The 115,343-nt window shown below is 59.6% G+C and carries 75 protein-coding genes, 1 tRNA gene, 2 pseudogenes and 2 riboswitches (2 of these 80 only partly in view); of the genes and pseudogenes, 38 read left to right on the forward strand and 40 right to left on the reverse strand.

Annotated elements, in window-relative coordinates; translation table 11 throughout:
* Positions 1-115, forward strand: partial view of a DAHL domain-containing sensor histidine kinase gene (locus ACA071_RS16810; protein ID WP_497640189.1) — the end only. It extends 1,727 nt beyond the left edge of the window; only the last 115 of its 1,842 coding nucleotides appear in the window; its start codon lies beyond the left edge, outside the window; the stop codon is at positions 113-115.
* Positions 116-686: 571 nt separating this feature from the next.
* On the opposite strand, the gene ACA071_RS16815 is transcribed toward ACA071_RS16810, so the two are convergent.
* The 4 genes from ACA071_RS16815 to ACA071_RS16830 form a co-directional block, all read right to left on the reverse strand.
* Positions 687-1,718 (reverse strand): SCO family protein, encoded by a 1,032-nt coding sequence (locus ACA071_RS16815; protein ID WP_497640190.1) that lies wholly within the window; start codon positions 1,716-1,718, stop codon positions 687-689.
* On the reverse strand, positions 1,715-4,522 hold the full coding sequence (locus ACA071_RS16820) for a multicopper oxidase domain-containing protein (protein WP_497640191.1): 2,808 nt from the start codon (positions 4,520-4,522) through the stop codon (positions 1,715-1,717). Before ACA071_RS16820 ends, ACA071_RS16815 begins: the two co-directional genes overlap by 4 nt.
* Positions 4,523-5,458: 936 nt before the next feature.
* Entirely contained in the window at positions 5,459-5,782 is a 324-nt protein-coding gene (locus ACA071_RS16825) for a hypothetical protein (RefSeq protein WP_497640192.1), read from the reverse strand.
* A gap of 191 nt (positions 5,783-5,973) precedes the next feature.
* Positions 5,974-17,016: a peroxidase family protein gene (locus ACA071_RS16830; RefSeq protein ID WP_497640193.1), complete on the reverse strand. Its 11,043-nt coding sequence runs from the start codon at positions 17,014-17,016 to the stop codon at positions 5,974-5,976.
* Between the two features lie 694 nt (positions 17,017-17,710).
* Here ACA071_RS16830 and ACA071_RS16835 point away from each other — a divergent pair.
* From ACA071_RS16835 to ACA071_RS16845, 3 genes are read left to right on the forward strand one after another with little or no spacing between them, the layout of a single operon-like run.
* Positions 17,711-19,453: a type I secretion system permease/ATPase gene (locus tag ACA071_RS16835; protein WP_497640194.1), complete on the forward strand. Its 1,743-nt coding sequence runs from the start codon at positions 17,711-17,713 to the stop codon at positions 19,451-19,453.
* Positions 19,454-19,459: 6 nt separating this feature from the next.
* On the forward strand, positions 19,460-20,800 hold the full coding sequence (locus tag ACA071_RS16840) for an HlyD family type I secretion periplasmic adaptor subunit (protein ID WP_497640195.1): 1,341 nt from the start codon (positions 19,460-19,462) through the stop codon (positions 20,798-20,800).
* A 1-nt stretch (position 20,801) separates the two neighbouring features.
* Positions 20,802-22,130, forward strand: a complete 1,329-nt coding sequence (locus tag ACA071_RS16845) for a TolC family outer membrane protein (protein ID WP_497640196.1) — start codon at positions 20,802-20,804, stop codon at positions 22,128-22,130.
* A 502-nt stretch (positions 22,131-22,632) separates the two neighbouring features.
* Here ACA071_RS16845 and ACA071_RS16850 read toward each other — a convergent pair.
* Both ACA071_RS16850 and pgsA read right to left on the reverse strand, forming a co-directional pair.
* Positions 22,633-22,708: transfer RNA gene (locus ACA071_RS16850), tRNA-Gly, on the reverse strand.
* 63 nt (positions 22,709-22,771) lie between these two features.
* Positions 22,772-23,332, reverse strand: a complete 561-nt coding sequence (pgsA, locus tag ACA071_RS16855; RefSeq protein ID WP_054046593.1) for a CDP-diacylglycerol--glycerol-3-phosphate 3-phosphatidyltransferase — start codon at positions 23,330-23,332, stop codon at positions 22,772-22,774.
* Between the two features lie 498 nt (positions 23,333-23,830).
* Between pgsA and ACA071_RS16860 the strand changes: the two are divergent.
* A pseudogene (locus tag ACA071_RS16860) lies at positions 23,831-24,483 on the forward strand (polymorphic toxin type 44 domain-containing protein); the annotation flags it as partial.
* 224 nt (positions 24,484-24,707) lie between these two features.
* On the opposite strand, the gene ACA071_RS16865 reads toward ACA071_RS16860, so the two are convergent.
* The 5 genes from ACA071_RS16865 to ACA071_RS16885 form a co-directional block, all read right to left on the reverse strand.
* Positions 24,708-24,950, reverse strand: a complete 243-nt coding sequence (locus ACA071_RS16865; protein ID WP_497640197.1) for a gp19.5 family protein — start codon at positions 24,948-24,950, stop codon at positions 24,708-24,710.
* Positions 24,951-25,314: 364 nt separating this feature from the next.
* A complete protein-coding gene (gene uvrC / locus ACA071_RS16870; RefSeq protein WP_497645326.1) occupies positions 25,315-27,138 on the reverse strand; it encodes an excinuclease ABC subunit UvrC in 1,824 nt (607 codons plus the stop codon).
* A 1-nt stretch (position 27,139) separates the two neighbouring features.
* Positions 27,140-27,781: a response regulator transcription factor GacA gene (gene gacA / locus ACA071_RS16875; RefSeq protein WP_082356623.1), complete on the reverse strand. Its 642-nt coding sequence runs from the start codon at positions 27,779-27,781 to the stop codon at positions 27,140-27,142.
* Between the two features lie 126 nt (positions 27,782-27,907).
* Complete coding sequence (locus ACA071_RS16880; RefSeq protein WP_497640198.1) at positions 27,908-28,351, reverse strand: GNAT family N-acetyltransferase; 444 nt, start codon at positions 28,349-28,351, stop codon at positions 27,908-27,910.
* Complete coding sequence (locus tag ACA071_RS16885; RefSeq protein WP_497640199.1) at positions 28,352-29,110, reverse strand: carbon-nitrogen hydrolase family protein; 759 nt, start codon at positions 29,108-29,110, stop codon at positions 28,352-28,354.
* Between the two features lie 161 nt (positions 29,111-29,271).
* Between ACA071_RS16885 and ACA071_RS16890 the strand changes: the two genes are divergently transcribed.
* Entirely contained in the window at positions 29,272-29,400 is a 129-nt protein-coding gene (locus tag ACA071_RS16890) for a hypothetical protein (RefSeq protein ID WP_497640200.1), read from the forward strand.
* Positions 29,401-29,751: 351 nt separating this feature from the next.
* Entirely contained in the window at positions 29,752-30,840 is a 1,089-nt protein-coding gene (locus tag ACA071_RS16895; protein ID WP_497640201.1) for a 3-deoxy-7-phosphoheptulonate synthase, read from the forward strand.
* A gap of 51 nt (positions 30,841-30,891) precedes the next feature.
* Here ACA071_RS16895 and ACA071_RS16900 read toward each other — a convergent pair whose 3' ends face one another.
* The gene (locus tag ACA071_RS16900; protein WP_497640202.1) at positions 30,892-31,935 is read right to left on the reverse strand and encodes a hypothetical protein; all 1,044 of its coding nucleotides are present in this window, start codon (positions 31,933-31,935) and stop codon (positions 30,892-30,894) included.
* A gap of 341 nt (positions 31,936-32,276) precedes the next feature.
* Here ACA071_RS16900 and ACA071_RS16905 point away from each other — a divergent pair, with 341 nt between their 5' ends.
* The 10 genes from ACA071_RS16905 to ACA071_RS16950 all read left to right on the forward strand — a co-directional run bounded on the left by ACA071_RS16905 (position 32,277) and on the right by ACA071_RS16950 (position 45,261).
* The gene (locus tag ACA071_RS16905; protein ID WP_497640203.1) at positions 32,277-33,158 is read left to right on the forward strand and encodes an esterase/lipase family protein; all 882 of its coding nucleotides are present in this window, start codon (positions 32,277-32,279) and stop codon (positions 33,156-33,158) included.
* A 120-nt stretch (positions 33,159-33,278) separates the two neighbouring features.
* On the forward strand, positions 33,279-33,560 hold the full coding sequence (locus tag ACA071_RS16910; protein ID WP_169859391.1) for a peptidylprolyl isomerase: 282 nt from the start codon (positions 33,279-33,281) through the stop codon (positions 33,558-33,560).
* A 136-nt stretch (positions 33,561-33,696) separates the two neighbouring features.
* Positions 33,697-35,565: an extracellular solute-binding protein gene (locus ACA071_RS16915; RefSeq protein WP_497640204.1), complete on the forward strand. Its 1,869-nt coding sequence runs from the start codon at positions 33,697-33,699 to the stop codon at positions 35,563-35,565.
* Positions 35,565-36,626, forward strand: a complete 1,062-nt coding sequence (locus ACA071_RS16920) for a microcin C ABC transporter permease YejB (RefSeq protein WP_497640205.1) — start codon at positions 35,565-35,567, stop codon at positions 36,624-36,626. Before ACA071_RS16915 ends, ACA071_RS16920 begins: the two co-directional genes overlap by 1 nt.
* Complete coding sequence (locus ACA071_RS16925; protein WP_497640206.1) at positions 36,626-37,648, forward strand: ABC transporter permease; 1,023 nt, start codon at positions 36,626-36,628, stop codon at positions 37,646-37,648. Before ACA071_RS16920 ends, ACA071_RS16925 begins: the two co-directional genes overlap by 1 nt.
* 14 nt (positions 37,649-37,662) lie before the next feature.
* Positions 37,663-39,237, forward strand: a complete 1,575-nt coding sequence (locus ACA071_RS16930; RefSeq protein ID WP_497640207.1) for an ABC transporter ATP-binding protein — start codon at positions 37,663-37,665, stop codon at positions 39,235-39,237.
* Positions 39,238-39,272: 35 nt separating this feature from the next.
* The gene (locus ACA071_RS16935) at positions 39,273-40,688 is read left to right on the forward strand and encodes a sigma-54 interaction domain-containing protein (protein WP_497640208.1); all 1,416 of its coding nucleotides are present in this window, start codon (positions 39,273-39,275) and stop codon (positions 40,686-40,688) included.
* Between the two features lie 287 nt (positions 40,689-40,975).
* Positions 40,976-42,367: a GntP family permease gene (locus tag ACA071_RS16940; protein ID WP_497640209.1), complete on the forward strand. Its 1,392-nt coding sequence runs from the start codon at positions 40,976-40,978 to the stop codon at positions 42,365-42,367.
* Positions 42,368-42,374: 7 nt separating this feature from the next.
* The gene (hbdH, locus tag ACA071_RS16945) at positions 42,375-43,148 is read left to right on the forward strand and encodes a 3-hydroxybutyrate dehydrogenase (protein ID WP_497640210.1); all 774 of its coding nucleotides are present in this window, start codon (positions 42,375-42,377) and stop codon (positions 43,146-43,148) included.
* Between the two features lie 157 nt (positions 43,149-43,305).
* Entirely contained in the window at positions 43,306-45,261 is a 1,956-nt protein-coding gene (locus ACA071_RS16950; protein ID WP_497640211.1) for an acetoacetate--CoA ligase, read from the forward strand.
* Positions 45,262-45,280: 19 nt separating this feature from the next.
* Here the strand turns inward: ACA071_RS16950 and ACA071_RS16955 are convergent, their stop codons facing one another.
* The gene (locus tag ACA071_RS16955) at positions 45,281-49,132 is read right to left on the reverse strand and encodes a hypothetical protein (protein WP_497640212.1); all 3,852 of its coding nucleotides are present in this window, start codon (positions 49,130-49,132) and stop codon (positions 45,281-45,283) included.
* Between the two features lie 137 nt (positions 49,133-49,269).
* Positions 49,270-50,379: a PilT/PilU family type 4a pilus ATPase gene (locus tag ACA071_RS16960; RefSeq protein ID WP_497640213.1), complete on the reverse strand. Its 1,110-nt coding sequence runs from the start codon at positions 50,377-50,379 to the stop codon at positions 49,270-49,272.
* A 131-nt stretch (positions 50,380-50,510) separates the two neighbouring features.
* Here ACA071_RS16960 and ACA071_RS16965 point away from each other — a divergent pair, with 131 nt between their 5' ends.
* Both ACA071_RS16965 and ACA071_RS16970 read left to right on the forward strand, forming a co-directional pair.
* Complete coding sequence (locus ACA071_RS16965; RefSeq protein ID WP_497640214.1) at positions 50,511-53,048, forward strand: hybrid sensor histidine kinase/response regulator; 2,538 nt, start codon at positions 50,511-50,513, stop codon at positions 53,046-53,048.
* Between the two features lie 11 nt (positions 53,049-53,059).
* Positions 53,060-53,377, forward strand: a complete 318-nt coding sequence (locus ACA071_RS16970) for a peptidylprolyl isomerase (RefSeq protein ID WP_497645327.1) — start codon at positions 53,060-53,062, stop codon at positions 53,375-53,377.
* 120 nt (positions 53,378-53,497) lie between these two features.
* On the opposite strand, the gene ACA071_RS16975 is transcribed toward ACA071_RS16970, so the two are convergent.
* The 8 genes from ACA071_RS16975 to ACA071_RS17010 form a co-directional block, all read right to left on the reverse strand.
* Positions 53,498-54,433 (reverse strand): sugar kinase, encoded by a 936-nt coding sequence (locus ACA071_RS16975; protein WP_497640215.1) that lies wholly within the window; start codon positions 54,431-54,433, stop codon positions 53,498-53,500.
* Between the two features lie 142 nt (positions 54,434-54,575).
* Positions 54,576-55,793, reverse strand: a complete 1,218-nt coding sequence (locus tag ACA071_RS16980; protein ID WP_497640216.1) for an amino acid deaminase — start codon at positions 55,791-55,793, stop codon at positions 54,576-54,578.
* A gap of 39 nt (positions 55,794-55,832) precedes the next feature.
* Positions 55,833-56,597, reverse strand: coding sequence for an IclR family transcriptional regulator (locus tag ACA071_RS16985; RefSeq protein ID WP_429515048.1), 765 nt, complete (start codon positions 56,595-56,597; stop codon positions 55,833-55,835).
* Between the two features lie 160 nt (positions 56,598-56,757).
* Positions 56,758-57,147 (reverse strand): RidA family protein, encoded by a 390-nt coding sequence (locus tag ACA071_RS16990; RefSeq protein ID WP_497640217.1) that lies wholly within the window; start codon positions 57,145-57,147, stop codon positions 56,758-56,760.
* A 25-nt stretch (positions 57,148-57,172) separates the two neighbouring features.
* Positions 57,173-57,964: an amino acid ABC transporter ATP-binding protein gene (locus ACA071_RS16995; protein ID WP_497640218.1), complete on the reverse strand. Its 792-nt coding sequence runs from the start codon at positions 57,962-57,964 to the stop codon at positions 57,173-57,175.
* Entirely contained in the window at positions 57,961-58,623 is a 663-nt protein-coding gene (locus ACA071_RS17000; protein WP_497640219.1) for an amino acid ABC transporter permease, read from the reverse strand. Before ACA071_RS17000 ends, ACA071_RS16995 begins: the two co-directional genes overlap by 4 nt.
* Before the next feature lie 9 nt (positions 58,624-58,632).
* Positions 58,633-59,295, reverse strand: a complete 663-nt coding sequence (locus ACA071_RS17005) for an amino acid ABC transporter permease (protein ID WP_169369199.1) — start codon at positions 59,293-59,295, stop codon at positions 58,633-58,635.
* A gap of 53 nt (positions 59,296-59,348) precedes the next feature.
* Entirely contained in the window at positions 59,349-60,197 is an 849-nt protein-coding gene (locus ACA071_RS17010) for a transporter substrate-binding protein (RefSeq protein ID WP_497640220.1), read from the reverse strand.
* A 361-nt stretch (positions 60,198-60,558) separates the two neighbouring features.
* Here ACA071_RS17010 and ACA071_RS17015 point away from each other — a divergent pair.
* Positions 60,559-60,903 (forward strand): annotated as a pseudogene (locus ACA071_RS17015) (5'-nucleotidase); the annotation flags it as partial.
* A 15-nt stretch (positions 60,904-60,918) separates the two neighbouring features.
* On the opposite strand, the gene ACA071_RS17020 reads toward ACA071_RS17015, so the two are convergent.
* Entirely contained in the window at positions 60,919-61,200 is a 282-nt protein-coding gene (locus ACA071_RS17020) for a type II toxin-antitoxin system RelE family toxin (protein WP_497640221.1), read from the reverse strand.
* Entirely contained in the window at positions 61,190-61,438 is a 249-nt protein-coding gene (locus tag ACA071_RS17025) for a type II toxin-antitoxin system Phd/YefM family antitoxin (protein ID WP_427575645.1), read from the reverse strand. The genes ACA071_RS17020 and ACA071_RS17025 overlap by 11 nt, the downstream gene beginning before the upstream one ends.
* Before the next feature lie 307 nt (positions 61,439-61,745).
* Between ACA071_RS17025 and ACA071_RS17030 the strand changes: the two genes are divergently transcribed.
* A complete protein-coding gene (locus ACA071_RS17030) occupies positions 61,746-62,177 on the forward strand; it encodes a thioredoxin family protein (protein ID WP_497640222.1) in 432 nt (143 codons plus the stop codon).
* 69 nt (positions 62,178-62,246) lie between these two features.
* Here ACA071_RS17030 and ACA071_RS17035 read toward each other — a convergent pair whose 3' ends face one another.
* Positions 62,247-63,806, reverse strand: a complete 1,560-nt coding sequence (locus ACA071_RS17035; protein WP_497640223.1) for a TerC family protein — start codon at positions 63,804-63,806, stop codon at positions 62,247-62,249.
* Between the two features lie 382 nt (positions 63,807-64,188).
* Positions 64,189-65,055 (reverse strand): LysR family transcriptional regulator, encoded by an 867-nt coding sequence (locus tag ACA071_RS17040; protein ID WP_497640224.1) that lies wholly within the window; start codon positions 65,053-65,055, stop codon positions 64,189-64,191.
* 140 nt (positions 65,056-65,195) lie between these two features.
* Here ACA071_RS17040 and ACA071_RS17045 point away from each other — a divergent pair, with 140 nt between their 5' ends.
* The gene (locus ACA071_RS17045; protein WP_497640225.1) at positions 65,196-66,728 is read left to right on the forward strand and encodes an MFS transporter; all 1,533 of its coding nucleotides are present in this window, start codon (positions 65,196-65,198) and stop codon (positions 66,726-66,728) included.
* Between the two features lie 972 nt (positions 66,729-67,700).
* Positions 67,701-67,967: a short-chain dehydrogenase gene (locus ACA071_RS17050; protein ID WP_497640226.1), complete on the forward strand. Its 267-nt coding sequence runs from the start codon at positions 67,701-67,703 to the stop codon at positions 67,965-67,967.
* A gap of 79 nt (positions 67,968-68,046) precedes the next feature.
* On the opposite strand, the gene ACA071_RS17055 is transcribed toward ACA071_RS17050, so the two are convergent.
* Positions 68,047-68,457 carry a MerR family transcriptional regulator gene (locus ACA071_RS17055; RefSeq protein WP_497640227.1) on the reverse strand — a complete coding sequence of 137 codons (411 nt, stop codon included), beginning with the start codon at positions 68,455-68,457 and terminating at the stop codon, positions 68,047-68,049.
* Positions 68,458-68,534: 77 nt separating this feature from the next.
* On the opposite strand from ACA071_RS17055, the gene ACA071_RS17060 reads away from it, so the two are divergent.
* Both ACA071_RS17060 and poxB read left to right on the forward strand, forming a co-directional pair.
* Positions 68,535-69,758, forward strand: a complete 1,224-nt coding sequence (locus ACA071_RS17060) for an NADH:flavin oxidoreductase/NADH oxidase family protein (RefSeq protein ID WP_497640228.1) — start codon at positions 68,535-68,537, stop codon at positions 69,756-69,758.
* 553 nt (positions 69,759-70,311) lie between these two features.
* Entirely contained in the window at positions 70,312-72,036 is a 1,725-nt protein-coding gene (gene poxB / locus ACA071_RS17065; protein ID WP_497640229.1) for a ubiquinone-dependent pyruvate dehydrogenase, read from the forward strand.
* Positions 72,037-72,125: 89 nt separating this feature from the next.
* On the opposite strand, the gene ACA071_RS17070 is transcribed toward poxB, so the two are convergent.
* From ACA071_RS17070 to cobW, 5 genes are all read right to left on the reverse strand, one after another.
* Positions 72,126-73,772: a phospholipase D-like domain-containing protein gene (locus ACA071_RS17070; protein ID WP_497640230.1), complete on the reverse strand. Its 1,647-nt coding sequence runs from the start codon at positions 73,770-73,772 to the stop codon at positions 72,126-72,128.
* 110 nt (positions 73,773-73,882) lie between these two features.
* Complete coding sequence (locus tag ACA071_RS17075; RefSeq protein ID WP_497645328.1) at positions 73,883-74,557, reverse strand: vWA domain-containing protein; 675 nt, start codon at positions 74,555-74,557, stop codon at positions 73,883-73,885.
* A complete protein-coding gene (locus tag ACA071_RS17080; RefSeq protein ID WP_497640231.1) occupies positions 74,539-75,555 on the reverse strand; it encodes a magnesium chelatase ATPase subunit I in 1,017 nt (338 codons plus the stop codon). The genes ACA071_RS17075 and ACA071_RS17080 overlap by 19 nt, the downstream gene beginning before the upstream one ends.
* A 528-nt stretch (positions 75,556-76,083) precedes the next feature.
* Complete coding sequence (gene cobN / locus ACA071_RS17085) at positions 76,084-79,857, reverse strand: cobaltochelatase subunit CobN (protein ID WP_497640232.1); 3,774 nt, start codon at positions 79,855-79,857, stop codon at positions 76,084-76,086.
* A gap of 3 nt (positions 79,858-79,860) precedes the next feature.
* Positions 79,861-80,925, reverse strand: a complete 1,065-nt coding sequence (gene cobW / locus ACA071_RS17090) for a cobalamin biosynthesis protein CobW (RefSeq protein WP_149661247.1) — start codon at positions 80,923-80,925, stop codon at positions 79,861-79,863.
* 96 nt (positions 80,926-81,021) lie between these two features.
* Positions 81,022-81,236: riboswitch (cobalamin riboswitch) on the reverse strand.
* A gap of 199 nt (positions 81,237-81,435) precedes the next feature.
* Positions 81,436-81,664, forward strand: a riboswitch (cobalamin riboswitch).
* Positions 81,665-81,782: 118 nt separating this feature from the next.
* On the opposite strand from cobW, the gene ACA071_RS17095 reads away from it, so the two are divergent.
* From ACA071_RS17095 to cobM, 4 genes are all read left to right on the forward strand, one after another.
* Positions 81,783-81,974 carry a CbtB domain-containing protein gene (locus ACA071_RS17095; RefSeq protein WP_214382938.1) on the forward strand — a complete coding sequence of 64 codons (192 nt, stop codon included), beginning with the start codon at positions 81,783-81,785 and terminating at the stop codon, positions 81,972-81,974.
* An 11-nt stretch (positions 81,975-81,985) separates the two neighbouring features.
* Positions 81,986-82,693, forward strand: a complete 708-nt coding sequence (locus tag ACA071_RS17100; protein ID WP_213938106.1) for a CbtA family protein — start codon at positions 81,986-81,988, stop codon at positions 82,691-82,693.
* A complete protein-coding gene (locus tag ACA071_RS17105) occupies positions 82,690-83,103 on the forward strand; it encodes a cobalamin biosynthesis protein (protein WP_497640233.1) in 414 nt (137 codons plus the stop codon). Before ACA071_RS17100 ends, ACA071_RS17105 begins: the two co-directional genes overlap by 4 nt.
* Positions 83,104-83,185: 82 nt before the next feature.
* The gene (cobM, locus tag ACA071_RS17110) at positions 83,186-83,932 is read left to right on the forward strand and encodes a precorrin-4 C(11)-methyltransferase (RefSeq protein ID WP_497640234.1); all 747 of its coding nucleotides are present in this window, start codon (positions 83,186-83,188) and stop codon (positions 83,930-83,932) included.
* A gap of 169 nt (positions 83,933-84,101) precedes the next feature.
* Here cobM and nfuA read toward each other — a convergent pair whose 3' ends face one another.
* The 3 genes from nfuA to ACA071_RS17125 all read right to left on the reverse strand — a co-directional run bounded on the left by nfuA (position 84,102) and on the right by ACA071_RS17125 (position 88,242).
* The gene (gene nfuA, locus ACA071_RS17115) at positions 84,102-84,686 is read right to left on the reverse strand and encodes a Fe-S biogenesis protein NfuA (RefSeq protein WP_497640235.1); all 585 of its coding nucleotides are present in this window, start codon (positions 84,684-84,686) and stop codon (positions 84,102-84,104) included.
* A 57-nt stretch (positions 84,687-84,743) separates the two neighbouring features.
* The gene (locus ACA071_RS17120; RefSeq protein ID WP_497640236.1) at positions 84,744-85,778 is read right to left on the reverse strand and encodes an acyltransferase family protein; all 1,035 of its coding nucleotides are present in this window, start codon (positions 85,776-85,778) and stop codon (positions 84,744-84,746) included.
* 178 nt (positions 85,779-85,956) lie between these two features.
* Positions 85,957-88,242: a fatty acid cis/trans isomerase gene (locus ACA071_RS17125; RefSeq protein ID WP_497640237.1), complete on the reverse strand. Its 2,286-nt coding sequence runs from the start codon at positions 88,240-88,242 to the stop codon at positions 85,957-85,959.
* Positions 88,243-88,397: 155 nt separating this feature from the next.
* Here ACA071_RS17125 and metH point away from each other — a divergent pair, with 155 nt between their 5' ends.
* Positions 88,398-92,108 carry a methionine synthase gene (metH, locus tag ACA071_RS17130; RefSeq protein WP_497640238.1) on the forward strand — a complete coding sequence of 1,237 codons (3,711 nt, stop codon included), beginning with the start codon at positions 88,398-88,400 and terminating at the stop codon, positions 92,106-92,108.
* Between the two features lie 204 nt (positions 92,109-92,312).
* Positions 92,313-92,531 carry a DUF2970 domain-containing protein gene (locus ACA071_RS17135; protein WP_497640239.1) on the forward strand — a complete coding sequence of 73 codons (219 nt, stop codon included), beginning with the start codon at positions 92,313-92,315 and terminating at the stop codon, positions 92,529-92,531.
* Positions 92,532-92,537: 6 nt separating this feature from the next.
* On the opposite strand, the gene ACA071_RS17140 is transcribed toward ACA071_RS17135, so the two are convergent.
* Positions 92,538-93,611 carry an ABC transporter substrate-binding protein gene (locus tag ACA071_RS17140; RefSeq protein ID WP_497640240.1) on the reverse strand — a complete coding sequence of 358 codons (1,074 nt, stop codon included), beginning with the start codon at positions 93,609-93,611 and terminating at the stop codon, positions 92,538-92,540.
* 523 nt (positions 93,612-94,134) lie between these two features.
* Between ACA071_RS17140 and ACA071_RS17145 the strand changes: the two genes are divergently transcribed.
* Entirely contained in the window at positions 94,135-95,793 is a 1,659-nt protein-coding gene (locus ACA071_RS17145) for a nitrite/sulfite reductase (RefSeq protein WP_497640241.1), read from the forward strand.
* Complete coding sequence (locus ACA071_RS17150) at positions 95,777-96,271, forward strand: DUF934 domain-containing protein (RefSeq protein ID WP_149658171.1); 495 nt, start codon at positions 95,777-95,779, stop codon at positions 96,269-96,271. Before ACA071_RS17145 ends, ACA071_RS17150 begins: the two co-directional genes overlap by 17 nt.
* Positions 96,272-96,343: 72 nt before the next feature.
* On the opposite strand, the gene ACA071_RS17155 is transcribed toward ACA071_RS17150, so the two are convergent.
* From ACA071_RS17155 to sohB, 3 genes are all read right to left on the reverse strand, one after another.
* Positions 96,344-100,135, reverse strand: a complete 3,792-nt coding sequence (locus ACA071_RS17155; protein ID WP_497640242.1) for a dermonecrotic toxin domain-containing protein — start codon at positions 100,133-100,135, stop codon at positions 96,344-96,346.
* A gap of 43 nt (positions 100,136-100,178) precedes the next feature.
* Positions 100,179-105,005: a dermonecrotic toxin domain-containing protein gene (locus ACA071_RS17160; RefSeq protein WP_497640243.1), complete on the reverse strand. Its 4,827-nt coding sequence runs from the start codon at positions 105,003-105,005 to the stop codon at positions 100,179-100,181.
* A gap of 261 nt (positions 105,006-105,266) precedes the next feature.
* Positions 105,267-106,289: a protease SohB gene (gene sohB, locus ACA071_RS17165; protein WP_497640244.1), complete on the reverse strand. Its 1,023-nt coding sequence runs from the start codon at positions 106,287-106,289 to the stop codon at positions 105,267-105,269.
* A 206-nt stretch (positions 106,290-106,495) separates the two neighbouring features.
* Between sohB and ACA071_RS17170 the strand changes: the two genes are divergently transcribed.
* The 4 genes from ACA071_RS17170 (at position 106,496) to ACA071_RS17185 (ending at position 111,626) form a co-directional block, all read left to right on the forward strand.
* Entirely contained in the window at positions 106,496-107,206 is a 711-nt protein-coding gene (locus ACA071_RS17170) for a histidine phosphatase family protein (protein ID WP_497640245.1), read from the forward strand.
* Positions 107,207-107,270: 64 nt separating this feature from the next.
* Positions 107,271-107,585: an SCP2 sterol-binding domain-containing protein gene (locus tag ACA071_RS17175; protein ID WP_019690779.1), complete on the forward strand. Its 315-nt coding sequence runs from the start codon at positions 107,271-107,273 to the stop codon at positions 107,583-107,585.
* 296 nt (positions 107,586-107,881) lie between these two features.
* Positions 107,882-109,729: an amidohydrolase gene (locus ACA071_RS17180; RefSeq protein ID WP_497645329.1), complete on the forward strand. Its 1,848-nt coding sequence runs from the start codon at positions 107,882-107,884 to the stop codon at positions 109,727-109,729.
* A gap of 178 nt (positions 109,730-109,907) precedes the next feature.
* Positions 109,908-111,626: a hydrogenase maturation protein gene (locus tag ACA071_RS17185; RefSeq protein ID WP_497640246.1), complete on the forward strand. Its 1,719-nt coding sequence runs from the start codon at positions 109,908-109,910 to the stop codon at positions 111,624-111,626.
* A gap of 101 nt (positions 111,627-111,727) precedes the next feature.
* Here the strand turns inward: ACA071_RS17185 and ACA071_RS17190 are convergent, their stop codons facing one another.
* Positions 111,728-114,361 carry an MGH1-like glycoside hydrolase domain-containing protein gene (locus ACA071_RS17190; protein ID WP_497640247.1) on the reverse strand — a complete coding sequence of 878 codons (2,634 nt, stop codon included), beginning with the start codon at positions 114,359-114,361 and terminating at the stop codon, positions 111,728-111,730.
* A 318-nt stretch (positions 114,362-114,679) separates the two neighbouring features.
* On the opposite strand from ACA071_RS17190, the gene ACA071_RS17195 reads away from it, so the two are divergent.
* Positions 114,680-115,343, forward strand: partial view of a LysR family transcriptional regulator gene (locus ACA071_RS17195; RefSeq protein WP_497640248.1) — the 5' portion only. 200 nt of this gene lie beyond the right edge of the window; the window shows 664 of its 864 coding nt (coding positions 1-664); its start codon is at positions 114,680-114,682; its stop codon lies beyond the right edge, outside the window.

A 115,343-nucleotide genomic window follows, 5' to 3' on the forward strand; every position in this document is an offset into this window, starting at 1 on the left:
CAGCGACGGGCCGGACCTGGGGGCCGTGTTTACCCTGGAGATTCCACTGGAGTTGGCAGACAATCCGGGCACTGAACAACCGGCGGCGGGAGAGAAAATTAGCCTGCCGGATTGAGCAACTGGCCCAACGGTGCCGAAATCCCAGTCAACGGCAGCCAGCACGGTTGAGTACTCGAAACCTCTGTTTTCAATGTCGACCACAAAAAACGCGCGCAAAAAAAAACGCCACTCAATGAGTGCGCTTTTCTATATTTGGAGCGGGAAACGAGACTCTCATCTAGCGTCCGACCCATTGAAATTTAATGGGGTTTTTTTCTTGCAAAAGCAGGAAAGGACTCAACTCTGGACTTGTTTCCAAGAGGTATCAAGAGCAGAAAATGGAAACCGCGCACTGGATAATCCAGCGTGCCAAGGTCTGGCGTGGAATATCGATACCGTGTCGACTCAATACCGTCTCAAAACGATGCCGCGTCGGTGTAACGGCTTCTTCATCAGCGTCACCGACGAGAGGTATCGGCTCACTTTCGGGTTCATAGAACAGCGTCAGTTGCGGAGTATTGGGCTTGCGACCGAATATACGGTCGCGTAGCAGCTGATCTGTTCTTTCAGATTAACGATGTGAGCCTCGTAGGCCTGCTTGATTTCCTGTTGTTCGCGTCAGCTCGACCAATGTAAGCAATTGGCCGCTATTGCACCTGTGCCGCCCGTAACGGTTGCTGACGATCGGTTTCTTCCTGCAAAAAGCCGATGATGGCCTGCGCGGAGTTCTCGTCGAGGCGCAGGTTGGGCATCGGAATCTTGTCATAGCGCTCAAACAGTTCCATCGCGATCGGGTCCTTTTCGGCGAGCATGCGGTCCGGTTCGCGAATCCAGCGGCTGAGCCAGGCCGGTTCCCGCTGACGGGTCACGCCGATCAAGTCCGGGCCAATGGCACGCATGCCGATGCCTTGGCCGTCTTGCGGCCCGAGGCTGTGGCACGAGGCGCAACGGGTGCGAAACAGTTCTTCGCCGTTGCTCGGCGGGCGGATCTCCGGCGCGTTGGCGTAGCTTTCTTCAATGCTGGGTTGTTTCCAGTTCTGCAAGGTATTGGCCAGTTGATCGGCGAGGATCCACGGGTTCTCGAACGGTGAAGCCTTCATCCAGCGACCACTGGCCTGGTTGCCGACGATCAGGCTCAGGTTGTGGTCCTTGCTGCGGCCGTTGTCGACGCCTTCGATAAACAACCCGAGTTTTTTGCGCAGGTCGGTGACGTCGGCAAACTCGCCGGTGAGGAACTTCCAGCCCGGTCCGACCTTGAAGCGTTGCGCATAGGCCTTCAGCACCTCGGGCGTGTCGCTGAGCGGGTCGATGCTGATCGAGTAGAAGAAGATGTCCTGGCCGACCCGGTCCCCGAGCAGTTGCTGCACCTGGCGCAGACGGGCGGTTTCCAGCGGGCAGGAGTCGCTGCACGTAGTGAAGATAAAGTTGATCACCACTACTTTGCCTTTGATCAGGTCATCGAAAAAACGCACCTGCCGACCGTCCTGATCGGTCAGCAGGGTGTTGGGGAAGTAGTCGCCGCCCCAGGGTGTCGCCGCCTCCGAATCCGGCGCCACCACCTCGCGAGCCACCAGCACCCAGACGCCTAGCAGGCAGGTGACGAGCACCCACATCAGGCGAATGCCCAGGGCGCGGGAGCGCGACGTATGCATTTTCAAGTCGGCTCCCGCGTGGCTCATGGTTTGACCACCGCTTTAAGGCCGGAGCCGTCGCCAGTGCGGAAGGTTGGCAGCGCGGCAGAGTTGACGTAGCGCACGCCATCCCAACTCGGCAGCGGTGTCGGCATCAACTGGAATTGCCCGGGTTTCTCAATGTCCCAGCGCAGCAGCATCGAGTTGTCCTCATGCTGAGTGTTGTGACAGTGCTCCATGTACGTCCCGGCGAACTCGCGGAAGCTGATCGCCATTTCGACGTTGTCCAGGCCATCCTTTTCCGGGCCGATGCGGTACACGTCCTTGCGTGCCCATTTTTCCCATTCCGGTGGCACCTTGCCGCCGCGACTGAGGATGATCCCCTCCTCGAAGTGCACATGCACCGGATGGCTCCAGCCCTCGCCGCCGAGCTTGATGTTCCACACTTCCAGGGTGCCGAAACCGGCGACACCGGCATCGGTGGGGCCACTGGCCAGTTGGGTGGCGGTGTTCAGGCGCCGTGGGTCCATCTGGAAACCGAAACCGCCATCAGTCTTGACCGTCCACGGTGCTTCATCGGTGCCGTCGGAACGGCCGAAGGTGAAGGTGCGGTGGCGGGCTTTGGCCAGCAGCGCCTTGTCGGCGGTGTTGTCGCGGTGAATCTTCAGCGGGATCATCACCAGGCCTTCAGCCTTGCCCGGTTTGGCTGGTTCATAAGCAGCCGGGTCCATGGCCAGGTCCTGGCCGGTGTACGCCTTGACGTTGAATTGCAACACCTTGCCTACCGCCGGATCACCGTCTTCCCACTTCGGCCCCTTGCTGGTTTGCTTGAGGATCGCCCGGTATTTCTCGGACAGCACGTCAGCCAGGGAGGCGGGTTCTTCCGGGCCCTTGCCGTCTTCGTGCACTAGCAGGTTGACGAAGAACAGCTTGTCGCCCGGTTTGATCCCGTTTTTCGAGAAGTTGACGATGATGTCGAAACGCTCGGCGATGCCCATGGTTGGCAGGATCGCGTTGTGGTTCTGTTTATCGCCGTCGGCATCCAGGTCCATGCTGCCGTCGAACGGCACGGTGTGTTCCATGATGTTGCCGTCATTGGCAATCATGTGGAACGGCACGCGGGCAAACGACACTCCCGACCCCGCAGGCCCTTGAAACTCCCCGCTGGTGCCCTTGATCTCGCGCACGAGCGCCAGTTTGAAGTAGCGCGACACTGAGCCGTTGAGCATGCGGAACCGATAGCTGCGGGCGCGCACATCCAGGGTCGGTTTCCACTGCCAGTTGACCAGCACCTGATCACCGAGGAAGCCGTCGGTATTGAACGGGTTAAACCATAGTTGACCGTTCTTATCCCAGGCCTTGTCGGCAAACAGCAGGTTGACGTCGTAGTCGCGATTACCCCAGGGCAAGGCGCTGCCACTGGGAAAACGCAGGTTGACGCCGTCGTTCACCGATTCGTTGCCACGGTCCAGGGCGCTGTAGTAGTTCATCATCGCCGCGTTGCCCTTGTAGACGTTCTGCGCGGTGAAATCGAGCATGTGGTCGTGGAACCAGTGGGTGCTCATGGTTTCGCGCCAGTCGCCACGGATCTTGATGGTGCCGTGGTCGCAGGTCTTGCGGCTGGGAGTGAGGTCGTTGGTCCACAAGGTTTCGCCCGGCGCGCACGGAAACGCTGCACGCGGGTCTTCAGCCTTGGTGTTGATGCTGTCGTAACCGGCCAACTGGATCGGCCAGCGATAGTCATAAAATTGCCCGGGGAAGAAAAACGCATTGGCATAACCGTCGCTTTCCGCCGGGGCGTGACCGTTGTGTTCGTGGGTGGTGATGGTGTGCAAACCAAACCCCATGTTAGCCGACGGGTCGATCGGCAAGCCGTTGTAATGGCGCATCAACACGGGTTGACCGTAACGCACCATCAACAGTTTGGGCGGCAAGGTGCCGTCGAAGGTCCACACCGAGTTGTGGTTCTGCACCGGCATTTTCGGGTGGAAACGCGGAGTGACGCCCTTGGCGGTGCCATCGGTCGCCGGTACGCCAGCCACGTTGTGATAGAGGCCGCCGGGGCCAAACTCGCCCAAGGCATAGCCGTGCATCTGACGACTATCACGCCCACCGGTATTCAACCGTGCGCCGGTTTGCACGGTCTTGTAGGCCACTTGCGGGTAGAACTCGTTCCAGCGCTGGTGCGACCAGCCTTTCCCTGGCGGACGGCCTTCAGCCGACGAACCGATACGGCGGTTGAGGAAAAATTCGATCTGCTTCTGCCACGGGTTACGGTCGACCACGTTGGAGTACTGGCTCGGGAACGGGGTCAAGCCCGGTTGACGCATGAAAGCGTCGAGCGCTGCACTCGACGGGGCGCTACGAGCGGCGCTGGTGGGATCTTGTTGCGGCAGCGGGCCAATGGCGGCCGGTGGAAACGGCAATGGCGCCGCCGGTGTGGCGGGGTCGAGTTTTTCCGGGCCGAATTCTTCGAACAGCACCAGTTGCTGAGTGAACGGCAGAGCCCCGTACAGTGGGCTGGGTTTTCCGTTAGTAGGGTAATTGAAACTGGTCTGCACCGCCGGCGGCAGGATGTTTTCCTGGCGTGTGGTGCTTTTGCTGCCTTTGACGCCAGCCGGCAAGTCGAAGGAATCGAGGTTAGCCGGGGGCATGGTCAAAATGGCGTTCAAGGCTCCTGCTTTGTCAGCCGGTTCATCGTGGTAAGCCGAGGGGTCGGAAGGTTCTGGCTGTCGCTCGTCATCGATGGGGCTGGCACGCAGAGTCGCCGTGCCCAGCGTCATTGTCAGAAGAACGCTCAGAGGCGTCAGGAGGCCGAACCATTTGAAGGGGTACCGCGCTTTTCTGTCCATCACCAGCCGCCTCGAAGTTGTGAAAGGGGGTAATGGGGCCAGTGCAAGGATCTCGCCAGAAATGACAGTTTTTAAAGAAGTATTAATACTCAAAAAAACAATGGCTTATAAACATCAAGATGCCATTACTGGGGCATGACACCCGCTAACGGGGAAAGTTCACCCCCATTATCAGGGGACCCGTTTGAGCAACAGATAATTCACAGATCGCAGATGACTGAGTACCGCCTCTATTCGTTTGTACTTCGCTGGCGGAAGTAGCTCAGTCGATAGGTTTGTTCATCACGATTTTCAGGATCTGTTCATTTAACTGCAGTTCCTTTTTCAGTGTCCGCACCATCGATATCAGCGGGTCGCGAAAGATGAAAACATGTGTCCCGGCCAAAAACGGACAGAGCACTTCAGAACCGGCCGCCATACCAACTTAAGCTAGCTGTGATATTGCAATACCCACGGTGAGCGGAATCCCCCATAAATGGGCTGTATTACCCGCGTCCTATATCAACTTTTTTTGCTGGCGAATTGGCCACGCAAGCAGGCCGCGTTGTCGGCGAGAAGTTTCAGGCTATCAAGTTTTTTGGCATAGAGAATGCTGTGCGTTAACTAACGCCTTCAAGGGCACTCCCTATACATGCAAACGATGCCTGCCCCCCCCTGCACCGAGGATCAGGCGCGCATTTCCAGCCCTTTTGAGGAGACACTTTCATGCAAGCCGAGCCGCTAATCCTCACGCTGGCACTCATGCTTTTCATTTTTTCGATAGGCGCAGCCTGGAGTCTTATATGCCTGTTAAGCAGTTAAGAGTCAGCGGGAAGCATTCATCAGATTTGGATTACAAGATGGTGGGTGTGTCGAAAAACGATTAACAGAAACAGGGTAAGCAGGCCGAGGACAAGTCCACGACTAGTACCCGGTTTTACCTGGCACAAGGTGACTTTATTCGCAGGCAGCGCTATTGAGTTGCACGACAGTAATTCGCTGATACCCCGCCGAAGGCCGCATTTCGCCCACTTGCATCGCTGCCTGCTGCTCTAGATCCAACACCTGATACTTCCAGAGCGTTGACGATCCTTCTCGGCAATAGGTAAACGCATCGGGATTTGAAGCGGCGATAATACACGCGTCGTGGATGCCCAGTTTTTGCAGCGTTTTAGTTGCTGATCGGGTGAAGTCCAGGTCGAAGACCGGAATAATCCCGGTAGCAGAAGCGGCGAGCGAAACCAACAGGCTGCTCATGGCGCAGGTCGTTAAAATGTTCAAGGCCGGGCTCCCCTTTTTCCATTATCTGGTCAAATGTTGATCGAGCGTTTCCCACGAACCGACATTCCGATCTGACAGGGTGGTACACGCATTTTCGGCCGAACGAACAACCAGGCTCTTTAAAAACTGGAGGGCATCCATTGCCCTCCCCTTTGCTATCCACGCTCCCTGCGACAGTACCGATCAGGATCTCAAGTGGCGAGAATGAAGTCTGCGGCAGTGACGGTTGTTGCATCGGCCACACCGACCAGGCGGATGGAGTCAGCTATTCCTGCGGAGCTGATCAAAGTATCCGCACCGACATCGGTGATGATGACGCTGCCGGCAAAGGTCGCAGCAGTGACGCCGAACGCGGAAATATCGAGCCGGTCCTGGCCTCCCACCGCGTTGGCATCGAAGCCGATGATCTGATCGGCCCCGAAGCCCGCTGCGAACATAAAGATATCGTTGCCACTGCTGGCAACCATCATGTCGTTGCCGGCACCGCCAGTGACCGTATTGTTGCCAATACCGCCATCGATGAAGTCATTGCCGATACCACCCAACAATGTGTCGTTAGCGTCACCACCGAGCAACGTGTCGTTGCCTGTTCCACCATTCAAGACATCCGCCCCATCACCGCCGTCGAGGCTGTCATCGCCAGTGCCGCCGTTCAGGGTATCCGTGCCAATGCCACCGAACAGTTGATCGTTACCGGCGTCTCCATTCAGTGTGTCGTTGCCGCCGTTGCCGGTGAGGATGTCGTTGCCGTCGCCTCCATTGAGGGTGTCATTACCCACCCCACCGGTGATGACGTTATTCAACCCGTTACCGTTGCCGACGAAGTTGCCGGCTCCGGTGTAGGTCAGATTCTCGACATTAGCGCCCAGCGTGTAGCTGGCCAGCGAAGTCTGCACGGTGTCCGTACCGCCACCCGCCACCTCGACCACCACGTCTGCGGCGGCATCGACAACGTAGGTATCGTTGCCGGCTCCCCCCACCAACCGGTCAGCACCTGCACCGCCATTGAGGAAGTCGTTACCCACCCCGCCGGTGATGGTGTTGGCTAGCGCGTTACCGGTACCGGTGAAGTTACCGGCACCTGTATAGGTCAGGTTCTCGACGTTGGCACCGAGCAGGTAGTTCGTCAGGCTGGTTTGCACCAGATCAGTACCACCACCCAGCGCCTCGGTGACAAGGTCACCGACGTTGTCGACCACAAACGTGTCGTTGCCGGCACCGCCGTTCATGGCATCCGCGCCGAGCCCACCGTTGAGGGTGTCGTTGCCGTCCTCGCCATTGAGGACGTCGTTGTTGTCTCCGCCGTTGAGGATGTCGTTGCCAGTGCCGCCAAACAACTGGTCGATACCGGCGAGGCCATTCAGCGTATCGTTCCCGCCCAGGCCAAGCAGCACATCATTACCTGCGGTGCCGGTGAGGGTGTTCGCCAAAGCATTGCCCTGCAGTACCACGCCCTGTACCACAACCGCCGCCGTCGCTGCAGAGGTCACCGACTCCAGCGTGCCGAAGCCATCGGTGTAGCGCACGATCACTCGCAGTTGCAGATTGACCTGCGCCGCACCAGGGGTGAAGGTCGCAGCAGTCGCGCCGTTGATGTTAGTGAAGGACGCGCCGACACCTTGCTGCCACTGGAAGCTGAAGGTGCCCAGCCCATCCGCATCGGCAATCCCACCCGTCAGCGCGGTCAGCACCTGCCCTTGATCCGGTGTCGTATCGCTGATCAGCAACACGCCTGTCGGTGCATCGTTGACGTTGGCCACCGGCCCCAGGATGTTGGACGAAACGCTTTCGGCCGCACCGAAGTCATCCACGTAACCGACCACCACGCGCACTGCCTGGCCGACCTGAGCCTGGCCAAGCGCGAACGTGCTACCGGTAGCTCCGGCGATGTTGACGAAGCCAGGCCCGTTGTTCGCCTGCCATTGGTAGGTGAACTGCGGATTACTGAGGCCATCAACGTCGATGATGCTCGCCGGGTTAGCAGTCAACACCTGGTTCTGCAGTGCAAGCCCGGTTACGGTCGGCCCTGCAGTCGGTGCATCGTTGACGTTATCCACCGGCCCCAGGATGTTGGACGAAACGCTTTCGGCCACACCGAAGTCATCCACGTACCCCATCACCACGCGCACTTCCTGGTCGACTTGAGCCTGGCCAAGCGCGAACGTGCTACCGGTAGCGCCGGCGATGTTGACGAAGCCAAGCCCGTCGTTCGCCTGCCACTGGTAGGTGAACTGCGGATTGCTCAGGCCATCGAGGTCGATGATGCTCGTTGGGTCAGCGGTCAACAACTGGTTCTGCACGGCAAGCCCGGTAACGGTCGGCCCTTCGGTCGGTGTACTGTTCCCGGCCGAGTCGACGATCTCCAGCGTGCCCTTGGCATCCTGGTACACCGCACGGACGCGGATGTTCAGACCCGCCTCATCGGCCCCCACCCGGAAGGTGGTACCAGTCGCCCGCGATGCCTCGCCAGCGGCGATAACGGTGATGTCTTCAAAGATACCCGACCCAGGAATATTTTCGACCTGCCAGTAGTAAGCCACCCCGCCGGTCACCGCACCGGTCGGGTTGGCCACGCTTTGGTTGTCCGCGTCGTGTACCCCCCGATCACTGACGCGCAGCAACTGGCCGGCGACAGGCGTTTCGTCACGCACACCGGTGGCAGCATCGAGGATTGCCAGATGACCCAATGGATCGTTGTTTTGAGCGGTGCCCACTCCGGACGACAGCGCAATGTCAGCGAACTGCAGACGCTCGATGCCCGTCAAGCGATCGACGCCATCACGCCCCGCCACCGAGTCGGTCACAATGACAGTGTCGCCATCGATCTCGATGCCGTATTCCCCCAAATTACCGGAGAACAACGCGGTGTCGAAGCTGTTATCGCCGGTCAGAATCTCCCGCACGATGACCAACTGACCTGGGTTGTAAGTACCGTTCAGCATCAGCGACACCATCGGCTCCATGCTATCGAACGTGGCGATTTCCGGGCCAGTGCCATCAGCGTTCGCCCGTACGCTAATGCGTACGTTCAGCCACTTGTCACCATCGATGATGTCATCACCACCTCGACCTTCGATCAGGTCGCTACCACTACCGCCGAGGATGATGTTGCCGCCATCGAAGAACGTCGCTCCGGCTGGCAGCAAATCAGCCAGGCCGTTGATCAGGTTGATGTTGGTCAGCACACTGCCGGTTGCCCCCGCGGTGGGTAACGATGTGGCATCTTCGTTATCACCGCGCAGGAAGTCACCGTGCGATGAACCCGACAGACCTTCCATGATGTCGAAACGCACCAGCGCCGAAGCCCCCGAACCCGGCACCGGCGGAACATCGAAAAACCGGTCGGTGAAATCGATAGTCACGCCCTGGGCGAGCCCCTTGAAGGTTGCCCAGTCATAGCCTGAGCCGCCGATATAGCGGTCACCCAGGCCGAGGCTGCCGACCATGATGTCGTCGCCGCCTTCACCGTTGAACTTATCGTTCTCGTTACCGCCGATGAACACATCGTGGCCGATCACCGGGTCATTGCCAGCCGGGTCGAAGTTGTCGCCAGGTGCACCGTCCGAAGTGCCCTTTTCGATCCAGTCGTCGCCTTCGTTACCCATGTCCTGTTCGTTGGCTTTGCTGCCCAGGATGAAGTCGTTGCCCTGGCCACCAATGGCCTCGGAAGCGTCCTCACCGGTCACGATGAAGTCATTGCCGAACCCGCCAATGATCAGGTTGATGCCGTTGCCTCCGTGCAGCACGTCGTTGCCGTCGCCACCCTGGATGTTATCGTCGCCGCCGATGTCGGTGATGATGTCGTCGCCGGCGCCACCGCGCAGTTGGTCGTTGCCATTACCGCCTTCAATGCGATCATTGCCGCCGTCACCCCAGACCGTGTCATCACCATCACTCGAGACGAGGATGTCTGCGCCGTTGGTGCCGCCCAGCACGATGTGCTCTTCACCCGAGTACCGGATGTAGTTGGTGTCCGGCCCTGCGGTCAGCGGATTGTCGCGGAACACCACCTGCTCGCCGTTCTCGCCAAGCGGATCGGCGTTGCCCAAGCCATCGTTGTATTGCTTGCTCTGGTCCCTTTCCAGATAGAACCCAGGGTCCGAGAACACCAGGCCCGGCAAGTGCGTGGCCGAGGTGTTGGCCATGATCAGCTTGGCGAACGAGTTGCTTTCCAGTTCTGCGTTCATCGACAGGCCAGCGGTGCGCTCGAGGTAGTAGAAGCGGTCGCCGTCCTGCAGTTTTTCCAGCTGGTTCTCGAACACGAAGTTGAAGGTCGTGCCGAGCATGCCGCCGAACGGGGTTTTCTCTTCGGCCAGGCCGCCGATCCATAGGTCGATAGCATCGACCCCCGTGACCGTCACTCCCTTCAGATCGTCGGCAGTTCCCAGCACCCCATCCTTGCCGGCCAGCGTTACGTTGGCCCAGGCACCGCTACCGTTGAGGAAGTCCAGGCGATCAGCCGGCGCATCAACACCACCCAATACCAGCGCCATGGCCGCAGCACGTTTGCCTTCCAGCGTGGTCGCCGCAGTGATCGTGTCATGCGTGCCATAGGCCGCGATGAAGTTGATCAACGACTCTGGATGCTTGAGGTGCTGCACCAGATCGACCCAGCTGCTGTAGGGCTTGAGTTGGGTATCACCGGTTTGGCTGAAGATGTCGCGGCGGATCGCATTGAGCGAGGGAATCCCCACGTCGCGTCCACGGGCGATGTTGATCGCCGGCAGGTCGAGCGGCAGACCGAGCAGGTTATTGCGCAGCGCCTCGGTGACGAACTCGTCGATTTCGTTACCGGCCTGGCGAGTCACCCCACGTATAATCGCACTGGTCGCATCTTCTGGCGTCACACCACTGGCCGCGTACGCCAACGGGTTGAGGAACGCCGCGATCAGGCCGATTTGCTGATCGGGATCAGCGCTGTTCGGATCACCAACCACGTTGAAATCGACGTCGAAGCGATCGACGGTCTCGGTCAGCATCGAGTGGCCAAACCGGTAGACGGTGTGGGCGAACTCGGCGACGATCGAGGCATCGAGGTCAACGTCATAGACCTGGGTCGGTGCGAAGAACAGGTCGACCCTGGGCTGGATGGTCCGTGCAAACTCCTCAAACACCAAGTGCTGATACTGCATCTCGGTGCCGAACTTGGCAGCCTGGAACAAGCGCTCGCCATTCCACACCAGTGCATCGATCTCAGCTTGGTTGGCTGGCAACGCGTTCACCGGATTGAGCAGCCACTCGTTGAGGAAGGCCACGTCACCTGAATCGAGCACGGTGTCCTTGGTCTGTGCGACCAGCCGATTATGCTCGGCGTGGAAGATCGCATGCACCGCGGTCAGGCCGATGTTCTCGTTGACCCGGCCGTCGCCAGCGATGTAGTGCGCATCTAACAGTTCGTTGTCGTAGGCCAGGTTGGCCCCGGTCTGCGGATTGAACGGCACTGCGTTGCCAATGTCGGTATCCGCGTCAGGCACGAGCACGCCACCGCTGAACACCGGCGCTGCATTGTTGTTAATGTCGATGAGGAACTGGTGACCAGTGCGCACAGCATTGGTCAGGCTAATGGGGGAAAGCGGATTACCTTCGACAAGGACGTCATCAGCCGTGCCACCAAGACCGTCAGCCCCCTTCATCACAACCATCGGGAAGCCATTCGGCCCCTTGATGAAATTGCCGTAGGCGTCAGTCGCCAACAACGGGGCGTTACCAACGTCGGCATCGGTGAGGTGGATACCCAGAATGTCGTTGGCCTGCGCCTTGACCACCTTCCAGGTCGCCATACCGCCGATTTCGCTGTCGTCCGCGGAACCATACTTGCCATCCGCTCCCAGGTCACGGTTAGTGATCAGCCTGCCGGTCGCGATGGGGCCGTTGTCGGTCAGCTCATAACCGCGCAGGAACACCTGGTGGGATGGGTGCGAGCTGTAGGTCTGGTTTTGGTCCACGAACGGCGAGGTGGTGTTGGTGTGCTCATGGATGTCGTCGGCCGTACCGAGAACACCATCCGCCCCTGGCAGGTTGGTCGCGCGGGTCAGCACCATGAAGTTGGCGCTGCCACCGGGCACATACAGCGGATCATCCGGTTGCAGCGGGATGAAGACGGTGCCCGAACCGCCTTTGGTCACCAGGTCCAGACCGTGATCGAAGAACTGCCCGAAGAAGGTCATCCAGGCGTTGAACGGCGCGGACAACCCCGCATCCGCCGTGGTGTTCTCGAACAGGTACACATCGTGGTCGTCGGCAGTACCGAACTGACCATCCATGCCGGGGCTGGCGACTATCCGTACGCCATCCTTGAGCACGTCGTCGTTACCCACCGTGCCGAAGTTGAGCACACCGTCCGTACCCGGGTCGTAAGCCGTGGCATAGGCCGCCGGGTTGTTCGACGTCTGGTCGACGATCAGATTACTAATGGTGCGCGGCTGCGAGTCAAACACATTGCCGCTGTTCTGTTGGTACGACGATCCCGGGATGGCCGGCGAGCCGGGGCCAAAGAACCCGGCAGGTGCACCTTCCGCCGGATTGAAGACTGGATCGCTCAAGCGCGGGAAGATGTTATCCGCGGCACCAAATTCGGTGTTGTTAATGCCGTTGAGGTTCATCAGGTTATTGTTCGAGCCATCGACCGCACGCAGGCCCAATGGCGCGCGGATATTCGGGATCAGCGAGAGGATGTCCTGACCGGCCGCGTCTGCCTCCGCAATCTTGATCTGATCAAGAATGAAGTTGAGGTCGGAGCGGACCATGTGCAGGCCTTCGCCACCCGCCGTGGCATCGACCACAGGTGTCTGCGCGGTCGGCACAACCGGCGCGCCGGGAGCCACTACGGCTGTCGGCTGCGAGAACACGATTTCAGTCGTGCCATGACCATCCTGGTAGATCGCCTTGACCCGCAGCGATAGCCCGGCAAGGTCCGGGGAGACCTTGAACGCAGTGCCGTCGGCACTCTGGAACGCCAGGTCGCCGGCCGGCAACAGGATGATGTCCTCGAACACGCCGCTGCCTGGATCGGCCTCGAACTGCCAGTAGTAGGACACCGAGGAGTTGTTGAGCGTACCCAGCGGATTACCCGCCGTGACGTTGTTGGCATCGCGCACCGCGGCCACGCTGATCGTCAGCGTGTCGCCTACCGTTATCGCCCCGCCGTTTCCATCGGTGATGGTCGTGCTGCCAACCGGTTCTGCATTGAGCCCCGTCACCAGCACTCGTTGGGAGTCGGCGAACTGCAAGCGTTCGATATGCAGCAGGGTATCGGTGCCGTCGCGCGCTGCTACGTTATCCGTTACCGTCCACACATCGTCCGCCAGACTGGCCGTGCCGCGGGTGTCCTGAATCACCGTGTACTCGGACTGAACCCCAGAGAAAATGGCGGTGTCGAAGGCCGCCCCGCCCGTCGAGGTGCCGGGCATGACTTCCCGCACGGCCTTGAGCTGACCCGGGTTATACGTGCGGTCCAGCATGAACGGAATCATATCGACCATGCTGTCGAAGCTGGCGATCTCGGGGCCGGTATGGTTGACGTCGCCGGGGGCATAGACTGCAATTCTGACGTTGATCCACTTGTCGCCATCGATCAGATCATCGCCACCTCGACCCTCGACCAGGTCACTGCCATTGCCACCGAGGATGATGTTGCCCGTGGCAAAACCGGTAGTCGGCAAGCCGGCATCGGACAGGAACTGCGCCAGTCCGCGGATTAACGCCACATTGGTCAGCGCACTGCCCGTGGCCCCCCCGTGGTTGATGATCGTGTCCGCATCAACATCATCGCCTTTGAGCACATCACCGAATTTCGAACCGGACAAGCCTTCGACCTCGGCAAAACGGTCGAGAATCGAGGCCGGCGAGGCGCCGACCGGATTGAACACCCCGGTGTTCTGGTTTGGCGCGTTGCCGTGTGGCTGCGCCAGCGCGGCCAAGGACAGGTCAACGGTCACCCCGACCCTGTCATTTTTGTAGGTCACCCAGTCGAAACCGGACATGCCGTCCATCTTGTCCTGGGCATCGCTGCCGACAAAGATGTCATCGCCCCCCTCGCCGATCATTTCGTCGAAGCCACCACCGCCGACAAAGATGTCGTTGCCGATCGTATCGTCAGTGAGCAACGGCGCAGCGTTATCGCCAGGCGCACCGTCCTGCATGCCCTTCTCGATCCAGTCATCACCTTCGTTGCCGGTAGCTGGCAGGTTGGTCTTGGCGCCGAGGATGAAATCGTCACCCTGACCGCCGAAGGTGGTGGTGATGTCTTCAGTGGTGACAATGAAGTCCTGGCCATCGCCCCCAAGGATCAGGTTGCCTAAAGCAAACATGCTACCGGCCACGATCACATCGTTACCGGCATTGCCTTCCAGACGGTTGTCGCCGAACGAGTCGGTGATGATGTCATCGCCCGCGCCGCCAAGGACCGCATCGTTCCCCGCGCCACCTTCGAGGCGATCGTTGCCGGCGTCGCCGTAAACGGTGTCATCGCCATCACCGGAGACGATGATGTCATTGTCGGCGGTGCCGCCCAGAACGACATGGTCTTCACCGGTGTATTGCAGATAATTACTGTCCGCACCGACGGTGTTGGGGTTGTCGCGGATCACCAGCGGCACGATTTCCACGCCGTTGATCATGAGGCCGCCCGTCGGATCGGCGCTGCCGTCCACGCCAAGGTTAGTGAACTGATTGGCCTGATTCACTTCCAGGGTGAAGGTCGGCGTCAGGAACACGGTGTTCGACAGGTGGGTGACATCGGTGTTGAGCATGATCAGCTTGGCAAAGGAGTTGTTCTCCAACTCGGTGCCGAAGTTCAGGCCCGCGGTACGCGACAGGTAGTAGAAGCGGTCGCCGTTCTGCAACGCCTCCAGCTGGGTCTCAAACACGAAGTTGAACGTCGAGCCGAGCATGCCGCCGAACGGCATCTTCTCTTCGGCGAGGCCACCGACCCAGAAATCGATGTCGTCGAGGCCCGTGATCGTCACACCCGTCACGTCGTCGGCAGTACCCATCAGCCCATCCTTGCCGGCCAGCGTTATGTTGGCATAGGCACCGGTGCTGTTGAGGAAGTCCAGGCGGTCAGCCGGTGAACCACCACCGGCGAATACCAGCGCCAAGGCTGCAGCGCGCTTGTCTGCCAGTGTGGTCGCCAACGTAATCGTGTCATGCGTGCCAAAGGCAGCGATGAAGTTGACCAACGACTCGGGGTGCTTGAGGTGGTCCGCAAAGTCCGCCCAACTGATGTACGGCTTGAGTTGGCTGTCACCGGTTGATGCGTACATCTCACGGCGCGCTTCATTCAACGTGGGGATGCCCGTGTCGCGACCACGCGCCAGGTTCAGGGCCGGCAAATCGAGCGGCAGACCGAGCAGATTGTTGCGCAACGCTTCGGTGACGAACTCGTCGATCTCGTTGCCGAGCTGGCGGGTCACACCGCGAATGATCGCCCCTGCCGCTTCGTCCGCAGTCGCCCCGCTGCCGGCGAACGCCAGCGGGTTGAGGAAGGCGGCGATCAGACCCAGTTGCGAGTCCGGATTGTTCGGGTCAGTGAGGAGCGGATTGAATTCGGGGTCGAAGCGATCGACGGTCTCGGTCAACATCGAGTGACCGAAGCGGTACACCACGTGGGCAAACTCGGCGAGGATGGCCGGGTTGATCGAGGTGTCATACCCGTTGGGGGCAAGGAATTCATCGATCTGCGGCTGAATGGTCCGCGCGAACTCCTCGAACACCAGGTGCTGGTACTGCATCTCGGTGCCGAACTTGGCGGCCTGGAACAGGCGTTCGCCGTCCCACACCAACGCTGCGATTTCAGCGGGTGTAGTCGGTATCGCGGCCACGTCGTCCACCAGCCACTCATTGAGGAAGGCCAGATCGCCGGCGGCAAGGAGGGTGTCCTTGGTTTGCTGGACCAGGCGGTTGTGTTCGGAGTGGAACACATGGTGCACGGTGGTCAGGCCGATGTTCTCGTTCACCCGGCCGTCGCCGGCAATGTAGTGAGCGTCGAGCAGTTCGTTGTCGTAGGTCAGGTTGTTGCCGCCTGCGCCAACCGGCTGCGCATTGCCGATATCGGCGTCAGCATCCGCCTGCAGAACCCCGCCGACGACTACCGGCGCGGCATTGTGGGCGATGTCGTCGAGGAAGCCATGCCCGGCGCTCACGGCGTTGGCCAGGCTGATCGGAGCATCCCGGTTGCCTTCGACCAGTTGAGTGACGTCATCCGCTGTCCCGGCGATCCCGTCAGCACCGTTGCTGACGCGCATCACCACCTGCGGCATACCGCTCGAACCCCGGATGAAGTTGCCATACGCATCGGTTGCCAGCAGCGGCACGCTGTGCACATCGGCGTCGGTCAGGTTGATGCCGAGAATGTCACGGGCCTGGGCCTTGACCACTGCCCAGGTCGCCATGCCGCCATTTGTGCCGTCGCCATCATCGGCAGTGCCGAACTTGCCGTCGGCGCCGAGATCGCGGTTGGTAATCAAGCGTCCCGTTGCAACAGGGTCACCTGCCGCGTTGAGGACATACTCGCGCAGGAACACCTGATGCGAGGGGTGCGAACTGTAAGTTTGGCTTTGGTCCACGAACGGCGAGGTAGTGTTGGGCTGGCCATCATCGGCAGTGCCGAGTATGCCGTCCGCGCCGGGGGTATGCACTGCACGTGGCAGCACCATGAAGTTGGTCGGGCTGCCCGGCACGTACAACGGATCGTCCGGCTGCAGCGGAATAAACACGAAGTCGGTACTGCTCTTGGTGACCAGGTCGAGGCCGTGGTCGAAGAACTGGCCGAAGAAGGTCATCCACGAGTTGAAGCCGGCGGTCAGACCAGCGTCCGGCGACTCGTTGGGGATAAAGAACACTTCCTTGTCGTCGGCCGTGCCGAACACGCCATCCAGACCGGGGCTGATCACCGGGGCTGCACCGCCGTTCGCCGCTACTGCGGCCGGGTTGTTGGCGGTCTGGTCGTCAATCAGGTTACTGATAATCCGTGGCTGCGGGTCGACCACCGTCCCTGACGCGGCATAGGCCGCTCGATACTGGGCATCAAGCAGACGCAGGAAGGAATTGTCCGCGGCGCCAAACTCGCTTTGCCCGGCGACCAGGTTGTTGTCGCTGCCATCGACGGTACGCAGGCCGAATGGCACCTGACTGTTGGGTAGCAAATCACTGAGGCTGGTGCCGCCGGCATGCGCTTCTGCGATGAAAATTTGCTTGAGGATGAATTCCAGATCCGACTTGTTGAAATTGGCCATTTTGATTGCCCTCGATCTCTTTGGGGAAAGACACGGGACGATAAGAGTCCTCCCACGCCCATTCAGGTGCTGGCTTGCGCAGTTCGTTGGTTCGGTTGTTTGGCGAGAACAGGCGTGGATCAGGCAAAGCCGTCCCCTGCGCCCGGTAAGGCGCGCCTGGAGTTCGCGCAATGAAATGTCGCTGAGCGATTAGGCAGAGCGATTCCGGGCCGCTGGTGGGCCATGGAATCGGGAAGTCGAAGCGAACTTCCTGAACAGCTCCGCCACGGTGCAACAGAACGAAATGATCGACATGCCATGCTCCTTCAGGACCACCGTGCCTTGCACTTTCGAAGCGATGGCAGGCTTCAGACGGGCGCCCTTGCACATGACTAAAGTTCCATAGCCATGCGCTGTCAATATTACGACGTAAAAAATATAATTTTCATTTGATATGACAACTTACTGTTCTTAAAGGAGATATATAGATTCAGCTGAACTACTAGAGCGAAATGTTATTTCAAACTGTATCGCTAGAGAGACAAACGCCACCTACGCTGCTGCATGTGAACATAAAAACTTATGGAACTTTTCCAAGAACGCTATCGCTTGTGTCCGCGATAAGCATTCGCAACTACATCTATGGTTTTCCACAACATTTGCTGCTGCTTTTTTGCCGCAAGCACAACCGGCTTTTTCGGTGAGGGACTATCAAATGCACAAGCTATCGAGCACTCGATCCGAACTGGCTGACGCGATTTTTCGCCTGCGCCGCAGCTTTTATTCGCTGGCAGGGTTCAGTGGCGTCATCAACGTCATGATGTTGACGCCAGCCGTTTATATGCTGCAGGTCTATGATCGGGCCTTGGTCAGTCGCAACGTCACAACGTTGACGATGTTGACCATTCTGGTGATAGGCCTGTTCTTGCTGATGGCCACGCTGGAAATGTTCCGCACCCGCGTGCTGATCCGGGTCGGCAACTGCCTCGACATGGACCTCAATCGCCGCATTTTCACCGCCGCATTCGAACGCAACCTGAGCCGCGCCGGAGGTAATCCGGCCCAGGCCCTGCAGGATCTCGCGCAGGTGCGTCAGTTCCTCACTGGCAATGGCCTGTTCGCTTTCTTTGATGCGCCATGGACGCCGATCTACCTGCTGGTCGCCTATCTGATCCACCCGCTGCTAGGACTGGTCACGCTGATCGGCTCGCTGATTCTGGTGGGCCTGGCTTATCTCACCGAGAAGGCGACGCAAAAGCCGCTGGCCGAAGCCAATCAGGCCGCCCTCTCCTCCGCCAACTACGCCAACAACAACCTGCGCAACGCCGAGGTCATCGAGGCCATGGGCATGCTGCCGTCGATCGGCAAGCGCTGGTACCAAAGCCATTTGCGCATTCTCGAAATGCAGACCCTGGCCTCCGACCGTGCCGCCCTGATCAGCAGCACCGGGCGCTTCGTGCGTATCACATTGCAGTCGCTGATCCTCGGCGCCGGCGCGCTGCTGGCGATCGAAGGCAAGATCACCCCCGGGATGATGATTGCTTGCTCGATCCTCACCGGCCGCGCGCTGGGGCCGGTGGAACAAGTCATCGCGTCATGGAAGCAGCTGCTTGGCTGCCGTTCGGCTTGGGGTCGGTTGAACGAGATGCTGAACGACTATCCGCGCCGGCCACCGAGCATGTCGTTGCAGCGGCCGCTGGGCATGCTGGCGGTGGAGAATGTGTATGCCGGTGCCCCCGGCACCGGTACCGGCAACACGATTCTGCGCGGGGTGAGCTTCAACCTTTCCCCCGGCGAAAGCCTTGGCATTATCGGTCCATCCGCCTCGGGCAAATCCACGCTCGCCCGCCTGTTGGTCGGCGTCTGGCCGGCACAGGCCGGCAAGGTGCGCCTGGACGGCGCGGACATTTTCACCTGGAACAAGGGCGAACTTGGCCCATGGCTCGGTTACCTGCCACAGGACGTGGAGCTGTTCGAGGGCACCATCGCCGACAACATTGCGCGCTTTGGCGAAGTGGACAGCGACGCGGTCATCCGCGCCGCCAGGACGACTGGAGTGCACGAGATGATCCTGCGTCTTGCGCAGGGGTATGAGACCCGCCTGGGCACTGATGGCAGCCCGCTTTCCGGTGGCCAGAAACAGCGCATCGCCCTGGCCCGCGCGCTGTATGGAGAACCCAATCTGATTGTGCTGGATGAGCCGAACGCCAACCTCGACGACGTCGGTGAAAAGGCCTTGGTCGATGCGCTGGCTCAACTGAAAAACCGCGGCGCCACCGTCATTCTGATTTCCCACCGTCCCAATGTGCTCTGCGCCGTCGATAAGGTGCTGATGCTGCGCGACGGCGGTGTGCAGATGCTCGGTACTCGCGACGAAGTATTCGCAGCGCTACGCAAGGCCAGTGTGATGCCTGCAGGCGCGTCAACTCCACTGGCCTCCGTCAAAGCACGGGAGTAACCGATCATGCAAATGAGCCAACACACCGACATGATTCACACCGATCCTAGGAACGTGGTGGATCTGGACGTCGGTAAACCCGTGCGCTGGGGCATATTGCTGGTGCTCGCCGGTTTCGGCGGCTTCCTCCTGTGGTCCTGGCTGGCGCCGCTGGATGCCGGCGTGGTAGCGACAGGCACGGTAAAAGTCACCAGCAATCGCAAAGCCGTGCAGCATCTGAGCGGCGGCACCGTGGAGGCCATTCTTGTTCGCGAAGGCGATGCAGTGAAAAAAGGCCAGGAGGTGGTCCGCCTCGATTCGCTGCGTGCCGCTGCCGAACAGGGTGCGGTCAGTGCCCAGTACATCGTCAGCAAGACGGTGGAAAACCGTCTGGAAGCGGAACGCGACGGCCGCGATGTAGTGAACTACGATCCCGAATTGCTCAAGCGCTTCGGGAATGACTACCGCCTGGTGGCCGCCATGGATCTGCAACAACGCCTGCTGGACACCCGGCGTGCCGGCCTCGCTGGCGAAATCAGCATCCTGCAGGAAAACCTCGCGGCGTCGGCGGTGCAGTTCAAGGGACTGCAGCAGGTCTATGGCGCCCGCGCCTCGCAGATCAACTTCCTCAACCAGGAACTGAAAGGCACCCGTATGCTGGCGGCCGAAGGCTATGTCCCACGCAACCGTCTGCTTGAGCTGGAACGCAGCAATGCCGACCTCTCCGCCGGCCAGGCCGAGAACCTCAACAACATCGCTCGCGTGCGTAGCCAGACCACCGAAATCAAGCTGCGCATCCTGCAGCGCCAGCACGATTACCTGAAGGAAGTCGAATCGCAGCTCACCGACACCGCCAAGGAAAACACCACCTTGGCCGACCGCTTGCGTGCGCTGGACTATGAAGTGACCCACACGGTGATTCGATCGCCCATCGATGGCATGGTCCAGTCCCTGAGCATTGCTACCATCGGCGGGATCATTCAACCCGGCTTCAAGATCATGGAAATCGTTCCGGACAACGAACCGCTGCAGGTCGACGCAATGATTCCCGTGCAGGCCATCGATAAGATGGTCCCCGGCCTAGCCGTGGACATCGCCTTCCCGGCCTTCAACCATGCCCGGACGCCCAACATTCCCGGCCGTGTGAAGACCGTCTCCGCCGACCGCCTGCTCGACGAGGAAAGCAAGCAACCGTTCTATCTGGCTCAGGTAGAAGTCACGCCCGATGGCATGAGCCTTCTTGGCAGCAATCACATTCGTCCCGGTATGCCCGCCAGCGTCACCATCAAGACTGGTGAGCGCAACATGCTGAGCTATCTTCTCAAACCAATGCTTGAGCGTGTTGACAGCTCCTTCAAGGAACAATGAAATGGACCGTCATTGCCTGTTCTTCTGCCTGCTGGCGCTGTCCCTCCCGGCCAGCGCCATAGACCTCAAACAAGCCTGGGATCTGTTGCAGTACCAAGGCCCTGTCTATCGCGCCGCCGTGCATGAAAAGGAGGCCGGCGTGGAAAACCGCGCCATCGGCATGGCCGGCCTGCTACCGCAAATCAATGCCTCGGCCTACGACAACAAGGTCAATGGCACCCAGCGCCAGAGCGGCATCGAAAGGGATCTCGACTACGACTCCAAGGGCGCTAACGTGCGCTTGCGCCAGCCGCTGTTCAACAAACAAAAAATGGCAGAGTACCGCCAAGGTAAACAGCGTGCCGACTACAGCGTCGCGGTGTTCGATGCCAAGAGTCAGGACGCCGCGGTGCGCTTGGCCGAAAGCTATTTCGACGTTCTCTTGGCCAGCGAAACCATCATCCTTGCCAAATCCAAGTTGAGCGCCTTCGACGAGCAACTCGCTTCGGCAAATCGGCGCATGGAGCTAGGGGCCGGCACTGTCACCGACATCGACGAGTCGGTCGCTCGCCGCGACCTCGCCGCGGTTGAGCTGATAGAAGCGCAGGACAACCTGGTCAACGCGCGTCGCAAGCTTGAGGAATTTATCGGTGAAACTCCCGAATCGCTGACCACCTTGCAACCGAGCTTCGATACACCACCGTTGCTACCGGACAACCTGCAAGACTGGTTGGTCAAAGCCCAGACTGACAGCCCGCTGATCCATGCGCGCCGTCATAGCAGCGACCTCGCTGAAGAAGAAGTGAAACGCGCCAGGGCTGGCCACTGGCCGACACTGGATTTCGTTGCCGGCTACACCGCAGGCGACAGCCAATCAATCTCCGAGCTGAATCAACGCAACCGCTACGCCTCCATCGGGCTGGAAGTGAACTTCCCGTTGTACAACGGTGGCGGCACCAGCGCGCTGACACGCCAGGCAAGTGCAAATAGCTATAAGGCCCTGGACGAACTCGACGCTACGCGCCAGGAAGTCGCCTCCGGTACCACCCGAGAGTTTCGCGGCGTACAGAGCGGCGCCAACCGTATACACGCGCTGGAGCGGGCAGTGGAGTCCAACGAACGTTCACTGACTTCCACACGCAAGGGCTTCAAAGAAGGCGGCACCAGCACCAACTCGGACGTCCTCAATGCCGAAGAGCTGCTCTTCGTTGCACGCCACGACCTGTTCGAGGCCAAGCTGCGCTACTTGATGTCGCGCCTGCGCCTGGCCTCTTCGGTGGGCAGTCTGGGCGACGACGATATCGACCACATCAACAACTACCTCGGCCCGGCACTGTTGGTCACCAACTGACGTTCACCTGCACGGCACTTTTACAAGGTGGTCGGCAAAACCCAGGCACGCAACAGCGTTCCCTTCGCCTACCTTTGAGGAAATGCGGTCAGCCAAAAGGATTTGGCCCTATCGACAAAGAGCCCGGCTAAGTGCTGTTTTTTTTCGTTCCATCGGCATGCTTTTCACGAAGTGCTCACTGAACGGAGCGCAGACTGAACGGACAAAAGGATTTGACCCCATACAGAGAGCCCGCCATGCGCGGGCTTTTTGTTGTCAGACATTCCCGCGGCTAAACTCCCCACGCTCTCGAATGGAGTCGAAGCTATGCCCTCCCGCGAATACTCTCCCCACCAATGTTTTTTGAACGCAGGCATCACAACCAACAACTGATGTACTGGAAAATGTGCCCATTGGCGCTGGATATGAGTGTTTTCAGGAGGGGCGCGGCAAAAACCAAAGAAAGACTTTTCTTTGGACGAAAAAAAATGGACCTCTTTTCAGAGATCCATTTTTTAATGCTTGGAGCGGGAAACGAGACTCGAACTCGCGACCCCGACCTTGGCAAGGTCGTGCTCTACCAACTGAGCTATTCCCGCGTCTTGGTGTGGCGCATTCTATAGAATCCAGAAGCCCCGTCAACCCTTTGATTCAAAAAAGTTTTATTTCTTTTCCACATCGGTCTTCAGATGCGGCCAGGCAGCCCGCAGATATTGGACCATGGACCACAAAGTCAGGCCTGCCGACACCAGCAACAAGGCGTAACCCACCAGCACCCAGAACGTGAAGTCAGACGGGTTGGCCAGCAGGATCACCAGCGCGAGCATTTGCGCGGCGGTTTTCCATTTGCCCAGGTTAGACACCGCGACGTGAGCGCGTGCGCCAAGTTCGGCCATCCACTCTCGCAGCGCCGAGACGACAATCTCACGGCCGATGATGACCGCTGCCGGCAGTGTGAGCCAGAGGTTGCCGTGTTCTTGCACCAATAACACCAGTGCAACGGCAACCATTAATTTGTCAGCCACCGGATCGAGGAAGGCCCCGAATGGTGTGCTTTGTTCCAGGCGCCGGGCCAGGTATCCGTCGAGCCAGTCAGTGGCAGCGGCGAACGCGAAGACCGAACTGGAGGCCAGGTAGCTCCATTGGTAAGGCAGGTAGAACAGTAAAATGAAGATAGGGATGAGCAGGACGCGTAGAACGGTAATCAGATTAGGGATATTCATCGGCACAACTGGCTACGAGGTGAGTTGGCATTCTACTTGAAAAGGACAGGCGATGAGGCGTGTCAGCCCATTCTACGGGCTTCTCTTCGAGCATGTCTAACACTGTTCTAACAGAGTTCTAACACTTTGTGGCATCTCCGAGGCCCTCATCCAGAGGCCTGCACCGGCACGGCAAGGATCGATGCGGACACGCGATAATGCTCAAGCGCGGCGCCTGAGGGAGGAACCTGGGCACGTATGCGTAGTGAGGTGGTCATTCAGATTTTTTCGTCAGATTCTCGAAAAGAGCTGTACAGCCCAACATCAGGCCTTTTTCCTAAAGACCCGCCCTTCCGTTTCCGGTAGCCTCCCGCGAGCCAGCCTTATGCTGGTTCATGACCATGGATGAAAAGACGCATGGATGATGAATGATTTCTTCTGCTCGATTGGGTGACAAACACGTCTGCCCATTACCAGGCCACGGCACCACCCCTATTGCCGAACGACGGACCTGAAGGTTGTACTCACCCGAACATGATGGAGAAGCTGGCGAGATACATCGCGGAGGAGATGAATAGCAACATCCACCATCCTTCAGTCTTGAAGATGAAGGAGCTGCTCAGCTATGACGTTGCGGAAGAGACCCGCAAGAAAATGGAGCTGCCTTGGTTCGCCCAAATCGGAACAACCAGCCCTCAAACTATAGGTGCTGCAAACGTGGCGACCGCTATGGGGCTTTGGACTGAACGAGTAGGTCAGGGCCGAGACTGGGACCACAAACCGAAGATCCAAGCAAAGTTTGGTGGGTATTACCACAAGCAAGGTATGTACGACTATTTCTATGATATTTGGTCGAACATCCACTATGGCTACGTGGGGCGAGCGGCCGGCCTTTCTGAAAGCGAGTTGTCCGACGGTGCCGGTGTTGAGCAGATTGCATCCGACTCCGTCAGAAAGGTATTTGATTGGAAGACACGGCGAGGCCCTCATGCTACCGAGGGTGTCGATGGGATGAAGGCTTACGACGACGTCCCGGACCGAGTATCGATTGGCATCGGAATCCAACTATACGCCGAGCTTCCTACGGGAGGCATCGTCGCCCAAATGATCATGGATAAAGTTCTTGCAGTTAAACCAGAAGATTGGGGGAAGGCGTTCGTGTCCACGATTGCACGCAAGCTCAGTTCGATTGGTGGTCCGACAAGGGGCTTCGGAGGTGCATCGACATAACGCCAAAATGGGGGAGCGCGTTAGATATCTACCTCAATGGAACAGGCCGCATCGACACTGCTAAAACCTCTCCTAACGTTATTGCCCGCTTGAAGCCGTGTGAGGGTGATGCTGATCCTTTTCGGCCTTAAGGCGCCCTGCCAGCACCACGGCAACATCACCCGCCTCAGCCACCAAGTAAAACGCAGACGACATCCCCAAGGCCTTCGACCAAAGGACCACCTTGAGCAACTCCGAGAGTGACAAGGAGTAGACCAAGAAATCGGTAGGTGACACGATGGGTAGCCAGAGTGCGGAGTACAGCAACACAGGTCTTCCACCGTGTAGTCATCGCATAGCCCTTGATGAGCTGTAGGGTTTGGTGGTGTTGATATCTCTTCGAGGTCATCCCGAACGTCTGAGATGACATGCCCCGAAGAGCCTATCCGGTCCAATACAGGGCGTTAGCCCAGAATGCTCCCAGCAGTCTTCCTTAGGTGATCCCTTAAGAACTCCCATGTTGCGTTTATCGAGATGAAATGCCCTCAGAGTCTTCAGGAGATGTGAAGCAGTAGCCAATGCGGCTTGCCGGTGGGATGTCTTGAGGGAAATCGTGCAGGTTCTTTTCGAGCCCATTAGGCGGACTCTGAGGGTCTACCGACCTTGGCGCCTATACAGATAGGGGCACGCAAGGCCTGACACTGTTCTAACACTTTGGGTCGTTGAGGTGGTGTGCGGCAAGGTCAACCCCCGAATTCAATGGGTTAAACCTCATGTGTCACCAAGCAGGCATTCTACTCGCTGTGCAGATTTGCATAAATCGACTCTGCGAGCTTTTTACTGATCCCGGGTGCTTTGGCGATCTCTTCGATGCTGGCACGAGACAGCTCCTGCAATCCACCAAAATGTTTCAACAAATCGCGCCGACGTGTCGGTCCGACGCCTGCAACGCCCTCAAGCGTGGAGGTGCGACGGGTTTTGCCACGCCGTGCCCGGTGCCCGGTAATGGCGAAACGGTGAGCTTCGTCGCGAATCTGCTGGATCAAATGCAACGCGGGGGAATCGCCGCGCAATGTGAATTCGTGTGCTGCGTCATTCAAATACAACGTTTCGAAACCGGCCTTGCGCGTCGCTCCCTTGGCCACGCCCAACAAAATCAGATCAGGCACCGCCAGTTCATTGAGTACGTCGCGAGCCATGGACAGCTGACCTTTGCCGCCGTCCACCAGCAGGATGTCCGGCAACTTGCCCTCGCCGTCCTTCAGTTTGCTGAAGCGTCGGGTCAGGGCCTGGTGCATCGCCGCATAGTCATCACCCGGCGTTACGCCTTCGATGTTGTAACGACGGTAGTCGGACTTGATCGGTCCTTCCGGACCGAACACCACACACGACGCCACGGTGGCTTCGCCGCTGGAGTGACTGATGTCGTAGCACTCCAGGCGCTGCGGCGGTTCGTCCAGGTTCAGGACCTCGGCCAGTGCATCGAAACGCGCCGCGACGTGCTGACGATTGGCCAGTCGCGCGTTTAATGCCTGCTCGGCATTGGTGACCGCCAACTGCTGCCAGCGCGCTCGCGTACCGCGGACCCGGTGACTGATGGACAATTCGCGACCGCGCAACTCGTCGATCGCAGTGATCAGGACCGGGAAATCGTCGTGGACCACGTTGACGATCAACTCGCTCGGCAAATCCCGCTCGGGACTGCTGATGTAGTACTGGCCCAAAAACGCCGCCATGACTTCGGAAACGTCCTCTTCAATACCCACCTGCGGGAAGAAGTTCTTGCTGCCCAGCACTCGACCGCCACGCACACTAATCAAGTGAACACAGGCACCGCCCGGATTGATGAACGCGGCGATCACATCAATATCGCCCGTCCCGCCTTCCATGCTTTGTTGGTCCTGGACGCGGCGCAATAACGAGATCTGATCGCGCAATTCGGCCGCGCGTTCAAACTCGAGGTTGATCGCCGCCTCCTCCATCCCGGCAGACAGTTCGTCAGTCAGCGCGTTGCTACGCCCCTCAAGGAACATCACCGAATGCCGTACGTCCTCGGCATAGACTTGGGGCTCCACGAGCCCGACACACGGCGCCTTGCAGCGTTTGATCTGGTATTGGAGGCAAGGCCGCGTGCGGTTCTTGTAATAACTGTCTTCGCACTGACGAACAAAGAAGGTCTTTTGCAGCAGGCTCAGGCTTTCGCGAATGGCGCCCGCGCTTGGATAAGGACCGAAATACTTGCCCTTGGCCTTTTTAGCGCCGCGATGGATGCTCAGGCGTGGAAACTGACCGTCCGAGAGGAAGACATAAGGATAGGATTTGTCGTCGCGCAGCAGAATATTGTACGGCGGACGCCATTCCTTGATCAGCGTCTGCTCAAGCAACAAGGCTTCGGTTTCGTTGGCCGTGATCGTGGTTTCGACCTGAGCGATACGCCCCACCAGTGCAGCGGTCTTTGGCGCAAGGCCGGTTTTGCGGAAGTAGCTCGCCAGGCGCTTCTTGAGGTTCTTGGCCTTACCGACGTAAAGCAGGCGCGCGTCGCTGTCGAACATGCGATAGACGCCGGGGCGTCCACTCACCGTCGACAGAAATGCACTCGGATCGAAGACTTCAGTCATTTCAGAGATTGGCATCAACCATGCCGTGACGAACCGCCAACAGCGTCAGCTCGACGTCGCTGCTGATCGAAAGCTTCTCGAAAATGCGATAACGGTAGGTGTTCACGGTTTTCGGCGACAGGCAAAGTTTGTCGGAAATGATCTGAACCTTCTGGCAGCCGACAATCATCAAGGCGATCTGGATCTCACGCTCCGACAATGCGTCGAACGGCGAATCGTTGGTCGGCTGGAAGGACTTGATCGCCAGTTGCTGGGCGATCTGCGGGCTGATGTAGCGTTGCCCGGCAAACACCAGCCGAATGGCCTGGACCATTTCCGGCAAGCCTGCGCCCTTGGTCAGATAACCCGCCGCCCCGGCTTGCAACAGCCGAGTAGGAAACGGGTCCTCCTCGCACACAGTGACCGCGACGACCTTGATGTCTGGATGACTGCGCAGCAGTTTTCGCGTGGCCTCAAGACCGCCGATCCCGGGCATCTTGACGTCCATCAGGACCACATCGGGTTTCAATTCTCGCGCCTTGAGCAGGGATTCCTCCCCTGACTCGGCCTGGCCGACTACTTGCAGGCCATCGATGTCAGCCAGCATTCGTGTAATGCCTGTACGAACGAGATCATGGTCATCGACTACTAGCACCCTAATCAAGCAGACACCTCGCGATATGGTCGTATTGGGTTGCCGACACCTTAGCAAAAAGCGACTGGCAGACCTAGCGGCAAGCATCATATAAAAAGTTTCAATTCATCTTTCAAGGCTTGCCCTCTGCGTGTTTCAGAGACGAGGGGCATCGACTTCGCGCTGCATTCTCAGGAAACACTCGTCCTCGCCGACCACCTCCAGCCCCATTCGCCGATACAGCGCCTGCGCCGGATTATTTTTGAATACGGTCAGGCGCAAGGCCGGTCGTCGTTCCTCCCGGGCCATCGCCACTACCTGATCGATCGCCCAGGAGCCGGCACCCTGCCCCCGGAAGGCTTCGGATATATGCAGTTCGCGGATATACAAGGCCTTGGCATCACGACTCAGGCTGACATAACCCACCGGAACGTCACGCTGTACGATCAGCCAGTTCTCGCGCCCCGCCCAAGCCACATCGAAGGCCTCATCCAGCCAAAGCAAGTCGTACTGAATGTAATAGCGCAGCATGTTTTGACAGGTCAGGTCCCGGGCAAAATCCAGATCGTGGAATGTCGCCGGACGTAATTCGTAAATCATTCAACGCTCCGAAACGGTCACTATTTTCCCTTTCCAGCGATCGGCGTTGCGGCGAGCGACAACCATCAGGTTGCCCGTACCCGGCGCGACGCCAATCAGCGAACCGTCCGCCGCCCAAATGGCGCTGCGTCCTGCCGACTCCCAGCCACCCGTGACACCACCATGGTTGGCCATCAGGACCACCATCGAATGAGTGCTGGCATAGCCCTGGAGCAGCGACGAATCCGCAGCGTAGCCGTTTTCGGTGATCAGCACGCTCGCCGCATAGATATTCGCCCCCTGCTCCGCCGCCGCTGCCGCGTGACTGGCATGAGAAAAATCGGCGCACACGGCCAGCGCAACTGTGTCTGCACCGATTCTGAGTGTCGAACCGCCGGTCCCCGGCGCAAACGCCACTTCTTCGCCTGGGTGCAGATGTTGCTTGCTGTAAACCTCAAGCGAGCCATCCGCCCCCAGAACCAAAGCCCCGATCAGCACGGGTGAATCGTCTGACAGACGAATCGGCATTCCAACAACCGTCGTCACACCGATCTCCCTCGCAAAGTCTCGCAGCGGCTGTAGAACACCGGCTTGCGGGGTAATAGCCAGCCCTGCCGCCAGCCCACGCTCATAACCGGTCAGCGACAACTCTGGAAAAACCAGCAGTTGCACACCTTGCTCCGCAGCCACCTGCATGAAGCGCTGATGCCAGACGATATTGGCGGCAAGGTCACCGGCAATGGAGATCGATTGAGCAGCAGCGATAGTCAGGGTCGTCATGACTCGTCCTTGTGGCATTGGATTTTTAGGAACGAGCAGAGTGTGTCACAACCCTCCAGGCACTCAAGCGATAGAAAGCGCCGCCAGTGCCCGATAGCATTTTCTGATTGAATCCGCCTACCGTCCTCTAGTAAGCTCGGCGCATTCATCGGAGACAGACCATGTTCAACACCCTCTCACAGCTTCGTTCCGTCAGCGCCCTGCGCTCGGTGGCGGCTGCCCGGGTGAATGACGTTTGTGCTCCGGTCAGCTTTTATTTTGGGTATTGGTTTAGCCACTGGCGCGCCTGATACCCACACGGCGCCCACTTTAAACGGGTCGCCACCAGAGAATTCTCAACCCCCGGTCGGCCTCCCGACCGGGGGTTTTGTTTTTTCAGCTCCCTGCATTTAGCTGCATACATTTTTAGCGACACACCAGACAACTCGAGGATTCACGACATGAACTACGCCACTTATTACCGTCACGACAGTTTTACCGCCTGGCGATTTACCAGCCTCCGCTCGGGACAGCCTGCCGCCTCCGATCGGTCACCCACAGGTGGCAAGCACACACACGCAGCCAATCCGGCCAATTGTCGAACACCCCAGTAGGGCCGAGCACGCGGGAACGAACCCGCTGCCAGCCCAGGAAGCCTGAACATGAACTCGTCCGTCTCTGCTTTGCCACTGTCCACCTTGAGCCCGGCCAATGAAGCGCTGACCCTGCGCCTGCCCAGCTCACTGCAACTCAAACAGCAATTGCCGCTTAGCAACGCCTTGACCCAGCAAGTCGCCGCCCACCGTCATGCGGTTCGCGCGATCCTCAACGGTGAAGATTCCCGTCTGTTGGTCATCGTCGGCCCCTGCTCCATCCACGATCCCCAGTCGGCCCTCGAATACGCCGGCAACCTTGCCCGCCTGGCTGCTGAGGTGAGCGATGAAATGCTCCTGGTGATGCGCGCCTACGTCGAAAAACCCCGCACCACCGTCGGCTGGAAAGGTCTGGCCTACGACCCACAGCTGGATGGCAGCGATGACATGGCCGGCGGCCTGAACCTGTCGCGTGAGCTGATGCGTGAAATGCTTCGTCTCGGCTTACCGATTGCCACCGAACTGCTGCAACCGATGGCCGCCGGCTACTTCGACGACTTGCTCAGTTGGGTCGCCATCGGTGCCCGCACCACCGAGTCGCAGATCCACCGGGAAATGGCCAGTGGCCTGAACATGCCAGTAGGCTTCAAGAACGGCACCGATGGCGGCGTCACGGTCGCCAGTGATGCCATGCGCTCGGCGGCCCACCCCCACCGGCATTTCGGGGTCGATAGCCAGGGACACCCTGCAATCATTCAAACCCCGGGCAATCCAGACACCCACTTGGTATTGCGCGGTGGGCATCACGGGCCGAACTACGACCGCGACAGCGTCTCCCGGATCAACCACGACTTGACCAAGTTGAAGATCCCCGCACGGATCATGGTCGATTGCAGCCACGCCAACAGCGGCAAAGACCCGTTGCGTCAGCCTGCGGTATTCAACGATGTGCTCGAACAGCGCCTGCAAGGTGATCGCTCGCTGATCGGCATGATGATTGAAAGTCATCTCTTCGAAGGCTGCCAACCGTTGAGTTCGTCCTTGCAGTACGGGGTTTCGGTAACAGACGGCTGCCTCGGCTGGGCTGGCACGGAACAATTGCTGCGCCAGGCTACCGACCGCCTGCGGGCGCAGCACCGCGCACAGCAACCGGCGTGACCAACGGCCCCCTTCCAGTCTTCGTGCGAGGACTGGAAGGCCCCGAACGACTTACCCCTGCACCTGCACCAGTGCCACTTCTGATAGCTGGCTAACATCATCGAGTCGTTCGACCGAATAACCGACCCGCACCGTCGAGCCCTGATGCTCTCTCCAGAACCGGTAAGGAACGATGAACACCAGCGGTTCACCGGCCATGTCCCGGGAAATCTCACGCTCGTCCCGGTGACTGAATTCAGTGCCGTCGCACTTGAGATACACCAGTTCACCTTCCTCGGTTCGAGCACCGTCAATCACGACGGTGACACCATCGATCGAGTCCTGCAGATCCAGCCAGCCTTCATCGGCCTCCAGGACGATGGGGGCCAACAGCGGCGCTCGTTCCAGAGGTCCAATGGTCAACTGCGTCGGCTCCGAGTAAAGCGGTGCCTGCCCATGCTGTTCAATGCAGTAACGGAGGGTCACCGACGATCCGAGACCCGGCGCAATGAACTCGGGACTCACCCAGAACGAAAGCTCGTGCCCCACCGCAAAGGATTCGATACTCACCCTGTCGCTGAAGCTCGTTTGAGGTGTAGCGCCTTCCCAGAACAGTACGACCCGGTCGCCTGCCGCCATCCGGGCGTAAGGTCGAATCGTAATGCGTGCGCCTTCAGCCACCCGGATCGGATCAAGCGTGCCGCCCACGGCATCATTCACGAACAGCGGCATTACCTTGGATAGGGTATCGCCAACATTCAACTGCAAACGTCGAGAGTGCACAGATGCGGGTAAACAACGGCTGGTGAGCGTGTAGTAGACCTCCAGCGAACCGCCATCCAGCGCACAAATGTGTGGACTGGCGACGATAAAGACTACGTCCTTGCCCACCTGCCTGTGGCTGACAAAATGCGCGACCTCGTACCGATAGGCCAACCCCTCGGCATCGAGACCGGACCAGTGCAGTACCAACCTGTCTCCGCTCGCCATGCCTGGATAAGGCAAGACATTGACGACAGCTTTTTTGCTGGCCGGATCGAGAACGGCATTGTCAGCCTGTACCAAATGCGGGGCCGACAACGACAACGTTCCTGCTTCTATTTCAAATGTGCTCATTTCATTTACTCCAGTCCTTGGACATACGTACCGACCCGCAGGTCGGTGTCGAACGAAGCCTATTTAAGCCCATCGCTGCGCTCGGCGATGTCAGGTGAGCACTTCAGATGACCGGGACAAATGCTGATTACGTCGTAGGCCACTGATGAGAATCTCTCTTGACTGCTTGAAAAGATGTCGAAATGTTCCGAAGTAAGCTTCGTGCTGTTCCGAATTTTCATACTTTTTCTATACCGCTTTCCTTCAATTACAGCGGCTTTTTCATACATCGCCTGGCTGCGGGAGTGTTTTAGAGTGGCGTCCGGGTCACCTCTACGAACTTCCGCGAAAAAGGTACGAACATGCAACGGAATGCAACAACTCAGCACCCAATCCTGCTAGTACACGGGCTCTTCGGTTTCGACCGTATCGGCCCGTTCGAACTGTTCCATGACGTCAAGCAGGCACTCAGAAGCTATGGCGCCAGGGTCTTCGTTCCCCACCTGTCAGCTACCCATAGCAATGAAGTGCGAGGCGACCAGCTTTTGGCACAGATTGAACGGGTACTGGAGGGAACCGGCGCAAGTCAGGTCAACCTGATCGGACACAGCCAGGGCGCACTTGCGGCACGGTATGCCGCCGCCGTCGCGCCAGAGTGGGTGGCGTCGGTGACGTCCGTCAGCGGCCCGAACCACGGTTCGGAACTGGCCGATTTCCTGCGCAAGGCCCTTACGCCAGGATGCTTGCCGGAGCACGTGGCGAGAAAAGTCGCCACCTCGTTCGCAGACTTCCTGTCGTTGTTGAGCGGCAACCAGCAACTGCCACAAAACGCAATCGCCGCGCTTAACGCGCTGACCACCGAAGGGGTTGGCGCCTTCAACGACAAGTACCCTCAGGGGCTGCCGAAAACGTGGGGCGGAAAGGGCCGGGAGCTGGTCAATGGCGTGCGGTATTACTCCTGGAGCGGCACCTTGCAAGGGACCATCCTTGAGGAAGGGCTCAGCGGTTTCGACCCGGCACACGCTTTTTGTCGGGCGCTTTCCGAGCATTTCATCACTGAGGCCGGACAAAACGACGGGTTGGTCGGGCGATACAGCTCTCACCTGGGCAAAGTCATCCGCTCCGACTATCCAATGGATCACATGGACAGCCTCGGCCAGACGGCCGGACGAGGCCGCAAAGGTGTCAACCCGATCGAGTTGTACGTGCTGCACGCCGAGCGCTTGAGAAATGCCGGCCTATAAACCCTATCTTTATATAAATGCCCGAACGCCCACCGGTTCCAGATGGAACTTTGAGAAGAAATAGGCCACTGAATCCGGTAGGCTCAGCACTTTACTGAACATTGAATGGAGAATTTTCCCATGGCTAAAGCCACTGCCCGTCACATCCTTGTTGCCAACGAAGCCAAGTGCAACGAACTCAAAGCCCAGATTGAAGGCGGCGCTGATTTCGCCGAAGTTGCAAAAGCCAACTCCACTTGCCCGTCCAGCCGCCAGGGCGGTGACCTGGGTTCGTTCGGTCCGGGCCAGATGGTCAAGGAATTCGACACCGTGGTCTTCAGCGCGCCAATCAACGTCGTGCAAGGCCCGGTCAAAACCCAGTTCGGTTATCACCTGCTGGAAGTGACCAGCCGCCAGGACTGATCTGTCGCCTGAGTTTTCTACATAACGGCCCGCCTTCTGGTGGGCCGTTGTGTTTGGGTTACGTAATTCGGCTGGCGAGGGACGCGCCGCTAGCGTACAAATTGTGGTTATCGATCACCCGGCTCTAAGGCTGACAATGCGACTGCTTTTCCCCACTTTGATATTCACTGCCGTGGCCCTGCTGCTGAGTGCCGCTGGTGTGAATGCAGCACCGCAACATGCATTGACCGTGTACGGCGAACCGGCAAAATATCCTGCGGGCTTCAGTCATTTCGCCTACACCAACCCCCAAGCACCCAAGGGCGGCACGATGCGTCGCTCGGCCATGGAGATTGGTCATTTCGACCACGTCCTGCCCTACATCGACAAGGGCGTCGGCGTGACTCAGATCGATGGCCTGCTCAACTCGCCCCTGGCCCAGCGTTCGCTGGATGAGCCTTATACGGTGTACGGCCTGGTGGCACAGAACATGGAGCGTTCCGAAGACGGTTTGTCCCTGCGTTTCTACCTGAACCCCAAGGCGCGTTTCGCCGACGGCCAGCCGATCACCGCCGAGGACGTTCGCTACACCTACGACCTGCTGATGACCCAGGGCAGCCTGCGCTATCGCACCCAGTTCGCCGATGTCAAAGGCGTCGAAATCGAGTCGCCGCTGACCGTTCGGTTCGACTTCAAGAGCAACGAAAACCGCACCTTGCCCCTGGACATTGCGACTTTGCCGGTGTTTCCCGAGCATTGGTGGAAAACCCGCGACTTCGCCAGCGGCGGCGGTTACGAACCACCACTGGGCAGCGGCCCGTACCGGGTCAGCAAGGTTGATTCCGGGCGCAGCATTACCTTCGAGCGCAATGCCGACTGGTGGGGCAAGGACCTGCCGGTCAGCCGCGGTCTGTACAACTTCGACCACTTCAGCATCGAGTACTTCGGCGATACCGACGTTGCCCGTCAGGTCCTGCGGGGGGGCGCCTACGACTACAACCGCGAGTTCTCCGCCACCGGTTATTCCATCGGCTACGAAAGTCCGGCCCTGAGCGACGGTCGCCTGCGCAAGGCCCACCTGGCCACCGATGCACCGCAAGCGGCCCAGGGTTTCGTCTTCAACCTGCAAAACCCGATGTTCCAGGACCGCCGTGTCCGTCAGGCCCTGGCCATGCTCTGGGATTTCGAATGGAGCAACCGGCAGATGATGCGCGACCTGTACATCCGCCAGCAGAGCTACTTTTCCAATACCGACCTCGCTGCCCGCAAACTTCCAGATGCGGCTGAACTGGCGATTCTCGAACCCTTACGCGGGCAGATTCCCGATGAAGTATTCACCAAGGTCTTCGAAGCCCCGAAGACCGATGGCAGCGGTGTGATCCGTGACAAGCAATTGCAGGCCCTGGAACTGCTCGAACAGGCCGGCTGGAAACCTGATGGCGATCAACTGGTGAATGCCCAAGGCGAGGTCCTGAGCTTTACCTTTCTCACCAGCCAGAACGGCATCGACCGCTTGTTGCTGCCTTATAAGCGCACGTTGAAACAGATCGGTATCGACCTCAACATCCGCCGCATCGACTCGTCCCAGTACGTCAACCGCCTGATGTCCAGGGACTACGACATGGTCATCACCGGCTACCCAGTAACCACCTCCCCCGGCGGAGAACTACTCAACTACTTCGGCTCAGCGGCGGCCAATGATCCCGGCGCCAACAATTACATGGTCCTGAAGAACCCGGCGGTCGATACGCTGATCAACGGCCTGATCCGCGCCAACACCCAGGCCGACATGCTGCACTACGCCCACGCCCTGGACCGGGTGCTGCAATGGAACTATTACTGGATTCCCAACTACTACCCGCCCGGCAGCTCGACCGTGTGGTGGAACCGCTTCGGCATTCCCAGCGTGCAGGCGAGCAATGACGAAGCCATCGAGAGCTGGTGGGAAGTGAGCTCTACCCCGCTGACCAACGAACAGATGACCGCCGAACTGATCAAGCGCGGCAAATCCGGAGGGCCGCGCTGATGTGGGCCTACATACTGCGGCGTTTGCTGCTGATCATTCCGACGCTGGTGATCATTCTTCTGGTCAACTTCGTGATCGTCCAGGCAGCCCCCGGTGGTCCGGTGGAACAGGCTATCGCGCACCTGCAAGGCATCGGCGGCGCCAGTGTCGGCGGCGGCTCCAGCGAGACGATGCACGGCAGTTCCCGGGCCAGTCGCGGCCTCGACCCGCAACTGATCAAAGAGATCGAAAAACAATACGGTTTCGACAAACCGGCCCCGGAACGCCTGTGGCTGATGCTTAAAAGCTACGCGCGACTGGATTTTGGCAAGAGCTTCTTCCGTGGTGCCACGGTCACCGACCTGATCCTTGAAAAAATGCCGGTGACCATTTCCCTCGGGCTCTGGGCGACGCTGATCACTTACCTGGTGTCGATCCCCCTGGGCATCCGCAAAGCGGTGCATCACGGCAGCCACTTCGACATCTGGAGCAGCACCGCGATCATCATCGGCTATGCCATGCCAGCGTTCCTGTTCGCCATGTTCCTGATCGTGGTGTTTGCCGGGGGGACGTCGCTGAACTGGTTCCCGGTGCGCGGACTGGTGTCGGACAACTTCGAGTCGCTGTCGACCGTGGGCAAGATCGCCGATTACTTCTGGCATCTGGTATTGCCGGTCACCGCACTGGTGATCGGCGGGTTCGCCACGTTGACGATCCTGACCAAGAACTCTTTCCTCAATGAAATCACTCGCCAGTACGTGGTCACTGCCCGCGCCAAAGGCTTGAGCGAGCGCCGGGTGCTCTACGGCCACGTGTTTCGCAACGCGATGTTGCTGGTGGTGTCAGGGATTCCCCAAGCCTTCATCAGCGTGTTTTTCGCCGGTTCGTTGCTGATCGAGGTGATTTTCTCCCTCGATGGCCTCGGCCGCATGAGCTACGAAGCCGCCGTATCACGGGACTATCCGGTGGTATTCGGTTCGCTGTTCATCTTTACCCTGTTCGGCCTCTTGATAAAACTGGTCGGCGACCTCTGCTACACCCTGGTCGACCCGCGTATCGACTTCGCCGCGAGGAACGCCTGATGTTCAAGTTCTCGCCGCTGGGGCGTCGTCGTTTCGAACGTTTCAAGAAGAACCGCCGGGGTTGGTGGTCGCTGTGGCTGTTTATCGGGTTGTTTTTGCTGACCCTCGGTGGCGAACTGATCGCCAATGACAAGCCGCTGATCGTCAGTTACCAGGGCTCGCTGTACTTCCCGGCGTTCAAGCGCCACACCGAGCAGGAATTCGGCGGGCAACTGCCGTTCCAGGCCGACTACCGCAGCGATTACGTACAGAAGCTGATCAAGCAGGACGGCGGCTGGCTGCTGTTTCCACCGATACCGTTCAGCGACGACACCCCCAACTACGATCTGAACAAACCGGCACCGAGCCCACCGACGAAGGTTAACTGGCTGGGCACTGACGACCAGGCCCGCGATGTGCTGGCCCGGGTGATTTTCGGCGCCCGTGTGTCGATTCTGTTTGCCTTGATGCTGACCTTCGTCAGTGCGCTGATCGGCATTGCCGCCGGTGCGTTGCAAGGCTATTACGGCGGTTGGGTCGACCTGCTCGGCCAGCGTTTGCTGGAAGTCTGGTCGGGGCTGCCGGTGCTGTACTTGCTGATCATCCTGTCGGGGTTCGTCGAGCCGAATTTCTGGTGGCTGCTGGGGATCATGGCACTGTTTTCCTGGCTGGCCCTGGTGGACGTGGTGCGCGCCGAATTCCTGCGCGGCCGCAACCTGGAATACGTCAAGGCCGCCCGCGCTCTGGGCCTGACCGATCGCAAAGTGATCGTGCGGCACATCCTGCCCAATGCGATGAACGCGACCTTGAGTTATCTGCCATTCATTTTGACCGGCGCGATCTCGACCCTCACGGCCCTGGACTTTCTGGGCTTCGGCATGCCGGCCGGCAGCGCCTCGCTGGGTGAACTGATCGGTCAGGGCAAGCAGAACCTGCAAGCACCGTGGCTGGGGTTGACGGCGTTTTTCACCCTGGCGCTGATTCTTTCTTTGCTGGTGTTCATTGGCGAGGCGTTGCGTGATGCCTTTGACCCCAGATCATGAAGCGGACCGATGATATGAGCGACAACCTGATCGAAATCCGTGACCTGAGCGTGGCCTTCAGTGGCCAGACCGTGGTGCGCAACCTGTGCCTGGATATCCGCCCCGGCGAATGCCTGGCGCTGGTTGGCGAGTCGGGTTCGGGCAAATCGGTGACGGCCCATTCGATCCTGCAATTGCTGCCGGAAACCGGCACTGAAACCACCGGCAGCATTCGATATCGCGGCCAGGAACTGGTCGGCGCCGATGCCACGGTCTTGCGCAAGTTGCGCGGCGACCGGATCACGATGATTTTTCAGGAGCCGATGACCTCGCTGAACCCGCTGCACAGCATCGAAAAGCAGATTGGCGAAACCCTGCTGGTGCACAAAGGCCTGGCCGGCAAAGCGGCGCAAGCGCGGATTCTCGAACTGCTGGAACTGGTGGGAATCAAACACCCCAAGGAACGGCTCAAGGCCTATCCCCATCAACTGTCCGGCGGCCAGCGGCAACGAGTGATGATCGCCATGGCCCTGGCCTGCGAACCCGAGTTGCTGATCGCCGACGAACCGACCACCGCGCTGGATGTGACGGTGCAACGCAAGATCCTGCTGCTGCTTAAATCCCTGCAACAGCGGCTCGGCATGTCGCTGCTATTGATCAGCCATGACCTCAATCTGGTGCGCAGCATCGCCCAGCGTGTGTGCGTGATGAAGGCCGGGGAAATCGTCGAGCAGGCTGCTTGCGAGACATTGTTCACTGAGCCGAAGCATCCTTACAGCTGCGTGCTGTTGAACGCCGAGCCAGAAGGCGAAGCCCTGCCCCGGGACGAACGCGAGAAGGTACTGGAGGTTGAGAATCTGCGGGTCAAATTCGCCCTTGGTGGAGGTTTGTTCCAGCGAAAGACCTATTTGCACGCAGTGGACGGCATCAGCCTGAATGTCCAGCGCGGCAAGACCCTGGGCATCGTCGGTGAATCGGGTTCGGGCAAGTCCACTTTGGGCCAGGCGATCCTGCGTTTGCTCGACTCCGAGGGCGGCATTCGCTTTCAGGGCGAAGCACTGGACGGCCTGACGCAAAAGCAACTGCGGCCGTGGCGCAAGAAGATGCAGGTGGTGTTCCAGGACCCGTTCGGCAGTTTGAGCCCACGGATGTCGGTGGCGCAGATCATCAGCGAGGGCCTGGAAGTGCATAGCCAGCTGACCGCGGAACAGTGCAAGGCCGAGGTGATTCGGGCCCTGGAAGAGGTCGGCCTCGACCCGCAAAGCCGCCACCGCTATCCCCACGAGTTTTCCGGTGGCCAGCGGCAACGCATCGCCATCGCCCGGGCGCTGGTGCTCAAACCGGCGCTGATCTTGCTGGACGAACCGACTTCGGCCCTGGACCGCACCGTGCAAAAACAAGTGGTTGCCCTCCTGCGCGATCTTCAGAAAAAGCATGGCCTGACGTACCTGTTTATCAGCCATGACCTGGCCGTGGTACGCGCACTGGCCCACGACATGATCGTGATCAAGGACGGTAAAGTGGTGGAAAGCGGCGCGAGCCTTGACGTGTTCGAGTCGCCGCAGCATCCGTATACCAAGGAACTGTTGGCGGCGGCGCATCCGGGCTGAGCCTTGAAAGACAACACACTCTGGACATGACAAACATGAACACCACCGAAAGCCTCAAGGACTACCAGCGCGTGCGCATGCTGGCGATCCGCTCTCTGTTCGAGATCATCGAGCAATCGAGCGAAGGCACGGTGATTGTCGACCGCGACGCCAATATCGTCTGGATGAACGAACGCTACGCCCGGCGCTTCGGCCTGGAATCGGCGGAAGTGGCGATCGGCAAGGCCTGTGAAAGCGTGATCCCCGGCAGTCTGCTGCGTGACGTGGTGCGCACCGGCCGACCGATCCTGCTGGATATGCAGGACACCCCCAAGGAACCGCTGGTGGTGATGCGTCTGCCGATTCATGACGACGCCGGCGCGGTAATCGGCGCCATCGGCTTTGCGCTATTCGACGAGTTGCGCAGCCTGTCGCCGATGCTCAAGCGCTACCTGAGCATGCAGGAAGAGCTGGCCTCCACCCGTTCGCTGCTGCGCGCGCGGCAAACCAAGTACAACTTCGCCCACTTCATCGGCACCAGCGCCGCCAGCCTGGAAGTCAAACGCCGGGCCCGGCGCAGTGCCAGTGCCGAGTCGCCGGTGTTGCTGCTCGGCGAAACCGGCACCGGCAAGGAGCTGCTGGCCCAGGCGATCCACGGCGCTTCGCCACGGGCGCACAAGGCGTTTGTCAGCATCAACAGCGCGGCGATTCCTGAGTCATTGCTGGAGGCAGAGTTCTTCGGCACCGCACCCGGCGCGTTTACCGGTGCGGATCGCAAGGGTCGGGTCGGCAAGTTGCAGATCGCCCAGGGCGGCACGTTGTTTCTGGATGAAATCGGCGACATGCCCTTGCCCCTGCAAAGCAAGTTGCTGCGGGTGTTGCAGGAAAAAGAATTCGAGCCGGTGGGGTCCAATGAAGTGATCCAGAGCGATGTGCGGGTGATTGCCGCCACCTCCACGGATCTGGAAGCGGCGATCAAACGCGGCGAGTTTCGCGCCGATTTGTACTACCGCCTCAACGTCCTGCCGATTCAGGTTCCGCCACTGCGCGAGCGACTCGACGACATCCCGGCCCTCAGCGAAGCAATCCTTGAGGAACTGCGCAGTCAGCATGAACTGAACCTTGAAGCACTGGAGCTGCTGGGCCAACACGCCTGGCCGGGGAATATCCGGGAACTGCGCAATGTGTTGGAACGCGCGGCATTGCTTAGCGATGATTTGATGCTGAACGCGGCGGACATTCGGGCCGCGATTGGCACGTTTATGCCGGTGGAGCGTGCGATACCGTTGTCGGTCGAGACGGCTGGACATGAGACGTTCAGTGAGGCTCGGGAGCGGTTTGATCGGCAGTTGATTGAATCTGCTCTCGCACAGTGCGGCGGCAAGGTGATTGAAGCGGCGGCGCGGCTCGGGCTTGGGCGGTCGACGCTGTACAAGAAGATGGTGGCGTTGGGGATTGCCGAGTCTCAATAGAGAGACTTAAAGTCCCTATATTGAGATGAAGATCGAGATTAAAAGATCGCAGCCTTCGGCAGCTCCGAGTATAGGATTTCGCGTTTCCTTGTAGAAGCTGCCGAAGGCTGCGATCTTTTTCGGCATCAAATCGTCTCAAAATAGAGACAAGCGTTTCTTACAACACTCATAAACAAACACAATTCCCATATATTTCAATGACTTGAATGATTGGCACGAATCCCGCTAAAGCCCTCTCCCACAAAAGATTCACCTTACAAAAATAACAATTCAGGAGAGACACACCCATGAGTGTGATCATTGCCTTGGCAGCCCTCGCGTTGCTGATGCTGGCTGCTTACCGTGGCTACAGCGTTATCCTCTTTGCCCCGATTGCCGCCCTCGGCGCCGTCTTGCTCACCGACCCTTCTGCCGTCGCCCCTGCCTTCACCGGGGTGTTCATGGATAAAATGGTCGGCTTCATCAAACTGTATTTCCCGGTGTTCCTGCTCGGCGCGGTGTTCGGCAAGCTGATCGAGTTGTCGGGTTTCTCCCGTTCTATTGTTGCGGCGGCCATTCGCTTGCTCGGCACCCGCCAGGCGATGCTGGTGATCGTGCTGGTTTGCGCCCTGCTCACCTACGGCGGCGTGTCGCTGTTTGTGGTGGTGTTCGCGGTGTATCCGTTTGCGGCGGAGATGTTCCGCCAGAGCAACATCCCCAAACGGCTGATCCCGGCGACCATCGCCCTCGGCGCGTTTTCCTTCACCATGGACGCCCTGCCCGGCACTCCGCAAATCCAGAACATCATCCCCAGCACCTTCTTCAACACCACGGCCTGGGCGGCGCCGTGGCTGGGGCTGATCGGGACGATTTTCGTGTTCTGCGCCGGCATGCTGTTTCTCCAGCGCCAACGCAACAAAGCCCAGCGCGCCGGTGAAGGTTATGGCACCGAGTTGCGCAACGAGCCGGAAACCGCTGCCGACATCAAGCTGCCCAATCCATGGGTCGCGCTGTCGCCGCTGCTGGCGGTGGGCATCATGAACCTGCTGTTCACCCAGTGGATTCCACAGTGGTACGGCAAGACCCACAGCCTCGCGCTGCCGGGCATGGCCACGCCGGTGACCACCGAAATCGCCAAGCTCACGGCGATCTGGGCGGTTCAGGCAGCGTTGCTGGTCGGCATCATCATGGTGCTGGTGTTCGGCTTCCAGGCGATCCGCAGCAAGTTGGCCGAAGGCAGTAAAAGTGCGGTCAGCGGCGCATTGCTGGCGGCGATGAACACCGCGTCGGAATACGGTTTTGGCGCGGTGATCGCCTCGCTGCCGGGCTTCCTGGTGCTGGCCGACTGGCTGAAAAGCATTCCCAATCCGCTGGTCAACGAAGCGATTACCGTGACCCTGCTGGCCGGTATCACCGGCTCTGCGTCGGGCGGCATGAGCATCGCCCTCGCGGCCATGGCCAATGACTTCATCGCCGCGGCCCACGCCGCGAACATTCCGCTGGAAGTGCTGCACCGGGTGGCAGCGATGGCCAGCGGCGGCATGGACACCCTGCCGCACAACGGCGCGGTGATTACCTTGCTGGCGGTCACCGGCCTGACCCACCGCGAAGCCTACAAAGACATTTTCTGTATTACGATCATCAAGACCCTGGCGGTCTTCGTGGTAATCGGTACTTTCTACGCCACTGGCATTGTGTGAGGTATTCATGACGACTCTTACAGGCAAGACCGCACTGGTCACCGGTTCCACCAGCGGCATCGGCCTGGGCATCGCCCTGAGCCTGGCGAAGGCTGGCGCCAACGTGGTGCTCAACGGTTTCGGCGATGCCTCCAAGGTGATTGCCGAAGTGCAACAGTTTGGCAGCAAGGTTGGGCATCACCCGGCGGACGTGAGCAAACCCGAGGAGATCGCCGAGATGATCGCCTACGCCGAGCGCGAGTTCGGCGGCGTCGACATTCTGGTGAACAACGCCGGGATTCAGCATGTGGCGGCGGTGGAAGACTTTCCGCTGGAACGTTGGGATTCGATCATTGCGATCAACCTGTCATCGGTGTTTCACAGTACCCGCCTGTGTCTGCCGCGCATGCGTGCCAAAAATTGGGGGCGGATCATTAACATCGCCTCGGTTCACGGCCAGGTCGGTTCGGTGGGCAAGGCGGCTTATGTGGCGGCCAAGCATGGGGTGATCGGGTTGACCAAAGTGGTCGGCCTGGAAACCGCGACGACTCAGGTGACGTGCAACGCGATCTGCCCGGGCTGGGTGCTGACGCCGCTGGTGCAAAAGCAGATCGATGATCGCGCGGCCAAAGGGATCGATCCGCAGCAGGCGCAGCATGATTTACTGGCCGAGAAACAGCCGTCCCTGGAATTCGTGACCCCGCCGCAACTGGGTGAGCTGGTGCTGTTTTTGTGCAGCGAGGCCGGCAGCCAGGTGCGGGGCGCGGCGTGGAATATTGATGGTGGGTGGTTGGCGCAGTAATCCGCCACCCGGATCGTTCCCACGCTTGTGATCGTTCCCACGCTCCGCGTGGGAATGCAGCCAGGGGACGCTCCGCGTCCCAAGAGCGGACGCAGAGCGTCCATTGAGGCAATCCCACGCGGAGTGTGGGAACGATCTGACTGAAGAGAGGCAAACCATGTCCGACATCCTCTGGCAACCCAGCGCCAAACGCATCGGCAAGACCCGCATGGAGGCCTTTCGGCGCTTCATCAATCAGCGTCATCACCTCAAGATCGACGACTACCCTGCCCTGCACCAATGGTCCATCGACCAGCGGCAAGCGTTCTGGCAGGCGATTGTCGACTTCTTTGATATCCGTTTCCACGAACAACCCGACGCCGTGCTGCGCGAAGGCGCGCAGATGCCCAGCGCCGAGTGGTTCCCCGGTGCGACGCTGAACTTCGCCGAACACCTGCTGCGGCGCCGCGACGATGCCGTGGCGGTGATCGCGATCGCTGAAAACGGTCAGCGCGAACAACTGACCTGGGCCGAACTGGCCAGCCACGTCGCCGGTTTCCAGAACAGTTTGAAAGCGGCTGGTGTCGGCCTCGGCGACCGGGTGGCCGCTTGCATGCCCAACACCTGGCAAACCCTGGTCGCGATGCTGGCCACCACCAGCCTCGGGGCAATCTGGTCCTGCTCTTCGCCAGACTTCGGCACCCAAGGGGTGATCGACCGTTTCGGTCAGATCGAGCCGACGGTGCTGATCACCTGCGCCGGTTATCGCTACGCCGGCAAAGAGATCGACCAGCGCGCCAAGGTCAACGAAATCCTCGAACGCCTGCCAACCTTGCAGCAGTTGATCGTCGTGCCTTACGCCCGGGCAAACGTGCATATCGAAGAGTTTCACACCCAGGCCAACGTCACGCTCTGGGATGACTTTTACGATGTCGGCGGCGAGCCGGATTTCGTTCCCATGCCGTTCGCCCACCCGCTGTACATCCTCTATTCCAGCGGCACCACCGGCGTGCCGAAATGCATCATCCACAGCACCGGCGGCGTGCTGCTGCAACACGCCAAAGAACACGGGCTGCATGGCGATCTCGGCCCCGGCGACCGATTGTTCTACTACACCACGTGCGGCTGGATGATGTGGAACTGGCTGGTGTCGGCCCTCGCGGTCGGCAGCGCCGTGGTGCTGTACGACGGCTCGCCGTTTCATCCTGGCCCGGAGCGTTTGATCGACCTGATCGACGACGAACGCATCAATGTGTTCGGCACCAGCCCCAAGTTCCTCGCAACCCTGGAAAGCAGTGGCCTGAAACCTCGGCAGAGCCACGACTTGAGCAGCCTGAAAACCCTGCTCTGCACCGGTTCGGCGCTGTCACCGCAGAGTTACGATTTCGTCTATCGCGACGTCAAAGCGGACGTGTGCCTGGCCTCGATGTCCGGCGGCACCGACATCGTCTCGTGCTTCGTCAATGGCAATCCGCTGTCGCCGGTACGCCGTGGCGAGATCATGGGCAAGAGTTTGGGTATGGCCGTCGAGGTGTGGAATGACGTCGGTCAAGCGGTGATCGGTGAAAAAGGCGAGCTCGTGTGTTCCCGACACTTTCCGGCGATGCCCGTCGGCCTGTGGCATGACCCGGACGGCGAAAAGCTGCGCAAATCCTATTTCAGCCTGTTCCCCGGCGTCTGGGCCCAGGGCGACTACGCCGAACAACTGCCCCACGGCGCGATGATGATTCACGGCCGCTCCGACGCCGTGCTCAACCCCGGCGGCGTGCGCATCGGCACGGCGGAGATCTATCGTCAGGTGGAAAAAGTACCGCAGGTGCTGGACAGCGTAGCGATTGGGCAGCAATGGCAGGATGACGTGCGGGTGGTGCTGTTTGTGAAGCTGCGCGACGGTGTCGAACTGGATGAGGCACTGGCGCAAGAGATACGTCAGGTCATCCGCGCCAACACCACGCCCCGGCATGTGCCAGCGAAAATTGTCATGGTGACCGACATTCCGCGCACAATCAGCGGCAAGGTTGTGGAACTGGCCGTGCGCAACGCAGTGCATGGCCAGCAGGTGAAAAATACCGATGCCCTGGCCAATCCTGATGCATTGGCGCAATTTCGGGACCGGCCAGAACTAGCAACTTAAACTAATCTATGGACGTGTGTTATTCGACGCGCGTACCGGGTGTTCTATTGCCAGAGCCGGGTTGGTGCGCAGGCAAGATGTTCAGAGTGATCAAAACCGGCTCTTCGACCGCGCTATCGGGATATTCTTCAAGCGCGGCGCTGAGGATGGCCATGTTGTGGTCATACAGCCCACTGTCTGTATAAAGCTGGCTCAGCAACGAAGTGGTTACAGCCAGTGAGTCAGCATTATCAAAGGCTTTGGAACTGTCGTGACGCGCACTTCCCCCCTCCGTAACAAGACGCCCAGACGCCAGGTTCAATAGTGCCGCCACGTCCAGCAACTGGCCACTGTTTGCGATACTTCCTGCATCGCGGGCATAGCCGACATCACTGGAATTAGCGATACCGTGGAACAGCTCATGGATCAAGTCGTCCGCAATTACGTCATGGTTGAAACCCAAACTGATGAAGTGCATGTTGAGATTGGAGGTATACAGTTCGATAAATTTCGTTTCGGATTTCTCGGTTGCAGTTTTCCATTTTTGGTAAGCGCTACTGTCGAAAGCGGCAATGTTGTGAGTGTCCTTGAACGGATCGAGAAACATATTACTAATGGAAAGGCCTGCGAAGTCAGCCCTGATTAGTCTCAGGTAGTCCAATAATCGATTGGATGCATCGGCCGAGCTGCTTCCCATCAGGAGTTTGACGACAAAGTTACGCTGCTGTGTGAAGTCATGCCGGGTCAAGACGTTGATCGCGTTGTCGATTTTTGTGCGCGCCTGCGGCAAAGCCTGCTCAATGAACTGTCGGGTGTAACTGAGCGGCATTGTCTTGATGAAGTGCGACGACTGAATGGGAGTGACAAAGGTGAAGTTGTTCAACTTTGGTCCCCAGGTTCTACCACGTCGATCAAGCGCATACCATTGAAGGTCGCTGCGCGCCGCCACCACGGTGAGCGCGTCAGCGGTTGACCCATGGGGCCGCCAAGTGCCGTGACCGACATGGGGATTATTGGCTGCGTGAACCAGGTTATAGCTTTTATGATGGCCATTGAGTTTGCTCAGCTGTGATTTCGCCAGTCCGAGGATTTCCTGAGCCTGTCTGTTGAAGCGCAGCGCGCCCTTGTGAACCAGCTTTCCAACGCCCAACAATGCTGTCGGCACACCATCCAGAGGGTTGAACACGGAAACAGAGGTCAGCAAAGCAAGCTTGGTCAGGCGAGCTGCTTTGGCGGACAACGAGATCGCTTTCGAAGAGATGCTCAGCGCCTTGGCCCCGGCACCTGCAAAGGCCCCTCCCAACGCGATGGCATCCATGATGCACCCATAAATTCCGTCGACCACTCGATTGTGTTCTCCGGATGATAAATCCTCGATGCACTTTTTAAATGGCACCGCCAGATCGACAATATAGGTCGCGATTTCATTGCCTCTTTTACGCTCACTTTCAAGCTTTGTCGGCACCGTAGCCATGGTTTCAATTTCATTGAATGTCCGCAGCTGATGATTACTTACGATGAAATTGGCAATTCGCTCAAGCTGTGGATTGACAAAATTCTTAAAAGTACTTTTTTCCCGCATGACCGGATGAACAGCTGCGTTAAGCACGCCCAACTTTTCAATAACAGCTTCACTGCTTGTTTGATTGGAGGTGTTTGGAACACCTTCTTCGTATTCACATAAAAGAACAGGTAACATTTCGAGTGGTGCTATAGGTCCGGCCGCTTTCAGATCCCCTTTAAAATCCATTCTGGCAACCGCTTGCAGTTTCCCTGATGTGGTTATCAGGTTCTTGAGCGCGTCGTTTTTTCGCAGTTCACCCGTCAAAGTAAACAGTTCATAGCACGCAACACTGCTGCCATGGGAAGCGTACATCACTAGACCAAAACGCCCTCTGACAGCATCGTTGCCCTCCTGGCTTTCGAAGTCTGATTCAATAGTAAGTGGTCCCCCCACACGCCTTGAAGATCTCTGTATCGCCTGATTGCGAAGCGTAAAGAAAGTAATATTTCCTTTCAGGAAGATATCCAGATCATGGGGAACCATATGTGAAATAGCCAGTTTAATATTGGTTGCCAGCGCACCGTTCAAATTAGCGAGATAACCGCGCATCTGGCGATGAAACTCATTATTGTTGGGTGCCAGACGCTGCAACTGCGGAAACTGTTTATAAATACTGACAACAGCGGGATCGTAATGAGTGGGTCTTTTATCATTCGTAATACCCGCTAGCAATTCAGGCGTTTGACCAGCGTTACTGTCGGGAAAAATAGCACGCAGGTCCCATTGACCATCCACTAAATCCCCTGACATGTGCAACTCGACCATGGACATAACGGAAGGTGATGCATAGAGGCCGGGTCGTTGATAAATAACTTTTCCATCCAAAAAATCACACGTTGGCGCGGCTTTCTTCAAGGCGGCCATTGCAATATCTTTTCTGCTTGGCATCGGATTGGAGTAAACATGGGCAAGATGCGTAAAGTTTTCTGCATACGCTTGAAATACTGTAATCGCACGCTCCGTGGTTTCTTTTTCCGATTGAGTAAGCTCATGTAACGTCACGACGCCATTAATCAGCGCCCAATCAACAATTGGGTCGATCAATGCCAGTTCTCGCAGCCGGATCAACGCCTCACTGACAGATTCCAGATCGGCGTATGCCATGATTTGTTCATACGTCAAAACACGCGACGCCCCTTTCCGGACCGCTTCCACCAGTGTCACGCCCCGGCAGAATACTACCCAGGCAACAGAGCCTAAACTGAGCGATGACGGAACTCCTTTAACCAGAAATTCTGGAGCGATTTCCGCCATCAGCAAGTGGGACGCCAATGGCGCTACAGCGGGATCTACCCCGTTTTTGGTGTAGAGGAAGGCTTGCAGCTCCTCACGAACGACCGCCGACGGCCGCTCAACGTTAGTTGGCGCATACAACTCGAACCCGCCGATACTCTTTCGATGTTGAGCGCTGCCAAAAGACGAAGACAGGTCCAGCAAAATGGCCGTTATCAACAGCTGCTTGAGATCTTGTGCTGAAACGGGTTGCCCGGACTGTGCCCCAAACCATCCCAATTCATCCAGATATTTCCTGGCGTAGTCTTGAGAAGCCGTATGGCTTACCAATTCAACGACGCGTGCGGCAGCATTGCTGTGCGTCACAATGGCGCGCCCTGTTTCTCGATAAAGTTTGTCCAGCAGTTTCGTGTTGGGCCCCATGATTTTAGCGGTCGCTTGACGAACGGCAGTTTGTTGTTCTGCGGACAATACGAATAACGATGGATCATCAGTACTGAGTTGCCGCCAATAGTTATCCAACTCATCGACTTGAGGATCAAACTCAAAAAAAGCAATTAAATTTTTAGTCTCGGCAGCATTCAACGGAACTTTAAAATCGTGAAACCTTAGCCACTGATCGACGTCCACAGTATCTTGCGTATAGACATAACCTCCGGCCTGACTGGCTATATCCCCCACTATCGCAAGATTTTTGTAGACATACGTTATAGGGTGAAAATCCAAGACTGCCATTTCCCATGCATTCTTTTCATCTCGGTATATTTCCAGGTGACCAGAACCATTAATACGCGTTGATGCCATGTCTGGGACACGGTGAAGGCGGAGTTCATCCATCATGATCGTACGATCGGCCAATTTATTCCAAGCCATTCGACCCGGCATATGCACCCTGTAAAGCGAGGATCCCTTCTTCAGCCCAACTTCGTACCCTTGCCAACCATAGTTCACGCCCTCTTCTTGCTCATTCAAGATAGTTTTAAATTGTTGCAATACCTCTTCTCGCTCCTCGGCGTCGGCTTTGAAGCATTCATACTGCTCCTCGATACGCGCATCAGAAAGCTTGTACATCTTATACTTGGTTTTTGAGTACATCCGACAATCCTGTGAATTTAATTAATGACTGGCTCTACGTAGGCGAATCTTTACTTACGCAGGCAAAACCGTCCACTGACAATCCACAAGAAAACATTTCACAACCCTGACTAACCAGACGCCAACTAAAACTTAACTTAATCCATCAAACCCCACTCCCCCCCTGGCGTATCAACTGTCGCTTTCCCATCCTTGTTAAGTTTCAGACGCAACTTCAAATTATTGATCGAGTCCGCATGTTTTAGTGCCTCGTCCTCGCTGATCACGTTGTCCACTACCAACGCATACAGTGCACCATCAAACGTCTGCATCCCCAACTCCACCGACTTCTCCATAATCCCCTTCAACTCGTCAAACTCATTGCGCCGGATCAAGTCGCCGATGGTTGGCGTGCCCAGCATCACCTCCACCGCCGCCCGGCGCTGACCATCGAGGGTGCGCACCAACCGCTGGGAAACGAAGGCCTTGAGGTTATTGCCAAGGTCATGCAGCAGTTGCTCCCGGCGCTCTTGCGGGAAGAAATTGATGATGCGGTCCAGCGCCTGGTTGGCGTTATGGGCATGCAGGGTGGAGATCACCAGATGGCCGGTATCGGCAAACGTCAGGGCGTGTTCCATGGTCTCGCGGTCGCGGATTTCGCCGATCAGTACCACATCCGGAGCCTGACGCAGGGTGTTCTTCAAGGCGGCATGAAAACTGCGGGTGTCGACGCCGACCTCTCGCTGGTTGATGATCGACTTTTTGTGGCGATGGATGTACTCCACCGGGTCTTCGATGGTGATGATATGGCCGCTGCTGTGGCGGTTGCGGTAATCGATAAGCGCCGCCAGAGACGTGGACTTGCCCGAGTCGGTCGCGCCGACGAACAGCATCAATCCCTGCTTGAGCATCACGGTTTCCAGCAGCACCGGCGGCAGGTTGAGGTCTTCGAAGCGCGGGATGTCGAGCTTGATGTTGCGCGCCACGATCGACACATCGTTGCGCTGTTTGAAGATATTGACCCGAAAACGCCCGACCCCGGGCAGGGAGATGGCCAGGTTCATTTCCAGTTCACGATCGAACTCCAGTCGCTGTTCGGCGTCCATGATGGACTCGGCGATGGCGGCGATTTCCCCCGGTTTGAACCGCTGATCGGACAGGGCTTTGAGCACACCGTCGAACCGCGCGCTGGGTGGAGCTCCGGTGGAAAGGTACAGATCGGAGCCATCCTGGCCGGCCAGTTGCCGCAACAATAAATCGATTTCCATGGCAAAAAGCACCCGCGAAGCATTCAATGAGCAAATATGGCCCGACCGCGTGACACCTCGGGTCATCCAGCGACTACCGCCCTGCAAGGATAGTAGACGTAGCCACACCGACTGACGTGCAGGACATCTTGATGAACGCATCACCGACCGGCAGCGATGCCCAGGCCTTGATTGCCCGACTGGACTGGAGCCGCAGCCCCTTGGGCGCCGCCAGTCACTGGCCGCAAAGCCTGCGCACTGCGGTGGACATCGTGATTCATTCGCCGATGCCCATGCTCTTGCTGTGGGGGCCGGAGCTCACGCAGATCTACAACGACGGGTTCGCCCTGCTGGCGGGCAGCAAGCATCCGCACGCTTTCGGACAGCCGACACACCTGATCTGGCCAGAATTAAAAGACTTTACCGACCCGATCTACAGCGCCGTCCTACAAGGCCAGGTGCGGACCTACAGTGAACAGCGCTTTACCTTACAAGGTGACAGGCAGGATTCTGACTTCTGGCTGGATTTGACCTACAGCCCGATCCGCGATGAAAGCGCTGAGGTCGCCGGGATCCTGGTCACGGCCATCGAAACCAACGAACGGCGGCGCATCGCCCTCGAACTCGAACAGCGCTCCGCCGCCAGCCTCAAGGCCCAGCACGAAACCGAACAACGCCTGCAACTGGCCCTGGCCGCCACCGATGCGGTTGGCACCTGGGACTGGGACATTGGCGAAGACCGCTTCATCGCCGACTCCCATTTCGCGCAATTGCACGGCGTTGATCCGGCGATGGCCAGCCAGTTGCCGATCAGCGAATACCTGCACGGCGTGCACCCGGAAGACCGGGGCATGGTGGCGCGCAGTATCAAGCATTGCATCACCCACGGCACCGAGTACGCCGAGGAATACCGCCTGCTGCGACCCGACGGCCATCTGCGTTGGGTGTTTGCCCGGGGTCGTTGTTACAAGGATCACCATGGTCGGCCGACGCGTTTCCTCGGCGCCGCGCTTGACCTGACCGACCGCAAACACACCGAACAAGCCTTACGCCAGAGCCAGACCGAGCTGCAGTTGATCATCAATGCGATGCCGATCCTGATCAGCTATGTCGACCGCGAAGAGCGTTTTCGCCTGAACAACGCCGCGTACCTCGACTGGTACGGCCTGACACCTCAGGAGTTGTTTGGCAAAACCATCCGCGAAGTGCTCGGCGACGAAGCCTATGCCTCGCGCGCTGAGTACATCGCCGAGGCGCTGGCGGGCCGGCCCTGCTCGTTCAGCATCGACACCGCGCACCGTGACGGCAGCATTCGCAGTGCCCTGATGAATTACCTGCCGCGCCACGGTGCGGATGGTGCGGTCAACGGTTTCTACATTTTCGTGATCGATGAAACCGAGCGTAAACAGACCGAAGAAGCCCTGCGCAATCTCAACGAAACCCTCGAAGAACGCGTGATCGCCCGTACCCAGCAACTGGCCGAAGCCAATCAGCGCCTGCAAAACGAGATGTTCGAGCGCGAGCGCGCCGAAGACGCCTTACGTCATGCGCAGAAGATGGAAGCGGTCGGCCAGCTCACCGGCGGCATCGCCCATGACTTCAACAACATGCTCACCGGGATCATCGGCAGCCTCGACCTGATGCAACGCTACATCGCCGACGGCCGCACTGCCGAGATCGGTCGGTTTACCGAAGCAGCGGTGTCCTCGGCCAATCGGGCGGCAGCGCTGACCCACCGCCTGCTCGCGTTCTCCCGGCGCCAGTCGCTGGACCGCAAACCACTGAACGCCAATGACTTGATTCATTCTCTGGAAGACCTGCTCAGCCGCACCAAGGGCGACCACATCGAACTCAAGCTGCAACTGGCCGCCGAGGTGTGGCCGGTCAGCACGGACGTCAGCCAACTGGAAAACGCCCTGCTCAACCTGGTGATCAACGCGCGGGACGCGATGCCCGATGGCGGCCTGTTGCTGATCGAAACCGGCAACGTCTACCTCGACGGCGGCGACCTCGCCACCCTGGAGTCGGTCAAGGCCGGGGATTATCTGATGATTGCCGTCAGCGACAACGGCACCGGCATGAGCGCGTCGGTGCTGGCCAAGGCGTTCGATCCGTTCTTCACCACCAAACCCATCGGCCAGGGCACGGGGCTGGGGTTGTCGATGATCTACGGCTTTGCCCAGCAGTCGGGCGGCCACGTCAGCCTCGACAGCGTGCCGGGCCAGGGCACTTGCGTGCGCCTGTATTTGCCGCGTTTGCACCTCGGCGCACCGCAAGACACCTTGCTGCCAGTCACCGGCGAGGCGCCTTCGGCGATTGCCGGCGAAACCGTGGTGCTGGTGGAAGACGATCCGGCGGTGCGCATGCTGGTGCTCGACTTGCTCAATGAGCTGGGTTATCACGCCCATGAAGCCGAAGACGCCCGGGCCGCCCTGCCCTTGCTTGAATCCGACCTGCGGGTGGACCTGTTGGTGACCGACGTCGGTCTGCCGGGGATGAATGGCCGACAACTGGCGGAAATCGCCCGCCAGCATCGTCCGAACCTCAAAGTGCTGTTCATGACCGGTTACGCGGAGAAAGCCGCTGAACGCCAAGGCTTCCTGGAGGAAGGCATGGACATGGTGGCCAAGCCGTTTTCCATCGACCTGCTGGCCAACAAGATTCGCACGATGATCGGCCAACCGGAGTGAGTTAAGGCATAATCCCGCGCCCCGCTGTCACCCACGTTACAAGGTCTGCCTCAATGAAAGCTCAAGCCCGCCATATTCTGGTGAAAACCTCGGAAGAAGCCGAGCAGCTCAAACAACGCATCGCCAAGGGCGAAGCCTTCGATGTGCTGGCCAAAAAGTACTCCACCTGCCCGTCCGGCAAGCGCGGCGGTGATCTGGGTGAAGTGCGGCCGGGGCAGATGGTCGGGGTGATTGATGCGGTGATTTTCAAGAAGCCGCTGCGGGTGGTGCATGGGCCGATCAAGAGCAAGTTCGGGTATCACCTGGTGCAGGTGTTTTATCGGGATTGAGCGGTCATGATCGACCTGTAGGAGCTGCTGAAGGCTGCGATCTTTTGGTCTTGATCTTGAAAATCAAAAACAAGATCAAAAGATCGCAGCCTTCGGCAGCTCCTACAGGGGGATTGTGTTTCAAGTCCGGGGGATCAGTGCTCCGGGGATTTGGATGACTTTGCTCGCCAGCCGGTGGCCGGCCTCTGCAGCGTCAACCGGGCTCCCGCCCTTGAGCCGACTGGCCAGATACGCCGCACTGAACGAATCCCCCGCCGCCGTGGTGTCGACCACGCGCTCAACCTTCTGCGCCGGTACTTCGAACGACTCTTCACCACAGCGAATCAAGCACGCCTCGGCTCCGCGTTTGAGCACCACTTCCGGCGTGCCGATCTGCTCATACGCCTCAAACACCGCATCGCAATCGGAAAAATGAAACAGCGCCTGCTCGTCATCGACGGTCAACAACGCCAGATCCACGTACGGCAACACACTGCGATACGCCGCCCGAGCCTCCTCCACCGACGCCCACAAGCGCGGCCGGTAGTTGTTGTCGAAGACAATCCGCGCATCCCGCTGCCGGGCTTCGATCAGGGTTTCCAGCAACTTTTCCCGACCTTGCTCGCCGAGCACCGCCAGGGTGATGCCACTGAAATACAACACGTCGTAATCCGGCAACGCCGCCAGAATCGGCGCGGCGGCCGGGGTGGTGAAGCAACTGCGGACTGCCGCTTCGTTGCGCCAGTACAGAAAGCGCCGCTCACCCGCCGCGTCGGTCTGGATGCAATACAAACCCGGCAAGCGACCGGGCAAGCGCTGAACCATGTCCAGGCCGATATTCTCGGCGGCCCAGCTCTGGCACATGGCGTCGCTGAAACTGTCATCGCCCAGGGCCGTGACGTAATCCACCGTACCGCCTTCGCCCAGTTCACGGGATAGATAGACTGCGGTGTTCAGGGTGTCGCCGCCGAAGCTTTGTTGCAGGCTGCCGTCGGCGCGCTGCTGCAACTCGATCATGCACTCGCCGATCAGGGCAATGCGCGGGGTGTTGGGGCCCAGGGTGTTGATGGTGTTCATGGATTTAGGGTTCTCTGGTGTTGATCGTTCCCACGCTCTGCGTGGGAATGCCTCACTGGACGCTCTGCGTCCGCTTCGGTTTGTGACGCGGAGCGTCACGGGCTGCATTCCCACGCAGAGCGTGGGAACGATCAATTAGGGGTTAGAAACAGGTTTCCATGGTTTCAATCACCTGCAACTGCTCATCCACCAGACACCCCGTGCGCCATTTATCAAACGTCAGGCACGGATGCGAAGTCCCGAACGAAATGATGTCCCCCACCCGCAATTCAACCTCCGGCGCCACGGTCATGAACGCATGCTGGTCCATCACCGCCGTCACTTTGCAGGCACTCACATCGTCGCCAATCGCCGGCACCACGCCAGCCTTGTAACGTAACAACGGCACCGGCAAACCAGCGTCGTAAGCGACGTCGCGCTTACCCATGGCGATCACCGCAAAACCCGGCTCCGGCATCGACTGCACATGCGCCCAGACTTCCAGCGCCGGGCGCAGACCTTCGTGCAAATCGCTGCGACGGTCGAGCACGCAGCATTGCGCTTCTTTGTAGATGCCATGGTCGTGGGCCACGTAACTGCCGGGACGCAGCACGCTGAGGAAGCGTCCACCGGCGTTCTGGGCTTCGAAGGATTCGGCGATCAGGTCATACCAGGCCGAACCAGATGCCGTAATGATCGGCTTGGCGATGGCGAACGCGCCGCTGTCCTGCAACTGCACCGCCAGGCGCACCAGGGAAGCGGCGAACTCACGGATGCCGCTCTCGGCGTGGTCACCGTGAATCACACCTTCATAGCCTTCGATACCGGTCAGCGCCAGCGACGGTTGCGCGGCGATGGCCTTGGCCAGTTCGATCACTTCCTGCTCGGTGCGGCAACCGCAACGACCGCCGACCACGCCGTATTCGATCATCACGTTCAAACGCACACCGCGGGAGGCGAAGTACGCGCCGAGGTCAGCGACGTTATCCGGGTGATCGACCATGCAATGGAAGTCGAAGGTTGGGTCGGCCAGCAAATCGGCGATCAGCGCCATGTTCGGCGTGCCGACCAATTGGTTGGCCATCAACACGCGGCGCACGCCATGGGCGTAGCCCGCGCGGGTCTGGGTGGCGCTGGCCAGGGTGATGCCCCAGGCGCCGGCGTCCAGTTGGCGACGAAACAGCGCCGGGGTCATGCTGGTTTTGCCGTGGGGCGCCAGTTCTGCGCCGCTGTTGCTGACAAACGCCTGCATCCAGCGGATGTTGTGTTCCAGCGCTTCACGGTGCAGCACCAGCGCCGGCAGGCTGACGTCGCGCACCAGGTGCGCGCCGGTTTGCGCAAAGCCTTTTTCTACGGCAGCAGTGGATTCGGTAGAAGACATGGTCCAACTCCTTACATTCGCGGCCGCCAGCAGCCGCGGTTATTCGTTGATACGCCGGGCCAGGTTGTTGGCGCTGTCGATCAGCACCCGGCGATAGTCGTTGTAGTTATTCTTGGCATCGGCCCGTGGAGCGACGATGCACAGTGTCGCAATGGCCACGCCGTTGGGGTCTTTGACCGGGGCGGCGAAGCAATGGGTGAAGGTGTCGGCGACGCTATCGAAGGAGAAAAACCCATCGATCCCGGCCTGACGGATTTCCTGGAGAAACTGCTCCAGCGGCAAACGTTCGCCGTTGGGCAAGATGAAGTCGTCGTGGTCGATCAAGTCGATGATGGACTGGTCGCTCAAATGCGCCAGCAGCAGGCGCCCGGACGCGGTCCAGGGGATCGGCGCGTTTTCACCGATGTCGGAGGAAATGCGGAAGTGCCGCTCGCCCTCTTTCATCAGCGCCACGGTGTACTTGCGCCCGTTGAGCAGGCACATCTGCGCGGTTTCGTGGGTTTGGCTAACGATTTCCTGCAAGGCGTGATCGGCCTCGCGGGTCAGGTCGAAGTGGCGCAGGTGCGCCTGCCCGAGGAAATAGAGTTGACGGCCAAGGTAGACGTGACCGTCCTTGCCCACGGGTTCGAGGATGCGTCGTTCCAGCAGCGAGGCCACCAGTTCGTAGACCGTGGATTTCGGGCTGCCAATGCCACTGGCGATTTCGTTCGGGCGCAGGGGCTGGCCGATTTCCTTGAGGAAATCGAGAATATCGAACGCCCGGTCCAGACCACGTGCCCGGCGCTTGATGGTGTCTTCGGTCATGTCTTCAGGTTCCCATTCAAAGTGCCGGGAGTTTACCGCTAATGATCGTTCCCACGCTCTGCGTGGGAATGCATCCCGTGACGCTCTGCGTCACACAGCGGACGCGGAGCGTCCATGGCGGCATTCCCACGCGGAGCGTGGGAACGATCAGTGTGCGAATTCAGGCCTTTTTCTTGTAGGCGATGCAATCAATCTCAACCTTGCAGTCGACCATCATGTTCGCCTGCACGCAGGCCCGGGCCGGGGCGTGTTCGCTTTTGAAGTACTCGGAAAAGACCTTGTTGAAACTCCAGAAATCCCGCGGATCTTCCAGCCACACGCCAGCACGCACCACATCTTCGAGTCCATAACCGGCTTCTTCGAGGATCGCGATCAGGTTCTTCATGGCCTGGTGCGTCTGTTCGACGATGCCGCCGACGATGATTTCGCCATCCAGCGCCGGCACCTGGCCGGACACGTGCAGCCAGCCATCGGCTTCAACCGCGCGGGCGAAAGGACGAGGCTGGCCGCCACCGGCAGTGGCGCCGGTGCCGTAACGAGTAATGCTCATGAGTGTTTCTCCTGATTGAAATGCTTTAAAAGCGAGTGTTCTTGAGAAATTCCGCCAGTCGTGGCGATTTCGGGTGTTCAAACAATTCTTTAGGCGGCCCCTGCTCTTCGATCCGGCCCTGGTTCATGAACACGATTTTGTCCGAGACCTCGAAGGCAAACCGCATTTCGTGAGTCACCAGCAGCATGGTCATGCCTTCATCGGCCAGGCCCTTGATCACGTTCAGCACTTCGCCGACCAGTTCCGGGTCGAGGGCCGAGGTGACTTCGTCGAACAGCATCAGGCTCGGGTTCATCGCAATCGCCCGGGCAATCGCCACGCGCTGTTGCTGACCGCCCGACAACTGGCCGGGATAGTGATCGCGGCGTTCGAACAAGCCGACCCGCTCCAGCCATTTCTCGGCCAGCGCCACGGCTTCATCCTTGTGCAGCTTTTTGACCTTGAGCAAACCGAGGGTGACGTTCTGCAACGCAGTCAGGTGCGGGAACAGGTTGAACTGTTGGAACGCCATGCCGGTCATCGCGCGATGGCGGGCGATGACTTTTTCGGCGTGACGCACGCGTTTGCCGTTGACCTCGTCATAACCGATGGATTCGCCATCGAGCAGGATCTGCCCGCCCTGGAATTCTTCGAGCATGTTCACACAGCGCAGCAGCGTGGTCTTGCCCGAGCCGCTGGAACCGATCAGCGTGACCACGTTGCCGCGCTGCATGGTCAGGTCGACGCCCTTGAGCACTTCAAGCTTGCCGTATTGTTTGTGCAGGCCGCGAATGTCCAGCAGGGCCTGGCCGTTTGGTGCAGTAGAAGTCTGAGTCATGGCAATGCCACCCGCTTTTCAATGTGCCGGCCGAGTAATTCGATGGCGTAGTTGATGACGAAAAAGAGGAAACCGGCGAACAGATAGAACTCGAGGGTCATGAAAGTCCGGGCGATGATCTGTTGCGTGCTAAGCAGCAACTCGGCCACGCCGATCACCGACAACAAGGTCGAGGCCTTGACGATCTCGGTGGACGAGTTGACCCAGGTCGGCAGGATCTGCCGCAACGCCTGAGGCAACAACACGTAACCCAGGGATTGATAAAACGTCAGGCCAATGGCCTTGCTCGCTTCCATCTGTCCGCTCGGTAAGGCTTGCAGCGCACCGCGCACGATCTCGGCGACGTGGGAGCCGCAGAACAGCGTCAGCCCCAAGGCACCCGCCTGAAACGCGCTGATCTGCCAACCCAGCGCTGGGGCCATATAGAAGCAGGCCAGTACCAGCACAAACACTGGCGTGCCGCGGATCAGGTCGACGTAGAAGCGAAACGGTGCGCGCATCCAGACATTGCCGTAGGTCAGCACCAGCCCGGCGACGATGCCGATCAACGTACCCAGCAAAATGGCGAGTGCCGAGCACTGCACCGTGGTCAGAAAGCCTTGCCACAGGACGTCGCGGGCCACCCACAACTCATGCAACCAACTCGGGGATTCGTACATGGGAGGCTCCTATCGGCGGATCGCCAGACGCTGCTCGAGGTAACGCAGGATCATGGCAATGAGGTAACAGGCCGCAACATAGAGCGCTGTGGTCACCATCCAGGTTTCAATCACCCGGTAGCTCTCGACATTGATCTTGCGCGCGTAATAGGTCAGCTCCGGTACCGCGATTGCGGCCGCCAGCGAGGTGTCCTTGAACAGCGAAATGAAGTTGTTCGACAGCGCCGGCAGCACGTTGCGCAGCATCACCGGCACAGTGACGTAAGCCTTGACCTGCCATTCGCCGAGGCCGATCGCCAACCCGGCTTCGCGCTGGCCCTTGGGAATGCTCAACAGCCCGCCGCGGAACACTTCAGTCAGGTACGCCCCGGCATACAGCGACAGGGTGATGATGAACGAAGGGATCTTGTCCAGGCGAATGCCCAGACTCGGCAAGGCAAAGTAGATCAACAGAATCAACACCAGAATCGGCGTGTTACGGATCACCGTCACGTACACCGACGCCAACACCCGCAACGCGCGATGCTTGGACAACAAAGCAAACGCCATCATCAGGCCGATCACGCAGCCGATGGCGATCGACACCAGCGCCAGTTCAAGACCCAGACCGAGCCCCGCCAGCAAGGTGTCGAAATCGCGCCACACGGCGGCAAAGTTCAACTGATAGTTCATGGTCAGCAGTACCTTGAACGGGGCGCTGTTACAGCCGCCCCGCTCTCACGGGATCATTTGAATTCGACAGGGAAACCGATGGCCGGAGTCGGCAGATCGACACCGAACCATTGTTTGAACGACGCCGCGTAGGCAGGGAACTCGACGCCGGTCATGGCTTCATGCAACGCGGTATTGACGAAGTTCAGCCAATCCTGATCGCCACGTTTAACGGCGCAGGCGTAGGTTTGCGGGCTCCAGGCGTAGGTCGGGCTGCGATAGCGGCCAGGGTTCTGCACCATCAGGTATTTGACCGAGGACTGATCGGTGGCGGCGCCGTCCGCACGGCCCGAGTTCACGGCCTGGTACATCAAATCGACGCTGTCGTACTGATCGACCTTGGCTTTGGGCAGCGCCTGATGCACCAGTTCTTCGGCGTACACGTTCTGCAGCACAGCCACGGTCACGCTGTCGCCGGCGGCTTTGAGGTCTTCGATTTCCTTGTACTTGCTGTTCGCTGGCAACAGCAGGCCGACACCTTCGCGGTAGTACGGCAGGGTGAATGCCACTTGCTGCGCACGGCTGGCGGTCACGGTGATGAACTGGCAACTGATGTCGACCTTGTCAGTCAACAGGTTCGGAATCCGCGCATCGGACGACTGCACCACGTACTCGACCTTGCTCGGGTCGTTGAACAAACCCTTGGCGATCATGTGCCCGATGTCGATATCAAACCCCTGCAACTTGCCATCCGCTCCCTGGAAATGCCATGGCGCGTTGGTACTGCCTGTACCCACGATCAACTTGCCACGGGCCAGCACGCTGTCGAGCTTACTGTCCGCCGCCTGAGCGACACCCATGGCAGCGGCCGAAGCCGCAAGGATAAAAACACACGCTTTGAACAAGGAAGGTCGGCGATGCATGGCAAGCACTCCAGAGTGTTGTGTATTCCGTTATACCGGATATAGGTGTGTAACAGCGGAATAGACAGCAGAAAGTGTGCCATAGGATGCAGGGGTGATGTTGGGGAGATTGAAAAGTGTTTTTAATCAAAGGGATGTGCGATGGAGGAGATAAAGCGTTACCAAACGCACAGGTGAGAGAACGCTACCGGGGGCCACAGTGGGCGGGTAGTTGGTTCACATTGGAGCGGTGGTGAGCTAAATCAGCGCAGGGCAGTGAAGACAGAGCTGGTGATAGCTTGAGCGTGATCGCAGGCAATGGCATCGTGCCTCATCAAGCTTTTACCTCTCATCACACACGGATGTTTCAGATGCTGTGAAACCACTTAAAGAGTTTCTTGTTCGGGTGTCTAAAATCCAGTTGATAGAGGAGCAGAAAAAGGTAACTGATCCTGACTACAAAAATCGGCTGAGGGTGTCTATCGTTACCGCCAGGAATGCACCATCTCACGAGCGCGCAATTAATACGCTGAAGAGCTGGGGAGTCATGGCCAATGACGCGTTCTTTCTTGGTGGAATAGAAAAAGGCAAGGTTTTGAGCGTCCTACGTCCGCACATTTTCTTCGCCGATCAATCTGGACATCTGGCGTCTACGAGCACCGTAGCTCCATCTGTTCACATCCCCTTCGGGATCAAGAACATTCAAGAAGCTGATACAGAAAAATGAACTCAGGAAGGTGTGTTAGCGTTCACTTGCTTCCTTGTAAACATCGCCCCGCTCTCTTTTTCCCACGGCGATTACCGTCACTATCAGCACTTCATCTTTCACGCGATAGACGATTCGATAACCCGCACTGCGTAATTTGATCTTGTAGGCATTTCCAAGCCCATGGAGCCGGTCTGCGGGTACGTGTGGGTTAACAAGTCGTTCCTGAAGTTTCTTTTTGAACTGTTCCCTCAGGTTTGAACCGAGCTTCTTCCATTCTTTCCACGCCTTTTCAGAAAACTCCAGCTCATAGATCATCAATTGAAACCTTTATGGTCGGATCGTTTTCCCGTTCTTTACAAAGGGCAATCAACTCCAAATCTTCCAGGCGATTCATCATGGCTTCGTATTCTTTGGCGGGCACACAATAGAAAGCCGGCTCGTTGCGGTTGAGAATCGCGACAGATAGCCCACCGCCAGCAGCAACCGTACCCATTGGATTTTTTTTCAATTCAGAGATGCTCGCTACTACCTGCGAAAGCACGATATGTGTCATGGCCTTGTTCCTTAGGGTGCTTTAAGAAGTGCTTAAAATAGCACTCTAAAGCGCATCCGACTCATCCTTTGGTGTAAACATCGCGCTTAATGCCTGCTATTTGTCACCCCGTGCGATTGCCTAAAAAGTATCATGCCCTCCGCTTCTGCATTTCCGCGTTTCCTGCCGGGTCCGTCCTCCAATGTCGTGAGGCATGTCCGCATCAGCGTAGGAAATCCCCCACCTGTAATTTCTGACAGTAGATCCATTCTCCACCCTCCTTTAACGTCAACAAGACTTCGATGACCGTTGTAAAAAGGAGACTTCAATGACCTCGACACCCCCTCAATCAGCATTGGCTCCGACCTACCGCAAAGCCCTGAAAACCTGGCGCCCGGTGATTCTTTACTTCGGCAGTCAGCACTGTCCTGCCTGTGAAGAGGCCGGGCCGATTTTTCGGGGGATTGCCGAGACGTTTCGGCATCGGGCGGACATTTATATGTTGAATACCAGCGAATCACCCCGGCATCCGAGTGTCACCGGGACGCCGACTGTGCTGTTTTACAAGGATGGGAAATTGGTCAAGACGCTCAAGGGGATTAGTACTGAGCAAACGCTGGCGGCAGATTTCGTGGCGCATATTGGCAAGGTGAAGCCCAGGTTCACGGCACGGAAACCGGGGCATGATTTGGCGTGGTTGCGCCGGACGTTGCGCCGTTTATGTACTGTGGCTCGGGCGCGTTTTTTGGTCGGGGCTTGAGATTTGTGTTGTTGGGAAGACCGCTATCGCGAGCAAGCTCGCGATGAGGCCCTCAAGTTCGACGCAAAATCACCTGCCGGCAGGAACCAACAACACCTGCACCACCCGCCGCTCTTCAACCGCCGCCACCGTCATCGTCCAGCCGTCCCGCTCATGCCGGTCACCAATCATCGGCAGCCGATCCAGCACGCTCATCACCCACCCGGCCAGGGTCTGGTAATCCTCGGTGGGTTCAACGCTGAAACCGGTCAGTTGCCGCACCCGCGTCAGGTTCAACGCACCACTGACCATAAACCCGCCCTGCTCTTCGACCACATCCGGGCCTTCGATTTCGCTGGCATCCGGCAGTTCGCCGGCGATCGATTCGAGAATGTCGGTCATGGTCAACACACCGACGAAGTCACCGAATTCATTGACCACAAAGGCAATGTGGGTCGAGGCTTGGCGCATCTGCTCCAGGGCGTTGAGGATCGAGTAGCTGTCGAGCAAGTTGATGGTTGTGCGCGCCAGGTCTTCGAGGTCGGGCTTGTTGCCGGCCAGATAGTCCTTCAACAGTTCTTTTTTATGGACGAAGCCCAGCGGCTCATCCACCGCGCCATCGCGAATCAGCGGCAGGCGCGAGTAGGACGAATGCATCAGGCGTGTCCGAATAGCTTCGGCATCGTCGGCCAAATCGATATGGTCAACGTCAGCCCGCACGGTCATCAAGGTACGAATCGGCCGCTCGGCCAGTTGCAGCACGCCACTGATCATCACCCGCTCACGTCGGTCGAACAGCACTTCACTCGGCGCTGCGCCGTTATCCAGCAAGTCGGCAATCTCCTCGCCGACTTCCTCCACCGCCAACGTGCGACCGCCGAGCAGACGCATCACCGCATGGGCCGTGCGTTCGCGCATTGGCTTCAGACCTTGCATGGAGCGCTTGCGCCGGGCTCGGGCAATCTGGTTGAACACTTCGATCAGGATCGAGAACCCGATGGCCGCATACAGGTAACCCTTGGGAATGTGGAAGCCCAAGCCCTCGGCGGTCAGGGCGAAACCGATCATCATCAGGAAGCCCAGGCAGAGCATGATCACCGTCGGGTGTTCGTTGACGAAACGGGTCAGCGGTTTGCTGGCGACGATCATCAGGCCGATGGAAATGATCACCGCGATCATCATCACCGCCAGTTCATCGACCATACCCACAGCGGTGATCACCGCGTCGAGGGAAAACACTGCGTCGAGTACCACAATCTGCGCCACGATTGGCCAGAACATCGCGTAACCCGCATTGCTCGCTCGCTGGCCGACATGGCCTTCGAGCCGTTCGTGCAACTCCATGGTGGCCTTGAACAACAGGAACACACCGCCGAACAGCATGATCAGATCTCGGCCCGAGAAGCTTTTGTCGAACACCTCGAATAGCGGTTGAGTCAGCGTTACCAGCCAGGAAATACTCGCCAACAAGCCCAGGCGCATCAGCAGCGCCAGGGACAAACCGATGATCCGCGCACGGTCGCGCTGATGCGGCGGCAACTTGTCCGCCAGGATCGCGATAAACACCAGGTTGTCGATGCCCAGCACCAACTCCAGCACGATCAACGTCAACAAGCCCAGCCAGGCGGTGGGGTCAGCTATCCATTCCATAAAAATGTCTCGATCTCTTCAGCGAATTCAGAATGCCGGGCACGGCAAGGTGCGGCGCAAGGGCCGTGGGGTTGCGATAAAAAGAAGGGACAGAGGTCGGAAAACTGGATGTTTGACGTGCGTCAGGGTTACGCGAATGCGCGAAATGGAAGGCTGACTGGGAGGCTCCGAGAGGGTGTTCATGCAGGTCCTGAAAGGAAAAAGGACTTGGAGCGTACAGGTTGCGGCGACATTTCCTACAACAGGAAATCATTACAAAATCTGTAAGGCGTTTGAAATCGCGCTGTATTTGAATACGCCATCGCGAGCAAGCTCGCCTTCACAGGGCTCTCCAGCGTCCACAAAACCAATGTGTGTGAGCTTGCTCGCGATGCTTTTGCCTTTATCCCTTTCTGATCTGCTCGATATACCGAGCCACCGCCGGCGACTTCTCAAATCGCCGATAAATCATCGACAACCACGAACTGGCCTCACTCCCCTCGATCACCCGGTACACCACACCCGGCAATCCAACATGCCCGACCACCGACTCCGGCACCACCGCCACGCCCTGACCCAACGACACCAGGGCAATCACCGCCACCAATCCGCCCGGCTGCGCGCCCAAAATCGGTGCGAATTCACCTTGGGCGGCGACCTGCAAGGTACCGCTGATTTGCTCTGGCAGAATGAAGGTTTCGTTTTGCAAATGCGCCGGGCTGACCTGCGGCAGACGACACAGCCAGGAGTCACTCGACAGCGCCAGCACAAAACCTTCTGAATCGAGCCGAATCGCCTCCAGCCCTTCGGGCAAGGTCATCGGCGAGCGGACGTAGCCGATATCGAAACGCCCCTCGATCACCATGCCCGGCAACGCCGCCATCGGGCTTTCCCGCACATTCAGACTGACGTCCGGGCACTCGCGGCTAAAGGCTTGCACCTGCTTTTGCAGCAACCCCGAATACACCGCCGACGCTACGTAACCCAGTTCGATATGACCGATATCACCGCGCCCGGCACGCTGGGCATTGCGTTGAGCGAACTCGAATTGGCGCACCGTGGCTTCGGCCTCGGGCACCAGCGCGGCGCCGGCCTCGGTCAGGCTGACTTCACGTTGGCGACGCAGGAACAGCCGGGTGCCAAGCTCGGTTTCCATGTCCTGGATCTGTCGACTCAAGGTCGGTGGTGCAATCCCCAGTTGTTCCGCGGCGCGGGTGAAATTGCGCTGCCGGGCAACGGCCAGGAAGTAGCGGAAATGGCGTATATCCATGGTGCGTTAGCTCAAAGGTAATGAAGTCCCGACTGGCAACTCATAAAGCTTGTTGAAGACCGGGATAAGCTGCCGATGCAACCACAGTAGAGAGGCAAAATCATGCACGTCAAATACCTTACTCAAAAAGCATTCCCATCATGAGCAAGGTCAGTCCGCGTCTGACGCTGTTGACCGCCTCCGGGGTGTGTTCGCTGATCGTCCTCGACACCAACATCGTCGCGGTCACCCTGCCGACCATCGCCCGCGACCTGGGTGCCAATTTTGCCGACATTGAATGGGTGGTCAGCGCCTACATGCTGGCGTTCGCCGCGTTGTTGCTACCGGCCGGCAGCATCGCCGACCGCTTTGGCCGGCAGAAAACCCTGCTCTGGGGCCTGGGCATTTTCATCCTCGCCTCCCTCGGCTGCGGAGCCGCGCCGAATGCGTTGTTTCTCGACATCGCCCGGGCGATCAAGGGTGTTGGCGCGGCGTTGCTGTTGACCTCGGCGCTGGCCTCGATTGGCCATACCTTTCACGACGAGGTGGAACGAGCCAAGGCCTGGGCGTTCTGGGGCGCGTGCATGGGCGTGGCGATGACCGCGGCGCCGACCCTGGGCGGCTTGATCACCGAATACGTCGGCTGGCGCTGGATTTTCTACCTCAACCTGCCGGTGGGGCTGCTGCTGATGGCGATGGTCTGCCGCAACGTGCCGGAATCCCGAGACACCCAATCCGCCCGCCTCGATCCTTGGGGTAGCCTGGCCTTCAGCGCGAGTTTGTTGTGCCTGATCTGGGGCCTGATAGAAGCCAACCGCATCGGCTGGAGCAATCCACTGACCTACGCCCGACTCATTGGCGGCGCCCTGTTGCTGGGGTTGTTTGTGCTGATTGAGCGGATGCAGCAGCGGCCCATGGTTGATCTGCAATTGTTCAAGCATCCGCGCTTCATCGGTGCCCTGCTGGGGATGTTCGCCTACGCCGGTTGCGCGCAGGTGATGATGACGTTGCTGCCGTTCTACCTGCAAAACGGTTTGGGTTTCTCCGCCATTGCTTCGGGGCTGGGGATGTTGCCGTTTGCCCTGACGATGCTGATCTGCCCGCGTGTCGGTGCGCGGTTGGCGAGCCGTTTGGCCCCTGCGACCTTAATGGCGGCCGGTCTGACGTTGGTCGGTTGCGGCAACCTGCTCAGCGCCTGGGCGGTCAACAGCGGCGGCTACCTGCCGTTCGCCCTGGCAATTGCCGTAACCGGCGCCGGGGCCGGGTTGCTCAATGGCGACACCCAGAAAAACATCATGGCCTGCGTACCGAGGGACCGCGCCGGCATGGCCTCGGGCATGAGCACCACCATGCGCTTCAGCGCGATCATGCTGGCCATCGGCGTGTTTGGAGCGTTGCTGGCCAGTCACACCGAGTTGTTGCTGCGTAACAGCCTGTCGGGGCAATGGCTTGAGCAGACTCGCGGCATCGCCTCGCGAGTGGTGGCCGGGGACATGACGGCGGCGTTGGGTTTGCTGCCGGACACCGCGCGCAGTGTGGTCGAACCGCTGGCCCGGCAAGCGTTCGTTGGCGGTTTCAGTTTGTTGTTGCTGGTTGCAGGGTTATTGGCGCTGCTGGGTGCGCTGGTGGTTGGCACGCTGATGCGTAATCCGATTCCGATCCCCTCAAACCACTTATTGGAGACCGTCCGGTAATTTCTGACAGTGGCCCGTTTTCCTGTAATGCCAGTCAGCCAAGCCGTAACGCGATCTGTAGCAGCCCGCGTTCGGCGGCGAAGCCGTAACGCGATCTGTAGCAGCTGGCGAAGCCTGCGTTCGGCGGCGAAGCCGTAACGCGATCTGTAGCAGCTGGCGAAGCCTGCGTTCGGCGGCGAAGCCGTCGTGAAATCAAGCAGCGCGGTGCTTCAGGGAGCACGTGTACTCAGGTTTTACGACTGCTTCGCAGCCGAACGCTGCCTCGCGTTGCTCGTCAGCTGCTACGAAGAGTGTGTTTCGTCTAAGCAAAGGCGCCGTTAGCGGAGCATTAAACAAGCGTGTTTAATTCGACATCTCCGGACACGCTCTCGCCCTACACATCCTTGCGTCGCTGCCTACAGCTACGCCAGAATCCGCCGGCTTGTGTGCCTTTGGCCTGGGTTTTATCGTTTCCGGGTCGCTGACCAATCAGCGATCGGGTTTAGCAGCTCGGTAAATATCAAGGCGCATTAGTTCAGCCTGTCGACCAACGACTATTTTTTCGTCAATTGGTCTGCGTTATGGCGGCTGTACGTGGGGCACTTCGGTGCGCCGGGTTCCTTGATCCCTGGTCTGCTAACCCGCGTACAGTCGCCACCTTTTTCGTTTAGCAGCGAATCGTGGCGGCTACACCATCAAGGAGCCACAACAATGACAACCGCAACCACAAAATCCACCCCCTTCGCCCCCTGCGACCACGTCGACCATCACCTCTTCGCCGTACAACCCGGCATCCCCCCCTCCTCGACGCGCTGGAACACGACTCGGTCTACCTCAGCTGCGCCGAAGCCCTCGCCCAGCAAGCCCCAACGCCACACTCGCGGAACACACGGTGACATTACGCGGGGCCAGCAAGCACATGCTCGGCACTGCCCGTTCACTCGTTCAAGCCTCGATTGAAGGCTTGCACGCCACGCAAGCAGGAGGTGAGGCATGAACCCGCATATGCCGATGACCAACAACGAGTGCGACATCCCGGTGTTGCTGGTGGCCACGCAGGCGCCGCTGGATGTGTTGCACAGCAACGCCGCGACGCGGTTTCTGGCGGTGACGCAGATGATGGAAAGCCTGGCCAGTCTTGATATCACGCACGCCAAGGGTGCTGATGTGCAGCAATTGGCCAACGCGGCGGCGATGTTGTTGCGCGATGGGTGTGATGTGATGGATGTGTTGGGGCAGCAGATCCGGGCGCGGGTTTAATCGCCGGGTTTGATGTCGGATGTGAGAGCCTCTTCGCGAGCAAGCTTTAATCCTGCAGGGATCTGCGGGCGTGCGGCGATTAGCGCGACGGTTTGAATGACGCCAGTACCCGCTCGGCATTCGCGTCGCAGCCCATGCCTTCGGGCTTCGCCTGGATGTCGTCGATCACGGACAGCAGCTTCGCCTTGCTCTGCGTCAGGTGTTGCTGCATTTCTTCGATCTGCTCGACTTTGCGCTTGAGCCCTGCCAGCAGTTCATCGTGCTTGAATTCACCGGTGGCGGTGTCCGGCATCAATTGCCTCAACTCTTCCAGGCTGAACCCGGCCTGCTGGGCACACTGGATCAGATACAGCGTTTGCAACACCTGCTCAGGGTAATGTCGGTAGCCGTTGGCCCGGCGCTCGACTTTCTGGATCAGGCCCTGGGCCTCGTAAAACCGAATGCGCGACGGGTTGAAGCCACTTAACTCCGCCAATTCACCAATCTTCATCTGCGCCTCAATTGCCTGCTTGACATTAAAGTTAACTTTAAACTTAGCCTCCACTCATTACTGATGAGGAGTCAAGCATGTCGCCCTTTCAAACGCTGAATTTGCCCAACGGCCAGACCATCGGCAATCGCATCGCCAAAGCCGCGATGGAAGAGAATCTCGCAGACACGAGCCAGGCACCGTCGGATGCCTTGTTGCGTTTGTATCAAGCCTGGGCCGAGGGCGAAGCCGGGTTGTTGCTGACCGGTAACGTGATGATCGACCGCCGCGCCATGACCGGCCCCGGCGGCGTGGCGCTAGAAGACGAGCAGCATCTTGGGCGCTTTCGGCAGTGGGCCACGATTGGCCGGGCCGGTGGCGCGCAGTTCTGGGTGCAGCTCAACCATCCGGGGCGCCAGACCATGGCCAATCTCGGCCAGCAAGCCTGGGCGCCGTCGGCGGTGGCGCTGGATCTTGGAGGGTTCTCGAAGATGTTCGCCGAGCCGAAACCGATGTCTGACAGCGATATCAATGAAGTGATCCAGCGCTTCGCCACCAGTGCCGCTTTGGCGGAAAAGGCCGGATTTACCGGGGTGCAGATTCACGCAGCCCACGGTTATTTGCTCAGCCAGTTTCTGTCTCCGCTGACCAATCGCCGCACCGATCAGTGGGGTGGCTCGCTGGAGAATCGCGCGCGCTTGCTACTTAATGTGGTCAGTGCCGTTCGCAGCGCGGTGTCGCCGCAGTTCTGTGTCTCGGTGAAGCTCAACTCCGCGGACTTCCAGCGCGGCGGTTTCGATGCCGATGATGCCAAGCAAGTGATCCAGTGGCTCAATGAACAGCAGATCGACTTGCTGGAATTGTCTGGCGGCAGCTACGAAGCACCCGCCATGCAGGGTGAAGCACGTGACGGACGCACCCTCGCCCGCGAAGCGTACTTTCTGGAAATGGCCGGCGAACTGGCCAGCGTGGCGCGCATGCCAGTGATGGTGACCGGTGGCATCCGCCGCTTGGCCATCGTCGAACAAGTGCTCGACAGCGGCATCGCCATGGCCGGGATCGGCACCGCAATGGCCATTGAACCGCACCTGGTCAAACACTGGCGCGAAGGCAAGAACAGCCATCCGCAACTGCCGCCGATCCTTTGGAAGCGCAAACCCCTGGCAGCACTGGCGACCATGGCGGTGGTGAAGTTCCAGTTGCATCGCTTGAGTCGCGGACACCAGCCCCGGCCGCAGGTCTCGGCGCTCTGGGCATTAATCCGCGATCAGCTGTACATCGCCAAACGCACCCGCCAGTACAAAAAGGCGATGGCCGCCTAATGCGGGTAGCAGCTGCCGAGGCTGCGTTCGCGTGTAGCAGCTGCCGAGGTACGAGGCTGCGTTCGCGTGTAGCAGCTGCCGAGGCACGAGGCTGCGTTCGGCTGCGCAGCAGTCGTAAAACCTGAGCACGCGGTCTTCCTGACACACCGCATCGCCTGATTTCACGACTGCTTCGCAGCCGAACGCAGCCTCGCAAGCTCGACAGCTGCTACAAGCGAACGCAGTAAACCTGAGCACGCGGTCTTCCTGACACACCGCATCGCCGGACTTCACGACTGCTTCGCAGCCGAACGCAGCCTCGCAGGCTCGACAGCTGCTACAAGCGAACGCAGCCTCGCAAGCTCGACAGCTGCTACAAGCGAACGCAGCCTCGCAAGCTCGACAGCTGCTACACGCCGAACGCAGCCTCGTGCCTCGGCAGTTGCTAAAGGTCGCGCGGTGCCGTTAATGATGGGTAGTTGGCCAAGTAATCGCTAATCGGGGTGAGTCATGGCGGCCATTGAGTTGTCCTCTTTTAATCCCGAGGACAACTCATCGATCACTGGAGCACCCCATGGCGAAAATCACCATTGCCCAGCAACTGGCAACCACCCTTGAACAGGCCGGCGTCAAACGCATCTGGGGCCTGACCGGCGACAGCCTCAACGGTTTGACCGAAGCCCTGCGCACCATGGACAGCATTGAGTGGATGCACGTACGCCACGAAGAGGTCGCGGCGTTTGCCGCCGGGGCTGAAGCGGCAGTCACCGGGGAGCTGGCGGTGTGTGCCGGCAGTTGCGGGCCGGGCAATTTGCACCTGATCAACGGGCTGTTCGACTGTCATAAAAACCATGTGCCGGTGCTGGCCATTGCCGCACAAATTCCTTCCTCGGAAGTGGGCCTCAACTACTTTCAGGAAACCCATCCGCAGGAGCTGTTCAAGGAGTGCAGTCACTTCGTCGAACTGGTCAGCAACCCGGCGCAGATGCCGCAGGTGCTGCACCGGGCGATGCGCAGCGCGATCCTCAATCGTGGCGTCGCGGTGGTAGTGATTCCCGGTGACGTAGCGTTGCAGGAGGTTGAAGACAACCTCAAACCCTGGCCGAAGCTGTCACAGCCTCGCACCCTCCCCGCGCCCCAGGATCTCGATCGCCTCGTTGAGTTGCTGAGCCAAAGCAAAGCCGTAACCCTGATGTGCGGCGCCGGTTGCGCCGGGGCTCACGATCAAGTGGTGGCGCTGGCCGATGCCCTCGGCGCGCCGGTGGTGCATGCCCTGCGCGGCAAGGAACACGTGGAGTGGGACAACCCGTTCGACGTCGGCATGACCGGGCTGATCGGCTTCAGCTCCGGCTATCACGCGATGCTCAACTGCGACACCCTGGTGATGCTCGGCACCGACTTCCCGTATCGGCAGTTCTACCCCACCGACGCCACCATCATTCAGATCGACCACGATCCACAAGTTCTCGGTCGGCGCACCACGCTGGACCTGGGCATCGTCGCCGACGTCGGTGAAACCCTCGCCGCGTTGTTGCCGCGCCTGCCGTATCGTGGCGACCGAAGCTTTTTGGAGTCGTCCCTCGATCACTACAAGAAAGCGCGCCAGGGCCTCGATGACCTGGCCAAAGCCTCCGCGCCTGGCCGGCCGATTCACCCGCAATACCTCACTCGCCTACTCAGTGAACTGGCCGATGACGATGCGATCTTCACGGCCGACGTCGGCACGCCAACCGTGTGGGCTGCGCGCTACCTGAAAATGAACGGCAAGCGTCGACTGCTCGGTTCGTTCAACCACGGCTCGATGGCCAACGCCATGCCCCAGGCCATCGGCGCTCAAGCGGCGTTCCCGGATCGGCAGGTGATTTCGTTGTCAGGCGATGGCGGTTTCAGCATGTTGATGGGGGATTTCATCTCACTGGCACAGTTGAAGTTGCCAGTGAAAATCATCGTCTACGACAACGCTTCACTGGGCTTCGTCGCGATGGAAATGAAGTCCGCCGGGATGCTCGACACCGGCACCGACCTGCACAACCCGGACTTTGCGGCGATGGCCAATGCCATGGGAATTCTCGGGATTCGGGTTAAAGAGTCTGAAGAGCTGGAGCCGGCGTTGCGCCGGGCGCTGGCCCATGACGGGCCGGTGCTGGTGGATGTGATCACGGCGACTCAGGAACTGGCCATGCCGCCGACGATCAAGCTGGAGCAGGCAAAGGGGTTCAGCCTTTATATGCTTAAGGCCGTGATGAGCGGGCGTGGGGATGAGGTGATTGAGTTGGCGCGGACTAACTGGTTTCGCTGAAATGGGGTGATGCCGAAAAGATCGCAGCCTTCGGCAGCGCCTACAGGTGAACACCAAACCCTGTAGCAGTTGCCGCAGACTGCAATCTTTTATCGTCCAGAGAAGCGCAATCTGGAGAGCGCCCGCAAATCCCCCGCCACAAAATAATCATTGGTCCATCTATCATCTGGCGCCAACGGCTGGACCTCTTTCAACGCCAGTTTCTTCGCAAAATACCTGAACCGGTAATGCTCATAAAACCGCAACAACTCCAACCCATAGCGGTCCGCCAGATCGGTATCGCCGCGAATAATCAGATAGTTCTCGTCATTACCATTACTGGCCGCCGCACTGAGGTTGTGGCTACCGCTGATGATCGTCGGCGTGTCGGTAGTGAAGTCGGTCACCACGGCTTTGGTGTGCACCAGCAGGTTGCCCTTCTGGCCTTTCATGTTTTCCCTGAGCCAGCCTTCCAGCCCAGTGTTGAGCAGCGCGGTGGCGGCAAACTCGGCGGTGCGGTCGGCGTGGAAACCGGTGATGCGGCTGACGGTGTTTTGCAGGCCATAACGCAGAATGTCGTCGTGCGGTTCGCCGAGCAAGGCGTTGAGGATGTCGTTGGGCAAGGCGAAAGCGGTGACGAACAAGACATCCTTTTTCGCCCCGTTGATGATCTGCACAAACTCGTGCAAGTCCGCCTGACCGGTACGCGGCGAGAACCCGGCGAACAGCGGCTGCGTCGGGTCCATAGGGTTGTTTTTTGTCAGCCAGGTCCGCGTCGCGCCGACGTCCGCCGGGTTCGCCCACACCTCTTCGAAGGTTTGCAGGTAACTGGTGCCGACCCGCGCGTCGTCGAGCACGTGCACCACGTTGGCCTGACGATAGACACCGTTAGGGGTGAAATTGGTGCTGCCGCAGAGCACCGCTTCCGGACGATGCTCCCCCGCGCCATCCAGTTTGCTCAGGACGATGAACTTGTCGTGGAAGATGTTGTGGGTGACCCGCCCGCGCTTGTTCGCCGCCGGGATCTTTTCCAGGCTGGCCTCGTTCATGGTGGTGTCGTCATCGTCCGGTTGCGCGTGATACAGCACCCGTACCTTGACCCCGCGGGCGAACGCGGCGTTCACCTCATCGACGATCGACTGCAACTGATACTCGTAGATGGCGATGTCCAGTGCCCATTGGTCATCCACCGCACGCTTGATGAACCCCAGCAAACGCCCGAGCAAACCGTTCTCCAGCCATTGCTGCGCCGCCACCGGCCAGGCTTCGATGGGCATATTCTTGTTGGCGCTTATCTGCGCATCAAGGTCAGGAAACTTGCGCTGGAATGCCTGACTCGCCGCCACGGCGCGGTTGAAGATTACGCTCTGGTTGGTGGGATGGCCGTCGTCGGAGGTGATCGTCAGTTCGAGGAACTCACCCAGTTGCGGCGCATCGGGCGTGCCGTAGGCCAAGTGCACGCGGTAATGCATAGTCGTGCCTGGATTGACCGCGTAATCGGCCCAGCGAAATTTCTGCAACGGCGCGATATCACTGGGGGTGGCGTGGTACTGAGGGAAGGTGTGGACCTTGCCGGGGAAGGTCAGGCTGTTGAACAGGAACAACCAGGGTTTGCTGCCCGCCTGCTTTTCGATGGCAAAACCGAGCAAGCCTTTGCGGCGGGGTTCGGCCAGGTCCATGGCCAGCAGCACGCCGTTGGTGCCGGCGTAGGCTTTGACGCGGAAGTCATCCTGATGGTTTGCGACTAGAACGCGCATGGTTCACTCCTGTGAAGATCAAAAGATCGCAGCCTTCGGCAGCTCCTACAGGTTATGTGTATACAACAATCAATGTAGAAGCTGCCGAAGGCTGCGATCTTTTCGGCCCGCTACACGTCATCGATATGCCGATACTCCGCCTGCAACTGCGTAGCCAACACCTTAGCCCGCCCCAGCCGAATCGGCCCGCGCTCGATATCAATCAGCAGTCCCGGACACTCCAGCACCGGCAAACCCGGCCACTCCTTCAGTCGCCCGTCGGTCAGCAGCAACAAGCGCTGCTGTTCCGCCGGAAAGCGCTTCTGCCGAGCCGTCAGCCACTGCCCCGCCTCACGCAGCGCCGCCAGTAGCGGCGTGCCACCGCCCGCCCCCAAGCCGTCGAGCCAGTCCCGTAAACCGCTGGAAGCTTTCAAACCCTGCACCTGCCATTTCGGCGTGCGGCCACTGGCGGTCAACAACGCCAGCCGCGCCCTTTGCCGGTAAGCGTCGTCGAACAGGTGCGCCAACAAGCCCTTGGCGTCGCTCAGCGCCTGATGACGGCGGGTCGAGGCCGAGGCGTCAACGATCACCAGCCACAGTTCATGGGGTGAACGGGTGCGCAAATGAAACAACAGGTCTTCACGCTGACGCGGGCGGCCATTGAGCAGGGTGCCCGGCCAGTTGATCGTCCCGTGCGATGCCTTGCGGCGCTTGCCTTGCCGGCCATTGTCCAACCGTCCGGCGCGGGGTCTGGCATTCGCCCCCGCGTCAGATCGAGGGCGAATGCCTAGGGCTTTTTTGGCCAGCTCGGCACTTCACGTCGGGCGCCGATCGGCAGCGCTTGAGCGGGCATTTCGCCCCATTGGCCTTGGCCTTGGCCTTGGCCTTGGCCTTCGCTCGGGTTGGTGTTTTGGCCAGCGGGAGGCTGACTGTGTTGCGGTGTCGTTTGCGAATGCTCGCGGCGGCGATGGCGCAAGGCAAACTCGGCGACCGCGTCGATATCGTCCTCGGTAATCGCCTTGGCCCCGCGCCAGGCGGCATGGGCACGGGCGGCGCGCAGCCAGACCAGGTCGGCGCGCAGGCCATCGACACCGGCGGCAAAACAGCGCTCGGTGATCTGCGCCAGTGCGGCGTCGTCGAGAGGAATGCTCGCCAATGCACCACGCGCCTGCTGGCAGCGTTCGCGCAGCGCGTGTTGCTGGCTTTCCCATTCGGCGCAGAAGCCGTGTGGGTCGCTGTCAAAATCGAGGCGTCGACGGATGATCTGACCGCGCTCCGTTGGCGCGGTGTGACCACTGAGCGCGACGTTCAGACCAAAGCGGTCGAGCAGTTGTGGGCGCAGCTCCCCCTCTTCCGGGTTCATGGTGCCGATCAGCACGAACCTCGCCGAATGCCGATGGGAAATGCCGTCGCGCTCGATCAGGTTGGTGCCGCTGGCGGCCACGTCGAGCAGTAGGTCGACAAGGTGATCGGGCAGCAGATTGACTTCATCGACGTAAAGTACTCCGCCGTCAGCCTTGGCCAGTACGCCGGGGGAAAACTGCGCGCGCCCCTCGCTCAGGGCGGCGTCGAGGTCGAGGGTACCGACCAGACGCTCTTCGGTGGCGCCCAGGGGCAAGGTGACGAATTGACCACTGGCGAGCAGGTCTGCCAAGCCACGGGCCAGGGTCGATTTGGCCATGCCCCGCGGGCCTTCGATCAGCACACCGCCGATTTTCGGGTCGATGGCCGTGAGGTAGAGGGCGAGCTTCAAGTCGTCGGCGCCGACCACGGCGGAGAGGGGGAAATGGGGGGTATCGGTCATGTCGGGTTTCTCATTGTGGTCGGTGGTGATGGTTCCCCACGCTCTGCGTGGGAATGCCTCAACGGACGCTCCGCGTTCGGCTTTTGGGACGCAGAGCGTCCCGGGCTGCATTCCCACGCGGAGCGTGGGAATGATCAGGTCCTCAAGTATCTTCTTGATCGTTCCCCACGCTCTGCGTGGGAATGCCTCAGCGGACGCTCCGCGTTCGGCTTTGGGACGCAGAGCGTCCCGGGCTGCATTCCCACGCGAAGCGTGGGAACGATCAGGTCCTCAAGTATCTTCTTGATCGCTCCCCACGCTCTGCGTGGGAATGCCTCAACGGACGCTCCGCGTTCGGCTTTTGGGACGCAGAGCGTCCCGGGCTGCATTCCCACGCGGAGCGTGGGAATGATCAGGTCCTCAAGTATCTTCTTGATCGCTCCCCACGCTCTGCGTGGGAATGCCTCAACGGACGCTCCGCGTTCGGTATTTGGGACGCGGAGCGTCCCGGGCTGCATTCCCACGCGGAGCGTGGGAACGATCAGTGCACTAGCTGTCTTCTTCTATATCCAGCAACAAATTCTCCAGCGCCTCCCGATACTCACCGGGCTCCTTCCACATCCCCCGCTGCTGCGCCTCAAGCATCCGCTCAGCCATATCACGCAAGGCATGAGGATTATGCTCTCGGACAAAATCTCGAGTCGCCGGGTCGAGCAAGTACGCGTCCGCCAGCAACGCGTACTGGTGATCGTCGATCAACTGCGTGGTGGCATCGAACGCAAACAAGTTATCGACCGTCGCCGCCAGCTCGAAAGCGCCCTTGTAGCCATGCCGCTTGACCCCGTCGATCCACTTCGGATTCGCCGCCCGGGAGCGAATCACCCGGTTCAGCTCTTCCTTCAACGTGCGGATCTTCGGCAAGTCCGGCTGGCTGTGATCGCCGTGATAACTGGCCGCCGCTTCTCCGCTGAGGCTTTCCACGGCGGCCAGCATACCGCCCTGAAACTGGTAGTAGTCATTGGAATCGAGCAAGTCATGCTCGCGGTTGTCCTGATTCTGCAGCACCGCTTGCACCTGGCTCAGGCGCTGGGCGAACTGTTCGCGGGCGGCGGTGCCTTCGTCGGAGCCGCCATAAGCGTAACCGCCCCAGTTCAGATAGACCTCGGCCAAGTCTTCGCGGCTTTGCCATAGGCGACCGTCGATGGCGCCCTGTACACCGGCGCCATAAGCACCGGGTTTGGCCCCGAAAATGCGCCAACCGGCCTGACGTCGCGCGGCTTCTTCATCCAGACCGGAGGCCAGCAAGGCTTCACGCTCAGCCCGAACCTTGGCTGCAAGCGGATTGAGATCGTCCGGCTCGTCCAGTTCAGCGACCGCTTGCACGGCGGCGTCGAACAGTCGGATCAAATTCGCAAAAGCATCACGGAAGAACCCGGACACACGCAAGGTCACGTCCACCCGCGGACGGTCGAGCAAACTGATCGGCAGGATTTCAAAATCATCGACCCGCTGACTACCGGTGGCCCACACCGGACGCACGCCCATCAGCGCCATGGCCTGGGCGATGTCGTCGCCGCCGGTGCGCATGGTCGCCGTGCCCCAGACCGACAGGCCGAGCTGACGCAAGTGGTCGCCGTGGTCCTGCAAGTGCCGTTCGAGAATCAGGTTCGCCGACTGGAAACCGATGCGCCAAGCCGTGGTGGTCGGCAGGTTGCGCACGTCCACCGAATAGAAGTTACGCCCGGTGGGCAGCACGTCGAGGCGACCGCGACTCGGTGCACCGCTGGGGCCGGCCGGGACGAATCGGCCGCTGAGGGCGTCAAGCAAGCCGCGCATTTCTGCCGGGCCGCAGGCGTCCAGCCTTGGAGCAACCACTTCACGCAGACTGTCGATGATCGCTTTCACGTCTGACCAGCCTGGCTCGCTCAATTTGACAACTTCGGCGATCAACGCCTGCTCAATCAATTGCGCGGCAAACAACTCCAGGCGTTCACGGGCATCGCCCGCCGTACGCCACACCTCATCACTGACCGATTGCAGCTCATCAGGACGCGCACTGGTCCACGGCTCGGCCAACTCACAATCCAGCGGATCAAAGCCCAGCGCAAACGCCTTGGCCAACGCCCGCAGCAAACTCGACTGCGCCCCACGCCCATCACCCCGAGGAATCCGCAACAAGGCCAGCAACGTATCAAGACGCAACCGCCCGGTCGGCGACTCGCCAAAAATATGCAGGCCATCGCGAATCTGCGATTCCTTCAAATCACACAGGTAAGTGTCCAGGCGCGGCAACCAGATCGCTGCGTCGGCATCGCTGTTAAGTTTCTCGTCCAGTTGCAACTCGCGGTCGATGTGCGTCTCGCGCACCAGTTGCAAAATGTCGCGCTGCAACTCCCGGGCACGCCGTGGATCAAGCAATTGCGCTTCGTAATATTCGTCCGCCAGCAACTCCAGGTTTCGCAGCGGGCCGTAGGTTTCGGCGCGGGTCAGCGGCGGCATCAGGTGATCGATGATCACCGCTTGGGTGCGACGCTTGGCCTGGGCGCCCTCGCCCGGGTCGTTGACGATGAACGGATAGATGTTGGGCAGCGGCCCGAGCAGCGCATCCGGCCAGCAGTTTTCCGACAGCCCGACGCCCTTGCCCGGCAGCCATTCGAGATTGCCGTGCTTGCCGACGTGAATTACACCGTGGGCGCCGTAGGTATTGCGCAGCCAGAAGTAAAACGCCAGATAACCGTGAGGCGGCACCAGGTCCGGGTCGTGATAGACCGCGCTCGGATCGACCTGATAACCCCGGGCTGGCTGGATGCCGACGAAGGTCAGGCCGAAACGCAGGCCAGCGATCATCATCCGCCCGCCACGGAACATCGGATCGTTTTGCGGCGGCCCCCAACGCTCCAGCACGGCTTGGCGATTGGCTTCGGGCAATGCGTCGAACATCAGCAAGTAGGCATCCAGCGCCAGGCTTTGCATACACGGGCGCTGGTCGAGGGTGTCGAGGTCATTGCTGACGCCACCGAGCAATTGCTGGATCAACGCCGTGCCGCTGTTCGGCAATTCGGCCGGCAGCGGATAACCTTCTTTATGCAACGCACGGAGGATATTCAGCGCCGCTGCCGGCGTGTCGAGGCCGACACCGTTACCGATACGACCGTCGCGCGTCGGGTAGTTGGCGAGGATCAGCGCAATGCGTTTTTCGCCGTTGGGCACCCGCGCCAGATCAATCCAGCGTCGCGCCAGTTCGGCGACGAAGTCCATGCGTTCCGGTTGCGGCCGATAGCAGACCACGTCGGACTGACTGCGTTCGCTGCGCCAGGCCAGGTCCTTGAAACTGATTGGTCGGCTGATGATGCGCCCGTCCAGCTCCGGCAGCGCGATGTGCATCGCCAGATCCCGCGGGCCGAGGCCCTGCTCGCTGGCACGCCAGCCGGGTTCGTTGTCTTGGGCGCAAATCGCCTGGATCACCGGAATGTTGCGGCGAAACGGCCGCAAGTGCGGCGCTTCGGGGCTGGATTGGGCAAAACCGGTGGTGTTGAGAATCACCGCCGCTTCCACTTCATCGAGCCAGTCCTCGACCACCGTCAGGCAGCCGGGCTCTTTCAAACTGGCCACCGCAATCGGCAACGGGTTCAGCCCCGCCGCTTGCAAACGCTGGCAGAAAATATCGATGAAACCGGTGTTCGCCGCTTGCAAATGCGAGCGGTAAAACAACACCGCCGCCACCGGTTGACCGGCCTGCCAGTCGGCTTGCCAATCGTGAAGGTCTGCGGGGCTTTTATGCGGATGGTAGATCGCGGTGCGCGGCAGGGTTTGCGGTTCCGACCAGGCATAGTCGCGGTCCAGCCAGCGAGTGGCCAGGCAACGGAAAAAGTCCAGAGCATTGCCCATGCCGCCCTGGCGCAGAAACTGCCAGAGGCGGTCGCGGTCTTCAGCGACCACGGTGCTGAGGTCGCTGAGTTCCGGGTCCGGACGGTCATCGCCGGGCACCAGAATCAGTTGCACGCCGCGTTCGGACAGCTCGACCAGCCGCTCGACGCCGTAACGCCAATAAGCGATGCCGCCATGCAGCGAGATCAGAATTACCTTGGCGTGACGCAGCACTTCATCAACGTACAAATCCACCGAGGCGTGATTCTGCACCTGCATCGGATTAGCGAGGCGCACGCTCGGGTAGTCGTCGGGCAACTGCTGCGCGGCTTCGGCGAGCAGCGCCAGGCTGGAATCGCCGCTGCACAGGATCACCAGTTCGGCGGGGGTTTGTCCAAGGTCGGCAATGTTGTCATCCGACACGAAACCGCCGGGCTGGGTCCTGAGCAGGTGCATGGCTTAAACGCTGAGCGCGGCGCGCAGTTGCGCTTCGAGTTGTGCGGCGTCCAGTTCCTGGCCGATCAGCACCAGACGCGTGGTGCGCGCTTCATCGGCGCCCCACTGACGGTCGAAATGCTTGTCGAAACGGGTGCCCACGCCCTGGATCAGCAAGCGCATCGGCTTGTTCGGGATCGCGGCAAAACCTTTAACCCGCAGGATGCCGTGCTTGACCACCAGTTGGGTCAGCGCGTCCATCAGCAGGCTTTCGTCGGCTTGTGGCAGCTCAATAGAAATGGAATCGAAGGCGTCGTGGTCATGATCGTCATCACCGTCACCGTGGTGGTGATCGTGATGGCTGTGACGGCTGTCGATGTGTTCTTCGGAACCGGCGCCGAGGCCGATCAGCACGTCCAACGGCACGCGACCGCTGCTGGCTTCGATGACTTTCACGGCGGGCGGCAGTTCTTCGGCGACTTCCAGGCGCACGCGGGCCAAGTCTTCCGGGCTGATCAGGTCGGCCTTGTTCAGGATCACCAGGTCGGCGCTGGCCAATTGGTCGGCGAACAGTTCGTGCAGCGGCGATTCGTGGTCCAGGTTCGGGTCGAGTTTGCGCTGGGCGTCGACTTGATCCGGGAACGCGGCGAAGGTGCCGGCGGCCACCGCTGGGCTGTCGACTACGGTGATCACCGCATCAACCGTGCAGGCGCTGCGGATTTCCGGCCACTGGAAGGCTTGAACCAGGGGTTTTGGCAGGGCCAGGCCGGAAGTTTCGATCAGGATGTGGTCGAGGTCGCCGCGACGCGCGACCAGTTCGCGCATCACCGGGAAGAATTCTTCCTGGACGGTGCAGCACAGGCAGCCGTTGGCCAATTCATAAACGCGGCCGTTGGCTTCTTCTTCAGTGCAGCCGATGGAGCACTGCTTGAGGATTTCGCCGTCGATGCCCAGCTCGCCAAATTCGTTGACGATCACCGCGATGCGGCGACCCTGGGCGTTGTCGAGCATATGGCGCAGCAAGGTGGTTTTGCCCGAGCCGAGGAAGCCGGTAACGATGGTGACGGGGAGTTTGGCCAGTGTTTTCATCGGATGCCCTTTGGCAAGGTGGCGGGCATACGGGACGACGACCGCAGCGATGGATGCGCGGAAGATTTCGCCACCGGATCACCCCGCCCGGTTGTAGTGAGAATTCGTTTCGAGGCAGGTCTCCTGGCTGACGGTGTGCCGACTTTGCGGGCCTGGCATTCACTGCGCCTTCCCGCGAACCCTTTGGAGGGGGTTTGCAGTGGCGTGGCAGCGAACATCACCGTTCACAGTTGCGGGGGCAGCCGCGGCATCGACCGCGTTCCCTTCTTAGCTTCGGCAGACGCCGAAGAACCTCGAAAGCGCAAGGCTACGCATGGTGTGGGGGCGGGTCAATGTCTGCGGGGTGATGATCGTTCCCTCGCTCTGCGTGGGAATGCCTCAACGGACGCTCCGCGTTCGGCTCTGGATGGGACGCGGAGCGTCCCGGGCTGCATTCCCACGCAGAGCGTGGGAGCGATCAGGTCAAACGAGAACCCTTGCCAATTGACTACTCCGCCCCGCCCATGCTCTCCTACACGCTTTGTTACGGGTGCCCTTCACAGGGTGAAACGGGAAACCGGTGAATCATGTGCTTTACTCTAAAGCCATGTCAGTCCGGTGCTGCCCCCGCAACGGTAAGCGAGCGAAGAATCAGATCCACTGTGCCGGCAGTTCGGCATGGGAAGGCGATTCTTGCAGGTTACGGCGCAAGCCTTGACCCCTCGTGAGCCCGGAGACCGGCCCGCAACACAAAGTGACCAGTACGATCACTGAATAACAAACCCGCGGTGGGCGGGCGCTGTTTGAACCTCTGCGCGCACGCTCGCAGGGGTTTTCATGCGCTCAATTCACCCGCTGACAGACCAGAGGGAAGCGCCATGTCGATCATCAGCAGCACCGGCCACACAACCGCCAGCACCACCACAACCCTGAGCCAACGCCTGACCGCCGCCGTCTGCGCGTCGATCCTTGGCGCGTGCCTGGTGTACTTCGCCGGTTTCTCGCACATCGAAGCGGTGCACAACGCCGCGCACGATACCCGTCACAGCTCCGCGTTCCCGTGCCATTGAGACCTGCCGACATGATCAAGCGTATCGCGCAAACTGCAGGTTTCACCGGGCTGCTGGCCGCCCTGTTGCTGACCCTGCTGCAAAGTTTCTGGGTGGCCCCGTTGATTCTGCAGGCGGAAACCTATGAAAAATCCGAGCCTGCCGCCGTCGTAGCTCACGAGCATACCGAAGGCGCCATGGCCGCTCACACCCACGATGCCGAAGCCTGGGAGCCGGAAGACGGCTGGCAGCGCGTGCTGTCCACCACGGGCGGTAACCTGGTGGTAGCAGTCGGTTTTGCATTGATGCTCGCCGGGCTCTACACCCTGCGCGCGCCGACCAAAACCGCTCAGGGCCTGCTCTGGGGCCTGGCGGGTTATGCGACCTTCGTTCTGGCGCCGACCCTCGGCCTGCCACCTGAATTGCCGGGCACCGCCGCTGCCGATCTGGCGCAACGGCAAATCTGGTGGATCGGCACGGCAGCCTCCACCGCTGTCGGCATCGCACTAATCGTGTTCAGCCGTCACTGGCTGATGAAGATCCTCGGCGTGGCGATCCTCGCGGTTCCGCATGTCATCGGCGCACCGCAACCGGAAGTCCACTCGATGCTGGCCCCGGAAGCTCTGGAGTCGCAGTTCAAAATTGCTTCGCAGTTGACCAACGTGGTGTTCTGGTTGGCCCTCGGCCTGATCAGCGCCTGGTTGTTCCGCCGCAAAAGCGATGGTCAATACCACGCATGACCGATAACAGCACAGCACCGACCTTAGTGGTCGGCCTGGGCTGCCAGCGCGGCTGCCCCGCCAGCACGTTGCGGGCGCTGCTCGATCAGGCACTGCAGGCGCATCAAATCGAACTTCGGCAGATCAAGGCCCTGGCCAGTATCGACCTGAAACGCGATGAACCGGGCCTGGTCGAGTTGGCCGCGCAGCTTGGGCTGGAACTGATGTACTTCAGCAGCGCCCAATTGGCGGGCTATCAGCCGCAACTCAGCCATCAATCGCAAATCGCCTTCGAACGCACCGGCTGCTACGGCGTCGCGGAAAGTGCGGCCCTGGCACTGGCCGAGCACTTGGCCCAGGCACCCGCGAAGCTGCTGATTTCGCGACAAAAATACGCCCAGGCCACCCTCGCATTGGCCAGCGCTGCATAAAGTCCCCGATAATCCCCGCCTCGATCATGAGCAATCTTCATCTGAAGCCTTGCCCAGGCCTCTTTTCTGACAGGAACCGACGATGACCGTCTACTTCATTGGCGCTGGTCCCGGCGACCCGGAACTGATCACCGTCAAAGGCCAACGGCTGATTCGCAGCTGTCCGGTGATCATCTACGCCGGCTCGCTGGTGCCTGCGGCCGTGCTGGAAGGCCACCAGGCCGAAACCGTGGTCAACAGCGCCGAGTTGCACCTGGAACAGATCATAGAACTGATCAAGACTGCCCATGCCAGGGGACAAGACGTGGCCCGTGTGCATTCCGGTGATCCGAGCTTATACGGCGCTATCGGCGAGCAAATTCGTTACCTGCGTGAACTCGATATCCCGTTTGAAATCATTCCAGGCGTCACCGCAACCGCCGCCTGCGCCGCGCTACTGGGTGCCGAACTGACCCTGCCGGATATCTCACAAAGCGTGATTCTGACCCGCTACGCCGACAAAACCGCGATGCCAGCCGGTGAGGAACTGGGCAGCCTGGCGCAGCATGGGGCAACCATGGCGATCCACTTGGGGGTCAATCATCTGGAGAAGATCCTGGCTGAATTGCTGCCGCATTACGGCGCGGACTGCCCCATCGCGGTGATTCACCGGGCGACCTGGCCGGATCAGGACTGGGTCGTGGGCACGCTTGAGGACATTGCCGCGAAGGTTGAGGCCAAGGGGTTTCGGCGTACGGCGTTGATTTTAGTGGGTCGAGTGCTGGGGAGTGATCAGTTTAGTGAGTCGTCGCTATACCGCGCGGGGCATGCGCATTTGTATCGCCCGTAGAGTGATCGTTCCCACGCTCTGCGTGGGAATGCCTCAACGGACGCTCCGCGTTCGGCTTTGGATGGGACGCGGAGCGTCCCGGGCTGCATTCCCACGCGGAGCGTGGGAACGATCAAAAAAAACGGCGCTCACGGGGCGCCGTTTTTTAAGTTTGCAGCGAACACCTTACTTAGTAGTAGGCGTTTTCTTTCTGCGTGTGGTCGGTCACGTCGCGAACACCCTTGAGCTCGGGAACGCGTTCGAGCAAGGTGCGCTCGATGCCTTCGCGCAAGGTGACGTCTGCCTGGCCGCAGCCCTGGCAACCGCCGCCGAACTTCAGTACGGCGATGCCGTCTTCGACCACATCAATCAGGCTGACCTGACCGCCGTGGCTCGCGAGCCCCGGGTTGATCTCGGTTTGCAGGTAGTAGTTGATGCGCTCGTTGACCGGGCTGTCGGCGTTGACCATCGGGACTTTGGCGTTTGGCGCCTTGATGGTCAGCTGGCCGCCCATGCGGTCGGTGGCGTAGTCGACTACCGCGTCGTCCAGGAAAGCTTCGCTGAACGAATCGATGTACGCGGTGAAGCTTTTGAGCCCCAACGCGGTGTCTTCAGATTTTTCTTCGCCCGGCTTGCAGTAAGCAATGCAGGTTTCGGCGTACTGGGTGCCAGGCTGGGTGATGAAGACGCGGATGCCGATGCCTGGGGTGTTCTGCTTGGAGAGCAGATCTGCCAGATAATCGTGGGCGGCGTCAGTGATGGTAATAGCGGTCATGGAAACTCCTCGCAGGCTTGGGCGCAGTTTACGCCAATCATCGCGCTGCACAAAGTCCTAGTATTTTTGTCGGGAAAGCGCCAGCGCGGGTTGAGCAGCTGTTTCGCCGTCAATCCAGGCTTTAAGCCACCGATAGCTGCGTTTTTCCACCCATTCGTAACTTGCCCAGGACGCCAGGCCAATGGTCGCCGCGCAAACGGCGAACATCGCGTAGGGATTCACGCCATAACGCTGTGCGACAAATCCACCGGCGGATAACACCAGCACGTGCATCAGGTAGACCGAGTAGGAACAATTACCGAGCAGTGCAAACACCCGGTTGTTCTCGACATAGCGTTCCAACGAGATGCACGCCATCACCAGTACGGCGCTCGGCAAACCCCAGACGAGGAATCGAGGTTCCGGCGCCCAGTGATAAATGGCCAATAACGAGCAGCCAATCCCCAGCAGCGGCAGCCACAACCCCTGCTTGATCCAGCCTCGGCGGTAGATCATGCCGATGGCGATCCCCAGCAAGAACTCATAAACGATGTCCGAACGGTAGAACTCGCTGACCCAGCCATAACCGGTCCAGGCCTGACACACCGCGAACAGCAACGCCGCGACGATCAATAGCCTGAAGTGCAGGCGGAACAGCAACGCCCACCCGAACAACAGGTAAAACAGCATTTCGTAGTTCAACGTCCAGCCGACGTTGAGTGTCGGATAAATCCCGTAGCCACCTGGATTCTCCGTAGGAATAAACAACAGCGACAGCAGGAAATGCGACCAATCCACGCTCTGATCGGGCAATACCGGTCGGGCAAACACCACCACCAGCGCCATCAGCACCGTGTACAGCCAGTACGCCGGGACGATCCGAAACAGCCGATACAGCAGGAACCGCGTCGGCGGCAGCGACTTGCCCTCGGTCGACAGAAAAATCACCAGGCCGCTGATGACGAAGAACACATCAACGCCCACCGCGCCCTTGTCGATAAACGCCTGCCCCACCGGACCTCGGGCCTGGAAGTCGAAGAAAATCTGCATGAAGTGGTGGCCAACCACCGCCCAGGCAGCGATGAAGCGCAGGGCTTGTACCGAAATCAACATCAACCGCCCTCCCGTCAAATCACCCCACATCCCTGGCAGGAGCGAAGCTTGCTCGCGAAAGCGGTCTGACAGTCGACATCAATGTTGAATGTGACGGCCTCTTCGCCAGCAAGCTTCGCTCCTGTGGGGGATTGGCGGTGCATTACAGATGGGACACCGAGCGATCTTCAAAGGTCGATCAAAGATTCTCGTACCGGTTCATGTCCAGCACGCCCTCTTCCACCGGGTCGGTTTCGTGGATGTAGGTACTCAGGTCGTGGAAGTAAAACCAGAACTGCGGATGGCTGCGCCGAATCCCCCAGCGTTCGACGATTTTCTCGAAGCGATGAGCGTCCTTGGCGTTTTCCATCGCGTCGACAAAATCAGGCACCTGCTCCGCCGGGATGTTGAACATGAAGTTCGGATAACTACTGAGCACGCCCGGATAGATGGTCAAGGTGTCGAGCCCCGGCTGATAACGCAGGGATTCACCGAGCAGGAACGCCACGTTGCTGTGGGCGCGGTTGCGTAACAGGCTGTAGATCTCGCGGTTGCCGCTCGCGGTTTCAATGCGCAGCAGGGTCGCTTCCGGCAACTGATCAATCACCTTCAACCCCGCCGCCGGCCGCGATGTCAGGCGACTCAGGGCCTGCTCGGCGTTCTGCAACGCCGGGTCGATGTTCGGCCGCGAGCAATAGGCGCCGTCGCAGCGGTTGATCGGATCGGGCTTGGCATTGAGGTCGCCGTAACGGGTCAGCAACTGCATGGCGAAATCCCGTTTCGGGTCTTTTTCGTCGAGTTTCAGCGCCGTTGGTTTGTCATTGTCGATGGCTTCGTAATCCAGCCACATCTTGAACTTGCCGCTGCTCTGGTACCAATCGTCGAGGTAGTCGTTCCGGGAATCGGCGGGCATCAGGCGCAAAAAGTTCTGCTCGGCGCCGTTGCGGATCAGGTCGAAATACAGCCGCGTCTGAGCCTGGTGGGAGACGTTGCCGAACACGTCGAAGTTGACCGCCAACTGGTAATAGGTGCGCTCCAGCAGCGGGTAATCAAATAGCCAGATGGTTTGCGGCACATCACCGATCAGGCCTTTGTTCACCGAAGCGCTGTCGAAATGCCGAAAGATCGTCAGCAGCGCATTGTCATTGCCCGCCCACAACGTCGACCAGCTCGGCGCCGGTGCATCGGCGTAACTGTCCCGACGCAGGGCTTCGTATTCGTTGCGCTTGTTACGGTAGTCGTGCCACAGGCTCAGCACGCTGCCGACATCGTCGTTCTGCCCCGGCATCGCCAGCAACGGCGTGGCCTGGCCGCGGTAATTCGGGTCGGTGATATAGAGGTCGTGCTCCGGCGCCTGGAACAGCGCCCAGAAGTTATCGCGAATCACATCAGTGGCGATCTGGCCCCGGCACACCGGGCCGCGAATAAAGGTGCGCACGAAGTACTCGGCGTTATCCAGCATGAACTGATAGCGCGCCTGGGCCGGAATCGCCTCGAACGTGGTGAACGGATTGGCCCGGCGCTCCGGGCCGTAACCGGGCAAGGCGTTGACCTGCCAGTTACCGCTGAAGAACAGGCTCTTGACCCGAGACAGCTTCGCCGCGCTCAGCGGATAGGTGATATGGGTCTTTTGGACGATCACGCCCTGCACCGGCCACAGTCGGTAATAAACCTGTGTACCCGGATCGTCGTTCGGACGGCGCGTATTGATCAGGTCGATCGGCTGGCCGGTGGGCGTACGCGAACGCACCCATTGGAAAAAATGCCCCGGTTCGCCATCCTTGAAGTCAATGTGCGCCAGGAACCAATGTTCGAACAGCCAACGCCCTACCAGGCTGCCACGAGAGCCCGGCGCGTTAAGCAGGTTTTCCCACTGAACGACTTGCAGCGCTTCTTTGGCGCTGGGCACCAAACCTTGCTCGTCAATCGGTGCGCCGGACGCGAGCCAGCGCTGCAAGGTCTGGTACTGCTGATCGGTCAAGCCAGTCACCGCCAGTGGCATGCCTTCTTTCGGGTGGGCACTGGCGTAACCGTCGAACTCCGCCGGCATCGCGCACATGTTTTCCCGGTTCAGGCCCAGCACAATGTCTTCCGGCAACTTGGCGTTGGGGGTCAACGGGGTTTTGTGGCCGAGTTCCAGCATTCGCGCCATCAGCGCCGCCTGGCTGCCCTGAGCGTCGAGGACCGAATAGAAGTCCTTGTGCTGCCAGGCCAGTTTGCCGAAGGCGTCATAAAACAGCCGGGTTGGCGCCGCCGCCACGCTGCGCTCACCGTCATAGACCGGGACTTTGGTTGCGCCTCGGGCCGCGCCTTCGCCACTGCCCAGGTTGAGCTGACAAGCGGAGTCGTAGCAGGCATGGCAGGCCACGCACTTTTCGGTGAAGATCGGTTGAATGTCACGGGTGTAGGAAATTTCGGGACTTTGCGCAGCGGCGCCCCAGCTTGAAAGCAGCACTAAAATGCTGACGACGACGCGATACGACATATCCCTGGTCCCGATCATGACAAAACGCCGCGATTCTACCGGTCTACCACCGCCACCAACATGAGCGATATTCATGCAAAACCGTGACATGCTCTAAAAGCGCACAGGTTTGCTATTATCCCGGCCCTTCGTCATGGTCTTTCCGAGTAGTCCAAATGTCCGATCGCAGTGTTCGCCTTCAAGCTCTCAAGCACGCCCTCAAAGAGCGCATCCTGATTCTCGACGGCGGCATGGGCACGATGATCCAGAGCTACAAGCTCGAAGAGCAGGATTACCGTGGCAAACGCTTCGCCGACTGGCCGAGCGATGTGAAGGGCAACAACGACCTGTTGGTGCTGACGCGCCCGGACGTGATCGGTTCGATTGAAAAAGCTTACCTGGATGCCGGCGCCGACATTCTGGAAACCAACACCTTCAACGCCACCCAGGTTTCCCTCGCCGACTACGGCATGCAAGGCCTGGCGTACGAGTTAAACGTAGAAGGCGCACGCCTGGCCCGCAAGGTAGCCGACGCCAAGACCCTGGAAACCCCGGAAAAGCCGCGTTTCGTCGCCGGCGTGATCGGGCCGACCAGCCGCACCTGCTCGCTGTCGCCGGACGTCAACAACCCCGGCTACCGCAACGTGACCTTCGATGAACTGGTGGAAAACTACACCGAGGCCACCAAAGGCCTGATCGAGGGCGGCGCCGACCTGATCCTGATCGAAACCATCTTCGACACCTTGAACGCCAAAGCCGCGATCTTCGCCGTGCAAGGGGTGTTCGAGGAGTTGGGCATCGAGTTGCCGATCATGATCTCCGGCACCATCACCGACGCTTCCGGCCGCACCCTGTCGGGCCAGACCACCGAAGCGTTCTGGAACTCCGTGGCCCACGCCAAGCCGATCTCGGTCGGCTTGAACTGCGCCCTCGGCGCCAGCGAGTTGCGTCCGTACCTGGAAGAGCTGTCGAACAAGGCCGACACCCACGTCTCGGCGCACCCGAACGCCGGCCTACCGAACGAATTCGGCGAGTACGACGAACTGCCGGCGGAAACCGCCAAGGTCATCGAAGAATTCGCCCAAAGCGGCTTCCTCAACATCGTCGGCGGTTGCTGCGGCACCACACCGGGTCACATTGAAGCCATCGCCAAAGCCGTGGCCGGTTACGCACCGCGAGTGATTCCGGAGATTCCGAAGGCGTGCCGCCTGTCCGGCCTGGAACCGTTCACCATCGATCGCAACTCGCTGTTCATCAACGTCGGTGAGCGGACCAACATCACCGGCTCGGCCAAATTCGCCCGTCTGATCCGTGAAGACAACTACACCGAAGCCCTGGAAGTCGCCCTGCAACAGGTCGAAGCCGGCGCCCAGGTGATCGACATCAACATGGACGAAGGGATGCTCGATTCGAAGAAGGCCATGGTGACCTTCCTCAATCTGATTGCCGGTGAACCGGACATCTCCCGCGTGCCGATCATGATCGACTCCTCCAAGTGGGAAGTGATCGAAGCCGGCCTGAAGTGCATCCAGGGCAAGGGCATCGTCAACTCGATCAGCATGAAAGAAGGCGTCGAGCAGTTCATTCATCACGCCAAACTGTGCAAGCGCTATGGCGCCGCAGTCGTCGTGATGGCCTTCGACGAAGCCGGCCAGGCCGACACCGAAAAGCGCAAGAAAGAAATCTGCAAACGCTCCTATGACATTCTGGTCAACGAAGTCGGCTTCCCGCCGGAAGACATCATCTTCGACCCGAACATCTTTGCAATCGCCACCGGCATCGAAGAACACAACAACTACGCCGTCGACTTCATCAATGCCTGCGCCTACATCCGCGATGAGCTGCCGTATGCACTGACCTCCGGTGGCGTGTCCAACGTGTCGTTCTCGTTCCGCGGCAATAACCCGGTGCGCGAGGCGATTCACTCGGTGTTCCTGCTGTATGCGATTCGCAACGGCCTGACCATGGGCATCGTCAACGCCGGCCAATTGGAGATCTACGACCAGATCCCCGCCGAACTGCGTGACGCCGTGGAAGACGTGGTGCTCAACCGCACCCCGGAAGGCACCGACGCCCTGCTCGCCCTCGCCGACAAGTACAAGGGCGACGGCAGTGTCAAGGAAGCCGAGACTGAAGAGTGGCGCGGCTGGCCGGTCAACAAGCGTCTGGAACATGCCCTGGTCAAGGGCATCACCACGCACATTGTTGAAGACACCGAAGAATCCCGTCAGTCGTTCACCCGGCCAATCGAAGTGATCGAAGGTCCGTTGATGTCCGGCATGAACATCGTCGGCGACCTGTTCGGCGCCGGCAAAATGTTCCTGCCGCAAGTGGTGAAATCCGCCCGCGTGATGAAGCAGGCCGTGGCCCACTTGATCCCGTTCATCGAACTGGAAAAAGGCGACAAGCCGGAAGCCAAGGGCAAGATCCTGATGGCCACGGTCAAGGGCGACGTGCACGACATCGGCAAGAACATCGTTGGTGTGGTGTTGGGCTGTAACGGCTACGACATCGTCGACCTCGGCGTGATGGTGCCGGCGGAGAAGATCCTGCAGGTCGCTAAAGAGCAGAAGTGCGACATCATCGGCCTGTCCGGTTTGATCACGCCGTCGCTGGATGAAATGGTCCACGTCGCCCGCGAGATGCAGCGCCAGGACTTCCACCTGCCGTTGATGATCGGTGGCGCGACTACTTCCAAAGCGCACACGGCGGTGAAGATCGAGCCGAAATACAGCAACGACGCGGTGATCTACGTCACCGACGCCTCCCGCGCCGTGGGCGTGGCGACGCAGTTGCTGTCCAAGGAATTGAAGCCGGCCTTCATCGAGAAGACGCGCCTGGAATACATCGAAGTCCGCGAGCGCACCGCCAACCGCAGTGCCCGCACCGAACGCCTGAGCTACCCGGCGTCCATCGCCAAGAAGCCACAGTTTGACTGGAGCACTTATGAGCCGGTCAAGCCGACGTTTACCGGTTCTCGTGTGTTGGACAATATTGATCTGAAGGTGCTGGCCGAGTACATCGACTGGACGCCGTTCTTTATCTCCTGGGACCTGGCCGGCAAGTTCCCACGCATCCTCGAAGATGAAGTGGTCGGTGAAGCCGCTACTTCGCTGTACGCCGATGCCAAGGAAATGCTCGCCAAGCTGATCGACGAGAAACTCATCAGCGCCCGTGCGGTGTTCGGTTTCTGGCCGGCCAACCAGGTGCGTGAGGACGACATCGAAGTCTATGGCGATGACGGCAAGCCGATTGCCAAGCTGCATCACTTGCGTCAGCAGATCATCAAAACCGATGGCAAGCCGAACTTCTCCCTGGCCGACTTCGTGGCGCCGAAGGACAGCGAGATCACTGACTACGTGGGCGGGTTCATCACCACCGCCGGGATCGGCGCCGAAGAAGTGGCCAAGGCGTATCAGGACGCGGGCGACGATTACAACTCGATCATGGTCAAGGCCCTGGCCGACCGTTTGGCCGAGGCTTGCGCTGAGTGGCTGCACCAGCAGGTGCGTAAAGAGCACTGGGGTTACGCCAAGGACGAGACGCTGGACAACGAGGCGCTGATCAAAGAGCAATACACCGGCATCCGCCCTGCTCCTGGCTACCCGGCCTGCCCGGATCACACCGAGAAAGGCACGCTGTTCGCCCTGCTCGACCCTGAAGCCAGCGAAATGCACGCGGGCCGCAGCGGCGTGTTCCTCACCGAACACTACGCGATGTTCCCGGCGGCAGCGGTCAGCGGCTGGTACTTCGCGCATCCGCAGGCGCAGTACTTCGCCGTGGGCAAGATCGACAAGGATCAGGTGCAGAGCTATACGTCGCGTAAAGGCCAGGAATTGAGCGTGACTGAGCGTTGGTTGGCGCCGAACCTCGGTTACGACAACTAAGTTCCCTGCCCATGAGCGTTCCCATGCTCTGCGTGGGAATGCAGCCCGGGACGCTCTGCGTCCCAAAGCGGACGCAGAGCGTCCATTGAGGCATTCCCACGCAGAGCGTGGGAACGATCAACGTCAACACTTCCCGCCCTCGCCCCTACAGGATTCGCGTCGATTGTCTATGCTTGCCTGACACACAAACATGACGAGGGATTTATGGACGATCCAGTCGACAACAAGCCACCCACCTTGTGGCAGATGCTCCATAGCGTGATAGCCGCGGCATTCGGGGTGCAGAGCGGGAAGAATCGCGCCCGGGACTTCACCCACGGCAAGCCGAGTCATTTCGTGATTCTGGGGGTTCTGTTTACGGCGATTTTTGCGCTGTCGCTGTTTGGCATCGTGAAACTGGTGCTGTTGCTGGCCGGGGTTTGACCGGCCTCAGTGCATCAGCGTTTGCAGGCTGAACGGATAACGATAGGAGGTCGGCCGCCCCTTGGCTGACAGCTGCCGGAAGTTCACCCCGAAATCCGGCGAATCGCCCATGGCCAGCAATCGCTTGGCCTGGGCCTTATCGATCAACTGCAACAACGGAATTTGCCGGTCACGGCCACCATACTGATTCAGGTCCACGCCCTGATCGATATCGTGCAGTTCCACCAGTGCCCAGCCGCCCAGAGTGAAGTGCCCCCCCAACAACACGCTCAAGCGCCCGTCGACCAAAGCCTTCAGGGCTGCGGGAGAGGAGTTGAACGCGCTGAATAACCCGTCCTTGCCGGGCGTGCCCCCCGTCTCCGCATACGCCTGCATGGCGCCGAACGCCATCTCGTCATTGGCCGACCACACCAGCGACACCTTCGGGTATCGCCGAAACAGCAGTTTCGCTTGTTCATAGGCGCGTTCACGGGTCCAGCCGCTGTAGACCAGTTGGCGCAAGCGCACCTCAGGGTGTTCGGCCAAGGCGCGCAGCATGCCTTTTTCCCGCAGTTGCGCCGAGGGGGTGATTTTCAGGCCGGAAAACGCCAGTAACTCGACGGTTTGGCCAGGCGCCACCGGCGGATGCAGGCGGATCAGTTCCTTGAGCATCAGGTAGCCGCCCTCCTCGTCGTTGGGCACCAGGCTGCCCAAGCGATCCGGGCGGTCACCCAGCAGGCTCAGTTGATTGTCGGTCAGGGACGCATTGACCATGAACAGCTTCACCCCGCTGCCTTGGGCCAGGCGCAGAATTTGCGGGGCTACGTATTGTTCGTTGGCAAACACCAGGTAGTCCGGCCGATGAGGCCCTTGCAGCGCTGTGCGGGCCTGGGCAATCGTCAGTTCGGGCATGCGTTGGGAATAGAGAATCTGCAAGTCCATGCCCAGGTCCCGGGCAGCCGCCTGCATGAATTGCGAATAGCTGATCCAGAACGCTTCTGTGGTGCTGCCCGGATTAAGAAACAACACCGTCGCCGCCTGGGCGCACGGTCCAAAGACCGAACCGAGCGTCAGCAATACACCCAACAGAAACTTCAACATTAATGGTCCGAGCCCCGGAAATTCGCCGCGCATTATAGCCAGCGAACGCCCGAAAAAACGGGGATTATTCCGATTTTGTCCGACAATCCGTCGAAACCGGGCCCGGACAGTGTCGCTATTGGTGACTGACCCAGAACACCGCTGTTCCTACGACCAGGATGATCAGGAACAAAATCGCCCAGGCATCGACCGTACTGTCGCTTTTCCCTGCTTTGGTTGGGTTGCTCATTGCATCGCCTCTTGTCGGTTTTATCGGTGATTGCATAAAGACTCGACCACAGTAAAGACGACGATTGCCCGCACCACAAATGTGGGTTTAGCAATAATGGATCTCGTTAGTCGTTTTGGTTCTTTACATATACTCAAACATCACTTTTGCGCATAACTGCAAACTGGTATCTTGCCCCGGCTCCGTAGGGAGTGCGCGGCCGTGCGCGCAGAATTGCCGAGGCAGTATCGGAAACTTCAGCAAGCGAAAAACGCAACTGGAACCGACCGGCCCAAGCCTGAGAACAGGACTTATATGTACGTATACGACGAGTACGATCAGCGGATCATCGAGGACCGCGTCAAGCAGTTCCGTGATCAGACCCGACGCTATCTGGCAGGCGAGCTGAGCGAAGAAGAATTCCGCCCCCTGCGCCTGCAAAATGGCCTTTATATCCAGCGTTTCGCCCCGATGTTGCGGGTGGCGGTGCCTTACGGCCAACTGACTTCGCGCCAGACGCGAATGATGGCCAAGATTGCCCGTGACTTCGACAAGGGCTATGCCCACATCAGTACCCGGCAGAACGTGCAGTTCAACTGGCCGGCGCTGGAAGACATTCCGGACATCCTCGCTGAACTGGCGACCGTGCAGATGCACGCGATCCAGACCAGCGGCAACTGCCTGCGCAACGTCACCACCGACCAGTTCGCCGGTGTCGCTGCCGATGAGTTGATCGACCCGCGTCCATGGTGCGAAATCGTCCGTCAGTGGACCACTTTCCACCCGGAATTCGCCTACCTGCCGCGTAAATTCAAGATCGCCATCAACGGTTCGACCTCCGACCGTGCAGCCATCGAAGTCCATGACATCGGCCTTGAGCCGGTGCACAACGCCGCGGGCGAATTGGGTTTCCGTGTGCTGGTCGGTGGCGGCCTCGGTCGTACCCCAGTGGTTGGCGCGTTCATCAATGAATTCCTGCCGTGGCAGGACCTGTTGAGCTACCTCGACGCCATCCTGCGGGTTTATAACCGTTACGGTCGTCGCGACAACAAGTACAAGGCGCGGATCAAGATCCTCGTCAAAGCCCTGACCCCTGAAGTCTTCGCGCAAAAAGTCGATGCGGAAATGGAGCACCTTCGCGGTGGCCAGACCACGCTGACCGAGGCCGAAGTGCATCGCGTTGCCAAGCACTTCGTTGATCCGGACTACAAGGCCCTGGACAATCAGGCTGCCGAACTGGCTCAGTTCGACAAAGAACACCCTGGTTTCGCCCGCTGGCGCACCCGCAACACCCTGGCGCACAAGAAGCCAGGTTATGTGGCGGTGACCCTGTCCCTGAAGCCGACCGGCGTTGCACCGGGCGACATCACCGATAAGCAGCTCGACGCCGTGGCCGACCTGGCCGAGCGTTACAGCTTCGGTCAACTGCGCACCTCCCACGAGCAGAACATTATCCTGGCTGACGTTGAGCAGGCTCAGTTGTTCACCCTGTGGGGCGAGTTGCGCGAGCAAGGTTTCGCCACGCCGAATATCGGCTTGCTGACCGACATCATCTGCTGCCCGGGCGGCGACTTCTGCTCCCTGGCCAACGCCAAGTCGATCCCGATTGCCGAATCGATCCAGCGTCGTTTCGACAACCTGGACTACCTGTTCGACATCGGCGAGCTGGACCTGAACATCTCCGGCTGCATGAACGCCTGTGGTCACCACCACGTCGGCCACATCGGCATCCTCGGGGTGGACAAGAAAGGCGAAGAGTTCTACCAGGTTTCCCTGGGTGGCAGCGCCAGCCGTGACGCCAGCCTGGGCAAGATCCTCGGCCCGTCCTTCGCCCAGGAAGCCATGCCTGATGTGATCGAGAAGCTGATCAACGTGTACATCGAACAACGTCACGAAGACGAGCGCTTCATCGACACCTATCAGCGTATTGGCATCGACCTCTTCAAGGAGCGCGTCTATGCAGCGAATCATTAAGAACAACGAGGTCGTCGACGAAACCTGGCACTTGCTGCCCAAGGATTTCAACATCGACGAGATCAGCAACTGCGACGACCTGATCGTGCCGCTGGCGCTGTGGCGCGAACACGGTCGTATGCTCAAGGCCCGCGATGGCGGCCTGGGTGTGTGGCTGGACGCCGATGAAGAAGCCGAAGAAATCGGTGACGACGTGGACAACTTCCAGGTCATCGCCCTGAACTTCCCGGCCTTCACCGACGGCCGCAACTACTCCAACGCCCGTCTGCTGCGTGACCGTTATGGTTTCAAAGGCGAACTGCGGGCGATTGGCGATGTGCTGCGCGACCAGTTGTTCTACCTGCACCGCTGCGGGTTCGACGCGTTTGCCATTCGCGCCGATAAAGACCCGTACGAAGCCCTTGAAGGTCTCAAGGATTTCTCGGTGACGTATCAGGCCGCTACCGATGAGCCGCTGCCGCTGTTCCGTCGCCGCTGATCGCTGAAAGACCTTGAGTCTCGGCCGTGTGCCGGGACTCAAGGTTTTTTTTCGCCTGTCAGAAAGTGCGAGCTATTGAGCGGTGCCCGACGCCCGATAGTCAGCAATGCGTTCCTCCAGCCTGCGCAGGCTGACAAAGGGGTCAGCCTCGTCGATAGGCGCCCACTGCGCCTCCAGGAACAGGTGCCGGCACAGGGGCGGTGATGCCTCCATCGCGTCTACCATCCGCCATACCCGTTGTTGCAGCGGCAGGTAGTCCACCTGAAAATCCGCCGTGCGCCGAAGCACCTCAAGCGTGCCAAAAAACCGTTCGCTGCCCACCTTCGCCAGCAAACGCTCCCAACGTTGTACCTGCAAGGCCGACTGCGGCGGCGAAAGCCCCACCAGCCAGGCTTGCGGCCGGGCAATATCAAGGTTCGGCGGTCCTATCCACACGTTGATTCCGCTTTGCTGGCGGTGGGTCATTACCCAATGCAGCGTGTCCGCATCGCTCAATGGATTACCCATCACCAAGACGTTATCCGGGCTCACGGACTGTTTTCGCACCGCGTCGGGAATCCGCGAAATCCGGTTGTCGCGCAGATCCAGACGCTGCAGATACGGGTGATCGAGAATCCCCACCGGACAGACACTGATCCCCGTGGCGCGTAAGTTCAGACGCCGCAATGCGGGCATCTGCAGCACCATGGGCGGAACATTCAGTGGGTTGTCGCTGAGGTCGAGTTCTTCAAGACGGGTCAGTTCGCCCAACTTGCCAGCCGTTTGCTCGGTCAGCGCCAGATGGGTCCCCTTTAGATTGAGGCGCGTGAGTTGCGTCAATTGCCAAACAGGCTCAGGCACGCCAGCGCTCCACCCACCCTGCGGCTGCGCGAGACGCAGGTCGGTGCCCTCCAGATCCAACGTGCGAAGGTTGGGGAAGCATTCCAGAAACCTTGGCAGACTGTCGCGCTGCGTTATCGTGAAGTTCGAGGCAGAGAACGCTACGACATCCGGCAGTTTGACGTTCAGGACAGGCAGACAGTGCATCTGTTCGAAGTCAAGGCCCAAGTGAAAGCCCACAAACTGCCCCTCGACATACACACGGCTAGCCGGCTCGCCCCGCCGCTGCCACAAGGCTTCCAGGTCCATGGACAGCTCGATTCTGGATTGGCGTTCATATTCCATGGCGTCGTTGATGCGCTCGCCGTTTTCCTCTTCAATCTCCTCGACACTCATGCCTTGGGCATTCTCATCACCCGGTTCAAGCAACTCGATATCCATGTCTTCGGCATCGGCCTCGACCCGCTCGATCCAGTCCACCAAGTCGATGCGCAATTGCCGCAACTGAAAGTTGAGGCTCGCCATTTGGGTCTGGACGCTCGTGCCCCAGCGCTGCATAAATGCCTCGACCTCTTGCGCCGTCATCTGCGGATAGATGTCCTTGAGCTGTAACTTCACGACTTCCAGGGACAGCACCTCGCCCTGAGCCGTGACCGGATACCCGCCACCGCGCAAGCCCAGGCTGTCGAACGGCATGCCCGAATCCATTCGACGCAGCCCCACTTCGAGTTCGGCGCGAGGTAGCGCAGATTCACGGAGTTTGACCTGCAAGTCCTGAAGTGCGCTGCCTGGGCGCAAGCCCAGGGCGGAGCGTTGCTCGGGGGGCAGCGCATCCAGCAGCGCAGTCGGGAAGTCTCGCGTGCTGCCCGCCACTGGCGGGTTTGCCTGATACCGCGAACCTTGCTTGATCAGTTGGCGATAATGACCGCCCGCGCGAGGGCCGATGCTGTCCTGCACTCGGGCGCCATCGACAATCTCGATGCGCGTCATTGGAGACCATCCCGGCAACCGCGACAGCGAATGCAACGCCAGCACGTCGCTGTCGGCACACTCGACCGAGCGCAGGTAAAGACCTTCGTAGGCACGGGCCAACCGCACATGAAACTCATACTGCTGCGCCTTGGCGCTCAGCTGGCTCAATACCCGTTTGGCGTCGGCCGGGGTATGGGGCGCTTCGATCTCCACGCCGGAGCGCTCGAGTATCTGTTCAATGGCCCCCTTGGGTAATCCCGGATAGTGCTGCTGGAACAGTTTCACCCACCCATTATCCGAGTGCTGGAGCGCCGCGTAGCGTTGCTGGAACTGCTCGACACTCTGCACCTCCCGGTCGATTCGAAACCGGGCAATGGTGTCCGCCAGGATCGGCGTTGGCGCCCGCCGCCCGGCCTGCATCAGTTCCAGCAGTTCATTGTCGATCTCGCAAACGTGGCCGATCTGGCCCAACACTTCGTCGCTCAGCGACTCAACCTCGGGGCCGAGGCCACGTAGCAGGCGAAGCCGAACATCGGCCGCCATCGACGGTGCGGGCAACGACTCTTCAAGCACCTCGGGCACATCAATTACCTCCGGCACATGAACATTGGCCGATGCAGCCTGCGTCTCGGACTTGATGGCCGCGCCTGCCAACGGCAACGCGTTCAGCAAACCAAATACCGTACGGGTGACTCCGGCGGAGCGCTCATCCGGCGTCTTGCCCGCCACCGCCTGATCCAGGCCATAACCGGCATCGATCAACCCCGCCAGGGCCAGCAAACCTTCACTGCCCGGGACGAACAAGGCCAGCGGCCCGAAGCGGCTGATCCACTGCACCACCGGTTCAATCACAGCACTGAGGTTGTCCCGGTTGACCTGGGCATCGTCGCGAATGCTGTCGATGCTCGCCTGGGCGGCTTGCTTCATCTCCCGCACCCAGTGCGTGAACGGGTCAGTGGTGTCGGTCAGCGCCTTCAGGTGAATGTAATCGGCCGCAGGCCAGTACCCATCGTTATTGAAGAAACCGTGTCCCTTCTTCATCCGGTATTGCCGGGGGTAGATGGCCATACCCGCCAGCGCGGTCAATACGCCGGCATGGAAGGTGCCGTCCTCACGGTCGTCTTCGGCAAAATGCGCCGCCAATGCCTGACGTTTGAGAGCGTCCCGGCCGATATCGAGCACCCACTGATACAAGGCCGGGAGACCGACAAACTCCTGAAACGGCGATGAGTTCCCCGGAACGTAGAGCACAATTCGCCCGGAGGCCTTGTCGGTGAAGCTCCAGATATCGGTGGAGGTGTAGCGATAGAGGGTCAGGCGCGCCGCTTCGATTGACGGATCAATCGCTGCCCGCACCTGCATCTGCTCGACCGTCAAACGCCCCCACGTTTGTTGCCTGCTGAGTCCCGCAGCGCCCAGCGCCACAGCGAGCCCTCGCGCGCTCAAGCTGTTTTCCTGGTGTTGCAACCAGGCGGCCATCACAAACGCAGCCTTCACGGCCGTACGCAGTGGGTAAGCATCGGCGGCGAGCAGTGGCTCGTCCTCAGGCCAGGCATTACGCACATAAGCGGCGTACAAGTCCTTGAACTCCAGCGTCCAGACCCACTGCTTGAACGCGGCCGGTTGCAGGGCCAGTTGGGTGTCCGGGCCGTACGTTTGCGGGGTGATCTGGCGGTAGATGCCTTCGTAATCACGAAAGCCGCCGCCGGGGTTGATCGACTCGTCGATGCTGACGATACGCACCGACGGTCCGGTCACGGGCGGCGTATACAGCCCGAAAGCCGTTTCCCCGAAGCGCCCCGCGCCTACGGTCTGGTAGTTCCTCAACAACGCGTGCACCAGACTTTGTGAGGCGCCCACCTTGCCCAAGTGAATATCCCCAACGACGGGATAACCATAAAAATCATAATTGAGGTCTACCAGCAGCGCCTTCGCGGGCTCGGCGCCCCAGCGTTGCTCGATCAACGTTGCCGCGTATTGCGCTGGCGTCATTGGCAATACGCGCTCCAGGGCAAGGCTTGCCATGCCCTGTTCACTGCCCAAAATGGGCGTATGCAGTTCAACTGTCTTCATAAGCAATCCTTTGCAATGATCGGTTGTTCGGGACGTGTGCGCTTCAGCCGGCCACCGCCACCGGCAGTAACAGCCCGGGATTCCTTTCCAGGGTGTGCGACGTCAAGTGCCTGAACAGCGCCGTACGTTCGTTGGCATAGTTGGTGACGATGCCGTCCATGCTTTGGGTGAACTGCTCGCGGGTATAGTTCTGTCGCCCGTCCAGCTGGGCAAAGGACACCGCGGCCCGTATGACCAGCTCGTCGAACTGTTCGCGATAGACACTTTCCAGGTATTGGGTCCAGAATTCCTGAGCCGTGATCCAGTCCATCAACTGCGTGGTGTGCTCTGCCTTCACTACCTCCGTGTAGACCCAATCGAGGGTCTGCGGGATCACCTCGACACCCAGCCGGAAGTTCATCTCCCGAGGCTGGGCCGGCAGATTCAGCCGCTCAGCCAGGCCGATCCGATAAGACAGGCTGATTTCCATGGCTTGCTCGTCGGTGACCGGGCCGGTGCGCCGGCGCGAGAGGATGTTTTTCGAGGCCAGCCGCTCGACTTCCTGTAGCCGGAACAGACCGCGCAGCAATCGGGCCAGTTCACCTTCCAGGGTGTCGGCTCCGGTTCGGGCGACACTCATGGCCCGGTAACACAGCACCCGCACGTGCAAGTCACTGAACAACAATGAATAGCCATCGGCACTGATGCGGCCGGTGTTAGCCATGCGGAACAGTGATCGCCGCAAGGCATCGTCTTCGGTCGCCGCCGACACCACGTCCCAGACCCGCTGGCTCAATGAGCGATAAACCATCCGAAAATCGGCGGTGTAACGCAGTTGCGTCAGCAGCAAAAAGAACGGCCGGCCTTCCGGGTAGGCTAACAACGAGCTCCATAGCAAACGCTTTCGCACCGATTCCTCGACACTGGCACCTGTCAGCCAGGTAGAACTCATGGTCATGTCCTCCACGACCTCAACCAGTGCCAGCGACTGCCCGGAGGCCGTCAGGCCGAGGCTGATTTCCGAGGTCAGTTGATAACTCAAGACCCGCTGTTGCGTCTCGGGGGTCAGTGGATTACCGGCGATTTCAGTCCCACTGTTCAACTGGCTGGAAGCGGCATAAACGTCTTCGGGGATCTTGCTGATGCGGTTGTAACGCAGGTCCAGGACCCGCAGCCGGGACAGCCCGGTGGCGCCCGGTGGCCATTCATCGATGCCCGTATTGCACAAGTCCAACCGTTCGAGCTGGGTCATCTGCGCAACATTGGGCGTCAGGTTCAAGGTCGGGTTATGACTCAGGTTCAGGGTCTTGAGTTGGGTCAGTCCGGCCAGTTCATCGGCAGAAGCGCTGGTCAGGCGAATCTGGTTTTCACTTAAATCCAGGGTTTCAAGCCGGGGCATATTGCCTATGGCCTGCGCCACCCGAGTCAACTGATTGCCCACCAGTGACAGTTTTCGCAGTTGTCTGAAGTTATGCAAAAAGCTGTTCAGCCCGGCACTCGCTCCGACGCGATCCATTATCAGCGTGCCAACATGGCTGAAATCCCCGGTAATGAGCGGCATGTCCCCCATCTGCAACGGCGGTAACGACAGTTCATACAGCCGGCCATCGAGGGTGAACTTACTCGGTGTTTCCTTGCGCCAGCAGCGGATAATTTCCAGGGCGACCCTGGTTTTGGCCAGCGCCGAGACTTTGAGCCTTGCCCCCTCCGACGCGTAATACCATGTGTCGCGCTTGATCCAGTTTTGCAGCACTTCATGCAAGGTCAGAAACTCGAGCCTGAGGCTCTCCAGCTTCCTGACGGCCAGTATCTCGACCGGCCCCAGCCCGGTGAGAAAAGTATCGATCTGTTCCAGCGTATGAGTGGGGTACAGCTCTTGGGCACGACGGATCAGTGCAGCCGATTTGCCCGTCGACGTCACCGTCCGGGAGGGCAGCCCGGTCGCGGTACCCAGCAAGGGATCAGCCAGACGCATGGGCGAGACATAACCCGCATGGCGAAAGGCAACGCCCAGCGCCTGACCGGCCATCTCGCGACGCTCCAGTGCCAGCGCGGTGATCTTTTCCCGCAGCGCCACGCCGCGGTCATCCGCCACTACACCCAGCGCCGCACGACGAAGTGGCGAAAGCCCTTCCCAGAGGGCCTGGAAGTAATGCTCACGCGTGCGCCCGGGGAGGTAGCTGCGCACTTCATAATTTTCGTCCGCGACGTCGTATCGATCCGGGTGGGCGCTCATCAACAGTTTTTGTGTCGCAGTTTCCGAGCCCAGGCTGGCGAAATCTTCGGTATAGAACGACCACTCCAGCAAGCGGATATAAATATCGCCTGTCCAGCCCGGCAGACGCTTGAGGGTATTGAATACCAACCGATCGGTGTCGATCCCGCCGGCAGCGCTCAAATAGAGCCCCTCATAGGCCCGGCTGATACGCACCACCTGCTGAAATCGGCGGGCTTCCTCGGCCAGACGCAAGGGTACTTTGCCGGCGTCGAGCTCATCCCATTCAACGCTGTTGGCATAATGGACCAACTCATCGAGGATGCTGACCGGCAGGTCGGGGAATTGATTGCGCAAGGCTACGCAACGGCTTCCGTGCGCAGACGTGACGCGCTGGTACACCCAGGCAAACAGAGCCAGCCGCTGAACATCAGCCTGCTGCGCCAGCGCTTTCACCAGGGCTTCGACCTGTTCGGCAGGCACCTTGGTCGTCGAGCCCAGAAGGCTTTCCCGTTCAGTGGCGCTCAGGCCCGCCAGCAGGCTGGGGTAGAACTGCCCTTTGTGAACCTGCGCCTGGGTCAGGGCGATGGTTTTGCCCGTGGCGGTGGCATCGGCATGGGCGAATGCCTCAAGCGTCTTGCCTTCGGCATCGACCACTTTGATCCGCGTCTGCGTCGGCCATTTCTTCAGTGTCGGCAATAACCGCAATTGCAAATCTGCATCGGCCAAAGCCGCGGTCGTTACCCCGTTCAATTGCTCAATGAACCGCATCACCGTTTGATCGGCCGCAAAGCGTTGAACGGTGTCGACCAACAAGGCCGGCGGATTGACGCGGTCGATCAGCGCCCGACGCAAAACCCGCTCATCAATGGCACTGACCGTCAGAATTTGCAGCGCCCTGGCATCCGGGATGTCTCGCTCCGAGTAGCCCATTCGTCGAAACAGCCGCAGTCGATCCCACTCCCGGGGCAGTTCGGAATCGTGACGCCAGGCGCCCGCGTCGTTGGTTTCGAGTCGTGGCAGATAGCGGTCCCGAATGGACGGCCGCTGCACTTCCCACAGACCGCTGTTCGGCTGCGGTCGAACGGCATAGACATGTTTGCCGACCACCAGATAAGCCTGGCCGTCGAGCCAGCGCAGGCCTCGCTCATCAGGCTTGAGCCAGGCCGGCAGCGTGATGCCCTGGCGATACGGCACCAGACTCGGTTTCCACAACCGCTCCTCGTCACCGCTCAACCTGATCTGGCGCAAGCTTTCAACAAAGCCCGAACCGCGCACTTTGAGGTATGCCGCTTTAGCGGCACCAATGCCCGCGGACAGCGTCGCCATGATGATGAGATTTTCCAGCGTATCGAAAAAATAATCCGTGGCCTGCTCCTGCTCCCCGGCGGCCCAACTGTCGATGGCGTGATACACGCCGCCCAACAGTTCCACCGCCGCCACCGCCATCAATACCTCACCCACCACCGGAATAAACGACGCGGCGAACAGCGCGATATCAACACCTATCTCCTGGTAGCTCTCCAGTCGGGCCAACCGTGATTTTTCGTCTTCATCATCAGTCGGCACGACCAGTTGCCGCGCGTTCGCCATGGTGAGCACCACGTGCTGGCGATACAGTTCGGCAAACGGATCGCTGCCCGAGGCAATGGCGGTAATGGGGATAAAGGCTGTGGCGGAAGGCAGCATAAAGCCCGCTGTAGGCCGCAATAATCGGTCCTTGATATGGCTTTGAAACCTGGCACGGTCGGCCAATGAGACGGCCCCAGCGACAAACGTTTGAAACGTTGCGACTCGTAACCGAGTACTGAAGTGGAATTCAAACTGCCTGTAGGTCGGGTACTGCTTCAATGACTGATCCGGGTCGCCCGGCACATACAAAACGCAAGGGTTGTCGCGATAAGCCCCGTCGCTGACCGACACCAACAGTATGGCTCCATGAATCGCTGTGCCCAACAAGTCCAGGCGTTTGTAAGCAACGCTATGATTGTCGAGCTTGATCGACAGCTTGTTTTCCAGAACCTGCCCCAGCATCTGAAAAACCTTCTCATCGATGTGCCCCTTCATCAACGCCATCTGCCGGTCGGCATCAAACCGACGCCGCGAGTGCGCCGTGCATTTATCACGGACTTCGCCGTTGTTGGCGTACGGTTCGAACACGCTGTCGAGATGGGTTTGGTATTGCTTGCCCAAGTCCAGAGTGCGGCACAATTGAGCAAATTCATGGGGCTGGATTGCCAGCACAACATTACCTCTTCCGTTAACTCGCTCCGGCTGATAGATCAAGGATTGTTCATGATAGTTATCGGCCAGAGTTTCACTGACCTCAAAGTTTTCACAGGCTGCGGAAAGCAAGTCCCGATCGATGGGCAGCACGAGTTTTTTCCGTAGCCCCAACAAACTTGAAGTAGAGCGAACATGCTGAAAAACGACGCCTTTTATATCCAGAGGCACTCCCAACTTATCCGATAGAGCCTTGGCCAATAGCGGGGCACAGAACTGTTCCGGACTTTTCAACCCGGCCATGGCCTTGACGGCATCGGCGCGGGAATGGTGACTGCCGATCAGGCTGGCTTGCAGGGCCTTGCGCCTTTCAGAAGTGGCCTTGAGCAACCATTGCGGGAGTTCTTTACGCTTGAAGAAATCAAAAAAGACACCTTGCTCTTCAGGCGTCATGGTCTGAGCTTTTGAATCATTTGAAGTTGAAGACATATTCAGCGAGCCTTGCGACTGATAAGAACATTTAGTCTATCGCCCGACACCTCAAACAAAAGCGCTAATAGTTGATAACAACCACCACAAACAAATCAACAATTCAAACGCAAGCAATACATATATACCACCTGCAAACTTCCAACTTGTGCCGCCCTTTAAAAAAACAAATAGACCGCCCACAAAAAAGCCCGGCCACTTAAATTGGCCGGGCTCATATCGAAGTTACCAGAAGCGCTGTTGGGTCAGGCGACTCCACCAACTCAGCAACACGCGGTCGATGGAGCCGCTGGCCGCCAGGCCGACGCGTTCCTGAAGGCTCTTGCGTTCAGCGTAATGCAGGTGGAACAACTCGGCGCCCTTGGCGCGCTCGGAGAGGTATTCGTCGCTGGTCTTCAGCTCGTCAACTAGCTGCTTGTCCAGCGCAGCGACACCGAGCCAGACTTCGCCAGTGGCGACTTCGTTGATGGCCAGTTGCGGGCGATAGCGGGCGACGAAGTTCTTGAACAGCGCGTGGGTGATGTCCAGATCCTCCTGGAACTTCTCCCGGCCCTTCTCGGTGTTTTCGCCAAACACGGTCAGGGTGCGTTTGTACTCGCCGGCGGTCAGCACTTCAAAGTCGATGTCGTGTTTCTTCAGCAAGCGGTTGACGTTGGGCAACTGCGCCACCACGCCGATGGAACCGAGGATGGCGAACGGTGCGCTGATAATTTTCTCGCCGATACACGCCATCATGTAGCCGCCGCTGGCAGCGACTTTGTCGATGCACACGGTCAACGGCACGCCTGCGTCGCGGATACGCGCCAGTTGCGATGACGCCAGGCCGTAGCTGTGAACCATGCCGCCGCCGCTTTCCAGGCGCAGGACCACTTCGTCCTTGGGCGTAGCGAGGGTCAGTAGCGCGGTGATCTCGTGGCGCAGGCTTTCAGTGGCCGAGGCCTTGATGTCGCCGTCGAAATCCAGCACAAACACCCGGGATTTGGCCTCGGGTTTCTTCTTCTGTTTTTTCTCGGTTTTAGCTTGGGACTTGCGCAGGGCCTTGAGTTGATCCTTGTCCAGCAAGGACTGCTCCAGGCGTTCGCGCAAGCCTTTGTAGAAATCGTTGAGTTTGCTGACCTGCAACTGACCGGCCGACTTGCGCCGACCTTTGCTGCGCAATGCCGCGAAACTGGCCAGGACTACCAGAATGGCGATCACCAGTGTCACGGTCTTGGCCAGGAAACTGGCGTACTCGGCAAAAAACTCCACACAGGACTCCTTCAAAACGATGCGCCGCTTAAACGCGCGCGCGGGATGACTCCAGCATACCCATGCCCCGCCTTTGGGGCCAGCCGTGAAACCTCTGGCAACAGGCCTGTAACGGGCATTTCAAACAAGCGTATGTTTTTTCATTGACAGCTCACGGCCATCCTCATAACCTCGCCAAACCTTCAACGTACCGGGATGACGCGGACGTGGGCAGCATCTACTTGATTCGACATGGCCAGGCCTCCTTTGGTGCAGACGACTACGACGTCCTGTCGCCGACCGGTATCCGCCAGGCAGAAATCCTCGGCCAGCACCTCGCTGAGCTGGGTGTCAGCTTCGATCGCTGCCTCGCCGGAGACTTGCGTCGCCAGCAGCACACAGCCACCACCGCGCTGGAACAATTTGCCGCCGTGGGCTTGCCGGTACCGACCCTGGAAACCGATTCCGCCTTCAACGAATTCGATGCCGACGCGGTGATCCGCGCCCTGCTCCCGGCCATGTTGGCAGACGAGCCCGAAGCGCTGGAGATCCTGCGCAACGCCGCGCAAAACCGCGCCGAGTTCCAGCGCATCTTCGCCCTGATCATCGAGCGCTGGCTGGCCGGCACCTACGACACACCGGGGCTGGAAAGCTGGCTAGGCTTTGTCGAACGTGTGCAGGCCGGTCTGCATCGCATTCTCGAACAGGCCGACAACACCCAGAAAATCGCCGTGTTCACCTCCGGCGGCACCATCACTGCCCTGCTCCACCTCATTACGCAAATGCCTGCCCGGCAGGCCTTTGAGCTCAACTGGCAAATCGTCAACACCTCGCTCAACCAACTGAAGTTCCGTGGTCGCGAGGTGGCTCTGGCTTCCTTCAACAGTCATGCACACCTGCAACTGCTGAAGGCCCCGGAACTCATCACGTTTCGCTGAGTCCGGACTATTGTGACCCTGGCTGTAATCATCCAGCTGTAATTAACCAAGAAAGGATCGAACCATGACCTCCGTAGCTGATGCCGTACAAGCAATGAAAGCCAAGTTCAACCCAGCCGCCGCTGCCGGTCTGGACCTGGTATTCGGTTTCCGCATCGACGACACCAAGAACTTCTCGCTGATCGTCAAAGACAGCACCTGCGAGCTCAAAGAAGGCGAAAACCCGGACGCCCAGGTCACGCTGGTGATGGACGGCGAAACCCTGGAAGGCATCGTCGACGGTTCGACCGACGGCATGCAAGCGTTCATGGGCGGCAAACTGCGCGCTGAAGGCGACATGATGCTGGCGATGAAACTGTCCGAGCTGTTCCCGTCGTAAGATGACGGCTCCCTGCACTGGGGAGCCTCTCTGGCTACACACGAATCCCGCCCCTTGTGGCGGGATTCTTGCGTTTGGGCGTCGGGAAACTGATTTGCGGTCTATATTCCTTCTGGCCGCATGCGTCAGACATCGGCTGTTCAATCCCTTTTTCTTTTATGAAGAACTGAGCGGAGAACACTGCCATGAGCCCACCTGACGACCACGACGGATTCAACCGCCGCCGTGTACTGCAAGGCCTTTCGGCAGGCGCCGTCGGTGCCTGGGTCAGCCCACTATTCGCAGGGAGTAAAACCATGCCCGATGCCCCGGCCGATCTGGTTCTGTACAACGGTCGCTTGCACACCGTCGACCGCAAGAAACCCCAGGCCAGTGCCGTTGCAATCAAGGACGGACGCTTCGTGGTGGTCGGCAGCGACGCCCAGGCGATGGCCCTGCAAGGCCCCGGCACGCAGATCATCGACCTGCACGGGCGCACGGTGATTCCCGGCCTCAACGACTCGCACCTGCACCTGATTCGCGGCGGCCTTAATTACAACCTGGAACTGCGCTGGGAAGGCGTGCCATCGCTGGTCGATGCCTTGCGGATGCTCAAGGACCAGGCCGACCGTACACCCACGCCGCAATGGGTACGGGTAGTCGGTGGCTGGAACGAATTCCAGTTCGCCGAAAAACGCCTGCCAACGATTGAAGAACTGAACAAAGCCGCGCCGGACACCCCGGTGTTCGTCCTGCACCTTTATGACCGCGCCCTGCTCAACCGCGCCGCACTGAAAGTGGTCGGCTACACCCGCGACACGCCGAACCCGCCCGGCGGCGAGATCGTCCGCGACTCGAACGGCGATCCGACCGGCATGCTGATCGCCCGCCCGAACGCGATGATTCTCTATTCGACCCTGGCCAAGGGGCCGAAACTGCCGCTCGAACACCAGGTCAACTCCACTCGCCAGTTCATGCGCGAACTCAATCGCCTGGGCGTCACCAGCGCCATTGATGCCGGCGGCGGTTATCAGAATTACCCGGACGACTATCAGGTCATCCAGCAATTGGCCGACGATAAACAACTCACGGTGCGCATCGCCTACAACCTGTTCACCCAGAAGCCCAAGGAAGAACTGACCGACTTCAAGAACTGGACCAGCACCTCTCATTACGGCCAGGGCGACGACTTCCTGCGGCACAACGGCGCCGGGGAAATGCTGGTGTTCTCGGCGGCGGATTTCGAGGACTTCCTTGAGCCGCGCCCGGACCTGCCGCAAACCATGGAGCAGGAACTGGAACCGGTGGTGCGCCACCTCGTCGAGCAGCGTTGGCCGTTCCGTTTGCACGCGACCTACAACGAATCCATCAGCCGCATGCTCGACGTGTTCGAGAAGGTCAACCGCGACATTCCGTTCGACGGCTTGCCGTGGTTCTTCGATCACGCCGAAACCATCACCCCGCAGAACATCGAACGGGTCAAAGCCTTGGGCGGCGGCATTGCGATTCAGGATCGCATGGCGTTCCAGGGCGAATACTTCGTTGACCGCTATGGCGCCAAAGCCGCCGAACACACACCACCCATCGCGCGCATGTTGGCCGAAGGCATTCCGGTCGGCGCCGGCACCGATGCCACACGGGTGTCGAGCTACAACCCGTGGACCTCAATGTATTGGCTGGTCAGCGGCCGCACCGTCGGCGGTCTGGAGCTGTACCCGCAAGGCTTGAGCCGCGACACGGCGCTGGAGCTGTTCACCCATGGCAGCGCCTGGTTCTCTTCCGAGCAGGGGCAGAAAGGCCAGATCAAAGTCGGGCAACTGGCCGACTTGATTGCGCTGTCCGCGGACTACTTCCACATCGAGGACGAAGGGATCAAGTGGATCGAGTCGGTGTTGACCATCGTTGATGGCAAGATTGTCTACGGCAGTGTCGAGTTTGAAAAACTGTCACCACCGCCGATCCCGGTGGTACCCGAGTGGTCGCCGGTAACCAAAGTGCCGGGGCACTGGAAGCCATTGGCACCGCTGACGGCGCAGGTTCACCAATGTATCGGCGCGTGCGCGGTGCATGCCCACAGCCACCAACGGGCGCGGTTGTCGTCGGCGCCGGTCAGTGACTTTCAAGGGTTCTGGGGCGCGTTTGGTTGCTCCTGCTTCGCCTTCTAAACACTGACAATCCCCAGTGGGAGCGAGCTTGCTCGCTCCCACAATGAACACTCGCTCACACATGTTTGATCCCGGTCAGTAGCCAACCTTCCTGCAATCACTACTATCGCGCTTCCATCGAAAGCCAGGGACGGCTCATTGGGAGTCGCGGCTGAACATTCTCAAGGAAGAGGCAATCATGCGTTCACTGAAGATCATTCTGCTGTCATCGGCCTTCAACGGCCTGACCCAACGGGCCTGGCTGGAATTGCGCCAGGCCGGGCATTCTCCCAGCGTCGTACTCTTTACCAACGAAGATGCGGTGTGCGAACAGATCGAACAGTCCGGCGCCGACCTGGTCATTTGCCCATTCCTCAAGGACCGGGTGCCACAACACCTGTGGAGCAACCCCAAACGCCCGCTGGTGATTATCCATCCGGGCATCGTCGGTGATCGTGGCGCCAGCGCCCTGGACTGGGCGATTACCCACGAGCTTGAACGCTGGGGCGTCACCGCACTGCAAGCGGTAGAAGAAATGGACGCCGGGCCGGTTTGGGCCACCTGCGAATTCAACCTGCCCCAGGGCCTGCGTAAGTCCGAGTTGTACAACGGGCGGGTCAGCGACGCGGCGATCCGTTGCATCCGCGAAGTGGTGGAAAAATTCATCGCCGGTTTTGTCCCGGTGCCGGTGGACTACAGCCAGCATCAAGTGCTGGGCCGCTTGCAGCCGAATATGAAACAGGCCGACCGCACCTTCAGTTGGCACGACTGCTCGCGCTTCATCAAACGCAGCATCGACGCCGCCGATGGTCAGCCGGGTGTGCTGGCCAGTCTGGCCGGCGGTCAGTACTACCTGTATGACGCGCATCTGGACTCGCGTAGCGGTACGCCGGGGGAAATTCTGGCGGTGCATGATGATGCGGTGCTGGTGGCTACCGGTGATCACAGTGTGTGGATCGGCTCATTGCGGCGCAAACCGCTGCCCGGCGAAGAAACCTTCAAATGCCCGGCCCGGCATGTGCTCGCCCGGCAATTGCGTGAGGTGCCGACCCTCGACTGGTCAATCGCCTCCAACCCTTTCAACCTTGAGGCCTATCAACCGATCAGTTATCGCGAGTCAGGGCAGGTCGGCGAACTGACGTTCGAGTTCTACAACGGCGCCATGAGCACCGAGCAGTGCCAACGACTGGTCGAGGCGTTGCGCTGGGCCAAGGCCCGGGACACCCAGGTTTTGCTGATCAAGGGTGGACGCGGCAGTTTTTCCAATGGTGTGCACCTGAACGTGATTCAGGCCGCCGAGGTCCCTGGGCTGGAAGCCTGGGCGAATATTCAGGCGATTGACGACGTCTGTGAAGAACTTCTGACGGCCCGGCAATTGGTGGTCAGCGGCGTGACCGGCAGTGCGGGGGCTGGCGGCGTGATGCTGGCGTTGGCCGCCGACATCGTGTTCGCCCGCGCCGAAATCGTGCTCAACCCGCACTACAAAACCATGGGTCTGTACGGCTCCGAATACTGGACCTACAGCCTGCCCCGCGCCGTCGGCCAGGCCATGGCGGAACAACTGACCGAACAATGCCTGCCGGTGAGCACGATCCAGGCCTTGGAACTGGGCATGGTCCAGGAAATCGGCCCGCGTTGCCCCGATGAGTTCGGTCTGTGGTTGTTGCAACGGGCCAATGGCGCGTTGAGTGATCCGGCGTATGCGGCGATTCGTGAGCGCAAGGGTCGCAGCGATACGCAACTGATGCAGCATTGCCGGAATGCGGAGCTGGAAGAGATGCACCTGGACATGGTGCAGAACCGCAAGCAGTTCGCCGAGAAGTGCGGCAATTTCGTGTTCAAGCGCAAGGCGTGTGGCACGCCGTCGCGGTTGGTGGCGCAGTGGGCGCGGCTTCCGGAGATTGAATTGGCCAACTGATCGTTCCCACGCTCCGCGTGGGAATGCCTCAAGGGACGCTCCGCGTTCCAAGGGGACGCAGAGCGTCCCGGGCTGCATTCCCACGCGGAGCGTGGGAACGATCATTGCGGCTGTAAAAGCAACGCCACCAACGCCGTCCACCCCGTCTGATGACTCGCCCCCAACCCACGCCCGGTCTCGCCATGGAAGTATTCATGGAACAACACCAGATCGCGGCTGGCCGGGTCCGCCTGCAACTGCGCATAGCCTGCCATCGACGGCCGATTACCCTCTTCGTCTCGCAGAAACAGCTTGGTCAGCCGCTGGCTCAAGCTGTCCGCGACCTCCTCCAGCGACGCCAGAAACCCCGACCCCGTCGGGTATTCCACCGAAAAGTTCTGGTCGTAGTACCGGTGAAACTCGCGCAAGGATTCGATCAGCATGTAATTGATCGGCATCCACACCGGCCCGCGCCAGTTGGAGTTGCCGCCGTACAGCCGCGATTCGGATTCCGCCGGTTCGTACCGGGCGCATAGGCTGTCGCCGTTGATGCGGATGCCAAAAGGTTGTTCGGCGAAGGCCTTGGACAGAGAGCGAATGCCAAACGGCGAGAGAAACTCGCCCTCGTCGAGCATGCGTTTGAGCAAGTCCTTGGTCCGTTCACCCCGCAACAGCGCCAGCAACATGCGATTGCCTTCGCCGGGTTCGGTCCAGCGCGACACCAGGCTGGCCAGGTCCGGGCGATGGCGCATAAAGCCCAGTAAACGCTCGCGCAAACCGGGCAAGCCTTCGTGTTCGTGCTGTTCCAGCACCTGCACGGCAAACAGCGGCATCAGGCCGACGATCGAGCGCAAGCGCAACGGCTCGTTCACCCCGTCAGGGCGGTGCAGCACGTCGTAGAAAAACTGATCCTGCTCGTCCCACAAGCCTTCGGCCTCGGAGTCGATCTTGTTGATCGCCCCGGCGATGTAGAGGAAATGCTCGAAGAACTTCACCGCGATGTCGACGTACACGCTGTTGCGCTTGGCCAGTTCCAGGGCGATGCGCATCAGGTCCAGCGCATACGCGGCGACCCACGCCGTGCCGTCGGCCTGATCGAGTTGATAACCGGGCGGCAGCAGCGCCGAGCGGTCGAACAATGCGATGTTGTCCAGGCCGAGAAAACCGCCCTGGAACAGGTTGCGACCTTCGGCGTCCTTGCGGTTGACCCACCAGGAAAAATTCAGCAGCAGTTTGTGGAAAATCCGTTCGAGGAAGTCCATGTCCCCGGCCCCGGTCAACACCTTGTCCTGCTGATAGACCCGCCAGCAAGCCCAGGCGTGGACCGGCGGGTTGGCGTCGTCGAAGCGCCATTCGTAGGCCGGCAACTGGCCGTTGGGGTGCATGAAGCGGTCTTTGACCAGCAGCAGCAATTGATGCTTGGCGAAGCCCGGATCAATCAGCGCGAACGCCACCGCTTGAAAGCCCAGATCCCACGAGGCGTACCACGGGTACTCCCAGGTGTCAGGCATGGAGACGATGTCGAAATTCGACAGGTGTCGCCAATGGGTGATGCGGATGTGCGTGCGCTCGGGGGGCGGCGCGGGTTGTGTCGGGTCGCCGTCGAGCCACTGGTTGACGTCGAAATAGTAGAGTTGTTTCGACCAGAGTAAACCGGCCAGGGCCTGGCGTTGCACGTTGCGCGCGTCGGCGTCTTTTATCTCGGCTTGCAGCGCGGCGTAGAAACCATCGGCTTCGGCTCGGCGGCGTTCGAACAAGGTCCGGGCGTTGACGTGCGGGGAACCGGCCGGCGCAAAGCGCAGGAACACGCTGCGGGTCTGGCCGGCCTCAAACGTCAGTACAAAATGCGCCGCGACCTTGGTTCCGCTGTCACGGCGCACGGCATCAGCGGCGCCCTCGACAATAAAATCATTGATCCCGTCCTTGAACGGACCTTGCGCCGACACGCCGTCGAGCTTGGGGAAATTGCTCTGGTTTTCGCAGAACAACCATTCGCAATCAGCCTCGCCCCACGCGGTGGCTTGGCGGTCGGGCAGTTGTGGATGCCGGGCCAGAACCTGATCGCCGTCGAGCGTCAGGCTCGGTTTTTCCCCAGCGACGACCCAGCTCCAGGTGTTGCGCGCCCACAGGTGCGGCAACACGCGCAGGCGCGCCGGTTGATCGGCGCGGTTATGCACGGTGACGCGCATGAAGACATCGTCGGCGGTGTGCTTGGCGTACTCCACCGTCACATCGAAATAACGGTTGTCGTCGAACACACCGGTGTCGAGGATTTCGTACTCGGTATCGGCCAGGCCACGGTGGGCGTTTTCGCGGGCCAGGTCCGCGTAAGGGAATTCGGTCTGCGGGTATTTGTAGAGCATGCGCATGTAGGCATGGCTCGGCACGCCGTCGACGAAGAAATACAGCTCCTTGACGTCTTCGCCGTGATTGCCTTCGCTGTTGTTCAGGCCGAACAGGCGCTCTTTGAGAATCGGGTCGCGCTCGTTCCACAAGCCCAGGCCGAGGCACCAGTGCTGGGCCTTGTCGCTGAACCCGGCCAGGCCATCCTCGCCCCAGCGATAGGCGCGGCTGCGGGCATGTTCGTGGGGGAAATAGCGCCAGGCATCGCCGTCGCGGCTGTAGTCCTCGCGCACCGTGCCCCACTGCCGTTCGCTCAAGTAAGGGCCCCACTCGCGCCAATCCGGGGCCTCGTTGCCGGCCAGGCGCTGACCTTCAGGGGTGTCGAGGATGTTGGTCACGGGTTTTGCCGGCATGGGGTGGTCCGTTGGGGCGGGAGACGGTTGCAGTGTAGTGCGCAGGGCTTGGGGGAAATGTGAAAACTCTGACACTTTGGAATCACCGCAAATTGCCCGTAGCAGCTGTCGAGCACCGCGAGGCAGCGTTCGGCTGCGAAGCAGTCGTCAACCCTGCCACCTCAATTTACCTGACACACCGAGGTGTCTGGTTTTACGACGGCTTCGCCGCCGAACGCTGCCTCGCGGTGCTCGACAGCTGCTACAAAGGCAAGCTTCGAGATAGGCGAAGGCCATGGCTCCTCTTACAATGCCCCCACCTCCCGCACCGGCCACCCCATGGACATCGACCTCGCCCGCACCTTCCTGGAAATCGTCCGCCACGGCAGCCTCGCCGCCGCCGCGGAAAAACTCCACGTGACCCAGACCGCGATCACCGCGCGAGTGCAAAAACTCGAAAGCCAATTGGGCAGCACCCTGTTCGTGCGCAATCGCGCCGGCGCCCGCCTGACGCCGAACGGCGAGGCCTTTGTGGTCTATGCCAATCAACTGGTGCAAACCTGGGAAGCCGCGCGCCGGGACCTGCCATTGCCCGAAGGCTACCGCGACGTGTTGCACATCGGTGGCGAAGTTAGCCTGTGTAATCCGCTGATGCTCAGTTGGGCCGCCGAGTTGCGGGAGAAGATCCCCAGCCATGCCCTGCGCATGGAGATCCGCGACGGTGAAAACCTGCTGCGCCAACTGGAACTGGGTGTGCTCGATGCGGCGCTGGTCTATCAGCCCGAGTACTGGCCGCGCCTGCAAGTGGAGCAGGTGCTGGAAGAAAAACTGATCCTCGTGCGCTTGGCCGGCAAACCCGACCCGTACGTCTATATCGATTGGGGCCCGGACTTCCGTCGTCAGCACGATGCCGCCCTGCCGGAGAAAGCCAAGGCCGCCTTGAGTTTCAACCTCGGCCCGCTGGCCCTGCAGTACCTGCTGGAGCACGGCGGCAGTGGGTATT

It is taken from the genome of Pseudomonas sp. LBUM1646 (assembly GCF_059716165.1).

Excerpts from the sequence above, each read along its gene's own strand:
- ACA071_RS16985 (WP_429515048.1), bottom strand. The coding sequence starts at position 56,597 with ATGACCGAAGACACCATCAAGCGCCGGGCACGTGGTCTGGACCGGGCG.
- cobN (WP_497640232.1), bottom strand. The coding sequence starts at position 79,857 with ATGCACCTGCTCAGGACCCAGCCCGGCGGTTTCGTGTCGGATGACAAC.
- ACA071_RS16840 (WP_497640195.1), top strand. The coding sequence starts at position 19,460 with ATGCAAATGAGCCAACACACCGACATGATTCACACCGATCCTAGGAAC.
- ACA071_RS17135 (WP_497640239.1), top strand. The coding sequence starts at position 92,313 with ATGGACGATCCAGTCGACAACAAGCCACCCACCTTGTGGCAGATGCTC.
- ACA071_RS16890 (WP_497640200.1), top strand. The coding sequence starts at position 29,272 with ATGTTCAACACCCTCTCACAGCTTCGTTCCGTCAGCGCCCTGCGCTCG.
- ACA071_RS17160 (WP_497640243.1), bottom strand. The coding sequence starts at position 105,005 with ATGACGCCTGAAGAGCAAGGTGTCTTTTTTGATTTCTTCAAGCGTAAA.
- ACA071_RS17150 (WP_149658171.1), top strand. The coding sequence starts at position 95,777 with ATGCAGCGAATCATTAAGAACAACGAGGTCGTCGACGAAACCTGGCAC.
- ACA071_RS16930 (WP_497640207.1), top strand. The coding sequence starts at position 37,663 with ATGAGCGACAACCTGATCGAAATCCGTGACCTGAGCGTGGCCTTCAGT.
- ACA071_RS16880 (WP_497640198.1), bottom strand. The coding sequence starts at position 28,351 with ATGATTTACGAATTACGTCCGGCGACATTCCACGATCTGGATTTTGCC.
- ACA071_RS17190 (WP_497640247.1), bottom strand. The coding sequence starts at position 114,361 with ATGCCGGCAAAACCCGTGACCAACATCCTCGACACCCCTGAAGGTCAG.
- ACA071_RS16835 (WP_497640194.1), top strand. The coding sequence starts at position 17,711 with ATGCACAAGCTATCGAGCACTCGATCCGAACTGGCTGACGCGATTTTT.
- hbdH (WP_497640210.1), top strand. The coding sequence starts at position 42,375 with ATGACGACTCTTACAGGCAAGACCGCACTGGTCACCGGTTCCACCAGC.
- ACA071_RS16925 (WP_497640206.1), top strand. The coding sequence starts at position 36,626 with ATGTTCAAGTTCTCGCCGCTGGGGCGTCGTCGTTTCGAACGTTTCAAG.
- ACA071_RS16920 (WP_497640205.1), top strand. The coding sequence starts at position 35,565 with ATGTGGGCCTACATACTGCGGCGTTTGCTGCTGATCATTCCGACGCTG.
- ACA071_RS16895 (WP_497640201.1), top strand. The coding sequence starts at position 29,752 with ATGAACTCGTCCGTCTCTGCTTTGCCACTGTCCACCTTGAGCCCGGCC.
- cobM (WP_497640234.1), top strand. The coding sequence starts at position 83,186 with ATGACCGTCTACTTCATTGGCGCTGGTCCCGGCGACCCGGAACTGATC.
- ACA071_RS17140 (WP_497640240.1), bottom strand. The coding sequence starts at position 93,611 with ATGTTGAAGTTTCTGTTGGGTGTATTGCTGACGCTCGGTTCGGTCTTT.
- ACA071_RS16915 (WP_497640204.1), top strand. The coding sequence starts at position 33,697 with ATGCGACTGCTTTTCCCCACTTTGATATTCACTGCCGTGGCCCTGCTG.
- ACA071_RS16820 (WP_497640191.1), bottom strand. The coding sequence starts at position 4,522 with ATGGACAGAAAAGCGCGGTACCCCTTCAAATGGTTCGGCCTCCTGACG.
- ACA071_RS16980 (WP_497640216.1), bottom strand. The coding sequence starts at position 55,793 with ATGTCTTCTACCGAATCCACTGCTGCCGTAGAAAAAGGCTTTGCGCAA.
- ACA071_RS17155 (WP_497640242.1), bottom strand. The coding sequence starts at position 100,135 with ATGAAGACAGTTGAACTGCATACGCCCATTTTGGGCAGTGAACAGGGC.
- cobW (WP_149661247.1), bottom strand. The coding sequence starts at position 80,925 with ATGAAAACACTGGCCAAACTCCCCGTCACCATCGTTACCGGCTTCCTC.
- ACA071_RS16845 (WP_497640196.1), top strand. The coding sequence starts at position 20,802 with ATGGACCGTCATTGCCTGTTCTTCTGCCTGCTGGCGCTGTCCCTCCCG.
- ACA071_RS16965 (WP_497640214.1), top strand. The coding sequence starts at position 50,511 with ATGAACGCATCACCGACCGGCAGCGATGCCCAGGCCTTGATTGCCCGA.
- ACA071_RS16830 (WP_497640193.1), bottom strand. The coding sequence starts at position 17,016 with ATGGCCAATTTCAACAAGTCGGATCTGGAATTCATCCTCAAGCAAATT.
- ACA071_RS17030 (WP_497640222.1), top strand. The coding sequence starts at position 61,746 with ATGACCTCGACACCCCCTCAATCAGCATTGGCTCCGACCTACCGCAAA.
- ACA071_RS17040 (WP_497640224.1), bottom strand. The coding sequence starts at position 65,055 with ATGGATATACGCCATTTCCGCTACTTCCTGGCCGTTGCCCGGCAGCGC.
- ACA071_RS17045 (WP_497640225.1), top strand. The coding sequence starts at position 65,196 with ATGAGCAAGGTCAGTCCGCGTCTGACGCTGTTGACCGCCTCCGGGGTG.
- pgsA (WP_054046593.1), bottom strand. The coding sequence starts at position 23,332 with ATGAATATCCCTAATCTGATTACCGTTCTACGCGTCCTGCTCATCCCT.
- ACA071_RS16960 (WP_497640213.1), bottom strand. The coding sequence starts at position 50,379 with ATGGAAATCGATTTATTGTTGCGGCAACTGGCCGGCCAGGATGGCTCC.
- ACA071_RS17020 (WP_497640221.1), bottom strand. The coding sequence starts at position 61,200 with ATGATCTATGAGCTGGAGTTTTCTGAAAAGGCGTGGAAAGAATGGAAG.
- ACA071_RS17000 (WP_497640219.1), bottom strand. The coding sequence starts at position 58,623 with ATGTACGAATCCCCGAGTTGGTTGCATGAGTTGTGGGTGGCCCGCGAC.
- ACA071_RS17125 (WP_497640237.1), bottom strand. The coding sequence starts at position 88,242 with ATGTCGTATCGCGTCGTCGTCAGCATTTTAGTGCTGCTTTCAAGCTGG.
- ACA071_RS16975 (WP_497640215.1), bottom strand. The coding sequence starts at position 54,433 with ATGAACACCATCAACACCCTGGGCCCCAACACCCCGCGCATTGCCCTG.
- ACA071_RS17010 (WP_497640220.1), bottom strand. The coding sequence starts at position 60,197 with ATGCATCGCCGACCTTCCTTGTTCAAAGCGTGTGTTTTTATCCTTGCG.
- uvrC (WP_497645326.1), bottom strand. The coding sequence starts at position 27,138 with ATGACTGAAGTCTTCGATCCGAGTGCATTTCTGTCGACGGTGAGTGGA.
- ACA071_RS17070 (WP_497640230.1), bottom strand. The coding sequence starts at position 73,772 with ATGCGCGTTCTAGTCGCAAACCATCAGGATGACTTCCGCGTCAAAGCC.
- ACA071_RS17105 (WP_497640233.1), top strand. The coding sequence starts at position 82,690 with ATGACCGATAACAGCACAGCACCGACCTTAGTGGTCGGCCTGGGCTGC.
- ACA071_RS17080 (WP_497640231.1), bottom strand. The coding sequence starts at position 75,555 with ATGACCGATACCCCCCATTTCCCCCTCTCCGCCGTGGTCGGCGCCGAC.
- ACA071_RS16955 (WP_497640212.1), bottom strand. The coding sequence starts at position 49,132 with ATGTACTCAAAAACCAAGTATAAGATGTACAAGCTTTCTGATGCGCGT.
- ACA071_RS16950 (WP_497640211.1), top strand. The coding sequence starts at position 43,306 with ATGTCCGACATCCTCTGGCAACCCAGCGCCAAACGCATCGGCAAGACC.
- ACA071_RS17120 (WP_497640236.1), bottom strand. The coding sequence starts at position 85,778 with ATGTTGATTTCGGTACAAGCCCTGCGCTTCATCGCTGCCTGGGCGGTG.
- ACA071_RS16900 (WP_497640202.1), bottom strand. The coding sequence starts at position 31,935 with ATGAGCACATTTGAAATAGAAGCAGGAACGTTGTCGTTGTCGGCCCCG.
- poxB (WP_497640229.1), top strand. The coding sequence starts at position 70,312 with ATGGCGAAAATCACCATTGCCCAGCAACTGGCAACCACCCTTGAACAG.
- metH (WP_497640238.1), top strand. The coding sequence starts at position 88,398 with ATGTCCGATCGCAGTGTTCGCCTTCAAGCTCTCAAGCACGCCCTCAAA.
- ACA071_RS17060 (WP_497640228.1), top strand. The coding sequence starts at position 68,535 with ATGTCGCCCTTTCAAACGCTGAATTTGCCCAACGGCCAGACCATCGGC.
- ACA071_RS16990 (WP_497640217.1), bottom strand. The coding sequence starts at position 57,147 with ATGAGCATTACTCGTTACGGCACCGGCGCCACTGCCGGTGGCGGCCAG.
- ACA071_RS16815 (WP_497640190.1), bottom strand. The coding sequence starts at position 1,718 with ATGAGCCACGCGGGAGCCGACTTGAAAATGCATACGTCGCGCTCCCGC.
- ACA071_RS17175 (WP_019690779.1), top strand. The coding sequence starts at position 107,271 with ATGACCTCCGTAGCTGATGCCGTACAAGCAATGAAAGCCAAGTTCAAC.
- ACA071_RS16940 (WP_497640209.1), top strand. The coding sequence starts at position 40,976 with ATGAGTGTGATCATTGCCTTGGCAGCCCTCGCGTTGCTGATGCTGGCT.
- nfuA (WP_497640235.1), bottom strand. The coding sequence starts at position 84,686 with ATGACCGCTATTACCATCACTGACGCCGCCCACGATTATCTGGCAGAT.
- ACA071_RS17050 (WP_497640226.1), top strand. The coding sequence starts at position 67,701 with ATGAACCCGCATATGCCGATGACCAACAACGAGTGCGACATCCCGGTG.
- ACA071_RS16995 (WP_497640218.1), bottom strand. The coding sequence starts at position 57,964 with ATGACTCAGACTTCTACTGCACCAAACGGCCAGGCCCTGCTGGACATT.
- ACA071_RS17005 (WP_169369199.1), bottom strand. The coding sequence starts at position 59,295 with ATGAACTATCAGTTGAACTTTGCCGCCGTGTGGCGCGATTTCGACACC.
- ACA071_RS16885 (WP_497640199.1), bottom strand. The coding sequence starts at position 29,110 with ATGACGACCCTGACTATCGCTGCTGCTCAATCGATCTCCATTGCCGGT.
- ACA071_RS16910 (WP_169859391.1), top strand. The coding sequence starts at position 33,279 with ATGGCTAAAGCCACTGCCCGTCACATCCTTGTTGCCAACGAAGCCAAG.
- ACA071_RS17055 (WP_497640227.1), bottom strand. The coding sequence starts at position 68,457 with ATGAAGATTGGTGAATTGGCGGAGTTAAGTGGCTTCAACCCGTCGCGC.
- ACA071_RS17035 (WP_497640223.1), bottom strand. The coding sequence starts at position 63,806 with ATGGAATGGATAGCTGACCCCACCGCCTGGCTGGGCTTGTTGACGTTG.
- ACA071_RS17180 (WP_497645329.1), top strand. The coding sequence starts at position 107,882 with ATGCCCGATGCCCCGGCCGATCTGGTTCTGTACAACGGTCGCTTGCAC.
- ACA071_RS16935 (WP_497640208.1), top strand. The coding sequence starts at position 39,273 with ATGAACACCACCGAAAGCCTCAAGGACTACCAGCGCGTGCGCATGCTG.
- ACA071_RS17145 (WP_497640241.1), top strand. The coding sequence starts at position 94,135 with ATGTACGTATACGACGAGTACGATCAGCGGATCATCGAGGACCGCGTC.
- ACA071_RS17025 (WP_427575645.1), bottom strand. The coding sequence starts at position 61,438 with ATGACACATATCGTGCTTTCGCAGGTAGTAGCGAGCATCTCTGAATTG.
- ACA071_RS17100 (WP_213938106.1), top strand. The coding sequence starts at position 81,986 with ATGATCAAGCGTATCGCGCAAACTGCAGGTTTCACCGGGCTGCTGGCC.
- ACA071_RS17185 (WP_497640246.1), top strand. The coding sequence starts at position 109,908 with ATGCGTTCACTGAAGATCATTCTGCTGTCATCGGCCTTCAACGGCCTG.
- ACA071_RS17095 (WP_214382938.1), top strand. The coding sequence starts at position 81,783 with ATGTCGATCATCAGCAGCACCGGCCACACAACCGCCAGCACCACCACA.
- ACA071_RS16905 (WP_497640203.1), top strand. The coding sequence starts at position 32,277 with ATGCAACGGAATGCAACAACTCAGCACCCAATCCTGCTAGTACACGGG.
- ACA071_RS16865 (WP_497640197.1), bottom strand. The coding sequence starts at position 24,950 with ATGTCATCTCAGACGTTCGGGATGACCTCGAAGAGATATCAACACCAC.